This is a genomic window from Flavobacterium sp. CYK-55 (genome assembly GCF_018413465.1).
Classification (GTDB): domain Bacteria; phylum Bacteroidota; class Bacteroidia; order Flavobacteriales; family Flavobacteriaceae; genus Flavobacterium.
In genome coordinates, this window is sequence record NZ_JAHCDK010000001.1 from 1 (window position 1) to 115,343 (window position 115,343).

The 115,343-nt window shown below is 41.2% G+C and carries 95 protein-coding genes, 5 tRNA genes and 1 pseudogene; 17 read left to right on the forward strand and 84 right to left on the reverse strand.

Annotated elements, in window-relative coordinates; genetic code table 11:
- The 31 genes and pseudogenes from KIH23_RS00005 to KIH23_RS00150 form a co-directional block, all read right to left on the reverse strand.
- Positions 1 to 5,971: pseudogene (locus tag KIH23_RS00005) on the reverse strand (hypothetical protein); the annotation flags it as partial.
- A 231-nt stretch (positions 5,972 to 6,202) separates the two neighbouring features.
- A complete protein-coding gene (locus KIH23_RS00010; RefSeq protein WP_213210599.1) occupies positions 6,203 to 11,293 on the reverse strand; it encodes a S8 family serine peptidase in 5,091 nt (1,696 codons plus the stop codon).
- 169 nt (positions 11,294 to 11,462) lie between these two features.
- Positions 11,463 to 11,777, reverse strand: coding sequence for a DUF3467 domain-containing protein (locus KIH23_RS00015; protein WP_213210600.1), 315 nt, complete (start codon positions 11,775 to 11,777; stop codon positions 11,463 to 11,465).
- Position 11,778: 1 nt separating this feature from the next.
- Positions 11,779 to 16,086: a DNA-directed RNA polymerase subunit beta' gene (gene rpoC, locus KIH23_RS00020; RefSeq protein ID WP_213210601.1), complete on the reverse strand. Its 4,308-nt coding sequence runs from the start codon at positions 16,084 to 16,086 to the stop codon at positions 11,779 to 11,781.
- A gap of 94 nt (positions 16,087 to 16,180) precedes the next feature.
- Positions 16,181 to 19,993 (reverse strand): DNA-directed RNA polymerase subunit beta, encoded by a 3,813-nt coding sequence (gene rpoB, locus KIH23_RS00025; RefSeq protein WP_213210602.1) that lies wholly within the window; start codon positions 19,991 to 19,993, stop codon positions 16,181 to 16,183.
- A gap of 270 nt (positions 19,994 to 20,263) precedes the next feature.
- On the reverse strand, positions 20,264 to 20,644 hold the full coding sequence (rplL, locus tag KIH23_RS00030) for a 50S ribosomal protein L7/L12 (protein ID WP_213210603.1): 381 nt from the start codon (positions 20,642 to 20,644) through the stop codon (positions 20,264 to 20,266).
- A gap of 99 nt (positions 20,645 to 20,743) precedes the next feature.
- Positions 20,744 to 21,259, reverse strand: a complete 516-nt coding sequence (gene rplJ, locus KIH23_RS00035; RefSeq protein WP_213210604.1) for a 50S ribosomal protein L10 — start codon at positions 21,257 to 21,259, stop codon at positions 20,744 to 20,746.
- 22 nt (positions 21,260 to 21,281) lie between these two features.
- Positions 21,282 to 21,971: a 50S ribosomal protein L1 gene (gene rplA, locus KIH23_RS00040; protein ID WP_213210605.1), complete on the reverse strand. Its 690-nt coding sequence runs from the start codon at positions 21,969 to 21,971 to the stop codon at positions 21,282 to 21,284.
- A gap of 9 nt (positions 21,972 to 21,980) precedes the next feature.
- Positions 21,981 to 22,421, reverse strand: coding sequence for a 50S ribosomal protein L11 (gene rplK, locus KIH23_RS00045; RefSeq protein WP_213210606.1), 441 nt, complete (start codon positions 22,419 to 22,421; stop codon positions 21,981 to 21,983).
- 63 nt (positions 22,422 to 22,484) lie between these two features.
- Positions 22,485 to 23,036, reverse strand: a complete 552-nt coding sequence (gene nusG, locus KIH23_RS00050) for a transcription termination/antitermination protein NusG (RefSeq protein ID WP_213210607.1) — start codon at positions 23,034 to 23,036, stop codon at positions 22,485 to 22,487.
- 10 nt (positions 23,037 to 23,046) lie between these two features.
- Positions 23,047 to 23,244 carry a preprotein translocase subunit SecE gene (secE, locus tag KIH23_RS00055; protein ID WP_213211088.1) on the reverse strand — a complete coding sequence of 66 codons (198 nt, stop codon included), beginning with the start codon at positions 23,242 to 23,244 and terminating at the stop codon, positions 23,047 to 23,049.
- 13 nt (positions 23,245 to 23,257) lie between these two features.
- A tRNA-Trp gene (locus KIH23_RS00060) sits at positions 23,258 to 23,328 on the reverse strand.
- A gap of 61 nt (positions 23,329 to 23,389) precedes the next feature.
- Positions 23,390 to 24,577: an elongation factor Tu gene (gene tuf, locus KIH23_RS00065; protein ID WP_213210608.1), complete on the reverse strand. Its 1,188-nt coding sequence runs from the start codon at positions 24,575 to 24,577 to the stop codon at positions 23,390 to 23,392.
- Positions 24,578 to 24,636: 59 nt separating this feature from the next.
- Positions 24,637 to 24,708: transfer RNA gene (locus KIH23_RS00070), tRNA-Thr, on the reverse strand.
- A gap of 229 nt (positions 24,709 to 24,937) precedes the next feature.
- Positions 24,938 to 25,018, reverse strand: a tRNA-Tyr gene (locus KIH23_RS00075).
- A gap of 23 nt (positions 25,019 to 25,041) precedes the next feature.
- Positions 25,042 to 25,115, reverse strand: a tRNA-Thr gene (locus KIH23_RS00080).
- Between the two features lie 92 nt (positions 25,116 to 25,207).
- Positions 25,208 to 25,510, reverse strand: coding sequence for a ribosome hibernation-promoting factor, HPF/YfiA family (hpf, locus tag KIH23_RS00085; RefSeq protein ID WP_213210609.1), 303 nt, complete (start codon positions 25,508 to 25,510; stop codon positions 25,208 to 25,210).
- Positions 25,511 to 25,543: 33 nt separating this feature from the next.
- Positions 25,544 to 26,440 (reverse strand): tyrosine-type recombinase/integrase, encoded by an 897-nt coding sequence (locus KIH23_RS00090; RefSeq protein WP_213210610.1) that lies wholly within the window; start codon positions 26,438 to 26,440, stop codon positions 25,544 to 25,546.
- Positions 26,441 to 26,509: 69 nt separating this feature from the next.
- Positions 26,510 to 26,704 (reverse strand): 30S ribosomal protein S21, encoded by a 195-nt coding sequence (gene rpsU / locus KIH23_RS00095; RefSeq protein ID WP_213210611.1) that lies wholly within the window; start codon positions 26,702 to 26,704, stop codon positions 26,510 to 26,512.
- A 248-nt stretch (positions 26,705 to 26,952) separates the two neighbouring features.
- Positions 26,953 to 28,122 (reverse strand): acyl-CoA dehydrogenase family protein, encoded by a 1,170-nt coding sequence (locus KIH23_RS00100; protein WP_213210612.1) that lies wholly within the window; start codon positions 28,120 to 28,122, stop codon positions 26,953 to 26,955.
- Between the two features lie 15 nt (positions 28,123 to 28,137).
- The gene (locus KIH23_RS00105) at positions 28,138 to 28,866 is read right to left on the reverse strand and encodes a ComEA family DNA-binding protein (RefSeq protein ID WP_249684737.1); all 729 of its coding nucleotides are present in this window, start codon (positions 28,864 to 28,866) and stop codon (positions 28,138 to 28,140) included.
- Positions 28,826 to 29,020 carry a hypothetical protein gene (locus KIH23_RS13705; RefSeq protein ID WP_249684738.1) on the reverse strand — a complete coding sequence of 65 codons (195 nt, stop codon included), beginning with the start codon at positions 29,018 to 29,020 and terminating at the stop codon, positions 28,826 to 28,828. Before KIH23_RS13705 ends, KIH23_RS00105 begins: the two co-directional genes overlap by 41 nt.
- Before the next feature lie 12 nt (positions 29,021 to 29,032).
- A complete protein-coding gene (locus tag KIH23_RS00110) occupies positions 29,033 to 29,260 on the reverse strand; it encodes a PspC domain-containing protein (RefSeq protein ID WP_213210614.1) in 228 nt (75 codons plus the stop codon).
- A 49-nt stretch (positions 29,261 to 29,309) separates the two neighbouring features.
- Positions 29,310 to 29,798 (reverse strand): 3'-5' exonuclease, encoded by a 489-nt coding sequence (locus KIH23_RS00115; RefSeq protein ID WP_213210615.1) that lies wholly within the window; start codon positions 29,796 to 29,798, stop codon positions 29,310 to 29,312.
- 40 nt (positions 29,799 to 29,838) lie between these two features.
- A complete protein-coding gene (locus tag KIH23_RS00120) occupies positions 29,839 to 31,200 on the reverse strand; it encodes a pyridoxal-phosphate dependent enzyme (RefSeq protein ID WP_213210616.1) in 1,362 nt (453 codons plus the stop codon).
- A gap of 221 nt (positions 31,201 to 31,421) precedes the next feature.
- Positions 31,422 to 33,365: a putative porin gene (locus KIH23_RS00125; RefSeq protein WP_213210617.1), complete on the reverse strand. Its 1,944-nt coding sequence runs from the start codon at positions 33,363 to 33,365 to the stop codon at positions 31,422 to 31,424.
- Positions 33,366 to 33,489: 124 nt separating this feature from the next.
- Positions 33,490 to 34,857 carry a T9SS type A sorting domain-containing protein gene (locus tag KIH23_RS00130; protein ID WP_213210618.1) on the reverse strand — a complete coding sequence of 456 codons (1,368 nt, stop codon included), beginning with the start codon at positions 34,855 to 34,857 and terminating at the stop codon, positions 33,490 to 33,492.
- A gap of 102 nt (positions 34,858 to 34,959) precedes the next feature.
- Positions 34,960 to 36,642, reverse strand: coding sequence for a hypothetical protein (locus KIH23_RS00135; RefSeq protein WP_213210619.1), 1,683 nt, complete (start codon positions 36,640 to 36,642; stop codon positions 34,960 to 34,962).
- 13 nt (positions 36,643 to 36,655) lie between these two features.
- A complete protein-coding gene (locus tag KIH23_RS00140) occupies positions 36,656 to 37,234 on the reverse strand; it encodes a hypothetical protein (protein ID WP_213210620.1) in 579 nt (192 codons plus the stop codon).
- A gap of 15 nt (positions 37,235 to 37,249) precedes the next feature.
- The gene (locus KIH23_RS00145) at positions 37,250 to 38,983 is read right to left on the reverse strand and encodes a SusD/RagB family nutrient-binding outer membrane lipoprotein (RefSeq protein ID WP_213210621.1); all 1,734 of its coding nucleotides are present in this window, start codon (positions 38,981 to 38,983) and stop codon (positions 37,250 to 37,252) included.
- Between the two features lie 5 nt (positions 38,984 to 38,988).
- On the reverse strand, positions 38,989 to 42,198 hold the full coding sequence (locus KIH23_RS00150) for a SusC/RagA family TonB-linked outer membrane protein (protein WP_213210622.1): 3,210 nt from the start codon (positions 42,196 to 42,198) through the stop codon (positions 38,989 to 38,991).
- Positions 42,199 to 42,389: 191 nt separating this feature from the next.
- Between KIH23_RS00150 and KIH23_RS00155 the strand changes: the two genes are divergently transcribed.
- The gene (locus KIH23_RS00155; RefSeq protein WP_213210623.1) at positions 42,390 to 42,998 is read left to right on the forward strand and encodes a ribonuclease HII; all 609 of its coding nucleotides are present in this window, start codon (positions 42,390 to 42,392) and stop codon (positions 42,996 to 42,998) included.
- Here KIH23_RS00155 and lipB read toward each other — a convergent pair.
- Positions 42,973 to 43,722 carry a lipoyl(octanoyl) transferase LipB gene (gene lipB / locus KIH23_RS00160; RefSeq protein WP_213211089.1) on the reverse strand — a complete coding sequence of 250 codons (750 nt, stop codon included), beginning with the start codon at positions 43,720 to 43,722 and terminating at the stop codon, positions 42,973 to 42,975. The two genes, KIH23_RS00155 and lipB, sit on opposite strands and share 26 nt — an antisense overlap.
- Positions 43,723 to 43,969: 247 nt before the next feature.
- On the opposite strand from lipB, the gene lysS reads away from it, so the two are divergent.
- Positions 43,970 to 45,676: a lysine--tRNA ligase gene (gene lysS, locus KIH23_RS00165; protein ID WP_213210624.1), complete on the forward strand. Its 1,707-nt coding sequence runs from the start codon at positions 43,970 to 43,972 to the stop codon at positions 45,674 to 45,676.
- 58 nt (positions 45,677 to 45,734) lie between these two features.
- Here lysS and KIH23_RS00170 read toward each other — a convergent pair whose 3' ends face one another.
- The 5 genes from KIH23_RS00170 to KIH23_RS00190 form a co-directional block, all read right to left on the reverse strand.
- Positions 45,735 to 45,989, reverse strand: a complete 255-nt coding sequence (locus tag KIH23_RS00170) for a hypothetical protein (RefSeq protein WP_213210625.1) — start codon at positions 45,987 to 45,989, stop codon at positions 45,735 to 45,737.
- 40 nt (positions 45,990 to 46,029) lie between these two features.
- Positions 46,030 to 46,977 (reverse strand): transporter, encoded by a 948-nt coding sequence (locus tag KIH23_RS00175; protein ID WP_213210626.1) that lies wholly within the window; start codon positions 46,975 to 46,977, stop codon positions 46,030 to 46,032.
- Between the two features lies 1 nt (position 46,978).
- Positions 46,979 to 48,022: a cytochrome-c peroxidase gene (locus tag KIH23_RS00180; protein WP_213210627.1), complete on the reverse strand. Its 1,044-nt coding sequence runs from the start codon at positions 48,020 to 48,022 to the stop codon at positions 46,979 to 46,981.
- A gap of 157 nt (positions 48,023 to 48,179) precedes the next feature.
- Complete coding sequence (locus KIH23_RS00185; protein WP_213210628.1) at positions 48,180 to 48,986, reverse strand: MbnP family protein; 807 nt, start codon at positions 48,984 to 48,986, stop codon at positions 48,180 to 48,182.
- Between the two features lie 110 nt (positions 48,987 to 49,096).
- Positions 49,097 to 49,468, reverse strand: a complete 372-nt coding sequence (locus tag KIH23_RS00190; protein WP_249684739.1) for a hypothetical protein — start codon at positions 49,466 to 49,468, stop codon at positions 49,097 to 49,099.
- 260 nt (positions 49,469 to 49,728) lie between these two features.
- Between KIH23_RS00190 and KIH23_RS00195 the strand changes: the two genes are divergently transcribed.
- Together KIH23_RS00195 and KIH23_RS00200 are read left to right on the forward strand one after the other, a co-directional pair.
- Positions 49,729 to 50,130 (forward strand): hypothetical protein, encoded by a 402-nt coding sequence (locus KIH23_RS00195; protein ID WP_213210629.1) that lies wholly within the window; start codon positions 49,729 to 49,731, stop codon positions 50,128 to 50,130.
- A gap of 74 nt (positions 50,131 to 50,204) precedes the next feature.
- Positions 50,205 to 50,531, forward strand: a complete 327-nt coding sequence (locus KIH23_RS00200; RefSeq protein ID WP_213210630.1) for a hypothetical protein — start codon at positions 50,205 to 50,207, stop codon at positions 50,529 to 50,531.
- A 53-nt stretch (positions 50,532 to 50,584) separates the two neighbouring features.
- Here the strand turns inward: KIH23_RS00200 and hemL are convergent, their stop codons facing one another.
- The 5 genes from hemL to KIH23_RS00225 all read right to left on the reverse strand — a co-directional run bounded on the left by hemL (position 50,585) and on the right by KIH23_RS00225 (position 56,202).
- Complete coding sequence (hemL, locus tag KIH23_RS00205) at positions 50,585 to 51,871, reverse strand: glutamate-1-semialdehyde 2,1-aminomutase (protein ID WP_213210631.1); 1,287 nt, start codon at positions 51,869 to 51,871, stop codon at positions 50,585 to 50,587.
- A 1-nt stretch (position 51,872) separates the two neighbouring features.
- Positions 51,873 to 52,955: a glucosaminidase domain-containing protein gene (locus KIH23_RS00210; protein ID WP_249684740.1), complete on the reverse strand. Its 1,083-nt coding sequence runs from the start codon at positions 52,953 to 52,955 to the stop codon at positions 51,873 to 51,875.
- Positions 52,948 to 53,871 carry a 1-aminocyclopropane-1-carboxylate deaminase/D-cysteine desulfhydrase gene (locus tag KIH23_RS00215; RefSeq protein WP_317197011.1) on the reverse strand — a complete coding sequence of 308 codons (924 nt, stop codon included), beginning with the start codon at positions 53,869 to 53,871 and terminating at the stop codon, positions 52,948 to 52,950. The genes KIH23_RS00210 and KIH23_RS00215 overlap by 8 nt, the downstream gene beginning before the upstream one ends.
- Positions 53,861 to 55,729 carry a T9SS type A sorting domain-containing protein gene (locus KIH23_RS00220; protein ID WP_213210632.1) on the reverse strand — a complete coding sequence of 623 codons (1,869 nt, stop codon included), beginning with the start codon at positions 55,727 to 55,729 and terminating at the stop codon, positions 53,861 to 53,863. Before KIH23_RS00220 ends, KIH23_RS00215 begins: the two co-directional genes overlap by 11 nt.
- 155 nt (positions 55,730 to 55,884) lie before the next feature.
- A complete protein-coding gene (locus KIH23_RS00225) occupies positions 55,885 to 56,202 on the reverse strand; it encodes a hypothetical protein (RefSeq protein ID WP_213211093.1) in 318 nt (105 codons plus the stop codon).
- Positions 56,203 to 56,222: 20 nt separating this feature from the next.
- Here KIH23_RS00225 and KIH23_RS00230 point away from each other — a divergent pair, with 20 nt between their 5' ends.
- The 3 genes from KIH23_RS00230 (at position 56,223) to KIH23_RS00240 (ending at position 59,430) form a co-directional block, all read left to right on the forward strand.
- Complete coding sequence (locus KIH23_RS00230) at positions 56,223 to 56,390, forward strand: DUF5522 domain-containing protein (RefSeq protein ID WP_213210633.1); 168 nt, start codon at positions 56,223 to 56,225, stop codon at positions 56,388 to 56,390.
- Between the two features lie 368 nt (positions 56,391 to 56,758).
- Positions 56,759 to 58,750 (forward strand): urocanate hydratase, encoded by a 1,992-nt coding sequence (locus KIH23_RS00235; RefSeq protein ID WP_213210634.1) that lies wholly within the window; start codon positions 56,759 to 56,761, stop codon positions 58,748 to 58,750.
- 146 nt (positions 58,751 to 58,896) lie between these two features.
- Complete coding sequence (locus tag KIH23_RS00240) at positions 58,897 to 59,430, forward strand: DUF4136 domain-containing protein (protein WP_213210635.1); 534 nt, start codon at positions 58,897 to 58,899, stop codon at positions 59,428 to 59,430.
- A gap of 56 nt (positions 59,431 to 59,486) precedes the next feature.
- Here the strand turns inward: KIH23_RS00240 and KIH23_RS00245 are convergent, their stop codons facing one another.
- The 19 genes from KIH23_RS00245 to KIH23_RS00335 all read right to left on the reverse strand — a co-directional run bounded on the left by KIH23_RS00245 (position 59,487) and on the right by KIH23_RS00335 (position 81,874).
- On the reverse strand, positions 59,487 to 60,407 hold the full coding sequence (locus KIH23_RS00245) for a class I SAM-dependent methyltransferase (RefSeq protein ID WP_213210636.1): 921 nt from the start codon (positions 60,405 to 60,407) through the stop codon (positions 59,487 to 59,489).
- Between the two features lie 13 nt (positions 60,408 to 60,420).
- Positions 60,421 to 62,472 (reverse strand): thiamine pyrophosphate-dependent enzyme, encoded by a 2,052-nt coding sequence (locus KIH23_RS00250; RefSeq protein WP_213210637.1) that lies wholly within the window; start codon positions 62,470 to 62,472, stop codon positions 60,421 to 60,423.
- Between the two features lie 2 nt (positions 62,473 to 62,474).
- Positions 62,475 to 63,545 (reverse strand): branched-chain amino acid aminotransferase, encoded by a 1,071-nt coding sequence (locus tag KIH23_RS00255; protein WP_249684742.1) that lies wholly within the window; start codon positions 63,543 to 63,545, stop codon positions 62,475 to 62,477.
- Positions 63,546 to 63,549: 4 nt separating this feature from the next.
- Positions 63,550 to 64,827 carry a dihydrolipoamide acetyltransferase family protein gene (locus tag KIH23_RS00260; protein WP_249684743.1) on the reverse strand — a complete coding sequence of 426 codons (1,278 nt, stop codon included), beginning with the start codon at positions 64,825 to 64,827 and terminating at the stop codon, positions 63,550 to 63,552.
- Positions 64,828 to 64,876: 49 nt separating this feature from the next.
- Positions 64,877 to 65,473: a transferase hexapeptide repeat family protein gene (locus KIH23_RS00265; RefSeq protein WP_213210638.1), complete on the reverse strand. Its 597-nt coding sequence runs from the start codon at positions 65,471 to 65,473 to the stop codon at positions 64,877 to 64,879.
- A 119-nt stretch (positions 65,474 to 65,592) separates the two neighbouring features.
- Entirely contained in the window at positions 65,593 to 66,342 is a 750-nt protein-coding gene (locus KIH23_RS00270) for an enoyl-CoA hydratase/isomerase family protein (protein ID WP_213210639.1), read from the reverse strand.
- Between the two features lie 86 nt (positions 66,343 to 66,428).
- Positions 66,429 to 68,927, reverse strand: coding sequence for a phenylacetic acid degradation bifunctional protein PaaZ (gene paaZ, locus KIH23_RS00275; protein ID WP_213210640.1), 2,499 nt, complete (start codon positions 68,925 to 68,927; stop codon positions 66,429 to 66,431).
- 153 nt (positions 68,928 to 69,080) lie between these two features.
- On the reverse strand, positions 69,081 to 70,283 hold the full coding sequence (gene pcaF / locus KIH23_RS00280; protein ID WP_213210641.1) for a 3-oxoadipyl-CoA thiolase: 1,203 nt from the start codon (positions 70,281 to 70,283) through the stop codon (positions 69,081 to 69,083).
- 162 nt (positions 70,284 to 70,445) lie between these two features.
- Positions 70,446 to 70,856: a PaaI family thioesterase gene (locus KIH23_RS00285; RefSeq protein ID WP_213210642.1), complete on the reverse strand. Its 411-nt coding sequence runs from the start codon at positions 70,854 to 70,856 to the stop codon at positions 70,446 to 70,448.
- Positions 70,857 to 70,895: 39 nt separating this feature from the next.
- Positions 70,896 to 72,050 (reverse strand): 3-hydroxyacyl-CoA dehydrogenase NAD-binding domain-containing protein, encoded by a 1,155-nt coding sequence (locus tag KIH23_RS00290; RefSeq protein ID WP_213210643.1) that lies wholly within the window; start codon positions 72,048 to 72,050, stop codon positions 70,896 to 70,898.
- 80 nt (positions 72,051 to 72,130) lie between these two features.
- Positions 72,131 to 72,913 carry an enoyl-CoA hydratase-related protein gene (locus KIH23_RS00295; RefSeq protein ID WP_213210644.1) on the reverse strand — a complete coding sequence of 261 codons (783 nt, stop codon included), beginning with the start codon at positions 72,911 to 72,913 and terminating at the stop codon, positions 72,131 to 72,133.
- Positions 72,914 to 72,964: 51 nt separating this feature from the next.
- Entirely contained in the window at positions 72,965 to 73,465 is a 501-nt protein-coding gene (gene paaD, locus KIH23_RS00300; RefSeq protein ID WP_213210645.1) for a 1,2-phenylacetyl-CoA epoxidase subunit PaaD, read from the reverse strand.
- Position 73,466: 1 nt separating this feature from the next.
- Positions 73,467 to 74,219, reverse strand: coding sequence for a 1,2-phenylacetyl-CoA epoxidase subunit PaaC (gene paaC, locus KIH23_RS00305; RefSeq protein ID WP_213210646.1), 753 nt, complete (start codon positions 74,217 to 74,219; stop codon positions 73,467 to 73,469).
- A gap of 1 nt (position 74,220) precedes the next feature.
- Positions 74,221 to 74,505: a 1,2-phenylacetyl-CoA epoxidase subunit PaaB gene (gene paaB, locus KIH23_RS00310; protein WP_317197017.1), complete on the reverse strand. Its 285-nt coding sequence runs from the start codon at positions 74,503 to 74,505 to the stop codon at positions 74,221 to 74,223.
- 14 nt (positions 74,506 to 74,519) lie between these two features.
- Positions 74,520 to 75,473, reverse strand: a complete 954-nt coding sequence (gene paaA / locus KIH23_RS00315) for a 1,2-phenylacetyl-CoA epoxidase subunit PaaA (protein WP_213210648.1) — start codon at positions 75,471 to 75,473, stop codon at positions 74,520 to 74,522.
- A 30-nt stretch (positions 75,474 to 75,503) separates the two neighbouring features.
- Complete coding sequence (gene paaE / locus KIH23_RS00320; RefSeq protein WP_213210649.1) at positions 75,504 to 76,577, reverse strand: 1,2-phenylacetyl-CoA epoxidase subunit PaaE; 1,074 nt, start codon at positions 76,575 to 76,577, stop codon at positions 75,504 to 75,506.
- A gap of 237 nt (positions 76,578 to 76,814) precedes the next feature.
- Positions 76,815 to 77,387, reverse strand: a complete 573-nt coding sequence (locus KIH23_RS00325) for a TetR/AcrR family transcriptional regulator (protein ID WP_213210650.1) — start codon at positions 77,385 to 77,387, stop codon at positions 76,815 to 76,817.
- A gap of 92 nt (positions 77,388 to 77,479) precedes the next feature.
- The gene (locus KIH23_RS00330) at positions 77,480 to 80,341 is read right to left on the reverse strand and encodes a T9SS type A sorting domain-containing protein (protein ID WP_213210651.1); all 2,862 of its coding nucleotides are present in this window, start codon (positions 80,339 to 80,341) and stop codon (positions 77,480 to 77,482) included.
- Between the two features lie 75 nt (positions 80,342 to 80,416).
- The gene (locus tag KIH23_RS00335) at positions 80,417 to 81,874 is read right to left on the reverse strand and encodes a formylglycine-generating enzyme family protein (RefSeq protein ID WP_213210652.1); all 1,458 of its coding nucleotides are present in this window, start codon (positions 81,872 to 81,874) and stop codon (positions 80,417 to 80,419) included.
- Between the two features lie 167 nt (positions 81,875 to 82,041).
- Between KIH23_RS00335 and KIH23_RS00340 the strand changes: the two genes are divergently transcribed.
- Positions 82,042 to 82,350, forward strand: a complete 309-nt coding sequence (locus KIH23_RS00340; RefSeq protein ID WP_213210653.1) for a rhodanese-like domain-containing protein — start codon at positions 82,042 to 82,044, stop codon at positions 82,348 to 82,350.
- On the opposite strand, the gene KIH23_RS00345 is transcribed toward KIH23_RS00340, so the two are convergent.
- The 11 genes from KIH23_RS00345 to alaS form a co-directional block, all read right to left on the reverse strand.
- The gene (locus KIH23_RS00345) at positions 82,351 to 83,001 is read right to left on the reverse strand and encodes a response regulator (protein WP_213211096.1); all 651 of its coding nucleotides are present in this window, start codon (positions 82,999 to 83,001) and stop codon (positions 82,351 to 82,353) included.
- 7 nt (positions 83,002 to 83,008) lie between these two features.
- The gene (locus KIH23_RS00350; RefSeq protein WP_213210654.1) at positions 83,009 to 84,778 is read right to left on the reverse strand and encodes a tetratricopeptide repeat protein; all 1,770 of its coding nucleotides are present in this window, start codon (positions 84,776 to 84,778) and stop codon (positions 83,009 to 83,011) included.
- A 2-nt stretch (positions 84,779 to 84,780) separates the two neighbouring features.
- Positions 84,781 to 86,718, reverse strand: coding sequence for a tetratricopeptide repeat protein (locus tag KIH23_RS00355; RefSeq protein WP_213210655.1), 1,938 nt, complete (start codon positions 86,716 to 86,718; stop codon positions 84,781 to 84,783).
- Positions 86,719 to 86,773: 55 nt separating this feature from the next.
- Positions 86,774 to 87,055 (reverse strand): hypothetical protein, encoded by a 282-nt coding sequence (locus KIH23_RS00360; protein WP_213210656.1) that lies wholly within the window; start codon positions 87,053 to 87,055, stop codon positions 86,774 to 86,776.
- Positions 87,056 to 87,072: 17 nt separating this feature from the next.
- The gene (locus tag KIH23_RS00365; RefSeq protein ID WP_213210657.1) at positions 87,073 to 88,485 is read right to left on the reverse strand and encodes a PD40 domain-containing protein; all 1,413 of its coding nucleotides are present in this window, start codon (positions 88,483 to 88,485) and stop codon (positions 87,073 to 87,075) included.
- Positions 88,486 to 88,556: 71 nt separating this feature from the next.
- Positions 88,557 to 90,389, reverse strand: coding sequence for a PQQ-binding-like beta-propeller repeat protein (locus tag KIH23_RS00370; RefSeq protein WP_213210658.1), 1,833 nt, complete (start codon positions 90,387 to 90,389; stop codon positions 88,557 to 88,559).
- A gap of 23 nt (positions 90,390 to 90,412) precedes the next feature.
- Positions 90,413 to 90,784 (reverse strand): hypothetical protein, encoded by a 372-nt coding sequence (locus KIH23_RS00375; protein WP_213210659.1) that lies wholly within the window; start codon positions 90,782 to 90,784, stop codon positions 90,413 to 90,415.
- 21 nt (positions 90,785 to 90,805) lie between these two features.
- A complete protein-coding gene (locus KIH23_RS00380; RefSeq protein ID WP_213210660.1) occupies positions 90,806 to 91,306 on the reverse strand; it encodes a hypothetical protein in 501 nt (166 codons plus the stop codon).
- A gap of 109 nt (positions 91,307 to 91,415) precedes the next feature.
- On the reverse strand, positions 91,416 to 92,363 hold the full coding sequence (locus KIH23_RS00385; protein ID WP_213210661.1) for a GSCFA domain-containing protein: 948 nt from the start codon (positions 92,361 to 92,363) through the stop codon (positions 91,416 to 91,418).
- Positions 92,364 to 92,439: 76 nt separating this feature from the next.
- Positions 92,440 to 93,216 (reverse strand): hypothetical protein, encoded by a 777-nt coding sequence (locus tag KIH23_RS00390; RefSeq protein ID WP_213210662.1) that lies wholly within the window; start codon positions 93,214 to 93,216, stop codon positions 92,440 to 92,442.
- A gap of 91 nt (positions 93,217 to 93,307) precedes the next feature.
- Entirely contained in the window at positions 93,308 to 95,944 is a 2,637-nt protein-coding gene (alaS, locus tag KIH23_RS00395; protein WP_213210663.1) for an alanine--tRNA ligase, read from the reverse strand.
- A 262-nt stretch (positions 95,945 to 96,206) separates the two neighbouring features.
- On the opposite strand from alaS, the gene KIH23_RS00400 reads away from it, so the two are divergent.
- Genes KIH23_RS00400 through KIH23_RS00420 form a run of 5 tightly spaced genes read left to right on the forward strand, consistent with a single transcriptional unit; the run spans position 96,207 to position 99,398 of the window.
- Positions 96,207 to 97,184, forward strand: coding sequence for a M23 family metallopeptidase (locus tag KIH23_RS00400; protein ID WP_213210664.1), 978 nt, complete (start codon positions 96,207 to 96,209; stop codon positions 97,182 to 97,184).
- Entirely contained in the window at positions 97,184 to 97,516 is a 333-nt protein-coding gene (locus KIH23_RS00405; RefSeq protein WP_213210665.1) for a MerR family transcriptional regulator, read from the forward strand. Before KIH23_RS00400 ends, KIH23_RS00405 begins: the two co-directional genes overlap by 1 nt.
- Positions 97,517 to 97,565: 49 nt before the next feature.
- Positions 97,566 to 98,147, forward strand: a complete 582-nt coding sequence (locus KIH23_RS00410) for a LemA family protein (protein WP_213210666.1) — start codon at positions 97,566 to 97,568, stop codon at positions 98,145 to 98,147.
- Positions 98,148 to 98,157: 10 nt separating this feature from the next.
- Complete coding sequence (locus tag KIH23_RS00415; protein ID WP_213210667.1) at positions 98,158 to 98,595, forward strand: TPM domain-containing protein; 438 nt, start codon at positions 98,158 to 98,160, stop codon at positions 98,593 to 98,595.
- Entirely contained in the window at positions 98,595 to 99,398 is an 804-nt protein-coding gene (locus KIH23_RS00420) for a TPM domain-containing protein (protein WP_213210668.1), read from the forward strand. Before KIH23_RS00415 ends, KIH23_RS00420 begins: the two co-directional genes overlap by 1 nt.
- Before the next feature lie 49 nt (positions 99,399 to 99,447).
- Here the strand turns inward: KIH23_RS00420 and der are convergent, their stop codons facing one another.
- Positions 99,448 to 100,758 (reverse strand): ribosome biogenesis GTPase Der, encoded by a 1,311-nt coding sequence (der, locus tag KIH23_RS00425; RefSeq protein ID WP_213210669.1) that lies wholly within the window; start codon positions 100,756 to 100,758, stop codon positions 99,448 to 99,450.
- A 123-nt stretch (positions 100,759 to 100,881) separates the two neighbouring features.
- Between der and KIH23_RS00430 the strand changes: the two genes are divergently transcribed.
- Positions 100,882 to 101,376, forward strand: coding sequence for a hypothetical protein (locus KIH23_RS00430; protein ID WP_213210670.1), 495 nt, complete (start codon positions 100,882 to 100,884; stop codon positions 101,374 to 101,376).
- A 198-nt stretch (positions 101,377 to 101,574) separates the two neighbouring features.
- Here KIH23_RS00430 and KIH23_RS00435 read toward each other — a convergent pair whose 3' ends face one another.
- The 5 genes from KIH23_RS00435 to KIH23_RS00455 all read right to left on the reverse strand — a co-directional run bounded on the left by KIH23_RS00435 (position 101,575) and on the right by KIH23_RS00455 (position 104,985).
- Positions 101,575 to 102,006 (reverse strand): cupin domain-containing protein, encoded by a 432-nt coding sequence (locus tag KIH23_RS00435; protein WP_213210671.1) that lies wholly within the window; start codon positions 102,004 to 102,006, stop codon positions 101,575 to 101,577.
- Positions 102,007 to 102,010: 4 nt separating this feature from the next.
- Positions 102,011 to 102,895 carry a GTPase Era gene (gene era / locus KIH23_RS00440; RefSeq protein ID WP_213210672.1) on the reverse strand — a complete coding sequence of 295 codons (885 nt, stop codon included), beginning with the start codon at positions 102,893 to 102,895 and terminating at the stop codon, positions 102,011 to 102,013.
- A gap of 51 nt (positions 102,896 to 102,946) precedes the next feature.
- Positions 102,947 to 103,019, reverse strand: a tRNA-Met gene (locus KIH23_RS00445).
- Positions 103,020 to 103,211: 192 nt separating this feature from the next.
- Positions 103,212 to 104,063 (reverse strand): Two component regulator three Y domain protein, encoded by an 852-nt coding sequence (locus tag KIH23_RS00450; protein ID WP_213210673.1) that lies wholly within the window; start codon positions 104,061 to 104,063, stop codon positions 103,212 to 103,214.
- A gap of 70 nt (positions 104,064 to 104,133) precedes the next feature.
- Complete coding sequence (locus KIH23_RS00455; RefSeq protein WP_213210674.1) at positions 104,134 to 104,985, reverse strand: Two component regulator three Y domain protein; 852 nt, start codon at positions 104,983 to 104,985, stop codon at positions 104,134 to 104,136.
- Between the two features lie 246 nt (positions 104,986 to 105,231).
- Here KIH23_RS00455 and KIH23_RS00460 point away from each other — a divergent pair, with 246 nt between their 5' ends.
- Positions 105,232 to 105,714 (forward strand): DUF1761 domain-containing protein, encoded by a 483-nt coding sequence (locus KIH23_RS00460; protein ID WP_213210675.1) that lies wholly within the window; start codon positions 105,232 to 105,234, stop codon positions 105,712 to 105,714.
- A gap of 89 nt (positions 105,715 to 105,803) precedes the next feature.
- Entirely contained in the window at positions 105,804 to 106,952 is a 1,149-nt protein-coding gene (locus KIH23_RS00465) for a GNAT family N-acetyltransferase (protein ID WP_213210676.1), read from the forward strand.
- Positions 106,953 to 106,954: 2 nt separating this feature from the next.
- Here the strand turns inward: KIH23_RS00465 and KIH23_RS00470 are convergent, their stop codons facing one another.
- Positions 106,955 to 108,868, reverse strand: a complete 1,914-nt coding sequence (locus tag KIH23_RS00470; RefSeq protein ID WP_213210677.1) for an ABC-F family ATP-binding cassette domain-containing protein — start codon at positions 108,866 to 108,868, stop codon at positions 106,955 to 106,957.
- Positions 108,869 to 108,933: 65 nt separating this feature from the next.
- Here KIH23_RS00470 and KIH23_RS00475 point away from each other — a divergent pair, with 65 nt between their 5' ends.
- On the forward strand, positions 108,934 to 109,314 hold the full coding sequence (locus KIH23_RS00475; RefSeq protein WP_213210678.1) for a DUF983 domain-containing protein: 381 nt from the start codon (positions 108,934 to 108,936) through the stop codon (positions 109,312 to 109,314).
- Here the strand turns inward: KIH23_RS00475 and KIH23_RS00480 are convergent.
- The 5 genes from KIH23_RS00480 to gldK all read right to left on the reverse strand — a co-directional run bounded on the left by KIH23_RS00480 (position 109,304) and on the right by gldK (position 115,095).
- Complete coding sequence (locus KIH23_RS00480; protein ID WP_213210679.1) at positions 109,304 to 110,362, reverse strand: NAD(P)/FAD-dependent oxidoreductase; 1,059 nt, start codon at positions 110,360 to 110,362, stop codon at positions 109,304 to 109,306. The two genes, KIH23_RS00475 and KIH23_RS00480, sit on opposite strands and share 11 nt — an antisense overlap.
- Before the next feature lie 64 nt (positions 110,363 to 110,426).
- Entirely contained in the window at positions 110,427 to 111,338 is a 912-nt protein-coding gene (gene gldN, locus KIH23_RS00485) for a gliding motility protein GldN (RefSeq protein ID WP_213210680.1), read from the reverse strand.
- A 51-nt stretch (positions 111,339 to 111,389) separates the two neighbouring features.
- Positions 111,390 to 112,931: a gliding motility protein GldM gene (gene gldM / locus KIH23_RS00490; protein ID WP_213210681.1), complete on the reverse strand. Its 1,542-nt coding sequence runs from the start codon at positions 112,929 to 112,931 to the stop codon at positions 111,390 to 111,392.
- A gap of 50 nt (positions 112,932 to 112,981) precedes the next feature.
- Positions 112,982 to 113,614, reverse strand: a complete 633-nt coding sequence (gene gldL, locus KIH23_RS00495) for a gliding motility protein GldL (RefSeq protein WP_213210682.1) — start codon at positions 113,612 to 113,614, stop codon at positions 112,982 to 112,984.
- A 53-nt stretch (positions 113,615 to 113,667) separates the two neighbouring features.
- Complete coding sequence (gldK, locus tag KIH23_RS00500; protein WP_213210683.1) at positions 113,668 to 115,095, reverse strand: gliding motility lipoprotein GldK; 1,428 nt, start codon at positions 115,093 to 115,095, stop codon at positions 113,668 to 113,670.
- Positions 115,096 to 115,343: the final 248 nt, after the last annotated feature.

Sequence of the window (115,343 nt, forward strand, 5' to 3'; positions counted from 1 at the left end):
ACAATGGGTTGGTGTCGTCGCAATCTGTTCCGCTTGTAGTAGCTGAGTATCCAGCTGGAGCTGAAGTTCCTGAACAAACTGAAGCCGTTCCGTTGTCCCATCCGTCACCATCAGCATCTACATAATAGGTAGCCAATTGATAGATTGACATATTGGTATCGTCACAATCAGTGTTGTTTGAAACATATCCTGAAGGAGCAGTACATGCAGTTGTTGAAACCGCTGCATTACCAAATCCGTCACCGTCAGCATCAGCATAGAATGTTGATCCTACAGTAACTTCTGCGTTGTTATCATCACAATCTTCACCAGCTGAAGTAGCTGAATATCCTGTTGGGATAGTAGCTCCGTAGCAAACTGAAGTTGCAGCACCAACTGTGTAACCATCACCATCAGCATCTACATAAAGCATTGCTGTTTGGTATTTGGTGGCATCGGCATCATCGCAATCTTCTCCATTTGAAATAAAAGAAAATCCACTTGGGATACTTATTCCATAACAAACTGACATAGTAGCTCCAACGGTAAAAGCATCTCCGTCAGCATCAACATAAAGCATAGCTGTTTGGTATTTGGTGGCATCGGCATCGTCGCAATCTTCTCCGTTGGTAAAGGCATTGTAGCCTAATGGAGCAGCTGCACCATAACAAACCTCAACTAAAGAACCAACTGTGTAGCCGTCGTTATCGGCATCAACATAGAAAAACCCGGATTGGAATACGGTTGCATTGTTGTCATTGCAATCTTCACCCAACGAAGTAGCTGAATAACCTGCCGGAACTGAAGTTCCATAACACATGGTCATTGCTGCCCCAACGGTATATCCGTCGCCATCGGCATCAAGATATAAATCACCTGTTCTGTATACAAGAATATTGTTGTCATCACAATCAGTAGCATTCACCGAATATCCAAGTGGTGGTGAAACGGCATTGAGGGCACAAACCACAACCGGGCTTCCGGTACCGTAATTATCGTGATCGGCATCAGTATAGAATTCATACGAAGCGTGTACAGATGCATTGCTATCGTTGCAATCAGTGTTATCACAAAGATAATTTACCGAACTGGTCGGGCATTGATCGTATGCTGTTTCAATCAAAGCATATTGACTCGGTAAAACAAGGCTGCGGTTGAAGTTTCCGCCGCCGTCGTTGGTTCCGCAAGTGCTGCTGATGTTTTGCTCACTGTATTGTGTTGCCCCGGAATTCCAAGTATTGTTGCGCAAGAATTTGTACTGAAGTTGTTGCCCTACCGCTGAAGCTGGGAACAAAACCGTTAATTCATAGATGTTGTTTCCGACTGATTTAAATTGGCTTCCGGCTGCGCTTGGCGACCAATCGGTTGGCAGTGAAGTTGAGCCACGTGTGGCAAAATTACCCGCTACATGCACACCGCCTGACTCAACGGTTTCGGCTGACATATTAACTCTGAAAGTCACCGCTATCGTACTTGAACTAGCACAATTTACCGGCGCACAAACCAAAGTAGCGGTGGATGTTCCGAAGCCATCGGCATCAGCATCAGCGTATAAAGTTGTTGCCTGATAGAGTAAACTGTTGGCATCGTCACAATCTGAGCCCAAAGTGCTCAAAGAAGTTCCGATTGGCAAAATCGAGCCATAGCAAATCGTCGCTGAACCGGCATCGTATCCGTCAGCATCAGCATCGGTATATAAAAGATTACTTTGGTAGACAGCAGCATTGTTATCGTTACAATCTTCTGCGCCAGAAGCATTATAGGCATAACCACTCGGCAAAGTAGCTCCGTAACATAGATTCAATATGCTTCCAACGGTATAACCATCGCCATCAACATCCACATAAACACTAGCGGTTTGATATACGGCTATGTTGTTGTCGTCGCAATCTTCGCCCAAAGAAGTCAATGAAGTTCCGGCAGGCTGAGTTGCGCCATAGCAAACCACGCTTCCAGCGCCTACAGTATAAAGATCTCCGTCAAGGTCGGTATACAACAAAGCGCTTCTGTAAATTGTAGAATCTGTATCATCACAATCTGAGTTATCGTTTGAATAACCAGCCGGTGGTGTTTGCTGATCAACAGCACATACAAATGAAACAATGCCTGTTCCTATTCCATCACCATCTAAATCATTGTGAAAATAAAAACTGGCGTGTTTGGTTGGGTCTTGATCGTCGCAATCGGTTGGATTATTGATGTAAGTAGTTCCTGCCGGCTGAACAGCTCCGATACAAGAAATACTTGAATTCCCGGCTGTAAAAGTATCGCCGTCTTCATCTACATACAAGCTCACCGCTTGATAAACAGCTGAATTGTTATCGTCACAATCTATACCCAAGCTGGTCAAGGAAGTTCCGGTTGGCAAAGTGGCTCCGTAACAAGTCGGAACAGCTCCTACTAAAGTGTAACCATCGCCATCAACATCGGTATACAAAGGTGCCGATTGGAATTTTGAGTTGTCGCTATCGTCACAATCACTGCCCAAAGTAGTTAATGAAGTATTCGGCGGTAAAGCACCATAACAAACAACTCCTGAAACCGCACCTGCGTCATAGCCATCGCCATCGGTATCGTAATAATAAGGATCGTTTCTGTAGATGGCCGAATCAGTATCATCACAATCACCGCCCACTAATGAATATCCTTCAGGAGCTGTGGTTCCGTTTTCGCCACAGGCTTGCCCCGGAGTTCCGGTTCCATAACCATCGGCATCGGCATCAACGTAAAATAAAAATGTGGTGTGTTTTAAGTTATCTGCATCGTCGCAATCAGTATTATCAGCTGAATATCCGACAGGTGCAGCACTAGCATTAGCCGCACAAAGCATTTCGGCTGTACCGCTGCCATATCCGTCGCCGTCGCCATCGACATAAAAAGCAAATGTGGTGTATTTGGTTGCATCGGCATCATCACAATCTTGGTCATTAGTTGAATAACCACTAGGTGCTGTATTGGCATCAACCGCACAAGCCAAATCAGTGGTTGTAGAACCATAACCATCGCCATCAGCATCAACATAAAACGCAAAAGTGGTATACTTGAGCGCGTTGGTATCGTCGCAATCTGTATTGTTTAATGAGTAATTATTTGGCGGTAAGAAATCAAACATCGCGCATACCGAAACCAAACTTCCAGCTCCATAACCATCACCATCGGCATCGGCATAAAACGGATAAGTTTGATAGTAATTGACGTCTGAATCATTACAATCAGTATTGTTGGTTGCGTAGTTAGCCGGAGGCGTGAACTCATCCTGAGCGCATACTTCCGTTAAAACACCCGTTCCGAACCCATCACCATCCTGATCGATATAAAATGAAAACAAACCGTGTTTGAGCGCGTCATTGTCGTTGCAATCTGTGGTGTCTGTTACGGCAGGATATCCTGCATACATCGGAGGCAGTCCGTCGCAACTTTGCAATGGATGATTGATATCTCCGTAGGTATCTCCGTCGGCATCAGCATAAAAAGTAGTTGGATTGCTCACTGTTACAGTTACTGAACCCGTTTGTGCATTAGAACACGAAGGCGTCGCGGCATCTTGTACACTAACCAATTCATAGGTAAAACTTCCTAAAGTTGAAGTCGGAACCGATACGCTAACGCTGTTGCCTGACGTTGTTGTTATGGTCTGGTTGCTGCCGGAATTTATTTTGTAGGTAAAAGTGTAAGGCGCTGTTCCGTCTGCTCCGTTGAAAATAATTTGGGCTGAAGCTCCGTTCAAACAAGCTGAAGTTGACGAAGCAGATATACTCGCAGTTGGCAAAGCTTTTACAGTTATGGTTCCGGAGTCAGCCGAGGTCAAACTCGAGGCACTTCCGCAGCTTCCGGTATAGCTCACTACGCAATAATAACTGTTGACTCCTACCACATTTGTAGGTGGCGAGTAGCTAGAAGCATTAGCACCACTAATCATCACCGCACCCGGATTGCTGTACCATTGATAACCTAAGTTATTTCCGTAGGCGGCAACCGACAAAGCTGTTGACGAACCGTTCAAACAAATACTCTGTGCACTTGTTGCCGGTTGTGTAAATATTTTTGGATAGCCAACGGTTAGATTATTAAAGAAGAAATCATTGGTAGATCCGTTACCGGCATTGCTGTTGAAGAATTCAATTGAAGCCGGAATTTGGCTTCCAGCTGTAGTGGCAAACGAACGCCCGTTGAGAACCGTTGTAACGCCTAAACGCGTAATGGAAATCGCATACGTATTGGCCGCTGTATAAGCCAGTGTAATATTGCTCAAACCGGCTGTGGTAAAATTAACGCCCGTGTCATTTACAGTACTGCCCACGCCATCATACAAAGAATATTGAGTTGCTCCGCCGATGAATCTAAATTCCATCAAAACATTATTGTTGGCATTGCGCAGTCTGAAGCCGACTTTGTTTCCGGTATCAACCGATCCATTGTCAAAGCCCATACTGACGGTTTGCCCAATGGATAGCTCAGCAGCAAAAGGTCTGTTGGCTGTAGTAACTCCGCCGGAATTGGCATACAAACCCCAAGCAGTTCCGATGTCAGAACCTCCGGTAAAAGTACCGCCGCTACCCGTAACTGAATAAGCCCAAGCGCCAAAGCCTTGTCCTCCGTTACCCCCGTTTGAAATGGTATAAGTAGCCGTATCATTCGGAAATCCGCCAATGGTAATTGGCCCAGAAACATCACTGGTTACAATCGTTGGCGCGCAAGCTCCGCCCACAACACAATAATAATAAACCGTTGAGCCGGTGTAAGTTGGTGTATAACTGTTGGAAGTAGCTCCGCTGATGAGGGTTCCGCCGGTATTTGAAGCACTCGTGTTGCGGTACCATTGATAGGTTAAACTGCTACCGTTGGCCGTGATAGATAACGCAGTAGCTGAAGTTCCTAAACATATATTTTGAGCCGAAGTTGACGGCTGTGCACTAATAGAAGTTGCAGCGGCTATACTTACCGACAAGGAGCGCGATGGGCTATCACCTTGTGCATTTTGAGCCACTACCGAAATGGTTCCTCCGGTGGATGAAGCCGTTACGGTGATGCTGTTGGTTGAGCTTGAACCTATCCATCCTGAAGGCAAAGTCCAAACATAACTCGTGGCATTGGTATCATTGGTAACGCTGTAGGTTTGAGATGATCCGTTACAAACCACTGCATTTCCTGAAATAACACTAGGTTGTGCCGGAGCCACAGGAGCCGAAACTACGGTGTATGTATAATTTGCCCCTGAATTGTTGTTTAAATTGATGGTCATCAAATCGGCATCAGCACCGGTAATTGAAGCTGGTGTTCCCGATGTGAATAAATAATATGAAACATTGGCTCCCACGGCTTGTGCGGGAATATTAGCCGTGTACACAGTTCCGGAACCCGTCATCTGAACCACTGTTGAACTAGCATAAGAATCAGTAGTATATCTGAGCCAAACTCCTTGTCCGGTTGACAATGAACCATCCAGGTTTGCAGTAACTGTAACTGCTTGGCTTTGGTTGGGTGTTGTGATATTTCTGCTAGCTGAGCTAATGCTTCGCAGTGGGCCTTGAATTTCAAATGCCGCGACTCTGGCTGATGTTCCTGAACCTACCGTTTTAAAAACTACTCGAGTTGCTGAAAACGGATTGGCTAAATTCATATAATAAGCTTTACCTCCGCCACCGGTATTGGTTTGCAAAGTACTGATGCTGTTGGCAGCCAAGAGAATATCAGTAGTAGTGCTGTTGGGTGAGAAATTGGTTCCACCCGACAAGGCGCTGTAAAACCTAAAATACTGATTTCCTGAACCATTGGGCGATACAATCGCAATGTTGGTTCCGGCCACAGTTGACATCAAACTGGCTGCATTTTGATTCCAGTTGTTGGGCGGATTGTAATTGCCGCTCGAGAAATAAACCGGTGATTGCGCCCTGAGCCCAAATGTGCTGAGCACCAAAAAGAGAATAAAGAAAAAAGGGTTGATGAAATAATGGGGCAAAGCAGTAAAATCGCGGTGGAGTTTTCTTTTCATAAATGAATGAGTTTGATTAAAAACAACTCGCTTTTTGAATAGCTATCATTCTAAAAGACAAGTTATTTGCTTTGTTTTAACTCATAAACTTAAATATTTTTTAACTGCCTTTTAACATCCTATTTTTTAATTAGAAAACTATAACGTTTTCGTGTTGATAAATTCTGATTTTTTGGAATTATTTTTCTGATTGTTTCATTTATCGGCTCATCAGAACTGCTTTGGAAAAATTTAAAACGGATATACCGCAAACACAAAGTTGTTATAGCTGCCTTCCCAAATTACGTAATCTGTTCCGTCTACTACTCCGTCTCCGTTTAAGTCTGAAGCAAATATACCAAAAGCAAAGTTGTTATAATCACCTTCCCAGAGCACGTAATCGGTTCCGTCAACAACATCATCCGATGAAATATCTCCTGTATAAAAAGCAAAAACACCGACCTCAACTTCTTTCATATTACCCGCATACGCTTTTGATGCTGAAGTTGTAAAGTCATAATTTACGGATGATGAACTTCCGATTGTTACTGGTGCTGCTGACCATGTTTGAACTGTGTTTGCCCCTTTTACAGCAATGTAATAATCTCCGGCTGGGGCAGTTGTAAAGGTAGCAGTCAAAGTTCCGTTGGTGTGTAATGTGGCTAAAGCAGTCTCAACTAATGCATAAGTAGTAGCATGGTGCAATTCTATGGTTATATCTTCAACTTCTGTGATGGGTGAGACAAAATCTTGGTTGAATTTAACGGAGTTCATTAATCCGCTGCTCATGTAGTAACCTTCAATAAACAACTTCATATGAACAACCCCTCCTGTACAACTGAGGGTTAGATTGGCATTGTTGTCATTGCAATCTTGTTGATTGCTCACATAACCTAAAGGCGCTTCACAAGCCAAGGTATTCACCGCCGGATTCCCATATCCATCTGCATCTGCATCTGCATAAAAATTTATCGGACTGTTGATGGTAAGGTTTAAAGTAGTTGTGTGTGTACAACCGCTTTCTGTGGGCGTTATGTGCTGGTAACTTCCACCAACCGAATAAACATTTGCGTTCAATGGCCAAGTATAGGTTCCGCAACTTGTGACTGTTTGTGTCGAAAAGGTATTTTGACATGTTTCAGCCAACTGAATTGTTCCCAGAGCGGTTAGTAAAGTTAACTGGGTTGAATTAGAGGTACGTGTACCGATTGTTGGATAACTCCAGGTTGATCCATTGTATAACCCACCGCTCATTTGAGCTGTATCGGCACCCGAATCTAAATCGTTGTTCAAATAATTCATCACCGCATTGTAAGTACTGAAAGTCAGTCCATTGTTGGTGAGTGTCCAATGGCGGTTAACCGATTTATTGACCAGTAAAGTTGATGAACTTATTGAAGAAGCATCGCCAGTAGTTGTCTTTGCGGTTATAGTTCCTGTAGATGTAACTGAAGCAAAGCCAATACTCAAAGGCGTGTAAGCACTTTCTAAAGCATCACCAATCTCAAAAGTATCAGACAATTTTGTGGCGCTAAAAGTTTTTCTAAACAACCCGTAAACATGGCCTGATGATCGAGAAACCGAACCATTAGCCGTAAGCACCAAAGTATTTGAACCCGTATTGATTACACCGCTGGTCAGAGTTAAGACTCCATCAACTTGTGTATTGACCGAATTGGCTAACAACAAACCACTCTGATTATTGATTTGGAGTCCTTTGAATGTAGTTGAAGCCGAACCCAATATGGACTGTTCAAAAATTCCATTGAAGATGACTTTAGCAGTTCCGGGGGTAAAGGTTCCGTTATTGGTCAAATTCCCTTTTAAGTTGATATCGAGGTTATTGGCCTCAAGAGTTCCGCCTAGAATTTTCAAATCATTTTGAATCACAATAGCATTATTCACCAATTGCATCTTTGGGTTGTTGTTGTTAAATACAGTCAAATTGTAAAAAGGTACTGTGGTAGAAACTCTGATGGTTTGGTTGATGGGCGTTGATGAATTCCCTATTTGAATTGTTCCGCCAAGCACGGTATTTATATTTGCGACATTGCTGTAATCCGTTGAATTCGAACATGCGCGAACCAAAGCCAATGTACCTCCTGTCAAAGTAAAAGTAACATTGGCAGTCATTTCAAAAAGTGCTCTTGTTGTACTTGTAGAACCCAAAATCCCCACATTGACTGTTCCGCCAGATTGCTGATAAGTTCCAGATGAAGTTGCGCTGTTGGGCGAAATACGTCCGGTGATGTTAAAAGTTCCGCCTTCAATGATGAACTTTCCGTTGTTGAGATAAGTAATATTGTTGCCTTGTGCTGTGCCAAAATTGAGCGTTCCGGCACTTAATCGGATCAAACCTGCATTATTAAAAATCGAATAATTCCCAAAATTGACCGTCCCTGCGTTGACCCACAAACCTTGTCCGGAATTGATGGAAGTAGAGACAATAAAAGGGGTCAAAGTAGAATTACTCGAAAGTTTGAATGTTCCAGATGTTATATTTAGAGGAACACTCGGCGAACTCAGCGCAATCACAGAATTCACTTCAAGTATGTTATCTACAACGCCTTTGGTGACTTTTAACGTGTAAAAAGTAGTCGATGACGCACCGTATATTTCTTGATAGCTATTGGTTGCGTTAAAGTCAACCACTCCGATTCCCGGATTGAAGGTTCCGTTGTTTTGCCAATCTCCTGAAACCGAAAGTGTGTATGAAGTTGCATTATTCATGGTCAAACTCGCTCCTGAATGAATGGTCAAAGAACCACAAAGCGCTCCCGCTGCATTAATTTGCGGCTGAAAAGGTGCCGAAGAATTAATCACCACATTATCATTGACCGTTGGTACTGAACCTGCTGCCCAATTAGACGCATTGAACCAATCTGAAGAAACTGTTCCTGTCCAGCTAAAACCTACGCAATTTATATCTCCCGGCGTTTTGGTTAGGGCAATGGTTCTTTGCCCCTCAGAAGCATTGGTCAGAGCACTTACTGCATAGTATTCATTAACGGTAGTACTTTGTCCTGTGAGCTCAGCACTAGCTCCAGAAAAGGTAATATTGGCCGTTACTTCTTGCATGTATTGTGCGCCTAAACGATAAATTTTATAGGCAGTTGCTCCGTTAACGGGAGACCATTTAAGCGTGACAACATCTGCACAAGCTTTGATAATTCTGAAATTTTCAGGGGTGTTCCCTATATAATTCACATCACTATAGGCAGTGATTCCGTTGCGCTGAATGCGAAATTTAATCGTATTAACTCCTGTAACTTGCGGAGCTATCCATCGATAGACCCTTTTGGCAGCATCAAAATTAGCAACAATTTGATTCCAAACGCCTGAACCGTTTAGTTCATAAGCCAAGTTAAAAACATTGCTTTCACCATAACTATCCCAGCGCAAAAAGTAAACTTCTCCGGGAATGAATTTTTCATTGACCAACGGATACGCCATGCTGAGTTCATTCATCAATATTTCATAAACCACAAAATATCGCTGCGGTCCCATGGGTACAGATGCACCGCTGATTTGTACCGTCCATAATCCTGATTGAGGATTATCAACGGTAACTTGCTCAATGGTATTGATATTATCTGTTCCTCTGCTAGCCGGATTGCTCAAATTAATTGCATTAGGCGTTGTGTCAAGTACCCATGGTAAATAAGTTGTATTGGCCGGATCCTTTACGCTCAGATTCAAATTATTAACAATCGCAGGGTTTGCATTAACCGCAGCAGCAGCATCTGGCCAGACTATCATAACGCGAATTTGTTTCGCATTGGCCGGCACTGTAATCGTTTGTGCTTGATTTTGGCCATTTGAGATGGTTGTCGTCCAATATTTGTTCTGAGCTATGGTTTGGTATGCCCTGCGCAAATTGGGACGCCCATATCCATGAATATGATCCGGACCCGAGTTACCCAAATCATCAGCCGTGTTCATCATAACGGCTCTAAGTAAAGAAGAGGCAGGTTCAACACCGGCATTTAAAGCTTTATAGGCTTGAGTAAGTTGAGCTATTTCGCCAACAAATTTGGGTGATGCATATGAGGTTCCTTCCATTCCCTCTACCACCATTTGTGGAATAATCCGTCCGTCGTACATGGGGCCGCGACTGCTGAATCCGGTAATGACATCTTCAGAGTTCAATGCCCCAATAGAAACTTGATTTTTATTTTGTTTCACTTGACCGGTAATGTTGCCCCAACCCGCAAAAGCATACGGAGCATATCCGATCTCTGTTCCTGAATTGCCCGAAGAATATGAAACCAAATGATTGGGCAATGCGGCAATGCGCAAATCATGATCTCTAGCTGAACTGTCATATCCGCCAGAAATAGAATATCCGTAAGAATGGTTGGTAAAACGTAAATTGTGCGAACTGTACAAACTACTGTAATTGGGCCCTCCATCAGCGCTAAGCACAGTGGCGCCCCATGCGTTGTTTCGGTTTTTAGGATCTTGATTTCCGGCACTAGCTGCATTTTGAGCAGTTCCCAACTTGTGATCTGAAACCGTGGTTGATGTGCCTACTTCTTGAGTTCTGCCTTTGATGTCGATTAAATTGTTCAGCAAACCATCTTCGCCAATGGCTATAACCACACCTGCACCGTTGTAATTTAGTCCATTGTAACCCGTATTCAAATAATTCGATCGCGCTGTGGTGTTGCGGTAACTGTAATTATCTTCAGCTTTGGCCGGTTCAAGCATAGCACCAATAAATTGCACATAGGGCAAATCTGTAATTTGATTTAATTTTGAAACAGGAAAAACTACATCAAGTTGTCCGGCATAATCACGCTGAGCAATTACTTTGATACCTTGTGCTTGCAAATCGCTCACAACTTGGGTCTTATCAAGCATTCGATAATAACTCAAAATAAACTGTGCTGATGTTCCTGTGATGCTATAGGAAGGAACTCCTTTGCTTTGCAATACAGATTCTAATTTAAACACCCGTTCAACCTCAAAAACAGCTCTTGCATCTCGGCGCAAACTGGCAAGATTAAAATTCATTGAAATAGCCACAAAATAGGTATTGGCCGAGAGATAATCGGTTAACAACAAACCTTGTTGCTCCCATTGTTTTTTTTGTTCATCTGATGGAAGTTCATAAAATTGTATCAACCGAAAATAATATCCCGCAAACGAACTGCCTTTGAGCTGGTTGAACTGATCAGATGGGGTTGCTTGAACTTCAAAACTACCCAATGAATTTTGAATGGTATAACGATTATTTTGTTGTGCTGTGGCACCTTCAAAAACAAACAAAAGACTAAAGATGAAAAAGTAAACAACATATTTTTTCAAAAGAGCATTCAAAAGCCGAAACGAGTTCTTCATATAAGCAATTTGTATTTATACAAAAACCAATCTGATCAAGATTGTGATAGGGTAAATCTAAACAATTTTTAACATGAATTGAAACTACAAAAAAATCTAACCAAATGATTTTCAATTAAGCATAAAAAAAAAGAACCTTCTTTTTAGGGAAGGCTCTTTGGATAATTATTTATGCTTGACCTGTAGGTCCAAAGTTCAAAGGAATCGGCGGGTGCTCGGAGTCTTTGATTTCTCCGTGGGCCATTTCAAAGCGGTGTACATTTTCGGCCAAAGCTTTCACCAATCGCTTGGCGTGCTGCGGCGTCAAAACCACTCTTGATTTTACCTTTGCCTTCGGTGTTCCGGGCATGATACAAACAAAATCTACAACAAATTCTGAAGGAGAATGATTGATAATAGCAAGATTAGAATAAATTCCTTCTGCCATAGCCTCATCAATCTCAATGTTGATTTGTCCTTGCTGTGGTTGATTAGAATCGCTCATACTAGTAAATGTATTCTTCTTTGTTAGCCATCATTTCGTTGTAATCGTCTTTTGATCCTACAATGGTATGATCATAATCACGCATACCGGTTCCGGCAGGGATTCTGTGTCCGACAATAACGTTTTCTTTCAAGCCTTCTAGTTTATCAACTTTACCAGCAACAGCAGCTTCGTTCAATACTTTGGTTGTTTCTTGGAACGATGCAGCCGAGATAAAGGACTTAGTTTGTAACGATGCTCTGGTAATTCCTTGCAAAATTGGTGTTCCGGTAGCCGTAATAACATCACGGGTAGTCACCAAGTTTTTATCGGCGCGTTTGAGCAATGAGTTTTCATCGCGCAATTCACGTGGCGTTACAATTTGTCCCGGTTTCAAGTTGTCAGAATCTCCGGCATCAACCACCACTTTCATTCCGTAGAGTTTATCGTTTTCGTCGATAAAGTCTTTGGTGTGGATGAGTTGCTCTTCAAGGAATAAAGTATCTCCCGGATCTTCTACGCGTACTTTACGCATCATCTGACGGATGACTACCTCAAAGTGTTTATCGTTGATTTTTACCCCTTGCAAACGATATACTTCTTGAATTTCGTTGACCAAGTATTGTTGCACCGCTGACGGACCTTGAATTCTGAGGATATCTTCTGGCGTAATGGCACCGTCTGAAAGCGGAGCACCGGCTCTTACGAAGTCATTCTCTTGCACCAAGATTTGGCTAGATAATTTCACCAAGTATTTCTTGATTTCACCAAATTTAGATTCGATGACAATCTCGCGGTTACCACGTTTGATTTTACCGAACGTAACAACTCCGTCAATCTCAGAAACTACCGCTGGATTCGATGGATTACGAGCTTCAAGCAACTCGGTAATTCTCGGAAGACCTCCGGTAATATCACCTGCTTTAGATGAACGACGCGGAATTTTAACGAGTACTTTACCGGCTTTAATTTTCTCGCCGTTTTCAACCATCAAGTGGGCCCCTACCGGTAAGTTGTATGAACGGATGAGTTCATCATCTTTGCCATACACCAAAAGGGTTGGGATGAGTTTTTTATTTCTTGATTCAGAGATTACTTTTTCTTGGAATCCGGTTTGCTCATCGATTTCAACTTGGAACGATTGCCCTTGTTCTAAATCTTCATAAGCAATTTTTCCGGTAAACTCAGAAACGATTACCCCGTTATATGGATCCCATTTACAAATGGTATCACCTTTAGCAATAGCATCACCGTCTTTTACGAAAATGCTAGAACCGTATGGAATATTGTGTGTATTGAGTACGATGCCTGTTTTCAAATCAACGAGTTTGAGCTCAGTTGAACGTGAAATAACAATATCCACAGTATTACCTTCAGTGTCTTCACCTTTAACCGTTTTGAGGTCTTCGATTTCAATACGACCGTCAAAACGAGCTACTAAACTTGACTCTTCAGAAATGTTACCCGCAGTACCACCCACGTGGAAGGTACGAAGGGTCAACTGTGTACCCGGCTCACCAATGGATTGAGCTGCAATAACTCCGACAGCTTCACCAATTTGGGTCATTCTACCGGTAGCCAAGTTACGCCCGTAACATTTAGCACAAATACCTTTATGCGCTTCACAAGTCAAGGCTGAACGAACTTCAACTGCTTCAAGCGGAGAAGCTTCAATTTCGCGAACAATATGCTCCGTGATTTGTTGTCCGGCATAAGCCATAACTTCGGAAGTCAATGGGTTTACCACATCGTTCAAAGCAACACGTCCTAAAATACGCTCGCCTAAACTTTCAACGATTTCTTCGTTTTTCTTCAAGGCTGTTACTTCAATTCCGCGTAAAGTTCCGCAATCGTCTTGGTTGACAATTACATCTTGAGAAACGTCATGCAAACGACGCGTCAAGTAACCCGCATCAGCCGTTTTAAGCGCCGTATCGGCCAAACCTTTACGAGCACCGTGCGTAGAGATGAAGTATTCTAAGATCGAAAGTCCTTCTTTAAAGTTAGAAAGAATCGGGTTCTCAATAATTTCACCACCACCGGCAGTTGATTTTTTAGGTTTTGCCATCAATCCACGCATACCGGTGAGCTGACGAATTTGCTCTTTCGAACCACGCGCTCCAGAATCCAACATCATGTATACCGAGTTAAAACCTTGTTGGTCTTCACGGATGTTTTTCATGGCTAATTCTGTAAGCAATGCGTTGGTTGATGTCCATACGTCAATGACTTGGTTATAACGCTCGTTGTTGGTAATAAGTCCCATGTTGTAGTTCATGGTAATTCCTTCCACTTGCTCACGAGCATCAGCGATCAATTCATCTTTTCTTTGAGGAATGATGATATCACCCAATGAGAATGACAATCCACCGCGGAAGGCGAATTTGTATCCCATATCTTTCATGTTATCCAAGAAAGCAGCTGTAGTTGGAACATCAGTTACCGCAAGGATTCTTCCGATGATATCACGCAAAGATTTTTTAGTCAATACTTCGTTGATATATCCGGCAGCCTCAGGCACTACTTCATTAAAGAGTACACGACCTGCAGTAGTTTGAATGATTTTCCAAACGAGTTGTCCTTCTTCATTGAAATCTTTCGCTCTGATTTTTACACGAGCGTTGAGTTCTAATTTTCCTTCGTTTAAGGCGATGTTTACTTCTTCAGCAGAATAAAACGTCAAACCTTCACCTAAAATTTTGTGCTCAGGAGTTGACAATCTTTCTTTGGTCATATAGTACAGACCCAAAACCATGTCTTGTGAAGGTACCGTGATCGGCGCTCCGTTGGCAGGGTTCAAAATATTGTGCGATGCCAACATCAACAATTGAGCTTCTAAAATAGCCTCAGGCCCAAGTGGCAAGTGTACCGCCATTTGGTCACCGTCAAAATCCGCGTTGAACGCCGTACAAGTAAGCGGGTGCAACTGGATTGCTTTTCCTTCAATCAATTTAGGTTGGAAAGCCTGAATACCCAAACGGTGCAAGGTTGGAGCACGGTTGAGCAATACCGGGTGTCCTTTGATTACGTTTTCAAGGATATCCCAAACTACCGGCTCTTTTTTATCAATGATTTTTTTAGCAGATTTGACTGTTTTTACAATTCCGCGCTCAATGAGTTTGCGAATTACAAACGGTTTAAACAATTCAGCCGCCATATCTTTTGGCAAACCACACTCGTACATTTTGAGTTCAGGTCCAACGACAATCACCGAACGCGCAGAATAATCCACACGTTTACCCAAAAGGTTTTGACGGAAACGACCTTGCTTACCTTTTAATGAATCAGAAAGTGATTTAAGCGGACGGTTGGATTCGGTTTTAACCGCTGATGCTTTACGTGTGTTGTCAAATAAGGAATCAACTGATTCTTGCAACATACGTTTTTCATTGCGCAAGATTACTTCAGGCGCTTTGATTTCCATCAATCTTTTCAAACGGTTGTTACGGATGATTACACGACGGTATAAATCGTTCAAATCTGAAGTGGCAAAACGACCTCCATCAAGCGGCACAAGTGGACGCAATTCTGGCGGAATTACCGGAATGACTTTCATGATCATCCACTCAGGACGATTCTCGCGGTCAAGATTAGACTCACGGAATGACTCCACAACTTGCAAACGCTTGAGCGCTTCTGTTTTACGTTGTTTAGACGTTTCGTTGTTGGCAGAGTGACGCAATTCATAAGATAAGGCATCTAAATCAGTTCTGGCCAACAAATCCATGATACACTCAGCACCCATTTTGGCGATGAATTTGTTTGGATCCGTATCGTCTAAATATTGGTTTTCTTGCGGAAGGGTATCTAAAATATTTAAATACTCTTCTTCAGTTAAAAAGTCTAATTTTTCAATCGGTTCCCCGTCAGGATGCTTGGCGATACCGGCTTGAATCACCACATAACGCTCATAGTAAATAATCATGTCGAGTTTCTTAGACGGCAAGCCCAAGATATACCCAATTTTATTAGGCAATGATCTGAAGTACCAAATGTGTGCAATCGGCACTACCAAATTGATGTGTCCCACACGGTCGCGACGTACTTTTTTCTCAGTAACTTCAACACCGCATCGGTCACAAATGATTCCTTTGTAACGGATTCTTTTATATTTACCACAAGCACATTCAAAGTCTTTTACAGGACCAAAAATACGCTCACAGAAAAGACCGTCGCGCTCTGGCTTGTGTGTTCTATAGTTAATGGTTTCCGGTTTAAGCACCTCGCCTCTTGATTCAGCCAGGATTGATTCCGGAGAAGCCAATCCAATCGAGATTTTGTCGAATCTTTTGATCAGATTTTTTTCTTTGTTATTTCTATTATTCATCATAGTCGTTACTATTGATTATTTTGAAATTATTTTAGTTGTCGGCTCCAGGTTGTCAGCTAAATAATAAGCGGACAACCCGGAACTGATAACAGTCTTATTCTTCTAAACGGATGTCTAATCCTAGACCTTTGAGTTCGTGCATCAATACGTTGAATGATTCAGGAAGTCCTGGTTCTGGCATCGTCTCACCTTTAACAATGGCCTCATACGTTTTGGCTCTACCAATTACGTCGTCAGACTTCACTGTTAAGATTTCACGTAGGGTACTTGAAGCACCGTAGGCCTCGAGTGCCCAAACCTCCATCTCTCCGAAACGCTGACCTCCGAATTGAGCTTTACCACCCAATGGTTGTTGCGTAATGAGTGAGTATGGACCAATAGAACGCGCGTGCATTTTGTCATCAACCATGTGACCCAACTTAAGCATGTAAATCACACCTACTGTAGCCGCTTGGTGGAAACGCTCTCCGGTTCCGCCATCATAAAGATGCGTGTGTCCGAATCTTGGTACACCAGCTTGGTCGGTAAGCGCATTGATTTCATCAAGTGTAGCTCCGTCAAAGATTGGCGTTGCGAATTTTTTACCGAGTTTTTGTCCGGCCCAACCGAGTACGGTTTCATAGATCTGACCAATGTTCATACGCGATGGCACCCCTAGTGGATTGAGTACGATATCAACCGGTGTTCCGTCTTCTAAGAAAGGCATATCTTCTTGACGAACAATACGCGCCACAATACCTTTGTTACCGTGACGACCCGCCATCTTATCACCCACTTTGAGCTTACGTTTTTTAGCGATGTACACTTTGGCCAATTTCAAGATTCCTGCTGGTAATTCATCACCCACAGTAATCGTGAATTTCTCTCTTCTGAGTGCACCTTGAAGATCGTTCAACTTAATTTTGTAGTTGTGGATCAAATCGTTTACCAATTTGTTGGTTACGTCATCAGCCACCCACTGACCTTTGCTTAAGTGAGCAAAATCTTCAACGGCGTGTAACATTTTGAGTGTGTATTTTTTACCTTTTGGCAAAACTTCTTCACCCAAATCGTTCATGACTCCTTGAGAGGTTTTTCCGTTGACGATTAAGAATAATTTCTCAACCAATTTATCTTTAAGTTCAACGAACTTAGTTTCAAATTCCATTTCTAAAGCCGTGAGCGCATCTTTATCTTGTGTGCGTTTGCGTTTGTCTTTTACGGCTCTAGCAAATAATTTTTTGTCTAATACAACTCCGCTGAGTGATGGTGAAGCTTTAAGCGAAGCATCTTTTACATCACCGGCTTTGTCACCGAAAATCGCTCTAAGGAGTTTTTCTTCAGGTGTTGGATCAGATTCTCCTTTTGGCGTGATTTTACCGATGAGGATATCCCCAGGTTTTACTTCAGCACCAATTCGGATCATACCGTTTTCATCCAAATCTTTAGTAGCTTCTTCAGAAACGTTCGGGATGTCATTGGTCAATTCTTCGTTACCCAATTTGGTATCGCGTACCTCGAGTGAATAATCATCCACGTGAATAGACGTAAATATATCGTCGCGTACTACTTTTTCAGAGATTACAATCGCATCCTCGAAGTTGTATCCTTTCCATGGCATAAAGGCCACTTTCAAGTTACGACCCAAAGCAAGCTCTCCGTTTTGCGTAGCGTATCCTTCGCAAAGTACTTGTCCTAATTTAACGCGATCGCCTTTTCGAACAATCGGCTTCAAGTTAATAGAAGTACTCTGATTGGTTTTTCTGAATTTAATGAGTTGATAGGTTTTCTCATCCGCTTCAAAACTCACCATACGCTCTTCTTCGGTACGGTCATATTTGATGGTGATGATGTTGGCATCAACGTATTCAACAACTCCGTTTCCTTCGGCATTAATCAATACACGAGAATCTGAAGCTACTTGACGCTCTAAACCGGTTCCTACAATCGGAGCTTCAGGACGCAACAATGGTACGGCCTGACGCATCATGTTGGATCCCATGAGCGCACGGTTCGCATCATCATGCTCCAAGAACGGAATAAGCGATGCAGAAATCGATGCAATCTGGTTAGGCGCTACGTCGGTATAGTGAACCACTGACGGCTCTACAACCGGGAAGTCACCTTCTTCACGGGCAATAACTTTATCAGCCGTGATTTTTCCGTTGTCATCCATGGCGATGTTGGCCTGAGCGATCATCTTGCCTTCTTCTTCTTCAGCACTTAAGTATATAGGAGCTGCATTCAAATCAACTTTACCGTTTTTCACTTCGCGGTAAGGCGTTTCAATAAAGCCCATATTGTTTACTTTGGCGTATACACCCAAAGATGAAATCAAACCGATGTTTGGACCTTCAGGAGTTTCAATCGGACACAAACGACCGTAGTGCGTATAGTGAACGTCACGAACCTCAAACCCTGCGCGCTCTCTTGAAAGACCGCCTGGCCCTAAAGCTGAAAGACGACGTTTGTGCGTGATCTCGGCCAATGGATTGGTTTGATCCATAAACTGAGATAACTGGTTGGTTCCGAAGAATGAGTTAATTACAGACGAAAGTGTTTTGGCATTGATCAAATCAATCGGCGTAAACACCTCGTTGTCGCGCACATTCATACGCTCACGGATGGTTCTGGCCATACGAGCCAAACCAATGCCGAATTGTTGTGACAACTGCTCCCCTACGGTTCTTACACGACGGTTGGACAAGTGGTCAATATCATCAATCTCAGCTTTTGAATTAATGAGCTCAATCAAGTATTTTACGATGGTGATGATGTCTTCTTTAGTCAACACCTGTTTGTCCATCGGAATGTCCAAGTTGAGTTTTTTGTTCATTCTGTAACGACCTACTTCACCTAAGTTGTAACGTTGGTCAGAGAAGAACAATTTATCGATAATGCCACGAGCGGTTTCTTCATCAGGTGGTTCTGCATTACGCAACTGACGGTAAATGTGCTCTACGGCTTCTTTTTCAGAGTTGGTTGGGTCTTTTTGTAGCGTATTGTGGATGATTGAATAATCAGCCGTATTGGTATTTTCTTTGTGCAACAAAATAGACTTCACATTGGCATCAATGATCTCTTCAACATTGTCTTTGTCAATGATGGTGTCACGATCTAAGATGATTTCGTTACGCTCAATAGATACTACTTCTCCAGTATCTTCGTCAACGAAATCTTCGTGCCATGTGTTCAATACACGCGCAGCCAATTTACGGCCGATGTATTTTTTAAGTCCTGTTTTAGATACTTTGATTTCTTCTGCCAAGTCAAAGATCTCGAGAATGTCTTTATCACGCTCAAAACCGATGGCACGGAACAAAGTAGTTACAGGTAATTTTTTCTTACGATCGATGTACGCATACATAACGCTGTTGATATCGGTCGCGAATTCAATCCATGATCCTTTGAATGGGATAACACGGGCAGAATAAAGTTTGGTTCCATTGGCGTGGAAAGATTGTCCGAAGAATACGCCCGGAGAACGGTGTAATTGCGAAACAACTACGCGCTCAGCCCCGTTAATAACAAACGTACCGCTGGGTGTCATGTAAGGAATGGTTCCTAAATACACATCTTGCACGATAGTTTCAAAGTCTTCATGCTCTGGATCGGTACAGTACAATTTAAGTCTCGCTTTGAGCGGAACGCTGTAGGTCAATCCTCTTTCAATACACTCTTGAATGCTGTAACGTGGTGGGTCAACAAAATAATCTAGGAACTCCAACACAAAGTTGTTACGGGTATCTGTGATAGGGAAGTTCTCCATGAAGGTGTTGTACAACCCTTCATTGCCTCGCTCGTCTGATTTGGTTTCCAGTTGGAAGAAATCTTTGAACGACTTAACCTGAACATCTAAGAAATCCGGATAATCGGGGATGTTTTTGGTCGAGGCAAAATTCAATCTTTCAGTCTGATTTGTGATCATCAATGGACAAAATTTTGATTAAAAAAAAGTAATTTTTTGTGTTTAAAAACACGTTTTAACTTATACTTTCCTTTTTTAAAACAATCAAAACATCTTGTAAAACCAACCAGGAAATTAGTTCGTTCTCTTTCTTCGTAATGATTGTAAACTTTGAGTATTTTCAATCTGCTTTAAACTCAATACAGATATAATTTTATTATACGAAAAATGGTTTAGGCCGTGGACGCATTTGTCCATGGCCTAAACCTAGTTTTCAAAACTGAGTTATGCTTATTTAAGCTCTACTACAGCTCCAGCCTCTTCTAAAGCTTTCTTAAGACCTTCAGCCTCATCTTTAGAAACTCCTTCTTTTACATTTGTAGGAGCAGCATCAACTAAATCTTTTGCTTCTTTAAGTCCTAAACCAGTCAATTCTTTAACCGCTTTAACAACTCCTAATTTAGAAGCACCAGCATCTTTCAATACTACAGTGAATTCAGTTTGCTCTTCAGCAGCACCAGCATCACCACCACCAGCAGGACCAGCAGCAACAGCTACTGCTGCAGCAGCAGGCTCAATACCGTACTCTTCTTTAAGGATTGTAGCAAGTTCATTAACTTCTTTTACAGTTAAGTTAACTAATTGTTCTGCGAATTGTTTCAAATCTGCCATTTTTTCTATCGTTTTTAATAGTTTGTAAAATATAATTTATTTAAGTGCGCGCGTGGGCTCATGTTGTCTGTGACGTTTAAAGTTTGAAGTATCAAACTCTTATCGTTCAGACAACGTTTTAACAATTCCAGCGATTTTTCCACCACCTGATTTAAGGGCAGAAACAACATTTTTAGCTGGAGATTGTAAGATTCCGATGATTTCACCGATAACTTCTTCTTTAGATTTAAGTGCAACGAGTGCATCTAATTGGTTGTCACCGATAAAAACCGCTTGGTGAATGTAAGCTCCTTTAAGGATAGGCTTATCAGACTTTTTACGGAATTCTTTGATGATTTTTGCAGGAGCATTACCATTTTCTGCAATCAGAATAGAAGTGTTTCCTTTAAGCACTGATGACAAATCGCCATAGTCATTATCAGAAGCCTCCATGGCTTTCTCAAGCAAAGTGTTTTTAACTACTGCCAATTCGATTCCCGCTTTGAAACAAGCTCTTCTAAGATTAGAAGTAGTCTCTGCGTTCAAACCAGAAATATCTGCAATGTACATTACATTAGTTTCGGCTAATTGTGCAGTTAAATCTTCAATAACTCTTGATTTTTCTTCTCTAGTCATAATACAAATGTTTAACTACCAATTATACTGCTTTCGGATCTAAGGCAATCGCAGGGCTCATAGTGCTTGACAAGTGAATAGACTTGATGTAAGTACCTTTTGCAGCAGTTGGCTTTAGTTTGATTAATGTTTGAATAATTTCATGAGCATTGTCAGCGATTTTATCAGCTTCGAAAGAAACTCTTCCGATACCCGCGTGAACAATACCTGTTTTGTCAACTTTGAAGTCAATTTTACCTGACTTAACTTCTTGAACAGCTTTACCTACTTCCATGGTAACAGTACCTGTTTTAGGGTTTGGCATAAGTCCACGTGGACCTAAAACACGACCCAAAGGACCTAATTTACCCATAACAGCCGGCATCGTGATGATTACATCAATATCAGTCCAACCGTCTTTAATTTTTTGGAGGTAGTCATCTAAACCTACGTGGTCAGCACCAGCAGCTTTAGCTTCAGCTTCTTTATCTGGAGTAACAAGAGCCAAAACTCTTACGTCTTTACCTGTACCGTGTGGCAAGGTAACCACTCCTCTAACCATTTGATTCGCTTTTCTTGGATCAACACCCAATTTAACCGCGATATCTACAGACTCGTCAAATTTTGCAGAAGCAACAACTTTCAATAAAGATGAAGCATCTTTTAATGAATACAATTTGTTTTTCTCAATCTTTGCTGCAGCCTCTTTTTGTTTTTTAGTCAATTTTGCCATGTCTATCCCTTATTTTAGAGGAGAATCTCCAGTTACAGTTATACCCATTGATCTAGCTGTACCAGCAATCATGCTCATAGCAGATTCAATAGTGAACGCATTCAAATCAACCATTTTATCATCTGCAATGGTTCTGATTTGATCCCAAGTAACGCTAGCTACTTTTTTACGATTTGGTTCTCCGGATCCTGACTTTAACTTGGCAGCATCTAACAGCTGAACAGCTGCAGGTGGTGTTTTAACGACAAAATCAAATGATTTGTCTTTGTAAACTGTAATTTGCACAGGGCAAACTTTGCCGGCTTTATCTTGGGTTCTCGCATTAAATTGCTTACAGAACTCCATGATATTAACCCCAGCAGCTCCCAAAGCAGGTCCAACCGGTGGCGATGGATTCGCAGCACCTCCCTTAACTTGTAGTTTAACTACTTTACTAATTTCTTTAGCCATTTCTAAAAAATTTTACATCGATCAATTGGAAGCGATTGATGTGAGTTATATGTAACAAAAAAATTATACTTTTTCAACTTGCATAAAACTGAGTTCAAGCGGAGTTTTTCTACCGAAAATTTTCACCATAACTTCAAGTTTACGCTTTTCTTCATTAATTTTTTCAACAGTTCCATTAAACCCGTTGAAAGGACCGTCAATTACTTTAACGGTTTCGCCTACAGTAAATGGAATAGCTTGATTGTCTGTTTTCACAGCCAATTCATCTACTTTTCCAAGCATGCGGTTTACTTCGGACATTCTGAGTGGCACCGGATCACCTCCTTTGGTTTCACCCAAAAATCCAATCACTCCTGTAATAGATTTAATAATGTGTGGAATCTCACCAGCAAGGTTTGCTTCAATCATTACATAACCCGGAAAGTACACTCTGTCTTTAGTGATTTTCTTTCCGTCGCGTACTTGTACTACTTTTTCAGTAGGCACCAATACTTGCGATATGTAATCAGCCATACCCAAACGGTTGATTTCGGTTTCAATGTAAGCTTTTACCTTGTTTTCTTGGCCACTTACAGCTCTAACCACATACCATTTTTTCACATTAGTATCTGTCATCACAAAAGAATTAAGCTTTTATCCAATTAAAAATTGCGGCAATAAACTTAGCGCAAACTTCATCAACACCCCAAGTAGCCAAAGCAAACAAAACAGAAAATACAGCAACCACAATGGTCAAACGCTGCACCTCTTCCCAAGCTGGCCAAGTGGTGTTTGATTTTAATTCTTCAAACGCTTCTGATATATAATTAACGATTTTCATTATATCATGTTTTTTGCACGGGCGGGAGGATTCGAACCACCATCAACGGTTTTGGAGACCGCTATTCTACCCTTGAACTACGCCCGTAGTAAAAGCCAGCAAGCAACCTAAACGGAAACCTGCTGGCTCTATATTTGGTTAATTATTCTTAGTCAAGAATTTCAGTTACCTGACCAGCTCCTACTGTTCTACCACCTTCACGGATAGCGAAACGCAAACCAACGTTAAGAGCGATTGGGCTCAACAACTCAACAGTGATAGTCAAGTTATCTCCTGGCATAACCATCTCTACACCTGCAGGCAATGAAATGATACCAGTTACGTCAGTTGTACGAACGTAGAATTGTGGACGGTAATTATTGTGGAATGGAGTGTGACGTCCACCTTCTTCTTTTTTCAAGATATAAACCTCAGCTTTGAATTTAGCGTGTGGTTTAACTGAACCTGGTTTACAGATAACCATACCACGACGGATATCAGCTTTGTCAATACCTCTCAACAACAAACCAACGTTGTCACCAGCTTCACCACGGTCAAGGATTTTACGGAACATCTCAACTCCAGTAATAGTAGAAGTCAATTTGTCAGCACCCATACCAATGATTTCAACAGGATCACCTGTGTTAGCAACACCAGTTTCGATACGACCCGTAGCTACAGTACCACGACCAGTAATGGTAAATACGTCTTCAACAGGCATCAAGAATGGCTTAGCGTTGTCACGAACTGGTTCTTCAATCCAAGCATCGACAGCTTCCATCAATTCGATGATTTTAGGAACCCAGTTTGGATCGTTGTTCAATCCACCCAAAGCAGAACCTTGAACAACAGGACCATTGTCACCATCATACTCATAGAATGACAACAAATCACGGATTTCCATTTCAACAAGTTCTAACAACTCAGCATCGTCAACCATATCCACTTTGTTCATGAATACAACGATTCTAGGAATACCTACCTGACGACCCAAAAGGATGTGCTCGCGAGTTTGCGGCATTGGACCATCTGTAGCAGCAACTACCAAGATAGCACCGTCCATTTGAGCAGCACCAGTAACCATGTTTTTTACGTAATCCGCGTGACCTGGACAGTCAACGTGCGCGTAGTGACGGTTAGCAGTTTCATATTCAACGTGTGAAGTATTAATAGTAATACCTCTTTCTTTTTCTTCTGGAGCATTATCTATCTGATCGAAAGATTTAGCTTGACAATAACCGGCATCAGACAATACTTTAGTGATTGCAGCAGTTAATGTAGTTTTACCGTGGTCAACGTGACCAATCGTACCAATGTTAAGGTGTGGCTTGGTACGACTAAAATTTTCTTTTGCCATTTTAATTAATTTTTAATCTTAGTTTATATATAGTGTTCAAAATTCACAAAACGAATTCGAGCCAATGACGGGATTTGAACCCGTGACCTCTTCCTTACCAAGGAAGCACTCTACCCCTGAGCTACACCGGCTTGTGTTTTAAATCCTGACATTCAAGATTTACTTTTTAACTTTTAAAACTTCGCTTGCGCTTAGTTTTTGAAGTTAATCTTTGACGATTCGAATATGTTTCTATTCAAATCATCCACAGGATTACCTCGCTATCGCTCGGTGATCCGTAAGGGTGAACCCTTACTATTTTTTTACTTTTCAAACCTTTACAAAAGTGAACTTTTGATAAGTTTTCGAGCAAAAAAATTGTGGGAAGAGCAGGATTCGAACCTGCGAAGGTTTCCCAACGGATTTACAGTCCGTCCTCGTTGGCCGCTTGAGTATCTTCCCTAACCTTTTCTATTTAAAAGCCGAGCCGATGGAGGGACTCGAACCCACGACCTGCTGATTACAAATCAGCTGCTCTAGCCAGCTGAGCTACACCGGCATTTAGAATAAAAAAAGTCCGCTATTTCTAACGGACTGCAAATGTATAGGATTTTGTTTTTTAAACAAAACATTTTCTATAAAAATTTTTCACTAAATATTGGCTCTGATTTTTTCTTTTCTTTTAACCAATAAACGCTCTAAAGATTCGGCTGATAACTCGACTGCTTCTTCAAAAGTCTTGCACTGTTTTTTAACAATTAAATCATCTCCAGGAACATGAACTTTAATTTCAACAATTTTATTTTCCTTATCGCTTGTATTCTCAACCTTTAAAAAAGCATCCGCTGCCACCACTCGGTCATAATATTTTTCGAGTTTATCTAAACGCTCTTGAATGAAATGAGTGAGTTTTTTGTCAATCGTAAAGTTAACAGCATGAACATTTACCTTCATAATAAAAAATTTTAGGGTTAAACTTGCAAAGAACTACTCCCGATTGCGCGGATGAGCATTTCCGTAAACTTTTTTAAGCTCAGCCAAACTACTGTGTGTATATACTTGAGTTGAAGCCAAACTCGAATGCCCGAGTAATTCTTTTACCGAATTAATATCCGCCCCGTGATTGAGCATATGAGTCGCAAAGGTATGCCTTAGAATATGCGGACTCTTTTTTGCTTTCTCCGAGACATTACTAAAGTAGTGATTTATTAGTCTGTACACAAACGAATCATTCAATTTAACGCCTTTTTTTGACAAGAAAAAAAAGCCAGAATCTTTAACAACTTCTATATTAGAACGTTCCGATAAATACTTTTTTAGCTCAACAATAATCACCGGCAAAATCGGAATAATGCGCTCTTTGTTGCGTTTGCCCAATACCTTAATAGTACTTCCCACAACATCAACACCCGACATCTGCAAATTGATGAGTTCACTGCGCCTAATTCCGGTGGTGTAAAACAAATCAATAATGAGTTTATCGCGAACACCATCAAAACCTTCCGGATATTGAATATTATTGAGTACCAAATCAACTTCTTTTTCTGAAAACGGAATCTGCAATTTCTTCGGAGATTTAAGCGCCTGATGTTTTAAAAGCGGACTGGCCTGAATCTGCCCAATCTTGAGCAAGAACTTATAATAACTTTTGAGCGATGCCACGCGACGATTTACCGAAACGTTTGACATACCCGATTCAACCATCTGAACAATCCAACTTCTTATTTGCGGATAATGCACATCCACCAAAGTGTTTTGATCAAATTCCTGCTTCAAAAAAGCTTCAAAAACAGCTATATCAACACAATATCCGTTGACCGTATGCACCGAATATTTTTTTTCGAGCAACAAATAATCTTGAAAAGCTTGTTTGAAATTGTCCATAAAAAAAACCGTTAGCCCAAAGGTATTAAACTTTGTAAACTAACGGTTCTATGACTTAAAAAGTTACTATTAACTTTCGATACTGTCTTTCAATTTTTGAATGTAAGCCGCTTTTTGAATTTTCATTCTGTGCGTTACTGAAGGTTTAATGAAAGCCTGACGCGCACGCAACTGACGAACAGTTCCGGTTTTATCAAATTTTCTTTTGTAGCGCTTTAAAGCTCTATCAATGTTTTCTCCGTCTTTAATGGGTATAATTAACATAATGCAGACACCTCCTCTCGTTAAGGCCGCAAATGTACAATTAATTTTAAATTATGATTATAAATTTTAAATTATTTTTTTGGGGCGCGCCGGCGATTCAAAATTCATCACAAAAAAACAGCCGTTTCGCCGTCAGGCTGTACGCGGTGCGCGGCACCTAGCTTCCATCCCTCGCGCAAAAACTTGCTCAAAAAAAAGAGCCAACAAACTAAAATCTGTTGGCTCTGAATATTTTTTTCTACAAATCTCTACTTCACCGCAGGCTTATAACTCTGCTGATCAATAATAATCTTAGACAAAATCTCGCGCAAAATTTCTGAAGTTCCGCCTCCGATTGGCCCCAAACGGCTATCTCTTAACAAACGCGCCAATGGATATTCTTCCATATAACCGTATCCGCCGAGCATTTGCAAACAAGCATAAATGGCTTCATCGGCCACTTTGGTTGATTTGAGTTTGGCCATCGTAGCTTCTTTTACAACATATTCACCTTGGTTGAGTCGAGCCGTGGCTGCATAATTAAATATTTTGCAATGCTCTATTTCAGTGGCATGGTCAACCATGGTGTGGCGCAAAGCCTGAAACTTATTAATTGTGGTACCAAAAGCTTGTCGTTGTGCCATATATTCAATGGTATATTCAAGCGCATATTCAGCGCGGGCATGTGCATTGATCGCCATGATCAAACGCTCTAAAGCAAAATGCTGCATGATATACGGAAAACCTTTTCCTTCTTCGCCCATCAAATTTTCTGCAGGAATTTGCACATTGTCAAAAGCAATCTCAGCCGTATCTGAGGCGCGCCAACCTAATTTATCCAACTTGGTGGCCGAAATTCCGGGTGTACTGGTATCAACCAAAAAAATACTGATGCCTTTATTGCCCAACTCAGGTTGTGTCTTAGCCGCTACCACATAGTAATCAGCATATACACCGTTGGTAATAAATGTTTTTGATCCGTTGAGGATATATTGATTGCCTTGCTTTACAGCATTAGTACGCATTCCGGCTACATCGCTTCCCCCAAAAGGTTCAGAAATACACAAAGCGCCAATTTTTTCGCCGGCGATACTCGCAGCCAAATATTCTTGCTTGATGCGCTCATCGCCTTCAGCATTGAGATGGGTCATCGCTAAATAAGCATGCGCCCACATGGCCGCAGCAAAACCGGATGATTTAATTTTTTGAAGTTCTTCTAAAAAAACAACGGTATAAAACAAATCTAAATTCATTCCGCCGTAAGCCTCCGGGTAATTGATTCCGAAAAAGCCCATTTCACCAAATTTCTTCCAGATAAACCGTTCAATAGTTCCGGTTTTTTCCCATTTTTCAATATGAGGAACAACCTCTGAATGCAAAAAATCGCGAAAACTTTTTCTGAATAATTCGTGCTCTTCTGTGAAGTAAGATGAATTCATAAATGTCTATTTTTTTTAGAAATCCAAATATAAGGCAATAATTTCTATTTTATCAACCGGAAAATCTGAAATCTTTGTCAAATCTTCAATGTTTTTGTAGCTTCCGTTCATACTGCGCTGCACGACAATAGCTTTGGCCAACGGATATCTAAAATAAGGTAATTGCATCAGTTCTTTTATGCCGGCTTTGTTGATGTTGATTTTACGAATTATCGGCTGATTGACAACTACAAACCGCTGCTTGAGTGCAGCAATTACATCAGGCGACAAACCCCAGACGTCTTCAATTTGATTGATGTGTACAAAACCTCCGAGTTTTTGGCGTAAAGTTAAAATGCGCTGTGCATAACCATCGCCTATTCCGTAAATTTTCTTTAGATCATCAGCTGTAGCGGTGTTGATGTCTATCAAAGATTCTTTTTTCAAAACCTTTTTTTCAGTAAAAATATTTGATGGCTTGTTGTGAACCCAATCCGGAAACTTAAAATAAGGCTCTAACTTCTGAAGTTGTTCGTCAGAAACCTGAGTCACTTGCTGAAACTCAAGCGCTGAATTGACATATTTACCTGTTTTTCTATAAGCCAAAAGCCGATCAATCTGCGCTACTGACATGCCCAACATATAGCCTTTGTAATCAGAAATAAAATTGGGATTAAATGGTTTGGGGCGATACTCCGAAAATGAAGATTGAGCTGAATCAATTTTAGGCGGTAAGTTTGTCCAAACTTGATTTTCTTGTGGCATTTCGGTTGTACGAAACCCGAACCAAATGACTAATTGCATCAGCAAAATCAGCGAGAATAAAATCAATAAACCGAGGCGTTGTGACTTTGAGAATTTCAAAATCACAGAGATAAAATCTGTTTTCATGTTGTATGGCATTGAAGTGAATAATCATGGCGTGTAAATTTTATAAATCAAAAACAGAGCTTCGTTTGGCGCGTATGAGATCTTTGAGGCGAATCCAAAAGGCTAAGGTTAAATAAACCCCAAACCAAAGACCGGCGGTTACAAACGAAATATAAATAAAGAACAATCGGACGCTGTTGGCACGCATGCCCAACTTGTCAGCCAAGCGCGACGATACGTGAAAACCGTATTTTTCAAAGAAATATTTTAAACGGATAACAACCGACATATTATTTAAAAACGAAATCTAAATTAGAAAAAACTTCGCTTTGAACAAATCATTTGAGCAGATATAATTTTGCACAAGCGCGCGCATCTGACAAAGCCTCGTGGTGATTCAGTTCTATTTGGTTCTGCTCGCAACAATATTTTAAATTCGCCGGCTTGTAACCTTTGGCTCGGTATATTTTGCAAGTGCATTCCCAACGATCTGAAATTTCAAGTTCATCGTAATACAAACCGTAATGCTTCATGGTACGCATAAGCACATTCCGATCAAAAGATTCATTGTGCGCCACGATGGTTCTTCCGAAAAGTCTTTTTTGAATTTGAGGAAAATGGCCGTCAAAAGTTTTTTCATTTTCGGTATCTATCGGACGAATTCCGTGCACTTTGATGTTGTGGTATGCATAGTGATTATAAGGCGGCTGAATGAGTGTATAAAACTCATCGACAATGATGCCATCGTTCACAGTCACTATACCCACCGCGCACGCACTTTCCGGATGCATGGTGGCGGTTTCAAAATCAATAGCTGTAAAATTCATAATCAAAAAAAACGGCAACTTGTTACGGTTGCCGGTATATTTATTTAATGGTTCCGATGATATCGTATTTGGTAATGATGTGGTGTTTGCCTTTACCTAAATCAATCAGTACCGCTTGGTTTTCTTTGCTGATGAGTTTTGAAACTTCTTCAATAGAGGTTCCTGCAGCTACCACCGGATATGGTTTACCCATGATTTCACGAATCGGACGCTCGGCGGCGTTTTTATCATTCACATACAAATCAAACAAAGCTGATTCATCGAGTGAACCTACAAAACCACTGATGTCAATAACCGGAATTTGTGAGATTTTGTATTTTCTCATGCGTTCAATAGCATGCGAAACGAGTTCTTCTGTACGCGCAATAATGAGTGGCTTATCGATGTGGTCTTTGATGACATCTTCGGCTTTGTTGATTTCTTCATCTAAGAAACCGCGCTCACGCATCCAATCGTCATTGAACATTTTACCTACATAACGGCTGCCTGAATCGTGAAACAAAACCACAACTACATCCTCAGGTTTGAAATGATCTTTGAGTTGCAACAATCCTTTGACGGCTGAACCGGCTGAGTTGCCCACAAAGATGCCTTCTTCAAGCGCTAATCTGCGTTGATAAACCGCAGCGTCTTTATCGGTTACTTTGGTGAATCCGTCAATGAGTGAAAAATCAACGTTTTTGGGCAAAATGTCTTCGCCGATGCCTTCGGTGATGTATGAGTATACTTCGTTCTCGTCAAAAATACCGGTTTCGTGGTATTTTTTAAATACCGAGCCATAAGTATCAATACCCCAACATTTGATGTTCGGGTTTTTCTCTTTAAGGTATTTGGCCACACCTGAGATGGTTCCGCCGGTACCAACGCCCACCACAAAATGAGTAATTTTACCTTCGGTTTGTTCCCAGATTTCAGGACCGGTTTGTTCATAATGCGCAATCGCGTTGGATGGATTGTCATATTGGTTGACATACCAAGCGTTAGGCGTTTCTTCGGCGAGGCGTTTGGAAACAGAATAGTATGAACGCGGATCGGTCGGTTCAACATCAGTCGGACAAACGACTACTTTGGCACCCACAGCACGCAAGATGTCCATTTTTTCTTTGGATTGTTTGTCGGTAATCACGCAAATGAGTTTGTAACCTTTGACAATAGCAGCCAAGGCCAAGCCCATTCCTGTGTTGCCTGAAGTTCCTTCGATGATGGTTCCGCCGGGTTTGAGACGCCCATCGGCTTCAGCATCTTCGACCATTTTAACGGCCATACGATCTTTGACTGAATTGCCCGGATTGAAGGTTTCAACTTTGGCAAGCACCAAAGCATTGACCTCAGAAGTGATTTTATTGAGTCGAACCAACGGCGTGTTGCCAATGGTTCCGAGGATGTTTTCTGCGTATTTCATTTTGTTGCATCTGAACGGCTGCGCAGTTGAGTTGCCAAGCCTATTTTAGAGTGCAAATATATCGATAAAATGATGGTCTGCAAGTTTGACTGATGTTAATCTCGGAGACTTGCGTGAGGGATAAAAGCGGTTATCCTTTTGCGAGCAAGCGAGCAAAAGATAAAAGCGGATAGCCCGACCCTTGTGGTCACGCCCAAACAATAATAAATAGTGAGCAGAGATTACTGAAAGAAATTCCAAACCAAGCCAAAGCGGATGATGAAATCGCGGTACGGATAACCCGGCGCCGAGTAAAATCTGTTTTGTGAAGCCATAGACGAATTGAAGTGTTCGGCTTTGAGAAAAATGCGGGTTTGGCGCACGCGGGCGTTGATGAAGAAATCAACGAGTGGAAAATCACCGATTTTGGTTTGATTCTGGACGTAAAAATCGGTTAGGATGGGATTATATCCGTTGGCGTAATATTTTGTAAAATAATTGAAGATAAAGCCGGTTTGCAGATACAACGCGCGTGAGAAATAGTAATCGGAATAATAGAGTGTGTTGCGCGTAACAAATTTAGGCACATTGAGCACTGGGTCGTCTTGCCTGGTTTGCTGATAGAGCAAGGTGTTATCAAGCGCGAATCGCCAAACGCGGAATTCTTTGCTGACTTTGACCGATAGGTATTGAATAGATTTTTCGTATTGTTTAGGCGAAATGAATTGTTGCAAAGCGTTGGTGCTGTCATCGCTGAAATACAAAAAGTTGTCGTAGTTGCTGATTTGCAATTCGGCCTGACCAAATTGAGTTTGCGCTTTGGCGGTAAGGGTATTGCTTTTTTGGTTTTTGAAATTGTTAAACCAGTTGTAGGCAACATAGCTGCTTTGGTGCAAATTGTAGACAGCATCGGGCAATTTACTCGCGCTTTGATATGAGAAGGTAAATTGGTTTTTATCATTGAGCTTATAGGCAGCTTGAAGTTCTATATCAGTAAGCGATTGATTGGTCAGAGCGTTATGATAACGCGCAAAGCCGCTCCAGTGGTTTTTTTGGTAATCATAGCGTGCACCCATGCTGTTGATTTTATCCTTGAGTAAACTCGGGATGTTTTGACCATTAAGCACAACGGCTGTATTGTAAAAATAGTTGTATCTGAAATCGTCGGTATAAAAGTGCAGACGCCCTAACTTTTTACTTTCATAACTTACACCGATTTGATTGTATAATCGATTGTAATGAACTTGGTCATTGATATAACTGCCTACGTAAGAATCGCCAAAATGATTAATGGTTTGGGTTCCGACTTCAGATGCAACAGTGGGTTGATAATACTCAAAAAACTTGGTTTCGTAATTGATTTGATGAGTAAGAAACAAGTTGTGGTTGGCCTCGGAAGAATTGATTCTGAATCGATGATCAACAAAAAAACGTTTGCCTTTCATGAATGAAGTGGCATCGGTTAGAAAAACCTCGAGTCTTTGACGTTGTTTAAAATTGGCATCTTTGCTTTCAAAATCAGAAGGTGTCGTGATTCCGCCATTCTCTCCATTGAGCAAATCTTGACCGGTATAATGTGCGTTGAAAACATATTGCCCTTTTGCTGTTTTGTAACTGGCCGTACATCTGAAATTACCATTGCTTGATAGTTGATTGAGGTATTTTCCAAGTGAGCGCAAACCTTTGTAAGCAACTGAAAAGTTGAACTGCTCTGAAGTATTAACGGTAAGAAAAGCATCAAGTGATTGCCCTTGTTCCATGACGGTTTTGAAATACAAATCAGATAAAGGTGTGGCTACAAAGTAGTATTTGATGTCATTTGCTTCAATATAATTTAAATGCTTAGCTCGGTAGCCAAATTCAGGAAACGCATTGACTTTGTTTAAACCAAAATCAAGTGTGTTGTAGGTTTGTCCTTCATTAAGAAAGGCGATTCGCCCGAATAAATCTTTGCGCAAATAATTGTATTGATACTCTTTTTGAATCGTTAAAGATGTATCAACAAAGGTTGTGTCCCGTTGAAGCGTATATGTTTTGTAAGAAGTGATCGGGGCTTTTCGGGCTAACTCTTTCTCTTTTTGCTCTTTGGTTTTGAGCAAGCTTTTTCTAGGTTTCTCATTAGCGGTTTCTTGGGCAATGCCAACTGCCGAAATAACAAAAAACAAAAGCGTGAAGAGAATTCTCATATTCAATTATATATGTGGGCAAAAATAAATATTTGTTTGTTATCGCTGACTTTGAAAACTGAAAATAAATCTATAAAAAAAGCCACTCAAATGAGTGGCTTTCTTTTCTATAAGAACAAACAAATTATTGTTTGATAACTTTGATAGTTGAAGTGTTTCCTTCAGCGTTAGCAACTTTCACCATGTAAACACCACTGTTGAATGAATCAACATTGATAGAAACTGCATCTACTGAAGTGTAAGAACCGTTGAAAACTTGTTTTCCAAGCACATCATAAACGGCAACATTTGAAATGTTTTTACCGTTTACTTGAAGTGTTCTTGTAGCGTTGTTGATGTAGGCTGTAAACAATTTGTCAGCAGAGAAAGATGTGTTAGCCAAGCTTACACCGTTCCATTTCCAGATACCGCCAACAGCAGCAGATGTACTGAAACCACTACAAAAACCAACTTGGCTATTTCTGAAAGCAACTACACCTCCGTCTACTTCGTCAGTATCAGCGATGTGCGTCCAAGTGTTACCACCATCCGTTGAGAATGCTGACCCACGTGCAGGCGAGTTCAACAAATCTTCACCTACAGAAATGTAAGTGTTTGCTTGTCCTGGAATCTCAGAAATACCAAAGTTTTTCAAAGCTGTATCAGGAGCTACTGTCAAAGCTGTCCAGTTAGCACCTCCGTCAGCGGTTGAGAACAACTCATACGCATCTGTTTGCAACAAACCGTTGTTGGCATCAGAGAAAGCCATATCACCTGAACCTGAACCATTGATACCTCCACCAAAATCAGGAATTGGAGATTGTGATACAGTCCAAGTCAAACCATGATCTGTTGATTTAAGAATACGACCAAAAGTGGTTCCAATCCAGATAACATCACCAGTAACCGTAAATTGATTAGTTAAACCATACTCAGCAGCATCAATTGGTGCAGGAATACTTCCACTTGGCACACGAGTCCATACAGAACCCCCATTGGTCGTTGTATAAATTTCGAAATAACCTCCAGCAGGGTCACCCATAGTTACACCATTGTTTTCATCCCAAAAATGAACTAAATTACAGAAAGAAGCTCCATCGGCTGAATTAAAAGAAGCTGTTGCTTGTCTGGCCCATGAGAGGCCAGCATCAGTCGTTTTCCAAATACCACCTAATGCCCCAGAGGCTTTAGGAAAAACTGAAGCAAATGCTGTAGTTGCAGAAACACCACAGATGTTGGCAATTTCTAAGTTCGCTGCTGAAGCTCCTAAATCAATTGCATTAGTTGTCCAACTAACACCACTATCAGTAGAGAGTGAATAACGTCTAATGGTTGTACATCCTGTTGTTCCACAAGAATTGCTAAGCCATACTGTGTTATCATCAACAATCGAAATACTTCTCATACCAGTACTTGCAGCTGGCTGTGAAGTGGCATACTCAGTCCAGTATATGTTTTGAGCCTGAGCACCAAAACCTAATACCAAAGAAGCAAATAGTAAAAGTTTTTTCATAATAATTATGGTTTTATAAATTGAAAGACAAATATAAAAAAAAAGTTAGACCAAAATTACAAAACTTTGGCCTAACAATATTTTTAACTCAAATATTTGAAATTAATTATGAGTTATTGCAAAACTAGAGACACCTTGTACTGTAGTTCTCATGATTGTCATTTTTTGAATGGAATTCGTTGTTGAGCCAATAGTCATTCCCGAAAAAACACCCCCAAAGACCTTTACTTTTTCATCAGGATAACGAACAGTAAATTTGTAAGGAATATCGGTAGCAGGTGCATTTGAAGTCAAGCCACCTAATCTTTGAGCATAGACTTCAATCGTGAATGTATCAGTGCTTGTATAATTTTGAAAATCCATGTTATACGAATTAATAACAACAGACCATTCTGAATTAGTAGCTGCAGGGTTAGGATTAGCAGTCTCTTGCGGAGTACGTGAAGGCGAATAGCCATTGTTTACAAATAAAACACCATTGTAGGTGACCACATCACCGAAAAAGTATTCAGCTCTTGAATCCCAAGTAGGATGAGGAGCAGAAAGTTCATTCTCCCAGTTTATTTTGGGCTGACCAGCAACCCAATGATCAGTATCAAAACTTGGGAAAGCATTACCAACGATTGAGGAAGCAATATCTTTTCTACAATAATAATAAACACCATTATATTTAATTACATTACCTCCCACATAGGCAAAAAATGGGCTCCATGTTAATTCTACATCAGTAGGCGAAAGCCCCGCGGCAACAGATTTTGGTTGAGAAAATGCTAGTTTAGATCCAAAAGTTGTGTTAGAAGCTTGAAATTTAAAAGTATATGCATCTTGCACAGCCAACACCTGAACAACCGTAGGAGCTGATCCAGAGCCATTAAAGTTTTTGAACGATACTTCATCACCTACTTTGAAACCATGTGGCCTGTCAGCTGCTGCTTGTGCTGACGAAACAGCTTTTACAGTAAAAATACCAGCAAGGCTATCGGCATATGTAGCATTGTAAACTTTAATTGTTTGTGTTGCATCAAGAAAGTTGAGAGATTCATATCTATTAGCATTGTTTGTAGTTCCAAAGTACGGTCTCGTTGAATTGGAAGATGGAGAAATACCTTGAGAAGGAGATTGAGAGGGCATTACCGCACCATTTCTTTTGACAACAATATTAAGATTATTAATTGGGGCTGAACTTGGTGCAGCTCCGGAATGAGGACCAATAAAATCAAATCTTATCCCCAATCTTTTAGAGTTGACACCAGCAAAAGGAGTATCACCATAATCCACATTGATTGTATCCGAAGTCATCAAATACTGTTTCCCTGGGAAACCTTTGGGCGTTACTTCTGGAGCTGTCGTAATTGCTGACATAAATAATCTCAAATCCATATTAAATGGTAAATCAGTTGTACCATCAGCCCCGGGGGCAATCATATCGGCAACAATAGAGTTTTCTCCGGCTGGAACAATGAATGTTCTTCTAGATCTCTTACTAGATCTGACATCAACGTTTTCATTATAGACATAAGCAATCACTTCTACACTAACATCCATTGGAAAAGTCAACAAATCAGCTTCAGGTGTTTCTGGATTGTCACCTAAAGAAACTGTAATAGGAAAAGATTGTGAGGAAACAACATTAGTTTCAGTTGTCGTAACCGAACCTTTGAGCGTAGTAAAAGGGCCTTGAGGTTGACCCGAGAAAACGTCGTCTTCTTGACAAGCTATAAAAATACCAAAACAGGAAAGAGTCAAGAAAACTTTAGAAATCTTATTATTAATATATTTTTTCATAAAGATTTTCGTATTAAGGGTTAACATAATTGTCATATGAAACATAATTCTCAGCAACATCAAAGAAACTCTTAGTGACAGATGTTGTTCTAAATCTGAAAGCTTGTTTCATTCCAGGTGCTGTTTGAACTGTGGTTGAGAGGCTATAATAATCTGAACGCTTACCAACACTATCAAAAGCTTCAGCGTAAAAATAATACTCATCCCCAAATACTAAATCTGAAACACTCAATCCCAAAGCATCGGCAATCTCTTGTTGTGTAACTTTAAGTTCTGTAGGGAATGATGTGATTTCTTTTACAAACTTAAATTCACCACCAACGCCATAACTATCACGTCGTTTTACATACAATTTATACTGAACAACTTTACCAGAAGGATCTGTGAGTAATCCCCCAAAATATGAGTCTTGCACTTCCTGATCAGTAAAATTATTAGTTCCTGGGCCTTTCGTTTTCAATACTTTACTAGTAATATCTAATCGCATATAGGGGCCTCCAACTTGAACCGGTCTAGGATCTAGGCTTTGATCTTTCTCACAAGAAAGCAATCCAAGAGAAAGAATTGAAAATATAACTATAAATCTTTTCATGATAATTATTTAAAATTAATACAGCTCTTTATTATTTGGCACTGCCCAAAACACTTTACGTGTTCGAACATTCGAAGGAGCATTAGGGTTGTTATTTACGCAATTACCCGAATAGTACGCACAATTATAGAAAGCACCCGGAAGTGGCTCAAGAGTTGGTTGGAAGTTGCTAGGATATCCTGTTCTTCTGTAATTGTTATATGGCTCAATACCATTACCCCAAGCAGCTATGTAAAATTCTTTAATAACCATTTCCAATTTACCATCAGTAGTTTGATTATCGAAAAAACCAGAAACATAATTAATGTATTTAGTCTTTTTAGCCAACAAATCATCTTGGTCATTTTGGTCAAGAACTGGGTAGTCAGCAAACAAACCTGTAGTTTTATCAATAGAATGAGTTATCGCAGTTTCAAATTCAGTTTTTGCTGAACCAGAAATAATATTTTTCAGTATCAATTCAGCTTTCATAAAATGAACAAAAGAAGACAACATAATGGGCATGATACCAGCACCTAATTTGCCTTTGTTACCATCTGTTTGAACAGAATTTGCGGACTCTCCTCCATACATCCCCCCAATTGGGTATGTACCAGCGACAGTTCTCTTATCTGAATCCGGCGGCAAACCTGCATTGTTACCGTGATCTCTACCCAAATAACCAAATTGTGGCATAGCACCAGCTACCCAGTTTGAAACAGTATAACATGTTCTGATAGTATTATCATAGAAAGAGTTGTACGAAATATTGTTGTAATTCTCAGGCCTCGATCTTCCTGGAATAGTAAAGGTATCTTCGTTTTGAGGGTCAGCATCTTGTCTATAAAAGTAGAAATTAACACGAGGATCACCAGGATTTTGAATAGAATTAGTAAAGTCAGAAGTTGCTCCCTTTTCAGTTGTCATTGCCCACATAAAATAGTTCCCTATGTATGAACCTCCCCCTCTTTCATATTGGTCGTTATAAAGAGGATGTCTTGAATTTGGATTAAACCTTGAGTTGCCATACTTAAAAACAAAATCATCTGATGCATCATTGATAATGTTGTTAGAGTTGATAATTTGATTAATCTCATTAGCAACGTTTTTAGTCCCTAAAGTAGATAACAAATTACAATTGTTATACATTTTCAATTTCAAAGTATTAGCTAATTTAATCCACTTTGCAGAAAGTCCGCCGTAATATAAATCTTGAATTTTTATTTTAGGATTATCCGGCAAATCAAACTTAGCAATAGCATCATCCAACTCAGTAATAATCGAAGCATAAACTTCAGAATCTTTATCAAATGCAGGAGTTATATTAGCATTTCCTTGAAGAGCTTGAGAATATGGAATGTCCCCATACATATCAACAAAAGTCATTAAGACATAGCATCTGATAATTTTAGAAGCCCCCATTACAAAATTTAAGTTTTGCTGGTTAGCCTTCGGCTCCATCAATTTAATAGCATTCAAAATATTATAACCTGTACTCCACTGTTGATTAAAATTAACAGGTGCAAAAGCGTTATCGTAAGTATTACCTCCAGTCATAGCCATTTGACGAGTAATTCTTTGCGTAAAAGAATTGGTCTGATCAACAAAATCAGGAAGCTGTAATTGAATGTAGTTAAAAGTATACTTAGGTTCAAGTAAATTAGCATTAATTGTACTTGGGTTTTCAGTTTGATCCAAATCAACTGTCTCACAACCCCAAATGGAAACTGTGAAAGCAACTAATAATAATTTGATATATTTCTTATTCATGACTTTTAGAAAGTTAAATTAAAGTTGAATCCATATCTTTTAGCCGTAGGACCGGTCAAATAGTCAAACCCTTGTCCGTTACCCACACCTAAACTCATCACTTCTGGATCGAAGTTTAAGTGTTTAGGGAAATTAAATGCTTTGAACCATAAGTTCTGACCAACAAAAGAGATAGACATTTTTCCAAATGGCGTTTTTTCTAACCATTTTTTTGGTAGACTATAGGACAAAGAAACTTCTCTCAAGCGAAGATTCGTAGCATCATATATAGCCTGCTCATTAACAAAGAAACCTGAATTATTAAAACCATATTGTGTAAGACCAATTTGGGTTGTATTAACATTACCATTGACATTCACACCAGGCAAAACAAATGTTCCAGAGCGGTCAAAGTTGGTGTCTTCTGTCAAACCACGTGACAACAAGGCCGCAGCGGTTGTTGAATAAATATCACCCCCTCTTTGGTATTCAAACTGGAATCCAAACGTAATGTTTTTGTACGAAAACTCATTAATCACAGTCGATTTCCAATCCGGATTCGGGTCGCCAATAATTGACAATTCATTATTTACTAAATAGTTCCCATCAGCACCAACTACATAGTTACCATTTACATCACGTGTAATAGAACTACCCATAATCACTCCATAAGGTTGACCACTAATAGCAAAGTTTCCTAAGTTGGTAAAACCTGCAATTGCGAGAGATGAAACTGACCCTAATCCGAGCTCATCCACATAGTTTCTGTTTCTGGTAAAGTTAATAGTAGCATCCCATGTAAATCCATCATCTTTTTTAGGTCGGAAAATGGCTAAATTCAACCCTAACTCAATTCCTTTGTTACTGACTTGTGCAACATTATCAGTTGTATAATCATACCCCGTTGAAGGATCTAAATCTCGTTCAACAATCAAATTAGTTGATACTTTATTGTACAATGATAAATCAATTCCAAGTCTATTATCGAACAACTTAGATTCAAAACCAAACTCAAGTTCTTTGACTAACTCTGGTTTAAGTTTAAGATTACCAAGTTCATTGCTTGGTGATAATGTATTCACAACTGTTCCATCTTGTTGCAAGAAAGCTTTGGCTCGTGTATTTAATCCAATCATAGTTTTATACGGGTCAGGAAAACCAGCCGAAGAACCATAACCTACGCGTAATTTAGCATAGTTGATATATTTATTTCCTTTTAATGCCGCAATTGCTTCTGTAGGGATAAATGATACTGATGCCGAAGGATAAAATAAAGAACGATAAGATGGCTGTAATGAAGAATACCAATCGTTACGCCCTTGAAGGTTCAAATAAATATATTTTTTGTAACCCAATGTTGTACTGGCATACAAACCAACAATGTTGAAGCTTTGCTTCTCAGAGTATCCATCGTGATTTTCAAAATTTTGATGCTCTATCAACCCGTACAAAAACTGTGATGTACTTGCTAAGTAATCTAGTTTTTTAGACTCAAATCTTGGGTTAAAACCAAGCGTCCCATCTAAATTCCAGTTTTCGTTTTTGTCAATTTTTCTATCAAAATTATAACTAACCGTGTGGTCGTATATTGTATTCTCTCTCACCGTAGTTCTCAAAAAACCTTCATTATCAAAAGGCTGCCCATTACCTCTATTGATGTAATATTTTTTATTTTGGGTATAATTATCAACAGCAAAACGATAAGATACGTTAGACCACGAATTGATTTCATACATAGCTGTCATGTTACCAAAAAAACGACGAACACTTTCGTTGTCACTAGAATTTTTGAGCGTCCATCGCGGATTAGGTATATCTGGCCTGTAATTCACAGAAGAATGGTCTATAGGATTTTCATAAGGCATCCCAAACAAATCCAAGTTTCTCGGTGTATACAAAATATTAGCAAAGACCGAAGGAGCTGCCGCATTTGAACCGAATCCAGCAGCTGTAGGAGGAGCAGTTTTATCTGTTCGAACATAATTAATAGTAGAACTCAAAGTAAAGCCATTTGTCAATTTGGTTCTGCCTCCACCTGTTAAATTAAGACGTTGATAAGTATTATTCTCAATAAAGCCTTCGTCTCTAGTATGTCCAACACCTACATTGTAGGAAGTGTTTTCTGAACGACCACCAATATTCAATGAGGTAGTTGTCACAACTCCAGTTCTAAAGAAAGGTTTTACGTTATTTTGAGGAGCATAAGGAACTGTTTTAGGGGTAGTTGCTTGATTTTGTTGATCAAAATTCCAGAACTGAGGAAAGGTGTCAGGACCATAATATGCAAGAGGATGAGACACCGTACCATCAGCACCAATACCTTGGGTTCCTACGGTTCCAAAAGCCGGACCCCAGTTAGAGAATGCTCCAGTGTATAAATTATCAAAACCATTACCATATCTATTTTGGTAATCAGGCAACGCTGATATTTCTGTCATGTATAAAGACTGCGTAAAAGCAACATCCATCTTTTTGTTGATTTCTTTGGTATTACCAGATTTGGTCGTTACCAAAACAACCCCGTTTCTACCTGACGAACCATACAAAGTGGTTGCGCTCAAACCTTTCAAGATACTTATGCTTTCAATACTGTTCGGATCCAAATCCAAGAAACGGCTTGAAGCATTGGTTGCCCCTTCCAAGAAGTTACCATCACTGTTGGTTTCAGCATTAAAAGGAATACCATCTACCACAAACAAAGGCTGATTACTACCGGTAATAGAAGAATATCCACGGATGATGATATTCGTTCCAGAACCAGACAAACCACTAGTTTGCTGAATATTCACACCAGGTGCTTTTCCGGTAAGTGCACGTGCCACATCGGTTGATGGTTTTGAAGCAAAGTCTTCGGCTTTAATGGTTGTTACTGCATAACCCAAGGCTTTTTTCTCTTTCTTAATACCTTGACTGGTAACAACTACCTCGTTTAACTTTTCTCCCTCACCGGTTTTCATTTTTATGTTAACTACGTTTGATGCACCTACAGTAACAGGTTTATCGTCGTAACCGATGAATGAAACAATCAAAACATCACCTGTTTTGGCTTTGATGGCAAATTTACCATCAACATCTGTTTGCACACCGTTTTTAGTGCCTTTAACCATTACGTTGGCACCAGGAAGAGGCCCCTGATCATCAGAAACAACCCCCGATACAGTTTTCTCCTGTGCCAGAGCCAACTGCATTGTAAACACCATGACTAGTGTAAAAATCCATTTGAACTTCGATCTCATATAAAATTTCGTTTGAGTTAGATATCCCGCAAACTTCTTAATTAATTCTTAAATAAACAAATATATATTCTTAATATCTTTTTTGTCGACATGTTAAAAAATCTTCAGAAATGTTTATATATTTCGATTCAAGACCATTAATCTTACAACAAACATCGTTCAACTGACATGAATTTTAAACTTTAGCAAAAATGCTCCTTACCCGTTTTTCAACTTTTGCAAACGAAGCCGGAACCGATGAAGCCGGACGCGGTTGCCTGGCCGGACCGGTCACTGCGGCGGCCGTAATTCTTCCGCCTGATTTCAAACATCCGTTGCTCAACGACTCCAAACAACTCACCGAAAAACAGCGTTACCAACTACGTCCCATCATAGAAGCTGAAGCCATAGCATTTGCCTACACCCATTTGCATCGCGATGTCATTGATGAGATCAACATTCTCAACGCATCCATCCAAGCCATGCAAGAATCGCTGCGCAAACTCCATCCTTCACCTTTATATATTATAGTAGACGGCAACCGATTCAAACCGCTCGACAACATTCCACACAGTTGTATTGTCAAAGGCGATTCAAAATATCTGAGTATTGCTGCCGCATCGGTATTGGCCAAAACCTACCGCGATGATTTCATGGACGAAATCCACCTAAAACATCCCGAATACAACTGGAAAAAAAACAAAGGATACCCAACAGTAGAACACCGCGTGGCAATTAAAAAATACGGAAGCACGCCGTATCACCGCCTATCGTTCAAATTATTACCCGATCAACTCAGTCTTGATTTTGACGCTCAATAGAAGCCGCATAACGCAATGGTTCTGACATTTCAACCCAACGCGCTTCAAAAAGTGCTGAGAAATGCTGCAAAATTCTGGCTTTCACTTCACGTTCATTCACCTGCGAAACACCAAGTTCAATATTCAGTGAAGTCACCGCTTTACCGCGAATTCCACACGGAATAATGTTGTCAAAATAACCCAAATCAGCATTCACATTCAAGGCAAAACCGTGCATCGTTACCCAGCGCGACGCCCGAACGCCCATAGCGCAAATCTTGCGTGCAAACGGAGTTCCTACACCCAGCCAAACCCCGGTTTCACCTTCACTCCTGCCCGACGCGATTCCGTAATCGGCCAAGGTCAAAATGATGGATTCCTCCAACAAACGCAAATATTTGTGAATGTCCGTAAAAAAATTCTCCAAATCCAGAATCGGATAACCCACAATTTGGCCCGGCCCATGGTACGTAATATCGCCACCGCGGTTTATTTTATAAAACTTGGTGCCTTTCTCTTGGAGCTGCTTTTCACTCAAAAGCATATTCGCCACATCGCCGCTTTTGCCCAAAGTATACACATGCGGATGCTCTACCCACAAAAAATAATTCGGCGTCACCAAAGTTGGTTCTTGTCGCTTTTGCAACTTAATATCCACAATTTGCTGGAACAATTGCTCTTGATAATCCCAAACCGCCTGATAATCCTGACGTCCTAAATCTTGTAGTTGAACCGTTTTATTCATGCCGCAAAAATACAACATAATTGCCTTGCGATGTTTGTTTTTTCAACCAGAAGCGAAACCTAAATTTTCCAAAACCATCCTACCACCCGCTTTTCGGCTTTATCTCCCGCTGCCGCGTGAGGATATCGCCTGCAATCGGGGCTAACGAGCAACATTCAATTTCCAAAACCGGCCTTTGAATAATTCTGCGCGCGCATTGCAACTCTAAAACTTATCCAATATCTTTGCGCACTTAAAAACCATCATTATGGCATTATCAGAACAAGAAATACTCCGCCGCGAGGCGCTGGTTGAATTGCGCCAATTAGGAATCGAGCCCTACCCGGCTGCCGAGTACACCACGACTGCTTATTCAAACGACATTCTAGAGAACTTCTCTAAATACGAAGGTCAAGAAGTAGTTTTAGCCGGCAGACTTATGGGTAAACGCATCATGGGCAAGGCCTCTTTTGCCGAACTCAAAGATTCTGAAGGTCGTATTCAAGTGTATATTGCCCGTGATGAAGTTTCGCATGACGAAGAAAAAACCATGTACAATGTAGTCTTCAAAAAACTACTTGACATTGGCGATTTTATTGGCGTCCGCGGAAAAGTGTTTAAAACCCAAGTGGGTGAAGTATCCGTTCACGTGAGTGAGCTAACCTTTTTATCTAAAGCTTTGCGTCCGCTTCCGGTAGTTAAAACCGATGCCGACGGAAAAATATACGATGCCTTTGCCGACCCTGAGCAACGTTATCGCCGCCGTTATGTTGATTTGACTGTGAATGATCACGTCAAAGAAACCTTTATCAAACGCACCAAATTGTTCAATGCCATGCGCAGCTTTTTCAATGAGCGCGGGTATTTAGAAGTGGAAACTCCGGTATTGCAACCTATTCCGGGCGGAGCTGCGGCGCGTCCGTTTATTACGCACCACAACTCGTTGGATATTCCTTTGTATATGCGTATTGCCAATGAGTTGTATTTAAAAAGACTCATCGTGGGCGGATTCGAAGGTGTGTATGAATTCTCAAAAAACTTCCGCAACGAAGGCATGGACAGAACGCACAATCCTGAGTTTACGGCCATGGAAATCTACGTATCCTACAAAGATTACCACTGGATGATGAAATTCACCGAACAATTGCTCGAGCATTGCGCCTTGGCGGTCAACGGAACCACCCAAGTTACTTTTGGCGAGCACACTGTTGACTTCAAAGCGCCGTATGCCCGCGTCACCATGACCGATGCCATCAAGCAATTTACCGGTTTTGATATTTCAGGTAAATCTGAAGCCGAGCTTTTTGCTGCCGCACAATCTATGGGTATTGAAGTTGATGCCACGATGGGCAAAGGCAAACTGATTGATGAAATTTTCGGTGCTAAATGCGAAGGCCACTTTATTCAGCCTACATTTATCACTGACTATCCTAAAGAAATGTCACCGTTGTGTAAATCGCACCGCGACAATCCGGAACTCACCGAGCGTTTTGAACTCATGGTTTGCGGTAAAGAAATTGCCAATGCTTATTCTGAGCTCAACGACCCAATTGATCAACGCGAACGTTTTGAAGATCAAATTCGCTTAGCCGAAAAAGGCGATGACGAAGCCAACGGACTCATTGATGAAGATTTCCTCAGAGCGCTTGAATACGGTATGCCGCCCACTTCTGGTTTGGGTATTGGTATGGACCGATTGATGATGTTCTTAACCAACAACAGCTCGATTCAAGAAGTGTTGTTCTTTCCGCAGATGCGCCCCGAGAAAAAAGCCAACGTTATTGAACTCAACGACGACGAAAAACGCATTGTTGATTTGCTCAAAACCCATAACAACGCGCTTGATTTGGGCGTGCTCAAAGTTCAATCAGAACTCAGCGGCAAAAAATGGGATGCCGCCATGAAAAATCTAGCCAAACACGGCATGACGCATGTAAGTGTTGACGGCGATATCAAAACGGTTCATCTCAAATAAATAACTTCATAAAAAAAGGAACTCAATTGAGTTCCTTTTTTTACATAGTATAATTGAGTTAACCTCTGGCGGCCATCATGGCGGCAAAAATAGACCCAAACAAAATCAATGCAAAAATGACCAATCCTATTATAATTGCCATCATGATGAGTTGCGCTTTGGCCCAATTTTGCCTGTTGGGGTTTTCGTTGCTGCCAAAAGCGTAAATAAACAACATAATAATACCTACTAGCGGAATGGCCATAAGCAATAAAGTAATCAGCCATTCTTTTACCGATAACGGTTTTGGATTTGAATTTTCTACGGTTTCCATATGTTTTGGTTTTGGTTATTGAGCTAATGTAAAGAAATTTTTACAATCCGTAGTTTAAATTAATGCTCCAACGCCCTATGGCTTTTAAGTTTCCGCCAGCCAAGTCTTGCTGCAAAGGCCACATAAAATTAAACCCAAAAGAGAGCTTATCTCTACCGGCTTCAAATCCGGTTTTACCAAATAAAATTTGACCGGCCGTATTGTTAAGTTTTTGCCCACGTTGAAAATTGGACTGATAATACTCAGCAGCAACCCCAAATTGGGGCGCTAAAGAATATTTATTTTTCTCATATAAATAAAAAAACGTTGCGGCATAATTGATTTGATTTCCAAATTGATATTCTCTTTTGTTGGCCGATTTAAAAATATATTGCGCCATGGTGTTGAGCCCGATTTTTTTGTGTCGAATGGTGTACTCGGCAGCTAACGAATAATCCCAACTGCCGGTTCCGGCCTGAAAACTCGGATTTAAGCTGCCTGAATTGGCCTCATTAAATTTTCCTGTGGGCATTTTGATTCCTGCACCCACTTGCAGCGTATGCGCAAAATACGTGCTGTCGGTATGCGTTTGATAGAGTTGATACATCGCCATCAAAGTAATATCGCCCAGACCGGATAAATTTTGATTGCCTTTTTGGGTTTCGCGCTCATGAAAATGATACGGCGCCAAAACCGACAACTGCACTTTTTTTATAACCGGAATTCGCGCCCAAAGTTGAACCGTATTGAATTGCTCGTCATACCAAGGCGAATTGCTGTATAATCCATCGTTGCTTTGATAGTGTTGGTAGAAATATCTCAGCCCCACAAAATGCGCATTGAGCATTGAGGCAAAACCCATGCTTCCGCCACTGGCCGAACATCCGCAGGCATCGCAATCATCATCCTCTAAAAGAAGATATTGCTTAAAATGATATGGCGCAATGGTGTCTTTTACCGCAGCATTCGCGGTAGAGATTGCCAACAAAAGAAAGATTATTTTTTTCATGTTATTGTTCTGCAAATTTTGGATTGGTGAGATACGTGTGGTCAGTAAGTGTTTTTAAGAAGGCTATGATATCCGCTTTTTCTTGGCTTGTCAGCGGAATCCCTAAAATTGTTTCGTTTATAAGCTGATAATCAAGTGTTCCCGTATTGACAACACCTGAACTGTAATGATTCAAAACCGCCTCTAAGGTTAAAAAGCGGCCGTCGTGCATATACGGACCGGATTTTTCAACGTTGCGCAAACTCGGCACTTTGAATTTGTATTTGTCAGCTTCGTTTTGGGTTAAGCGATAATAACCCACATCATTTACCGCCGGATTAATAGTCAAACCATTGTTTCTAAAAGAATCATCGGTAAACAAATCAGTAGCGTGACAAGTAGCGCATTTGGCTTGAAAAAGTGCGTAACCGCTGAGTTCTTGAGCTGTCATATCGCCGCCAACTTCATGCCTGCGGTAATGGTCAAATTTTGAATTAGACGAGGTGACCATAACCATAAACTGCGCAAGCGCTTTGAGCATGTGCTCGGCATCAATGGGTTTTCCGGGAAAAGCTTGACCAAACAATTTGACGTAAGCGGGATCTGATTTGAGCATTTGCATAATGTTGGGCAAATAACCGTTCATCTCGACCTCACTGAGTAATGGAATAACGGGTTGTGTATCGAGTAAATCACTCGCTCCGTCCCACATAAAACGACTTTGATACGCCAAGTTTTGAATGGGCGGCGCGTTGCGTTTTCCGGCGGCATTATTCACCCCGTGACTAATCGTGTGCCCGTGGTGCGTAAAGGCAAATGACTGAACGTGACAAAAGCCGCAAGAAACAACGCCATCTGAGGCCAAACGCCCTTCGTAAAAGAGTTTTCGCCCGAGTTCAAAACCTTTTTGTGTGGGCGGATTCGCACTTAGGTTATATACCATCGGCGGAAAATTCTCGGGCACTTGAACCTCAAGTGGAATGTCTTGATACGCATCGGAATCATTCGAACAACCCAATGTAAAAGCAAGCAAAAGAACGCTTCCGAGTAGAGATAATTTTCTCATGTGACTGATTTTTAGCCCTGATGGCCATGAAAAGCCCGGAGTTTCAAAAGCGATATCGGTAAGCGGCGGTAACGGCGACCAGCGGAAGCCGAAAAGCGCCCTGAGCCGACCGCTTTTGAAACGAGGACTTGCAATGAACAGCAGGAATGAGCTGCTATTAATCGTTGTGCACGTGATCTACGCGAAACATTTCAGAAACATTGTGCATGATATCAGTCAAAATATCTCCGCCCATAATCATGGCGCCCATACCCATGCCGTTGTGGTCTTCAAGCTTGATTGTATGGTGACCATCGATGATTTTGGCAACATTGGCGTAAATATGCACATCTGGCGTAACATCAGTTCTGACCTGCGCAGCATTTGGAAAATCTAAAGTAACTTCTTCATAGTTATATGCGGTATCAGAAGTTTTTCCGGTGTGCACCATAAATGAAGTATCTGAAGTTACGGTTGCTGATGTAAAAGTTCCTTCAAAAGCTACAAATTTGTAACCTGCTGCCCAAGACCAAACCATATCGGCCGCATCGGCATTGGTATATAAATCACCTTGTCCTGACAAACCAAGATCCCATTGGGCTTTATCAACCCCGATTCCGAAGTGAATTTTGGTGTAATCGCCCGCCGGAATATTGCTGAGTGATAAAACGTGTGAAGCTTCATTAGCTTCGTCTACAATAAAATAACTGTCGGCTTTTGGGTAGGTATAAGTAGAACCATCGGCTTTTTCGAGCACAATGTTGCTGACAATATATTTTACGGTTGAGATTTTTAAATCTTCGCTTTGTGAAGTAGCGTTGGTTTGGGTATTAAGAATAAGGTCGGCATCTCCGAATACTTGGTCGAATTCAATATCAATATTACCTTTTCCGGCTGGTGTTGAGCTTTTGCTATCACTTGAACATGATGAAACAGTATACAATAAACCTAAGGTGGCCACAAGTGCCATAAATAATTTTTTCATTTGATTTTAAAATTTTATGCGTGAATAGTCATCCTACACACCGGGTGCGGATGGAGATTTTGGATAGAATTATCCGGTTGAGCCAAATGATCGGTCAACATCAAAAAGATTTACGCAGAAAATGTGGGCGGATGAAAAATGCCCTGAACACTCAAATGAGCGTATAAATTGTTGTATTGAAAGTAGGAAGTACCTTGATTTTGGTTAAAATTCAAAAATGAATACTCTAAAGGCCGGTCAAAAAACCAATCAAAGGATTCAATGTTGGTGTGCTTTTTATCAGGTGTGGTTGGTTTTTCTGACTCAGCAGCTTTGGCCAGTTCTTTCATCAAATGACATTTCCCGTTACAATGCATTTTTGGCTTTTCTTTGTTGACGCAAAGCACATTAGCAATGTAATCGTAATTCACCACATACTCAATAACCGGAAAAACAGGTCTGAGTAATACCGATAAAGCGATGATGAATACTAAATTTTTCACGCTGCAAAGGTATTAAATAAGGTTTGTTTTAATTTTGTTAAAAACAGTTTATTTTTTTGATGAATTAAACTATCTTCGGTGTGCTTTGTCCAAAAGCCCAAACTTTAAAATTCAATATCATGAAAAAATTAGCATTAGTTGTTTTGTTGTCAGTAGGTGTTACTACTTGGGCGCAAGACACAAAAAAAGACAAAAAAGAAGCTCCAAAAACGCAATCTGAAACTAAAACCGAAACCAGCAAACCTGACGGCCCAAAACCTATGATGAAACGCGAACCAATAGCCCCTGAACAGAGAGCTGAAATGCGTTTAAAAAGACTTTCAAACCAATTGAATTTAACAGATGCGCAAAAAAAAGATATTCAACCGATTTTACTTGAGCAAGAAAAATCGAGAGATAATATGATAAGCGAGCGAAAAGCCACAAAAGAAGCCGGCAAACAAATGACCATGGAAGAAAAATTGGCTAAGAAAGATGAGTTTATGAAAAGCCAAGAAGCTTACAAAGCCAAATTTGAAAAAATTCTTGATGCCAATCAGTTAAAAAAATGGGAAGAAATTGAGGCTAACCGAAAAGAAAGAGCCCAAGAAATGATGCAGAAAAGAATAGAGAAAAGAGAGGCAAAAAAAGAAGGTAAAGCTCAAGATGTAAAGCAAGAATAGTATTTGTTGATATTAATTTTTGAGATAATTTAAAAAAAGCCTAGATTTGGTTTTTAATTAATCAACTACTCATTATGAAAAAAATCATTGCTATAATTGCTATTATGTTGGCTTTCACCGTTTCGGCACAAGCCCAGGCTAAAAAAATGTCAAGTACAGAAGCTGCTCAAAAAGACATTGCTTTATTGGCCACTAAAATTAAAATGAATGAAACTTTAAAAGCCGATTTAACCACATTAATGGTTACTAAACACAATACTATGGCTGATGCAAAACTTTCAGAAATGGATAAAGAAAGTGCCTCAAAACAATATTTACGCAAACTAATGTCTGCCCTTAATGATGAGCAGAAAAAAGTTTTAAACAACGACCCTGAACTACTTAAAAAATTAGTTCACTAATTAAAAAATAGATTAAAAAAGCCCGCTATTGAAGCGGGCTTTTTATTTTGCATCTATAGTGTTTCAGACACTTTTTGAATTGCATTCAAGGTAAAGTCTAAATCGTCGTAAGTTAACGCATCTGTAATGAACCAAGTTTCATAAGCGGAAGGTGCAATATAAACTCCTCCTTGCAACAATCCGTGGAAGAACTTTTTGAATCGCGGATTATCACCTCGAGCAGCCGTTTGAAAATCAACCACCGGTGCAGCATCAAAATGCACTGAAATCATTGAGCCCACTCTATTGATGGTATAATCAATTTGACGCGCTTGCATGATTTTATGAATTCCGGCTTCTAAATAAGCGGTTTTCTGATCTAATCTTTTGAAAATATCAACATCTTCATTCAATGATTGCAGCATGGCCAATCCGGCAGCCATAGCCAGCGGATTTCCCGAAAGTGTTCCGGCTTGATACACAGGCCCAATCGGCGCTAAATGATTCATGATTTCAGCTCTGGCCGCAAAAGCACCCACCGGCAAACCTCCGCCAATTACTTTTCCGAACGCTACAATATCCGCTTTGATGTTGTAAAGCTCTTGCGCACCGCCTTTGGCTAATCTGAAACCGGTCATCACTTCATCAAAAATGAGCAGAATTCCATGTTGGTCGCACAAACTTCTTAAACCTTCTAAAAAACCTTCTGCCGGCGGTACACAACCCATGTTTCCGGCTACAGGTTCAATAATGATGGCTGCTATTTGCTCTGGATTGGCTTGGATTAACTCGGTTACATGGTTCAAATCATTGTAACGAGCCAGTAAAGTATCTTTGGCTGTTCCGGCGGTTACTCCGGGGCTATTCGGTGTTCCGAATGTGCTGGCGCCACTCCCGGCTTGAATTAAAAACGAATCTGAATGTCCGTGATAGCATCCTGAAAATTTGATGATTTTATCTCTGTTGGTAAATCCGCGCGCCAATCGAACGGCACTCATACAAGCTTCAGTTCCTGAGTTGACAAAGCGAATTTTATCAATATTAGGCACCATAGAAACCGCCAATTGAGCAATCTGCGTTTCAAGCGCAGTAGGCGTCCCGAATGAGGTTCCGAGTTGGGTACGCTTGACTACAGCATCAACAACTGCCGGATGCGCATGCCCTAAAATCATCGGCCCCCACGAATTGATGTAATCTATGTAGCGATTGTCGTCTTCATCAAACAAATAAGCCCCTTGGGCGCGTTTCATAAAAATAGGCGTTCCACCCACGGCTTTAAAGGCGCGTACCGGAGAGTTCACTCCGCCGGGAATCACTTGTTCGGCTTCAACAAAAAGTTGACTGCTTCTTTGATATAACATATTATTTTATAATTATGCTCTGTCCGATAGAAAGCGCATTGTCTTGTAAATTGTTTTTGCGCTTGAGGTCATCGACAGAAATATTGAATTTTTTGGAAATAGAATACAATGTATCGCCTTGACTCACTTGATATGAATCTGATTTAGGCGAAATTTGTGTACTGGTATTGATGGGCGTAAATTCTTTGCCTAAAACTTCTGCATCGTATTGATTGAGTTCATAGCGTTCAATGATGGCGATGAGTTTTTCAGGATATTTCGGGTCTGTGGCATAACCCGCTCGTTTAAGCCCGCGCGCCCATTCTTTGTAATCGTCTTTTTCAAGCTCAAATAAAGGCGCATACCAACGGCGATTAATCAAAAACAAGGCGTGATCACGGTAAGAATCCATCGATTGATCATATTTTCTGAAGCATTCTTGCTCTTCATCATCATCGTAGCGAATACTCGGCCCATTCCAATCTTTGTGGCATTTAATCCCGAAATGATTGTTGGCCAACAAACACAAAGGACCGGTTCCTGAACCCGACTCTAAAATTCCTTGACCCAAAATAATACTCGCCGGAATACCATAATCGCGCATATTGCTTTGTGCGATGCCTTTGTATTGATTGATGTAATCTAAAATCATGGCGGTGGTCACTTTGACGCGCGTGGTGGCTTCTAGAATTTCGGTTTTAGAGTAAACCGTTTCGTTGCTGTTTGATTTGTTTTCTTCTTTGGCCGATTCGTATTTCTGTTCGATTTGTTTGATTTCGACAGAGGTAGTGGTATCTTCTTTAGGTTTGTTTGCATCGGCTGAAACAACAACCGGTTTTTGCACCACAGTTGATGACGAAGATTTCACCGGCGTTTTTGAATTGTTTGACGCGGTTGGTTTGGGTGTTGATTTAGAAGGTGTTTTGGCCGTTGATTTTTGAGTAACTTTTTTGTCTGAACCTGAAGTCGGCTTCTTTTTGGCAGTATGAGTGGTTGATGTGGTTGGCTTTTTATAAGCGGGTTTTGTTGTGCGAACCACGGTTTGTTGCGTATGACAAGCTGCCAAAAGCAAAACCATAAAAACCAACATCAATTTCTTAATCATTTGTAACTATTAAAGGTAACTTTTTTTGTTTCAAAACTTGATTCATACCTTGTATTCCTTGCAATCCGCCGGTGTGAATCATCAGAATTTTGGCATCATTCTCAAAATATCCTTTAGAGATTAAATCTGTAACGCCAAAAACCATCTTTGCTGTATAAATCGGATCGAGCTGAACTTGCGTTTTCTGATAAAAATCGTTCATGAATTTAATTAATTCTGCCGTTACTTTGGCATAGCCTCCAAATTCATATCCGCTGATCAATTCCCAGTTTCCAGTCGGGGCAAATTTACAAATTTCAGCGGTTAAAAAATCGCCTTTGAGCGCCGGAAATCCTAAAATTTTCTGATGTGAAAAAGCCGAGTGAATCAAACCTGAAATGGTTCCACCAGTTCCCACTGCACAGCAAATATAATCATATGATGCATCTTGATTTATAAGTATTTCTTGCGCGCCTTGAACCGCCAAAGTATTTGTTCCTCCTTCAGGAATCAAGTAAAATGCACCCCATTTTTGCTGAAGATATGATACAAAAGCTGAAGATTCTTTGTGTTTGTAATCATCTCGTGAGACAAAGTCAAATTGCATTCCGCATGATTGCGCAAAAGCCAGCGTTGGATTTTGGTCGATGCTTGAAGCCAATTCATCTCCACGGATAACACCGATGGTTTTAAAACCGTATTCTTTTCCGGCAGCAGCTACCGCAGCAATATGATTTGAATAAGCACCGCCAAAAGTCAGTAAGGCATGATGTTCTAAAAATTTGGCCTGTTCAAGATTATACTTCAGTTTTCTGAATTTATTCCCTGAAATATGCTTATGTAATAAATCCTCACGCTTGATAGCCAAAGTTATATTGGGGGAGGCATCAAGCGTAAGGATTTGATTGTATGAAACTGATATCTGATTATCTGACACCGTTGTAAACCGGTATTTTCTTTCCGAAATCTTGATGTGAATTGGTAGTTATTTTAACAACATAAATTGCATCGCTCAACATTGAAGTTGGAAATTTATAACTCGTTTGGTTACCTAAATCTTTTGCTGTAAAGATCTGTTTTCCGGTTAAATCAAACAAACCTACCGAGCGAATCTCAGCTCTTGAAGGATTTGTAATTGTAAAGTTTTGTGCCACATTATTTTGAACCACATCAAAATCTTGAGCGCTCCATTGGGCATTGTCCAGCGCTTGATTGACAAACGTAACTTCATAACGATCGTTGTTGGTTCCTGCCGGCAAAGTAAATTCGTATTCTCCGTTGAGAATATCGTAGTAAACATCCGTCACTTTATCATGCAAATACACGTTTGAGGCCTCAGCAAAGTTAATCATCTCGGCCACTTTTACTCTAAAACTAGCTTGAGCGGGATTTTTAAAACCCATCGGTATGCGTTTCTGTATATTAAAATCAATGGCGTCAATCGTGTAAGGTTGATTGTCAACCAAGAAAAAAGCATCCATATCGGCAGTATCTGGCGAATGCGCATCCATAGCAAAATCAGCTCCGTCGGTTGCCGCCGGATGAAAAGCCAAAACATTCTGACGTATTGCTTGATTATTCAACAAAACATTCAAACGAATTTGTGGAATCGGTGCTGTACTTACAGTTGTGTAATCAAAGCCTGAAACCGATGGAATTTCTGGTAAAGTTGTTGAATTAGTCAAAGTACTTCTTTGTTGATTATGAGCTGAATCTGCCGACCTTTCAAACTGAGAATAATTGGCAACACCTTCTTTTTGATAAACTCGATATTGGTTTTCCATCCAAACACTTCCGGTTGAAGCACCTTCTAACATAAAACCTTGTCCTATCGGGCAAAAACGTCTTTCATAATTACTTCCAACTCCAACAGCACCCAAAGTTGTCCCAGAACCATCATAGGCATAAAAAATAGCTGGTGTATAAACGCCCATAGTTCCGTAACCCGCAACCGTAGCACCACCCATCGGAGAATAAACTCCGTAACCACCTTTATAGGCAGCTAATAAATGTGAGTTGACTGTTTTGTCTTGTTCCCAAAAATAAGCTACTCCTGTAGATGCAGTTGCGCCCAATAAAAAAGCTTTCAAATCAATAGCCGACGGATATGGATTTCCGGTTAAAGTTCTTTTGCCCGCAGCCAATTGTATTTCAATATCACCATCATTCGGACGTCCTCTGAAGTCATAGCGTTGTGCGCTTCCCGGGTTATTATCAATGCTTAAATCAGAAAACGTATTATCGGTTCCTGAAGTTCCTTTCATCGTAAAACCCTCACCTGCCTGAATACTGCTGGCAGAACCCACGGCTATCCATTGAGAATATTGTGAAGATGACAAAAATTTATATATCCAAGCAGATGAAATACTCAACGGATTCGCCAAACCGTTATATTGTGATGAACTCAAAATAACTGCCGGTGTACTGGCCGTAACTGTCGTTGGTTGATTCAACATCGCAATTCCGAAAGCCTCATTCCCAGAAACTCCTGCTGAGCCTCCAACGGGTGAACACCAATAATTATAGGCAAAATTATTCGTGGTTCCTTCTTGAAAAACCGAGAGTTTACCCAAACCTCTGTTATTTGATGTAGAAGTAGTTCCTTGCAAGAGTTGACCTTGGTTGCGCAAATAAAAATTACTTGAAGCTGCATTGAGCTCAAGGTTGCCTTTTACAAACAATAAACTGCCTTTATTGAAAACATAACTATTAGAGCCAACATACAGCTGAGCAGAGCCAGTTTGAACAAAAAACAAAACAAAAAAGGGCAAAAATAACCACACAAAGTTTCTCATTTTCATAAATTTAAGTGAGTAAAAATAAAAAAGTAATTTTTAAAAAAACACATTCATTTCTAGAAAATTACATCTTTGATACGCTCGTCGAGTTAAACGGTTGTTCATCGAGTAATCAGAAAAAATGAGTAGTTCTTTAAGGCCTGAATTCACACTTATTTTAAGAAAAACCAAAATTTCCTTGATTTCAAATAGTCAAAATTTTTTTCCTCGGCGTAAGCTTCTCGCTCAAAAACAATGTTCTTATATGCCTTTTTATGGTTTTTATATCGAAGCAAGTTCAACAAGTAATCCAAACTATACCAAATCAAAAAACCAACAAGCAGCAATTCTTTTTGTTGTGCCAAGTGAATCTGTTCATGATTGAGCAAAACCGCATCATCTTTGGCGCCATTTTCACGCAGAAAAACAAACGGAAACACCGTCAAGGCTCGATAACCTTTCGGAACCAAAAATTTTGAAACAATCAGAATCATATCCTTAAATTTGCTGCATGCAAGCACAAAATAACGAAAATAAACCCATCGAGGGCGAAGATTTCTACTACACGCCCGAAGGCTACAAATGCTTCACCGAAAAATACCACCTCAAACGTGGTTATTGCTGCAAAAGCGGCTGCCGTCATTGCCCGTATGGCTTTGATAAAAACAAAGGATATTAACAAGGGCGTTGCCTGAAGGCCGGGCTTTTCGCACTCGCTTTTTTGGTTGCCAAACACCGTAAAAAAGGAGCGCTTATCGCAACAAAAAAAAGCTCAAACAATTGCTGCAATCCCTAACGCAACTTTTCTAAATTTCAACATTATCTTTTCCTCGAACCCTTATTATACCTGAAGCCCACTGGACTTCCTCCTCTTAATCTCGCCCGAGGCGCAGCCGAACTGAGCGAAGCTAAATCTAACGCAAATCGTCTTCAACCCAAAAAAATCCCTTAAATTAGCCACACCAAAAAATATTTGCGTTGTCTGATTATGATTTCGAAAACGCTGTTCATCATTCAACATTTAACATGCAACATTCAACATAAAAAATGACCTTTCAAGACCAAATCCAACAAGGAATCCCGGCTGTATTGCCCGCGCCAAAACCGTTTGACCCCAGCATCAACCATGCGCCTAAACGCAAAGAAATCCTGACCGCCGAAGAAAAAAAGCTTGCCTTGCGCAACGCCTTAAGATATTTTGAGCCGCAGCATCACGCTACGCTCATACCGGAATTCAAACAAGAACTCGAAACCTACGGACGCATTTACATGTACCGTTTGCGCCCTGATTATCGCATGTATGCACGACCGATATCAGAATATCCGGGCAAATCCAATCAAGCCAAAGCCATCATGCTCATGATTCAGAATAATTTGGATTATGCCGTAGCCCAGCATCCGCACGAACTCATCACGTATGGCGGAAACGGAGCCGTTTTTCAAAACTGGGCGCAATATCTGCTCACCATGAAATATCTATCTGAAATGACCGATGAGCAAACTTTGGTGATGTATTCTGGCCATCCCATGGGTTTGTTCCCGTCACATACTGAAGCGCCGCGTGTAGTAGTAACCAACGGAATGATGATTCCGAACTACTCAAAACCCGATGATTGGGAAAAATTCAATGCACTCGGAGTTTCACAATACGGACAAATGACTGCCGGAAGCTATATGTACATTGGCCCGCAAGGCATTGTACACGGCACCACGATTACGGTTTTGAATGGTTTTAGAAAAATTAAAAAAAATCCATCAGGCAGTCTGTTTGTCACTTCAGGTTTAGGCGGAATGAGCGGCGCACAACCCAAAGCCGGAACCATTGCCGGTTGCGTAACGGTTTGTGCCGAAGTCAATCCGAAAATTACCCGCATTCGTCACGAGCAAGGCTGGATTCATGAAGTTATTGAAAACATAGATGATTTAGTGAGTCGTGTTCGTAAAGCACAAACTGCTCAAGAAGTAGTATCCATTGCTTATTTAGGCAACATTGTGGATGTTTGGGAACGTTTTGATCAAGAAAATTTACATATTGATTTAGGTTCAGATCAAACCTCGCTGCACAATCCGTGGGCGGGTGGTTATTACCCAATGGGCTACAGTTTTGAAGAATCCAATAACTTGATGGCCACCGAGCCCGAAAAATTCCGCGAAGAAGTACAAAAAACGTTGCGCCGTCATGCCGCTGCTATTAATAAACACACTGCCAAAGGCACGTATTTCTTTGACTACGGAAACGCCTTTTTGCTCGAAGCATCTCGTGCCGGTGCTGATGTGATGAACGATCATCCAACTTTGGGTCGTGAGTTTAAATTTCCGAGTTATGTGCAAGACATTATGGGCCCGATGTGTTTTGATTACGGATTTGGTCCGTTTCGCTGGGTGTGCGCTTCTGGCGACCCTGAAGATTTAAAGAAAACCGATGCCATTGCCTGTGCCGTTTTAGAAGAAATGATGAAAACTGCGCCTGAAGAAATTCGCCAGCAAATGGCCGATAATATTCAATGGATTAAAGGCGCACAAGAAAATAAATTAGTTGTAGGTTCACAAGCCAGAATTCTCTATGCTGATGCCGAGGGCCGTATTAAAATTGCCCAAGCCTTTAACCAAGCTATTGCAAAAGGCGAAATTGGCCTGGTTGTTTTAGGGCGAGATCACCACGATGTTTCCGGGACCGATTCTCCGTACCGAGAAACCTCAAATATATATGATGGCTCGCGTTTTACGGCCGATATGGCGATACATAACGTGATTGGCGACAGCTTTAGAGGTGCTACTTGGGTGAGTATTCACAACGGTGGTGGTGTAGGTTGGGGCGAAGTCATCAACGGAGGGTTTGGCATGTTGCTCGACGGCTCTGCAGCTTCTGCCAGAAAACTAGAATCGATGTTGTTTTGGGATGTCAACAACGGTATTTCACGTCGCAGTTGGGCGCGCAATGAAGGCGCTGTGTTTGCTATTAAACGGGCCATGCAAAGCCAGCCGTTGCTCAAGGTAACTTTACCCAACGAAGTAGCCAATCATTTACTTGAAGACTAAACAGCATTTTATAAATTGAGCATTCACCCCTTTTTGATGCTATCGTATTGTTAAATTCATCGTTAGCAAAACTAAAAATCACGAATTTTACGTTGCTTTTTTGCATCATGAATCCATTAAAAAAGGTTGTATAAATATTCAATTTTATGAAAACGTTCAGAATATTGCCGTTGCTTTTGCTCTTAATCACCGTTTCTTGCGCTTCGGTTCAAGTGAATACTGATTATGACAAAAGCGTAGATTTTTCAAAATATAAAACCTTTGCGTATTACAAAACCGGCATTGATAAAGTAGAGATTTCTGACTTAGACAAAAAGCGCATTTTGCGTTCTATTGATGCCGCTCTGTTGGCCAAAGGCTTTACCAAAAGTGACCATCCTGACTTGCTTGTAAACATCAACGCCAAAGCTGAGAAAAATGTAAATGTCAACCAATTTTACAGCGGTTGGGGTTATGGCTGGGGTCCGGGTTGGAGTCCTTATTGGGGCGGATATTATTCAGTGAACAATTCAACCGATGGCATCTTGACCATTGATTTGATTGATGCCGAAAAAAAAGAGCTCATTTGGCAAGGAACCGGCGTTGGTTATCTAACCAAAAACATAGACAAGAAAGATGAAGTCATCAATAATTTTGTAACGCAGATTCTGCTACAATATCCACCTTCAGTCAAGAAATAGATGCTGAAAAAAAATTAAATAATTTGAAATAGCGCTGATGAAATTTTCGTTGGCACTTATTTTTTTTGAAATAAAACCTTAATGGTATCGCAAAGCAATTCGTCAAGATTAGTTGTCTTACTTTTCATGACATCAGCAAATTTCTGCACCAACTCTAAATGATCAAAACTTTGAAACTCGCTGTAAATAATTTTATCTAATCTGCCTGCATAAGCTTCAAAAAGTGATCTAAATTGTTGTAAAGACCAACCATTACAATGCTTTAAATCAATGGGTTCGAGCTTTTTATGAGCTAAAAAAGCATTTAAAGTTTCGTATGAAAATAAATGCTGACAATACGGAACCGTAATTTCACGATATGCATGAAGCCCCATTGGAGCATTAAACAACGGACCAAATTCGAGATAAATATAACCTCCGGGCTTAGTGACTCTGTATATCTCAGTCAAAACAGCAACTGGATCTTGAAAGTGTTCAAAAGCATCGTATGAAAAAACAAAATCAAACGATTCATCTAAAAAAAATAATTGGGCTGCATCCATTTTTCGAAGATCAACACCATTTTCAAGGGCTCTTGTATCAAAACCATTATCACGGGCATCAATTCCGATGGCCTTTTTACCTTTCTTTTGCAAATGATAAGTTACCATACCATCCCAACATCCAAGCTCCAAAAAAGCATGACAAGATTTGCTTTCAACCATAGCTAAGAGCTGTTTAGAACGCTCTTGACCTCTCTTGTCAAGTATATCGATAGAATAACCATACTCTGGCGGAAACGAATATTGACCTTGAAGTTGCTTGAGTTGATCTAATGGCAACTGCGTAAAATTCGGCTCAGCGCTATCAAAAAGTATTTTGGTTGCATCATACCGCTTTTTAGCCTTCAAAAAACGAATCTTACTCACCCAAAAAAGCAAAAAATGAACCATGCGATTGGGTAAAAAAGCGATTATTTTTTGCTTCAAGCCATCCATATAAACATCCGTATTAGTATTGTAACAACTCCTCAATTTTTATACGAACCTTGTCTGCATTCGGAATCATAGTTTGCTCGAGTGTGCTGTTGAGCGGAATCGCCGGTAAATTCTCAGAACCAATGACCATCACCGGAGCGTCTAAATCGCGAAAACAAGCTTCTTGAATGATTCCGGCCAAACTGCGCGCAAACGAGTTGTTCACGGGCTCCTCGGTCACCACCAAACATTTCTTGGCTTTGCGGACCGATTTAAAAATAGTTGCTTCATCCAGCGGATACAAAGTGCGCAAATCAACAATCTCAACTTGTTCTTTCATTGAAACAGAAGCATTCAACGCCCAATGCACGCCCATGCCGTAGGTAATTACGGTCACGGTTTCTTGGGTTTCTTGCGGCCAAATTTCTTGTACGATGTTGGCTTTGCCAAACGGTAAAATATAATCTTCAGACGGCTCATTGACACGCGCCATATCGGTGCCTTTGACTTTGCTCCAATACAAACCTTTGTGTTCTAAAATCACCACCGGATTTGGGTCATAATAAGCGGCTTTCATCAAGCCTTTGAGATCAGCTCCGTTGCTCGGGTAGGCAATTTTGATTCCGCGAATATTGGTCAGAACGCTCTCAACCGAAGACGAATGGTACGGTCCACCGCTGCCATAAGCGCCAATCGGCACACGAAGAATCATACTTACAGGCCATTTTCCGTTGGTTAAATAAGACGAACGACTCACCTCGGTAAACAACTGGTTCAAGCCCGGCCAAATATAATCGGCAAACTGTACCTCAACAATCGGTTTTAAGCCCACGGCCGACATTCCAACGGTTGAACCCACAATAAAAGCTTCTTGAATCGGCGTATTAAAAACGCGGTTATCGCCAAATTTTTGGGCTAAAGTAGCGGCTTCGCGAAACACACCGCCCAAGCGTCCGCCTACGTCTTGTCCGTAAAGCAAACATTCAGGATGCAGTTTCATCAGTTCTTCAACGGCAAACAAAGCACAATCAACCATGACTACTTTATCTTCCCGCTCGGGACTGCGCTCTCCTACTTCATCAATTACCGGAGTGGGCGCAAAATCATGCGTAAATAAATCTTCCGGTCGCGGATCTTCGGCGGCTAAAGCCTTTTCATAATCGGCTTTTACTTTATCCAGAACTGAAGTTTCAATCGCTTTCAATTCAGTTTCAGAAAACCCTGCCTCTAGCATTTGCTTCAAAAGTACAGGATACGGATCTCGTGAACGTGCTTCGTCCAAGTCGTCGCGGTACCATTCCATACGCACCCCAGAGGTGTGGTGATTGAGCAAAGGAACTTTGGCATGTACCAAAAAAGGACGACGCTCTGTACGAATGATATGAATGACTCTTTCAAGTGCTGTATAACTTTCTGTAAAATTAGCGCCATCAATGCTGATGGCCTCTAAACCATGGAAGCCTTGCGCATACTCAAACGCGTTTTGGGCACGGGTTTCTTTGGCATTCGCCGAAATATCCCAGCCGTTGTCTTGTACTAAATATAAAATAGGCAACTGCTTCAAGGCTGCCATTTGAAAGGCTTCGGCAATTTCACCTTCGGTTACTGAGGCATCGCCGAGCGAACAAACTACCAGTGGCATTTCAGTAGTTTCGTAGGGAATTCCGACGCTTTCTTTATACCAAAATCCCATCGCTGCACCGGTAGCTGGTATTGCTTGCATGCCCGTTGCTGATGATTGATGCGGAATTTTGGGTTTGTCTGCATCGCGCAAACTCGGATGACAGTAATACGTGCGCCCTCCTGAAAACGGATCATCGCGCTTGGCCATGAGTTGCAACATCAAATCATATGGCTGCATCCCAATACCCAGCAACATCGCATCATCACGATAATACGGAAAGGCATAATCCTGAGGCCCGAGTTGCATGGCCAAGGCAATCTGAATCGCTTCGTGCCCGCGTGAAGTAGCGTGTACGTATTTGGAAACGGTTTTGAAATTTTCTTCATACCACTCAGCCATCGTTTTGGCTGTGGCCATGGTGGTAAAAGCTTTTTGGAGTAATTCTTTGTTTAATGTACTCATATTTATTTTGCCGGAATCATCCAGCCAAATTGATCTTCTATGGTTTGTTTTTTAATTCCTTCAAGCGTATCGGCTACCATATCTGAAACCGGATTCTCTGATGGGAATTTGATCGTCATATCATTGTTGCCGATTTCTTCAATATGCGCAATTCCTACCGCTGTTCCGGCTCCAAAAGCTTCTTCAAGTGTTCCGTTTTGAGAAGCTGCAACAATTTCATCAAGCGTAATCGGGCGTTCGGTAACTTCATATCCGCGTGAACGCAAAACATCAATGACACTCATGCGCGTAATGCCGGCCAAGATAGAACCGCTCAAATCAGGTGTGATGAATTTGCCGTCGATTTTAAAGAAGATGTTCATCGTTCCCACTTCTTGAATGTAGTTGAAATCATGCGCATCGAGCCACAAAACTTGGTCGTAACCTTTGGCTTTGGCATATTCCGTCGGACGAATAGCGGCAGCATAATTTCCGGCGGCTTTGGCCTCACCGGTTCCACCATTCACGGCGCGAACATATTTTTTCTCGGCGTATAATTTAATCTTACGACTAAAAAACGGTCCGGCCGGCGATCCGATGATTACAAACTTATAAGTGGTGGCTGCACGCATCCCGATAAAAGGCTCGTCAGCATACATAAATGGTCGCAAATACAAAGCACTGCCTTCTTGGGTGGGAATCCATTGTTTTTCAAGCGCAACAAATTGTTTGAGCGCCTCAACAAATAAATCTTCCGGTAAATGAGGCATGCCCATGCGGTCGGCACTAAAATTCATTCGTTTGGCGTTTTGATCCGGTCGAAACAACAGCGGCGTTCCGTCTTGGCCTAAAGTGGCTTTCATGCCTTCAAAAATAGCCTGGCCATAGTGTAAAGCCATTGCTGCCGGATGCGTTGGAATGAGGTTCAAAGGCTCAATTCGAGGGTTACTCCAAGCGCCGTTTACATAATCGCACACAAACATATGATCGGTAAACTGGGTTCCCATCACAATGCTGTTATTGAGTTCTACCTGATCTACTCTTGATTGCGCTACCGGAGTTATTTTGATGGATGGTGTCATGAGTTCTTGCATGATTTTATAGAGTTGTGTTGGTATTAAATTGTTCTAAATAATCGCCTACTTTTCGCAGGAATGATCCGCCCAAATAACCATCGACTACGCGATGATCAAAGGACAACGATAGGAACATCATACTGCGGATGGCTATTTCATCGCCTTTTTCAGTCGTAATTACTTCCGGGCGTTTTTTGATGATGCCAAAGGCTAAAATGGCTACTTCGGGTTGGTTAATGATCGGCGTTCCCATCAAACTGCCAAAAGTACCCACATTCGAAATTGTAAACGTGCTGCCTTGAATTTCTTCGGGTTTGAGTTTATTGTTGCGCGCGCTTTCGGCCAAATGATTGACGTCTTTGGCCAGAGCAGCCAAATCTTTCTCACCGGCATTTTTAACCACTGGAACGATTAAATTTCCGCTGGGTAGCGCTGTCGCCATCCCGATGTTGATGTCTTTGCGGACATAGATTTTGTTGTCTTCTACCGCCACATTAATCAAAGGAAAATCTTGAATTGCTTTGGCTACTGCATCGACAAATATCGGTGTAAAGGTAAGCTTCTCGCCTGTTTTGGTTTGGAAGGCATCTTTGTGGGCATTGCGCCAAGCCACCAATTCAGTCACATCCACTTCAAGATAAGAGGTTACGTGCGGCGAGGTTTGCTTCGAATACACCATATGATCGGCAATCATCTTGCGCATACGATCCATTTCAATGATGTAATCTTTGCCTTCGGTATAATTAATTTTGGGTTTCGGATAACTCGATTGCGGTCGACTATCTGCCACCGGTTTACTCTGAATTGGATATTTTCGGTTTTTAAGGTAGTTGAACACATCGCTTTTTTGCAAACGGCCCTCCGTGCCCGAACCCGGAATGAGTTGTAATTCTTCAATCGATAAGTTTTCTTTCTGAGCTATGCTAATAATCAGCGGCGAAAGAAAAGTATCTGAATTGACTTTTGATAAAGTTTGGCCGGCGGTTGATTGTTTCGTTGCACGCTGTTCGATGGCAACTGGTTTTTCAACTTCTGTAGATTGATTTGCGGTTTGAACAGCTTCTTCTGAAGCCTCAATCAAAGCCATCACGGTGCCCACAGCCACGACATCATTTTTTTGAAAACGAATTTCTTTGATGATGCCCGAAACCGGCGAAGGCACTTCACTATCTACTTTGTCAGTAGCTACTTCGAGCAAAGTTTCCTCGGCCGAGATAAAATCCCCGACATTTTTGAGCCAACTAATCACCGTGGCTTCAGAAATACTTTCACCCAACTTGGGCATTTTAAATTCGAACATTATATTTTGTTTTAAACCTACAAGGTTTGAAAAACCTTGCAGGTTAAGATTATTTCTTTTTAAATTCTTCTAAGGTTTTATAAAACGCTTCTTGCGTAGGTCGGTCTTTGGGGATTTCCCGCAAAGGTTCCACCACTTGTAGCGTTTCATAACATTCTTGGGGCAGCTGTTGGTACAACTGGGTTCCTTTGGTTTTCCAAGCAATCATTTCATCCGAAACATCTTTAATGATTTCAGCCGGATTCCCAACCACCATCTTCCGATTCGGAATCTGCATGCCCGCTTTGACAAACGCCAATGCCCCGATGATACATTCATCGCCCACATTTACATCATCCATCAACACGGCATTCATCCCAATCAAGCAATTTGCTCCAATGTTGGCGCCATGAATAATGGCTCCGTGACCAATATGCGCACCCGCTTTCAAGACCATCGTCTTTCCGGGAAACATGTGTAGCGTACAATTCTCTTGCACATTACACCCGTCTTCAATGATGATTTCGCCCCAATCCCCACGGATCGCAGCCCCGGGTCCAACATATACGTTTTTCCCAATAATCACATTCCCCGTCACCGAAGCCTGCGGGTGAATAAAACTACTCTCGTGAATAACGGGGATGAACCCTTTGAATGCGTATATCATTTTTTATTAGATTAAAGAAGAAAGACCATTACATTACAAGAAAAAAGAACAGTTAGTGTCGCTACCACTTCGTCTTTCAGCGAAGCGGTCTTTGCTCTTGCAGCGAAGCGGTCTTGCTTCTACTTAAACTTCTCCAATTTTTGCTTCGTAAACTCACTCAACACCAAACGGCCGCTGATGGCTGCGCGTTCGGCGAGTAAGGTATCCCAATCGTCAGTGCCGCGCCAGAAGACTTTCTTCATCTCGAGCATAGCTTCGGGATTGTAGGTACAAAGGTGTTGTGCAAATGCCCAAACGGCGGCATCCAATTCTTCTAACGATGGGAAAACTTGCGCAAACAAACCTTTCTCACGCGCCCACGAGGCTTCATAAAAGGTATTGGCATCAATCGCAATTTGCGACGTTGCCGAAACACCCATTTTGCGTTCAATGGCGGGTGACACCACAAAGGGTCCGATCCCCACGTTGAGTTCGCTCAACTTAATCGCGGCAAACTGGGTGGCCATACAATAGTCGGTTGCCGCAGCAATTCCAACGCCACCACCTACCGTTTTCCCTTGAATACGTCCGATGATAAACTTCGGACATTTGCGCATCGCATTGATGACATTCGCAAAACCCGAGAAAAATACTTTCCCCGTAGCCGCATCATTGATCGCGATGAGTTCCTTGAAACTCGCCCCCGCACAAAACGTACGGTCGCCACCACTTTGTAAAATAATGACTTTCACATCGTCGCGGTTGCCCACTTCGGTAATCGTTTGCGCCAATTCAGCTAATACCGCTCCGGGCAACGAATTCTGCTCCGGATGAAAAAACTCAATCGTAGCTATGTTTTCTTGTATGTTATGTTTTACGTAAGGTTCCATAAAATTGTTGATTGTTGATTGTTGATTGTTGATTGTTGATTTCAAAAAACTTCTAAAATCAAAAATCGTTAATCTTCAATCGTTAATTATAAAAGTCCAAACTGCTCAAAATGATGATTCAAATGTTTGCGCTCGAGTAAATAACTTTCGTAACGATTCAAATGACCGAAGACCATATTCTTCATCACGGCTTCGGGGTTTTGCTTGAAGAACGTTACATACGCCTCGCGCGCTTCCCAGAATTTGGTTTTGGCAGTTGCTAAATCGGGATGGATTAAGTCTTCCAACTCCCCTTTTTTCATGGTTGGGAAGGCGGTTCCTTTCGGGAACGGCTCGTAATTGTATAACGAGTGGTGCACTTTATCCAAAATCTTCTCGGGCGTCGCAATCTCGAAATCTTGCTTTTCGCCGGACATGATGCGGTAGCCTTCTTCCAAATGTTCAATCAAATGTTGCGGCGTCAAAATGCCCCATTTCGGTTGCGAAGCTTCGGTCAATCGATCCAAACATTCTTGGATTTTGGCGGTAGTCATTTCGGTAAACACGGTTTGTTTTTTCTGTACCATGGTCAGAATCGTTGCCACCGCTACCAATTCGTCTTCACTATCAAAGACTTCAACAAACCATTTCACAATCCCACTCGGATGTTCGGCCGAAGCCACATCACGCTCGATTTTCTGTTTGCACGTGAGTCGCACATACACCGTATCATTATGGTACAACGGACGTAAGAAACGGCATTCTTCCAAACCGTAATTGGCCGCCACCGGCCCTTTGTTGGGATACACGAACAAACCCGCTGCCGCCGACAATATAAAATAGCCGTGGGCGGTGCGCTTTTCGAAAATACTTCCGTCCAACGACGTGATATCGGTGTGCGCGTAGAAATGATCCCACGTTAAATTCGCAAAGTTGATGATGTCGGTGTCGGTAATCGTACGCTTGTGCGTTTTCAATGACATTCCTGGTTGGATATCCTCCCAATGGTATTGGAACGGATGTTGGTCGGCTTCTTTGTACTTGGCATTGGCTTGATAGATTCCGGTGATTTCGGTTAATGTGGTGGGCGAACCTTGAATCGCACAGCGTTGCATATAATGCTTGATACCGCGCACGCCACCCATTTCTTCGCCGCCACCGGCACGCCCAGGGCCACCATGAACCAACAGCGGAAGTGGCGAACCGTGACCCGTGCTTTGTTTGGCGTTTTCACGGTTAAGCACTAAAATACGTCCGTGGTGTGACGCTGCATTGACCACATAGTCTTTCGCAATTTCATCGGAATTGGTTACAATAGAAGACACTAACGAACCTTTCCCCATTTGGGCCAACTCGATGGCTTCATCCAAATTTTTATACGGCATAAGCGTCGACACCGGACCGAAGGCCTCGATTTCGTGCACTGCAGTATGTTCAAAAGGTCGGTCTTGACGCAACAAAACGGGCGCCACGAAAGCACCTTGTAAATCGGCACCTTGAAGGGCAATGTTATCCCAATCGCCACCATAAACCAACTGACTGTGCTCAGCCAGTTCGTTCACACGACTTTTGAGTACTTCAACTTGGTGTTTGCTTACTAAAGCCCCCATGCGCACTTCTTTGAGGCGTGGGTCACCAATCGTTACTTTATCTAAGGATTTGGCCAAGGCATTTTGTACCTCATCCATCAAGTTTTCAGGAACAATCATACGGCGAATGGCGGTACATTTCTGTCCGGCCTTCACCGTTATTTCGCTACGCGATTGGTTGATGAATAAATCAAATTCGGGTGTTCCCGGCACGGCATCTGCCCCTAAGATAGAAGCATTCAACGAATCCGCTTCCATCGTAAACGGAACGGCTTCTTCGATGATGCGTGGATGGGCTTTCAACTTACGTCCGGTAGCTGCCGAACCCGTGAAGGTAATCACGTCCTGACTTTCAACCGTATCAAAGATGTTCGTAGCGGTACCACAAATGAGTTGCAACGCGCCTTCCGGAAGGATGTTCGACGCAATGATTTCACGCACCACCGCTTCTGTCAAATACGACGTGGAAGGTGCGGGTAAAACCACGGCAGGCATCCCCGCCATCCAGTTGACCGCGCATTTTTCCAACATTCCCCAAATCGGGAAGTTGAACGCATTGATGTGAATCGCTACCCCTTTTTTGGGCACCATAATGTGATGCGCCATAAAACGACCACCACGCGATAAGTCGATGGGATCGCCCTCCACGTGGTAGGGTTGATTCGGAAATAATTTACGGAGTGAGGCATTGGCAAACAGGTTTCCAAAACCACCTTCAATATCAATCCAGCTATCGACGCGGGTTGCCCCGGTGCGGTAACTGAGGTCATAAAATTGTTCTTTGCGTTTGTTCAAGTAGAGCGCCAAACTTTTGAGCATATTCCCGCGCTCTTGAAACGTCATTTTACGCAATTGCTCGCCGCCTTTGGTACGACCATAGTGCAAAATAGCCGGAATATCCAAGCCTTCTACAGAGGTTTCTGCGATAAACTCGCCCGTCACCGCATCATAGGTAGGCAACCCCGAACCGGTGGCGCTGGTCCACTGACCTAAAACGTAATGTTGAATTTTATTCATATCGTTTTTGTTTGACGCTGAGCGTCTTTATATATTTTTTTGAAGCACAAACTCCGGTGCTTTTGGGTATGCTTGGTCCCGCTGTTCGCTGTATCCCTTCACTGCGTTACGGGGATGCCGCTGCCATCGGGGCTAGTTTGAAAACACCTCTTTTTAAGCGCGTTCAATAATCACTGCATAGCCTTGTCCTACGCCTATACACATGGTAATCAAGGCATATTGTTTTCCGGTTTGCTGCAATTCTAATGCGGCAGAATAGGCAATTCGCGCACCCGTTACCCCTAGTGGGTGACCGATTGCAATAGCCCCTCCATTGGGGTTGATGCGTGGATCGTTATCGGCTAATCCCAAAGCACGGATGCACGCAATACTTTGTGCGGCAAAGGCTTCGTTCAACTCAATCACATCCATTTGTTCTAATGTTAAACCCGCTTTCGCTAAGGCTTGCTTACTTGCTTCTACGGGTCCGATACCCATAATACGGGGCTCGACTCCCACTACAGCCGAACTCACAATCCGAGCTAAGGGTTTTAATCCGTATTCCGCAACGGCTTCGCTCGAAGCGACAATCAAGGCTGCCGCACCATCATTCAATCCCGAAGCATTTCCGGCGGTTACGCTACCGTCTTTGCGAAAGGCAGGACGGAGTTTGGCCAATCCTTCCAGAGACGAACTGGGTTTGATGAACTCATCCTTAGCAAACACGATGGGATCGCCCTTGCGTTGGGGAATCGTTACAGGAGCAATTTCTTGCGCCAAGCGACCGCTTTGTTGGGCTGCGGTGGCTTTCTGCTGACTATGTAAGGCGAAGGCATCTTGGTCTTCGCGCGAAATTTGATACAAATCCACTAAGTTCTCAGCGGTTTCTCCCATGGCATCAGTGCCGTACATTTCGTGCATTTTGGGATTGACAAATCGCCATCCGAAGCTGGAATCATACATTTTGCTGTCGGTGCCATAGGCCGCTGAAGGCTTGGACACGACTAAGGGTCCGCGAGTCATGTTTTCGACACCACCGGCAATAAACACTTTTCCGTCTCCGGCTTGGATGGCACGATGCGCGTGAATGACTGCTGAGAGTCCGGAGCTACACAAACGGTTGACGGTTTCTCCCGGAACGGTATACGGCAAGCCCGCCAACAATAACGCCATACGCGCTACGTTGCGGTTGTCTTCACCGGCTTGGTTGGCACAGCCTAAAATCACATCGGCATAAGCGTCTGTGGGGATTTGTGCATTGCGCTGCACCAGGGCTTTAATCACGTGTGCCGCCAGATCGTCGGGGCGCACTGCTGCGAGTGTTCCTTGGTAATTTCCGATGGGCGTTCGAAGGCCGTCGATGATGTAGGATTCCATATACATTTATTTGATTTCAGATTGTAGATTTCAGATGGATGATTTGAATGCTACAAACTTATTTTTAAACTTTATTTTCTTTAACACTAAAGCCCTAGCCCTGATTAAGCCGATATCCTCGTAGCAAAGCGGAGAGATAAAGGCGAAAGCAGGAAATAGCTTCTAATCATGCGTCCATTCGCGGTCACTGCGAAACACAGTTCCTTTGAACAGCGCAACGGTTTGATCGGCTTTTTTGATGTGCACCGAATAAAACCCGAATTTGTTTTTGAGTGCTTCTTCACGCGCTACCGCGGTTATAATATCGCCGGCTTGAAGCGTCTCAATGTGGTTGATGGACGTATCAACACTGACCGATTGACGTCCGTGGGAATTAGCGGCAAAGGCCAGCGCACTATCGGCCAAAGCATAGGTAATTCCGCCATGAGCAATGTTGAATCCGTTGAGCATTTCGGCGCGTACGGTCATCGAAAGTGTACAGGTTCCATGATCTATGTGCACGAGTTCAATGCCGAGCCATTGGCTGAAAGCATCGTTGCTGAGCATTTTATGTACAATTTCGTTTGGGCTCATGTTTTAAAATGTGAAAACCTAACCGGAAAAATTTCGCGATTAGGTGTGATAAAATTTTTGTTTGTTTTGGTTCATTCTGCGCAAAATCGGGCTGCACCTGTAGCGGTCTTCATGGTATTCATCATACAAGGCATCGAGCTTTTGCACGCACCAATCAATACCCAATTCATCGGCCCACGCCAGTATGCCTTTCGGGTAATTGACGCCTTTGGTCATGGCGTTATCAATATCTTGGGCCGAGGCAATGTTAAGGAATAAAGCATCGGCCGCCTCGTTGATGAGCATGACTAAAACGCGCTCGAATATATTTTTGGCCAGCGCTTGATCTGTCTTGGACTGGGGCATTTCTTGGCTGTAATCGTAAAATCCGCGGCCTGATTTTCTGCCTAGGAATCCGGCTTCGAGCAATCGTTTTTGGCTGAACGAAGGTTTGTATCTGGGATCAAAATAAAAAGCGGAAAAAACGGTTTCGGTAACAATGTAATTCACGTCGTGCCCGATAAAATCCATGAGCTCAAAGGGGCCCATGCGGAAATTCCCTTGCGCTTTCATCGCGGCATCAATCGTGGCAAAATCGGCTACGCCTTCTTCATACAAACGAATGGCTTCGCTGTAAAAAGGTCGCGCCACGCGGTTGACAATAAAGCCCGGTGTGTCTTTGGCTACGGCTACGGTTTTCTTCCAACTTGAAATGATTTCAACCGCTTTCTGTAAAGTAGCTTCGCTGGTTTGCACCGCGGGAACAACTTCCACAAGTTGCATGAGCGGCGCTGGATTGAAAAAGTGAATTCCGATGACGCGCTCAGATTTTTGGCAGGAAGCCGCAATCGAAGCAATTGATAAAGACGAAGTGTTGGAAGCCAATATAGTTTGCGCTGAAACGATGCTTTCGAGTTCTGAAAACAGCTTTCGTTTGACTTCTAGATTTTCAACGATGGCTTCGATGACCAAATCGGCATCAAACAATTCCTCAAGCGCGCTCACATAGGCAATCGAACCTGAAATCCGGCTTTTCTCGCCCACGTCGATTTTTCCTTTTTCAACCAATGTCGTTAAGGTTTTTTCTAGTGCCGATTGGCTTCGGGACAACGCCTCCTGATTGGTGTCATATATCTTAACTGAACAACCGGCTGTGGCCGCAACTTGCGCTATTCCGCTTCCCATGGTGCCTGAACCTATGACTGCTACTTTCATTTTGTAATTTTAGGATTTTAGGACAATCGGATTCTGAAACTTAACTTTTAAATCCTACAGTCTTATAGTCTTACAATCAATTAATTCCCCTTAAATTCTGGGGTTCTTTTCTCCATAAACGCATTTACGCCTTCTTGATAATCATGAGATGAGCTCGCGTCGATTTGCAAATCAGATTCCATAGCCAGCTGTTCTTGCAAGTTGTGAATCATGGATTTATTTAACAATTTTTTGGTCAAGGCTAAGGCATGCGTAGGCATTTGCGACAAGGTTGCAGCCAATTTCTGAACTTCTTCTTCAAAGAAAGCCACCGGATAAAATTTGTATATCATCCCAATTTCAAAGGCTTCTTGAGCACCAACTTTATCGCCGAGCATCATCAGTGCTGAGGCTTTTTGAAAACCAATCAAACGCGGCAAAAAGAAAGTTCCGGCACTGTCAGGCACCAAACCAATTTTACTAAAAGCTTGAATAAATGAGGCCGACTCAGCAGCCACCACAATATCACAAGCCAAAGCGATGTTGGCTCCGGCTCCGGCTGCTACACCATTCACGGCAGCAACAATCGGTTTGTCAATACTGCGAATGCGTTCAATGATTGGGTTGTAATGTTCTTCGAGAATTTTTCTGAAACCCGGCATGAGTTCAGGCGTGGTGACTTCTTTGAGATCTTGACCTGCGCAGAAAGCTTTTCCGGCTCCGGTAATGATAATCACGCGCACCGAAGCATCGGCGGCGCATTGATCTAATTTATTTTGCATTGAAAGCGCCATTTCGCGGTTGAAGCTATTGAAGACTTCAGGGCGATTGAGGGTTAACCATGCAATGCTGTTCTCGATTTTAAGTTCGATAGAGTTGCTCATACCTATTTTATTTAAAAACCTACAAGGTTTCAAAAACCTCGCAGGTTGATTTTATTTTAAACATTTAAAATAATCAAAAGGCTCCAGACATTCTTGGCATTGAAATAAGGCCTTACAAGCCGTTGAACCAAACTGACTCACCAACTGCGTGTTTTGTGAACCGCACTGAGGGCATTCGACTATTTTTTTATTTCCGAGCAAAGCTTCTTTGTCTGCTTCGGGTTGTAAAGGCGCTGCGATGCCGTATTTCTCGAGCGCTTCTCTTCCGCGGCTGGTGATCCAATCTGTGGTCCAAGCCGGTGAAAGCACCAGTTGAACACGCGCTTCGATTCCTTGGTCGCGAAAGGCTTTTTTGATGTCATCGCCCATTACATCCATGGCCGGACAGCCGCTGTAGGTGGGCGTTATTTTTATTTCGGCTACATTTCCGTTGCGCAAGGCTGATCGAACTACGCCCATATCCATGAGTGATAAAACCGGAATTTCCGGATCAGAGACACTTTGAAGTATCTCGATAAATTCAGGCTCTATTTGGATATCGGTTGTAGTCATCTTACCAAGTCATGTTCGGAAAAGTGCGCTGCATATATTGCAAATCAGTGAGAATATAACCCATGTGCTCGCTGTGACGACCCATTTTTCCGCCTTTTTGGAAAAATTCCAATACAGGTGTTTTTAGCGTTGCTTCAGAAAGTACTTGGCTGACATTTTTGTGATAGGCCGATTTAAAAGCTGAAACATCCACGCCGATTCCTTGTGAAACCATCGCTGCATCCGCCTCAGTCATTTGAAAAAGCTCATCGGTAAATTGCCAAAGATAATCCATGGCTTCTTGGATGCGCTGGTGGCTTTCGTCGGTTCCATCGCCTAAACGTTTGATCCAATCAGATGAAAAACGAACGTGATAGCTGACTTCTTTGATGCTCTTTTGGGCAATGGCTGCTAGATTTTCGTCTTTGCTGAATTGCAATTGCTCGAGCAACAACAAATGAAAATGATCAAACAAAAACTGACGTGCCATGACATAAGCAAAATCAATATTGGGCTGCTCGACGAGTAAAACGTTTTTGTATTCGCGTTCTAAACGCAAAAAAGCAACCGTATCCTCAGTCGCTTCTCCGCCTTGTAATTTCGCTACATACTGATAATAACTGCGGGTTTGCCCGAGTAAATCAAGCGCGATGTTGGTTCCGGCAATGTCGGTTTCAAGCGTTGGGCCATGACCGCACAATTCGCCCAAACGCTGACCTAAAATAAGCGCGTTATCGGCAATTCCGAATATATATTGAATGAGTGATTCGTTCATTTTACATGTGTTTTAGTTCTTCGGGCAATTCGTAAAACGTTGGGTGACGGTAGGCTTTATCCTTGGCCGGCTCAAACATTTCACCATTGTGCTCCGGATTCGAAGCGGTAATATATTTAGATTCAACCACCCAAATGCTCACGCCTTCCATGCGACGCGTATACACATCGCGGGCATTCTCAAGCGCCATAGTAGCGTCTGATGCGTGCAGCGAGCCGCAATGACGGTGCTCTAATCCGTTTTTACTTCTGATAAATACTTCCCAAAGTGGCCAATTTTTCATAATCGTTATGTTGTCCGTTATACTGCTTTTTCTAATTTTAATTCTTGCTTTTCGGCATAAGCCATCGCGGCATCTCGCACCCAAGTGCCTTTTTCCCAAGCGGTGCGACGAGCATCTAAACGTTGCTTGTTACAAGGTCCGTGGCCTTTGACTACTTGCCAGAATTCATTCCAGTCGAGCTCACCAAAATCATAGTGTTTGCGCGCTTCGTTCCATTTTAAATTCGGATCAGGAATGGTCAATCCCAAAATATTGGCTTGCGGAACGGTTTGATCCACAAACTGCTGACGGAGTTCGTCATTGGTTTTTCGTTTGAGCTTCCATTTGACTGATTGTTCGGTGTTGGGCGAATCGGCATCTTTCGGGCCGAACATCATCAGCGATGGCCACCACCAACGATTCATAGCATCTTGCGCCATGGCTTTTTGCTCTGGAGTACCGTTGCAAAGTGTGAGCAAGATTTCATAACCTTGACGCTGATGAAAACTCTCTTCTTTGCAGATGCGAATCATCGCGCGTGAATAAGGCCCATAGGATGTGCCCATTAAAGCCACTTGATTGATGATCGCCGCACCGTCAACGAGCCAACCCACCGCGCCCATATCGGCCCAAGTAATGGCTGGATAGTTAAAAATGCTCGAATATTTGGCGGCTCCGCTGTGGAGTTGCTCATACATTTCTTCACGCGAAATACCCAAGGTTTCGGCGGCACTGTACAAATACAAACCGTGTCCGCCTTCGTCTTGAATTTTGGCCAACAAGGCTACTTTGCGACGTAAAGATGGCGCGCGGGTAATCCAGTTGGCTTCGGGCAACATCCCGACAATTTCAGAATGGGCGTGTTGCGAAATTTGGCGAATATGCGTTTGGCGATACTTCTCGGGCATCCAATCTTTGGGCTCGATTTTCTGGTCATTGGCAATGCGCTGTTCAAATATTTCTTCTAAACTTTTGATTTCTTTCTCAGACATAATCTTCAGTTTTTAGGGTTGGATGTTGGATTAAATACCAAAGTCGACGACTACTTTTTTAGAAGTCGGTACGGCTTGGCAACTTAGGATATAATTTTTGGCAATTTCGTCTTCTTCGAGTGAATAGTTGAGTTTCATCTCTACGCTACCGTCAACCACTTTGCAACGGCAAGTACTGCAAACACCGCCTTTACAAGCAAAAGGCAAATCAGCTCCGGCGGCCAGAGCACCATCGAGAATGTTGTCAAAATCTTCGCCCATAACAAAGTGGAATTCTTTGCCGCCGTCAATAATCGTGACTTCAGTACCGTCGACTTTTTTATCGACAATTTTGCTGATGCGCTGCTTGTCTTCTTCTGACAAACCGGTATTGAACAATTCGTAATGGATTTTTTCTTTGGGCAAACCGGCTTTGGTGAGCTCGTCGCGCAATAAGTGAATCATTTCTTCAGGCCCGCAGATAAAACAATCATCAGTATTAGGAACGTCAATGATTTTATCGGTGAGCACTTGAATTTTTTCAGCGGTAAAACGACCGTTGTAGAGCTCGATGCTACGGTGTTCTTGCGTGAGGAAATAGAAAATCTCAAATCGACCGAAGTAGCGGTTTTTGAGTTGTTCGATTTCTTCTTTGAAGATGATGGATTTTACCGTTCTGTTGAGATAAAACAACTTAAAAGTGCTGTTCGGCTCGGCGGCCAAATGCGCTTTGATGATGGATAAAACAGGGGTGATTCCGCTACCGGCAGCAAAAGCAATATAGTTCTTGACCGAAGCCGGATTGAGTTCTGTATGAAAGGTTCCGTGTGGTGGCATCACCTCAAGCATATCGCCTTTTTTGAGCGCATCGTTGACAAAACTTGAAAAAACGCCCTCGGTGATTTTCTTGACCGCCACTTGCCATTTGTTTTCAGCCGGACTGGTACACAGCGAATACGAACGGCGCACATCTTGGCCGTTGATCATAGAACGCAGCGTTAAATGCTGTCCTTGCTTGAACTGAAATTCATTGTGAAGTTCTGCCGGAACCTCAAAAGTAACCACCGAACAATCTTTGGTGGTTTTGTATATATCGGCAATTTTAAGACTGTGAAATTTGGCCATGCATGAATTATTTACAAGACTAACAACTGTTAGTTTACTATGCAAATTTAAACATTATTTCTGAAATGTTACGATAACGTTTGAAAATTTGTAACTGACTGTTAATTAACCACTTTTGCCCTAGCCCTGATTGCAGCGGCTATCCTTTTTGCTTGATGGAATTTGATGGATTGACTTTGGTTGGCAAGCAAAAAGATAATAGCGAAAAGCAGGTTCCCGGCTTCAAAAAAAACAAAACTAGCTAACGATTCCTTGCAAAAGCACTTCGGTCATGGCGGTTTTAAGCACCGATTCGTTGGGACTTTTCTTTTTTCCGTACCACAAATAGAGCGTTCTGAGCGTGGATAGTGTGGAGAAAATCACGACCTCAACATTGAGGTTTTTAAGCTCGCCTTGCGCCATGCCTTGCTTGATGATGGTTCTGAAATGTTCTTCGTATTCTTCGCGCATCGTGACAAAATAAGCCAGTTTTTCTGCTTCAAGATGCATCCAATCGTTGTTGAGACAAGCCAGCGCATCGGGGTTTCGGACGGTAATATCGATGTGGAGTTGAATGACTTTTTTGAGTTTTTCAATGGTGGATTCATCTGAAGAAACTATCTGCAAAATGGTGCTCGTGAACTCTTCGGCAATTTCAATGATGATCAAAACCAGAATTTCTTGTTTGGATTTGATGTGGTTGTATAAACTCGCCGCTTTGATGTTCATGGCCTGAGCGATATCGCGCATGGTCACGGCGCTGTAGCCTTTTTCTTTGAAGAGTTGGGCGGCTACGGTAATGATTTCGGTTTTGCGGTCAAGAGGTTTCATCGGTTTCAAATATAGAATTATTTACCGTTGCATTAAATAAAAAACCACGCCTTTGCAGACGTGGTTCAAAACAAAATTAGGAAACTAAAAAATTATTGCTTCACAATTTTGTAGGTTTTGATTTGGTTTTGGATGTGTATACGCACCAAATAAGTTCCGGTGGCATACGAACTGAAATCTAAACTATGTTCACGGGCTTGTACAAATTCATTCAAAATGACTTGACCGAGCATATTGTGCACTTCGATTTTATCGATGTTCTGAGTGTATGAAACTTGAAGTTTCTCAACAACCGGATTCGGCCATAGTTGCAATGCTTCGGCGTCAAAGGTTTCATTGCCCAAACAATTGCCCAACACTACGCTTACCGGTAGCCTACTTGGGCTTTCACACGATGTAACCGTTTGCGAAGCGTAATAGGTATTTCCGGATACTAGCGGTGTACTGTTGTTGATGAGATTCCCGCCTGAGGCTGCATCATACCATTGAATGTTTGATCCTGTAACAACAAGCATCCCAACCGTTTCACCGGCACAGAAACTCTGCGATGAACTTCCGAGTGGAGCAGCGGTCGGCAAAATAGAAGCTGTGACCGGAGTTCGAGCAGATACGCAATTTCCGTTATCAGTTTGAACATAATAAATAGTTGTAGTCGAGAGTATTGGGGTTGTAAAACTAGCGCCTGTTCCGAGTAAAGTTCCTCCGGCAGGCACGTCAAACCATTGAATAACGCCCGAATCAGTCGTTGCGCCTAAAGTGAGCGAACCTTCGTTGCAACGACTGGCCGGAACAACCGAAGTAATGGTCGGAACCGGATTGTTCATATACACTACCGCAACTCTTGGCGAAATACAGCCATTGCTGACAGCTTCAACATAAAACGTTTGTGAAGCCCCGCTAACCGGAATGCTGTTTCCGGAAGCAAAAGCAGTTCCGCCACTGGCAACGCTATACCAATAAATGGTTCCTGCGCTGGCGTTGGCTGATAGGGTTCCGCCTTGATTTCCGCAAGTAACAGCACCGGTGGTTGAAGTAATGGTCGGAATGGCATTGACCGTAGCCAAAACCGGAACTCTTACCGATGTACATCCGGCATTGACGGCCTCAACATAAAAAGTAGTATTGGTTGAAATAGACGGCGTGCTAAAACTGTTGCCGGTTCCTAAAACACTTCCGCCGCTGGCTGAATTATACCAATTCAAATTGCCCACATTGGCTGTGGCCGATAGGATAACTGTTCCGGATCCGCAAACGCTGGATGGCGTGGTTGAAGTGATACTTGGCGTAGCATTGACCGTTGCCAAAACCGCTACTCTAGGCGAAGTACAAGTTCCGTCGGTACTTTCAACATAATAACTCGTTGAATTGCTGATGGATGGCGTAATGAAACTGTTGCCGCTGCCGAGTAAAGTTCCGCCGGTAGCCGTGCTGTACCAGTTTAAAGTTCCGTTGGAGGCTGATGCTTGAAGCGTCACGCTACCTGCATCGCATCGGCCGGCCGGCGTGGTTGATGTGATACTCGGCACTGAATTGACCGTAACGGTTACCGCAGTTCTGGCAGAGGTACATCCGTTGTTAGAAGCCTCAACATAATAAGTGGTTGTGCCTGTTACACTCGGACTGAAACTCGCTCCGGTAAACAAGACCGTTCCACCTGTGACGGCTGCATACCAATTCAGCGTTCCAGCGCTGGCGACAGCTTGAATCGTTGCTGAACCCGCTCCGCAACGCGTGGCCGGTGTGGTTGAAGTGATACTCGGAACGGTATTGATGGTTGCTACCACCGGAATTCTCGTTGAAGTACAGCTTTCGGCCGAGGTTGTTTCAGCATAATAAGTTGTAGTGCTGCTGATGCTGGGCGTGGTGAATGTGCTTCCGGTGCTGAGCAAGTTTCCGCCCGAGGCAGCATCATACCAACGCACGGTTCCTGTGCTTGGATTGGCGCTCAAAGTCAAAGTTCCTGCTCCGCATCGACTGGCCGGTGTTCCGGTAAGCGTTGGAATCGTGTTAATCGTGGCCAAAACAGCCGTTCTAGACGAAGCAATACAACCGTTAAACGCTTCTGCATAATAAGTGGTGTTGACACTGATGCTTGGCGTGGTAAAAGTGGCTCCGGTTCCGAGCAGTGTTCCTCCGCTGGCTTGATTGTACCAACGCACAATTCCGCCACTGGTCGCTCCAATAGTTACTGAGCCGGAACCACATCGGGAGCCCGGTGTTGTGGCCGTAATGGTTGCTGCCGCACCTACTGTGATGTAAGCCGTTTTGGTTTCGGTATCGCTACCATCAAAATTGAGGGCTTTGAGTGTTACGGCATAAGTTCCGGCTGTGGCATAACGCACGATCGGATTTTGGCTGTTGATTGTTGAAGGTGCTACTACCGTTCCGCCGGTAAAGGTCCATTCCCAAGCAACGGCTGCTGTTGACAAATCAGAGAACTGAACATCGGTGTTCACACAAACCGTGGTAGGTGTCGCCGTAAAATCTGCTACTGGCAAAACAATCGCACAATTTCGGTTTTGATCCATCGCGGATCCGTTGCCTTCGCCTCCAAAATATGCGTAAAATTGGGGTGGAATCGGGCAGGTTTGGTTCATGAGTGTATGAACACTTTGACCGTCGCCGCTTCCGCCGGTATAGGCAAATGCGCCCGGCGGCAATCCGCAGGATGTATTGCTGATGGTGTGTACTGAAGCTCCGTCGCCCAAGCCGCCCAAGTAAGCAAAGCCTCCGGGTGGTGTGCTACATGTAGCGTTGACTTTGGTATGCACACTGCTGCCGTCACCACTTCCGCCAAAATAGGCATAAAAATGGGCCGGATTTGCACAGACAGAACTCGTGAGTTCATTGAGCGAAGTTCCGTTGGCTGATCCGCCGGTATATTGGGCGTAAATCGGAAAATGAGCCAGCAGGAATACCATCAACACTTGATAAAAGTATTTGGTTGATCTCATCTGATTAGATTTTAATGAATAATTTTTTGAAAGGCAATTGCACCCTTGAGTACAATTAAAAAATCTAATTAGATGTTATCGCACACCTCTACCTCCAAGACCGTACGAACGATTGACACTTGAGTTGATAATGCTATATCTGTCTGAAGTACAGATGTATGGAGCAACGTTATAATAAGAGCCACCTCTATAACCTACACCACTTGATGACGAATTAGCTGTTGGCCATGTGGCTTGATTAGCAAAACCTGTTGCGTCTAATGTTCCATCTCCTAAAGTTCCTGTAAAAGTTGTACCCGATAAATAATAGGTACCAATAACTGTTTCCCAAACATTTCCAGACATATCCATAACCCCATAATAACCGGCTCCTGATGACAGTCTGCCCGAAGTTCCTGTGGCCATGGCCCCCACTCTAATAGGTCCGTAAGCTGAACTTGCACTATTTAAACCATAAGCACACATACCATTATTAACAGCAATACTTGGCACTTCATTAGATTGAAAAGCATTGTTCAAAGCATTGCTGTACACGGCGGTTACTTGTGTACTCCCCCATGCATATTCTCCGGACACCCTCGGCTGTGGACCACGGCATACTTTTTCAAATTCAAGTTCTGTCATCGGACGAAGTGCCGCCCAATCTAAATATGCGGCCAAGTCAAACCAACCTATCGTATTCATGGCAACATCTTGCCCGTCATTAGGACTGTTTGGAGTTCCCGGAGTAGCATCTGAACCAAAAACAGCCGGAATAGCGCCATTGCTTCCCGGTGTAACAATAGATAATCCGCAGCGATATTGCAACGAAGCTCCACTATACATAGCATAACTTCCTGCAGGACTAATCGGATCAGTCACTACTCTGTTTTTTTGTTGATCAAAAGTCAATGAGTTTAAAAAGTCAGCATATTGTTCTACCGAAACTTCATATTTCATGCAATAAAATGAATTGTAACCCATCGGGAAAGTAGCCGGAACAGGATTGGTATATGAAGCGCTTAGTGTTGCTGCGGTTAATCCGGTAGTCTGCGCAGAACTATTGATGGTGACGTTGTTGTAGGTGTATGAACCCGCACCGTCACCTACCTGAAAATCACCTTGCGGAATATTGACCATCTCAATACCATAAACTTTAAAGTTGTAAGTTCCGGCCGGTAAATTCATGCTCAAAGTAACTGCTGTTGCTGCAATATTTCCTCCACCAACTGCACTGCGACGAATAAAAACACCTTTGCTATCAGTAACTGTTTCTATTTGCAACGGAGATCCAGCAGTGTGCCCTGAAGCATTTAAGTTGACATGATTCCACAGTTTGGTGTTGCAATCTTGATATTTGACAAATACCCAAACTGCATCCCAATTGGCAGGAGCCGCACTGGCATACCAACTGTTTTCCCAGCTGATGTTAAAGGTAATGTTTGAACCCGAAACCGAAGTGCCGGCAATCTGAACATTGTTGGCCTTTGCAGCGGTTCCGATTAAAACGGTCAAGCCCAAAATCCATTGAAAGAATAATTTTTTAGTTTTCATACGTTTTGTTTTTTAATGTTATCAAACAAAAGTAGAAGGGCTATTTTTCGTAGAAAATACGTTAATCTTCGTATTTTGAGTTGAAAGGTAGAACTATTTTACGAGCGTAACTTTTGTTACAAAGAATTTGAATACTCACTAGTATTTTTGGCAAAAAATTAATCATTATGGGCTTATTAAACCTGCTCGGATTTGGAGCTAAATCAGACAATTTAAAAGATTTTATGGCACGTGGAGCCGTAATTATAGATGTAAGAACGCATGAGGAATTCGCATCTGGACACATCAAAGGCGCTAAAAATATTCCGCTACAAGTGATTTCAGGAAAAGTAAACGAAATCATCAAACTCAACAAACCGGTGGTGGTTTGCTGCAGAAGTGGCATGCGCAGCGGCCAAGCAGAATCAATTTTGAGAGCGCAAGGCGTTGAAGTAATTAATGGTGGCGGTTGGGAAAGTTTGAATCAAAAATTGTAGCTAAATTAGTTTATTGTTGCGGGCTTTTTGAATTGCTTCGAGTTTGTTGTGCACCTGTAATTTGGCATAAATATTCTCAACATGCTTGCGGATGGTTCCTGCAGACAAAAACAAATTCTCGGCAATGGCATTGTACTTTAGTCCTTTGCTGAGTTGTTCGAGCACTTCAATTTCGCGGGTAGTCAGGGTAACTTCCTCTGTGGCTTGCACATCGTCAAACGAAACCGGTTCACGCAAAAGCTTGAGTGTTTTTAAAGCGATTGATGGCGTCATGGCTGCGCCTCCGTTGAGCGTTTCATGTATGCCGTTAAAGAGCTCATGCGGATTGACTTCTTTGAGAAAATATCCATCGGCGCCGGCTTTGATGGATTTAAAAATATTTTCATCGTTGTCAAAAACTGTGAGCATGATGATTTTGATTTGCGGATATTTTTGCTTGATCTGATAGGTAGCGTCAATGCCATTCATCTGCGGCATTTCAATATCCATCAGAATCAAATCAACGGCGTGGCTTTTGTCTAATTTATCAAGTAGTTCTTGCCCATTGACCGCTGTAAATTTGATGGTGAAATCGTCAAAAAAAGATAGTTTTTCTTGAATGGTTTTGATTAAAAATGAGTTGTCGTCAACAATGGCGATTCTGATCATAATAAATAAATTAGCATTGAACTATAAACGAAATTTCGGTTCCGCTGCCGGGTTTTGAAGTTAAATTAAATATTCCGCCTATACGCTCAATGCGTTTTTGCATATTGTGCAGCCCATTGCCTTTGAGCACAGTTTGAAGGTCAAAACCTTGGCCATTATCTTGAATATTCATCTCAAATCCAGATGTCGTTTTTTTGATTTCAATTCGAATCAGATTTGCTTGGGCGTATTTGAGTGCATTGTTGACCGCTTCTTGCATGGTTCTGTATACATTCATTCCAAGTACAGAACTCAAAACCATTGCTTCGAGTTGCGGATCAATTTCAAAAATAATTTGGGTTTGCTCTTGAGCAGATTGTGCTTTTTCAATGAAGTTCATCATCCGCGATCGCAAATCTTCAAAAGACAAATCGTTGGCATTCATTGCCCAAATGGTATCACGTAATTCTACAATAGTTGATTTTGTAAACGCGCTGATGTTGTCAAGCTTAACATTGAGTTTTGGGTTTTGAATATCAAAAGCATATTTGAGATTATCAACCGATGAAATAATAAAAGTGAGTTGCGCGCCGATATTATCATGCAAATCACGCGATATATCTAATCGTTGTTCTTGCAATTGGTTTTGGGTTTCAATACGGGCAATGGCTGTTTTAAGTTCAAATTCTTGATGTTGCTGACTTATTTTGAGCTTTTGCTGACGATATAACAAATAACCCAACAACGAAACAAACAAAGCCACCAATCCTATTCCGCCCATTTGGTAGCGCGCATTTTTGACTTCGATGTTTTTTTCGAGTAGCTCATTTTTGTTTTGGGCGATTTCTTTTTCTTTCTCGTTGGTCTGGAACCGAATTTCTAATTCAGCTATTTTGTTGTTGGTTTGGGTATTGATCAAACTGTCTTTAAATTGACTGTAAGCCTTGAAATGCCGGAGTGCTTGCTTGTTATCACCAAGCATTTCATAACTCTCTGAAAGTGCTCTGTGGCTTTTTTGTACAAAATCAACATAACCTTGCTGTTTGGCTTGTGCCAGTGCCTTTTCAAACCAAAGAATTGCGCTTTTTGGATGGTTTTGCATCAAATAAAAATCGCCAAAACACGAATAACTTTCCATGATTCCGGCTCGGTCACCTCGGCGCATTCTGATATCAAGTGCGCGCTCAAATAATGGTTTGGCTTGTAAAAACTCAGCCCGAAGCAAATGAACACCCGCTATGTTGTTTAAACTATAAGGCAACCCAACACTATCATTAATAGATTCTTTGAGCAGCAATCCTTTTTGGTAAAAATACAATGCCGAATCAAGCGATTGTTGCATTTCTTTGAGTACGCCATAATTGTTGTAAATACTCAACAGTGGTTGGGTGAATTTTCCTTGCTCGGCAATGCGCTTGGCTTTTTGCATATAATAAAGTGCAGCTTTTAAATCACGCCTTTTCATTCGATAACCAAGTTCGCCATAAGCCAAAGCGAGTTTTTCTTTTTTATTCAGTCTCTCAAACAAGGCGATGGCTTTGAGTGAATATTGCAATTCTGCAGCATATTTGCCTTGGGTGTAATAAATCAGACTCAAATGGCTGTAACTCTCTGCCTCACCCAGCACATAGCCCAATTGACGAGCAGCATGAGCGTTTTCAATAAATTCTTGGTCTAGTAATGCCGCTTTTGCCACTATTTGCTCATAAGGCATATGATTGAGTGCATCAATAGCTTTTTGGCTCGGCAATTTGGGTTGAACCGAAAACAATAATAAAATAAAAAGCCAAGATATATTCATCTTTAAACCAACTGATTTTTGTTGAGTAATATTTTGATTCGAGTGCCTTGATTTGGTTGTGATTCTATTGAGAAAACTCCGTTTATGTTCTCAATTCGCTTTTGCATATTTAAAAGACCGTTGCCTTTTTCGATGGTTTTTGGGTCAAAACCGATTCCGTTGTCAGCAATCACAATTTGAATTTCATCTTGGCTCAAAGAAGTAATTTGTATGTTTACTTGCGATGCTCGCGCATACTTTATGGCATTGTGAATAGCTTCCTGAATTGTTCGATAACAATTTACGCCTACCAATGAACTCAGTTTTAATTGTTTGATGGTTGGTTCTACCTCAAACAAAAAATCAATATAATCGTGGGTGTTTTTGCCTTTTTCGATAAAATTCAATGCACGCGATTCAAGCTCTTCAATAGAAATTTCATGGTAATTCATCGCCCAAATAGTATCGCGCAATTCGCTAATGGTTTCACGTGTGAAATTACCAATCGATGTGAGCTTTTCGTCGAGTTTCGGATTTTGAATATCAAAAGCATATCTGAGATTTTCAACCGATGAAATGATAAAGGTCAACTGCGAACCAATGTTGTCATGCAAATCGCGCGATATGGCCAGACGTTGTTCGTGCAATTGGTTTTGCGCTTCAATCTGTGCAATAGCCGATTTGAGTTTAAACTCTTGTTCTTGTTGTCGGTTCTTGATTTTTTCTTGACGATAAATCAATCCGCCAATAAGCGCTATAAAGAAAGCCAAACCTACCGAGGCTGCTATCCAATAGTTTTTTTGACGAGCTTCATCTTCTTTTTGTAATAGCTTTAATCTATTTTGAGCTAGTGCTTTTTCTTTTTTCTCGGTTTCATAAGCCACTTTAAATTCGGCTAAAGCAGCTTCTTTCTTCTCAGAAATCATTTGTTCAACCACCGCTTCTTTTTTGTCTTTGAGCTCTAGCGCTTTGACATAGTTTCCTTTGGCTTTATATATATCTGCCATTACATCATAAGCGCGAATCATGTTGGGTAAGTTGTGAATTTCTTCAAGCAAAGCAAAACTCTTGTTCATGTAATCAAGCGCTTTGGAATAGTCTTTTGAATAAAAAAACAAAGCGCCAAGATTGCTATAGGTGTCTGCAATTTGCTTTTTTTCGCCTACCTCAGTGTCAATTTTCAAGCATTGATTAAAGTAATAAGCAGCACTATCCAACTGATTTGAATACATATAACAATTGGCTTTGTTATCATAAAAAGTTGAAGTGTTTCGTGGCATTTTGAGTTTTTTTGAAATCCGAATGCCTTCTTGATCAAGCGTCAAAGCTGCCTGATAATTACCTTGCATACCATAAACATTGGCCAGCGTATGAATAAAAATCAGATAAAAGTGATTGTCTTTATCAGTGCCCATAATACTGATGGCTTTTTTGAGATTTTCTTCGGCAGATGAGATGTCATTCTTCTGCAAATAAATCTGCGCCATACAACCATAAGCACTTGAAGTTCCGTATTTGTTGTGGTGTTTTTCGTAGGTTTTGAGTGTTTTATACAAGTAATTCATAGCTTTTGGATAATCGCCTGTATTCTTGTAATTGTTTCCTAACGCTAAATAGGCTCGCCCGCAAATTGTGTCGTATTTTGTATCGTGAACTGTTTGAATAATATACTCAAACTCTTTTTTAGACAACTCGTAATTTGATTTGCTCTGATGATAAATTCCCTTTGCAAAATGAGCCATGGCTTTATACAATACAGATTCGTTGCGTGTTTTTCGCTCGAGCCAATCGGCATAGTAAGCCATCGAATCTGGATAGGTATTAACGATATAACTGATTTTTTTATATCGTTTAATAATTTCTGTTTGGTTGGGTGTGAGTTCATGATTTTTAACTATAGGCTTCTTCTGGCAAGATGCCAAAGCCAAAATCATCCACAATAATAGCAAACGCAATTTCATACTACTGATTTACTCACTAAAATAGTAAAATCAAGTCAAAGAAAATGACCCAATTTTAATCGTTTTTGTTTTGACTGATGAGTTCAAGCATTTGATAGTTGAGTGTATATATGGATTGCTCCAATTCGGTTCGCCGGTGAGCATATTGCTTATGAAAATCGGTCATCAACTCAATTTTGTTTTGATACAATTGATTTTGTTGATTTCCCTTGGCCATATTTTGCTGCAAAATTTTCATCCGAAGCTCAAATCGCTCATGTTCTTGCTTTCGGTGGCGTTCAAAATGCCATCCTGTATACAAAAAAATCATTGCGATAATTCCGAATAAAACCAACATATCTTTGCCGTTTGAAGTTATTTTTTCATCAGTTCAGTTGCAGTCAAATCAACCCAGTAAAGTTCAAGTGTTCCGTTGACTGATTTTATAAAATACAATTTTTGGTAGACAGCGTCATAAAACGGCGAACTTTCAAAAGAATCGCTGTTGATTATCGGACCCAAATTAACCGGTTCAGACCAATTTTTCCATGTATCGTCCAATCGATAACTCACATATAAATCATAATTTCCGTAACTGCTAAAACCCGAAGAACTAAACAACAATGTGCGGTTATCGGGCAACAGCTGCGGTGTGATTTCTTCGTCAGCTGAATTAATCGTCTTGCCCATACTTTGAAGCATTCCGTAACTGCCGTCGGCTTTGCGCTGAGCAAAATACAAATCGCTTCCGCCTTGTGTAAAATCAGATTCAACTGCCATAATCAGCGTTTGCAAATCAGAGGTAGCTGTTGCATCGGCGGTATCACCGTAATTGTTATAAGCTGTTACTTTAATAGGCTCACCAGCTGAATAGTCTGAAGATTTATAGAACTGAAAACCCGTTTCGCCAATCGTTTTATTGTATTGATTTCCGCCTTTAATCATCCATTGTGTTCCAACCGATTCGATAAAATTGAACCGATCATTGTTGCTCAACGCGGGTTCTAAAACCGCAGCGCCCCAATTTTGTCCGGTTTTGGTGGCCGAGTAAACATGATCTTTGTCTGATTCATAAGAAGAAAAATATATTTTGTTTCCGTCTTGTGATAACGCAACAGCACTTACCTCATGTGTGTTAAAAGGCAACTGTGTTGGCAAGGCTAATTGCGAAAAATATGGATTTGTATTTACTTCAGCTTTGAGCAGAACCTCACTATCCGAAATACCGATGGCGTCTATTTGCTTTTGTCCGGGCAAGAGCGAAAAATCAAATTCAACTTTGACCGAAGTGATGTTTGAATATACTTGATCTAAAATAGCATTTTCAATACCGGGATTCAAAAGTTCGGGCGCATCTTGAATTTTACGACGCTTTTTGCGAAAATAATAATTCCGATCAGCGGGAATGGTGGCTTTATAAGTAGGTGTTTTCCAATCCTTTTTGCGACTCCAAACCGTTTGATAACTGCCCGAAGCATCAGCCAAAGCAATACGCACTACACAACCCGCGTTGACATTTTCAAAAACGGCCACCTGCTTTACGTTTTGTGGCTTTTCAAAACTAACCTCAACAATTTCACGTCCGTCTAAAGCATTTTTGGGTGTCCAAGCATTCGGGGAGAGACCACCTTGCGGAAAGGCATCGGGTTTGCCCAAAATTCTTTTGATGCCAAATTGTTTTCCGCCTAAATCAGATGAGTATTTAATGAGTTTATTGGCCCATTGAACTTGCTGCGCACTAGCTGAAAAAGCCAAAATTAGTATTAGGTATGATATTTTTGTTTTCATGGTTAAATGAGTAAAAAAAGGCTGCCAAAATTTCTTCCAGCAGCCCGAAACAATCATAGCGTTCAACCTATCTAATTGTTTACTTTAATTTTTTCAACTTTGCGCCCTTTAAAGGCAAAAATGTATTCACCGTCTGCTGAAATATCAATGCCGTCTCCGTATTTTGGGCTTCCGCCTTTTCCTTTAGACTGTACTGAGCCTTTGGTTTCGCCATTGGTCATGTCAATTCCGTAAATAATATTTTTGCTGTTGCGTTGATCTCTAAGAAAGTAATTATCACCGATATGATAGAAAAAGTCAACACCTTTGATTTTTTCAGTTGCATAAGCACGTGAACCGTCTTTTTTGAAATAAGCTGCTAATCCCTTCTCTGAGAGAACAACTACTTTGTCATCAAAGTCAATTACATCTGCTGCACGACCTACTCTTGCATCATTGTGTTTTACATCAAAGAGTTGCTTGCCTGATGCAATGTCATATCCGTAAAACTCATCGCCATCGCCTACAAATACAGTTTTGTTGTTGTCTAAGATAAAATCAGTGATACGTTTGTCAAAGCGCTCAGAACGCCAAGCGGTTTGCCCGGTTTTATCATCGATACACAAAACTGAGTTTTTTTGGTTTTTGTAATCCCAATAAATGTATGGAACCCATCTTTTTGTAGAACCTCCGCCAAAACCTGCTGCGCCAAATCCGCCGTAACCACCACTTTCTTCAAGTCGCCATTCTTGAACCTGAACTTTACCGCCCACTTGAACAAGTATCTTATCGTTGGCTTTATAGATATTAGGCATGCAGAAGGCACCGGTAATTTTCTCAGAAGCCCACAAAAGCTTACCTGAATTTAAATCGTGTTTTTCAACGTATTTGGTTCGGTCACGGGTTCCTAAAATCACCAAATAAACGGCATCCTCAGTAAACAACGGATCAGCTAAAGTTCGATAGATTTTTGATCTTTTACCTCCGCTAAACAAACCTCCGTTGGCACCTTGCATATCGGTTTCATAGTTGACTGCCCATAATTTTTGCCCGGTATTGTAGTCGTAAACGTTCATCCCGTCAAGGTACATGAAGATTTTATCGCCTTTGATCCACAAATCAATAATCGCTCTGCGGGTAACCAATTCTTTTTCGATGGTTCCTAAAAAAGTGGCATCCCAAAGCACATCTCCGTTGGCTGCATTAATGCGTACCAATTGGTTTTTAAAGCCTGAAAACAAAGCGCCCAAAGCCGTTGGTTTGTAGTTGACCATGATAATTTCATTGCGTTTAGCATCGTAGACATATTTACCCACACCACCTTTGAAACGATTGGTTTCCCATACTTTTTCACCTGTTGCCGCTTTAACTAAAATAATCGAGTTGCGCTGTGAGATCAAAAATGAATCGAGTTCGTAAATATATTTTACGGTATCTAGTTCTCCGTCATCGGTTCCTTCAAGACCTTTATTGTCTTTTGGAATTAGATCTTGATACAACTCTGAGTTCCACAATTCTTTACCAGTAGCAATATCTATAACCGCCACGCGATCAGTACCAAGTTTGCGCGCATCAAATAAAAATAAATAGCCGCCTTTTTTACCTTCTTTCCAGATGGTGTATTGATACTCGGAATTGTTGGTTTTGTTGGTTGTGAGTTTTTTGTAATCACCGCTCCAAATCATTTTTCCTTCAGAGTCCAGAACTGTCGCTGAGTTATCGTCGGTGCCAATTATATAATTTCCATCGCCATCACTAATAGCCAAACGGGTAGCTTTATTGTCAAATTCTGCTTCCCAAACGGTAGCAAAACTTCCTGATTTTTTACCGGCAGATTTTTTACCTAAAAGGCCTCCTAATTGAGCCTGAGCTGAATATGTGCCCATCATCCCGAAGGCCAACAAGGCAAGAGTTACTTTTTTCATGTTACATAATATTTAGGTTGAACTTAAAAGGTTATACTGTAGCGAACCTTATAGCGCTGTTGTTTTTGAAGTTTGAATTTGAATTTGTGTGAGAGAATGTAATCAGACATAAAATTGATAAAGTCAATGTTTTTGATTTCGCTATCGACTTTGAAGAAAGACGATACTTTTCCGTTTTGCACCACGCCTATATCAACGACCATGGTGCCTTTGACCTCGGCAAATTTTTTGTTTTTCTTTTTGAGAAACTCTTCTGAATGATACATCTCATCCACTTCTTTGGTGACCATTTCTGCTACTTGTTCCTCATCGGTTAAAACCGGTCGCTGAGCAAACGAATGCTGGCTCAAGAAGAAAAACAAAAAGATCAATAAATAAACAGGTTGAACTTTCATGTTTAAAGAAAATTAAGTGATTTAAAAGGCTGTTAGATTCAAATGCCCTTCGGTGATGTTGTGTGTTGCCGATGCTGAGTTGCCACCAACAAAAGAAAACGTAGCTACAAGTTTCTGATCGGCTTCGTTAAAAGTCGCCACGTTCATAGTTCCTGAATTTGAATGAAAATCAGCCAATTCAAAATTAGATTCGGTTGGGTTTTGATACGTCAACCAAGAACTCGTCATACTAAAACTAGTATGTTGTGCCGGATAATTTCCAACGGCTGCCGGCATGTGTAATTCAAGCACTTGTTCGCCACCTTTTAAACCATACACATCTATGTATCTTCCGCCGGCAATGGCATTGTCATAAACGGTTACATTAACCTCATCAAGGGTAACTAGTGTTCCGTCAAGTTTAAAATAATTTGAGCCCGAAGGTGTTGGGTTGCTGCTCGAGCTTGAATCTTTGCTACACGAAGCCAAAAACAATGTGGCTATTAAAAGTGTAGATTGAGCAATACGGATTAGGGTTTTCATTTTGTTATCGTTTTAAAGTTGTTTATGATACAAAACTGGAACAAACCCAAGTGCTAATCAATACGAAGAAATACGTATTTAATTTCGTACGAAATTTTATGAATAATGATTAAAAAGAAATAAAGTCGAACTGACTTTGCAAATTCTGAATTCTGATTTGCAGTTGGCTTAAAAACCTTTGATGACCTTCAGAATTAGGATGAAACGGCTTGTGCGCTATAGCTTTTCGAATGCTATCAACTTCATTCATTGTTGCATAACAATCTGAATTGATATGACTCACCGTCCATTTTTGCCATATATATTCTATGGCCAAAGCATTCGGATGCAATAAATCATCGGCATAAAAACGATAATCGCGCAGCTCATCCATCATGATTTCGTAAGCTGGGAAGTAGCTTGAATTGGCATCGGTTGCCAAAAATTCATGAAGCGCAGAGATTAAATGTGCTTTGCTTTGTTGATTCTGAACAAAGCCATCTTTTAAATGCCTGACAGGCGATATGGTAAAAACAAAACGAACCTTAGGATTCAGGTTGCGAACCAACTCTGTAATTTCGGAAAGTGATTGCTTAATTTGCTCGACAGAAAGCAATTCTTTATGAAAAGCAGTTTGCGGAACCTTATGACAATTAGCCACGATTTGTTGTGAAGTCAAATGTCTATAGACCCAAGCCGTGCCCAGCGTAATAACAATGTGTGAGGCGTTTTGCAAATCAGTTTTGAATTGCTTGAGGATAAGATTAAGTTCGTTGAGCAATTCTTCGGCTTGATGATGGCACAGTTCAGAATGCAGCTCAAAACACTGCCACCGCTCGTTGTGAAAGAAAAAATCAGCGGGTGTAAACATTTGATTATTTACGGCTCGCTCGATAATTTTTTTTAGTGAAATAGGATTGAAGATAATCCCAAATGGATTAATAGAGGCTTTGAATTGAAAATAAGAAAACTTCTCGCCCATATTTTGCGCAAAACATGAACCCAACAAAACCAAATTTGATTGGTAATTAATTGGATGAGCATCAGCTTTTACTGAAAAAATAGTATGAAGTTGCATGTTTTTAATAACTAAAGCAAAGAAAACAAAAAACCCGACGCTTTACAGGTCGGGTTTAAATAAAATAAAATAGATTTTAATAAAAGTAATTCGTCGTAGCAGTAATTACATTGTTTTGTGATGTATTACTTTTGTATGGAAAATTATTATTGGTATACTCATAATCGTTGGTAAAGCGCAAAACCGGCTCTTCATCATTTAATTGATCTGACTCTGTAAGCACATTGTTCAAGTTGTTTAAAGCCCAATCAGAATCAGCAAAATAGATTTTGTCAAATCCGGTGATATTTATCCAAGGATGATTTCTGTTATCATAGGTATACAAAATCGTATTGGTGGTAACTTCGGTTGTTACCGGATCAGTAATGGTTTCAACTAATTTAGTTGACGAAATAAGACCCGTTGCTACTAAATTTGTTTGCGATACATCATCACCGGTAAACTTTTGGTATGAAATAGTACCATCGGCATTGTGCACATAAACCCACTTAGTACCTTGCATTGAAGGCATCTGAATAGAAGTCATGTTGATTAAATTATCACTGATATCGTATACATAAGTTTTTACTTCTTGTAGTTCAGTTCCTTGAAAATCTTCTAATTTAGTAATCAAATCCTGATCATTGTAGGTAAAAATTGTTTTTGAACCATCTGAACTCTCCTCTTTAACAATCTTTGAACCGGCATAAGTAAATTCGGTTTCTAAAGTTGCACCAGTCACAAAAGTAGTAATGGTTTTTTTCAAAAACATACTGCTCACGGGCGGAATCGGATCTGGGTTTTCTTCAGGGTAAGGCACACATGAGGCAAAAATGCCCAAAGCCATAATGAATAATAAGGTTATTTTTTTCATAGAGTTAAGAAATGGTTTAGCACGCACAAATAAACTAAAAAGCTTTAAATAAAAAAATAAAAACTTGTTATCGAATGCGTTAAAACTGATTTTATTGAATAAAGTGAATAGCGTTTTTTAATGCTTCGGCAATTCCGTCAACGTTTTTACCGCCGGCCATAGCAAAAAACGGTTGTCCGCCGCCGCCGCCTTGAATATATTTTCCGAGTTCGCGCACTACAGCTCCGGCGTTTAAACCTTTGCCATCTACAAGCTCTTTTGAGATATAACAAGTCAACATCGGTTTTCCCTCGTCGGCAGTAGCCAAAAGCAAGAACATATTTTGTGCGTTTTGGGCGAGTTCATAGGCCAAATCTTTAGCGCCCGGAGCGTCTAAATCAACTTGCTTGGCCAAAAACGAAACACCGTTGATGTCTTGTATTTCTGAGGCCATTTGCGTCTTCATCGCTTTGACTTTGTCTTTCATCAAAGCCTCGATTTGTTTGGCGAGTTTGGCGTTTTCTTCCTGTAATGAAACCACTGCTTTGAGCGTGTCTTGCGGATTTTTGAGCGTTTCTTTAATCGCAGCCAAAGCACTTTCTTGTTGATTGAAAAAGTCTTTCACCGCATCGCCGGTAATCGCCTCAATACGACGAATTCCAGCTGCCACCGCACCTTCTGAAACAATTTTAAAATGCCAGATATCAGCGGTATTTTTTACGTGAATGCCTCCGCACAATTCTTTGCTTTGCCCAAATTCAATCATCCGAACGCTATCTCCGTATTTTTCGCCAAAAAGAGCCATCGCGCCTTGTGCTAAAGCTTGCTCAATCGGAATATTTCTGTGTTCAACCAAGGCTAATTGTTCGGCAATGCGCGCATTGACAAAAGTTTCTACTTGTTGCAGTTCACCATCGGTTACTTTGCTAAAATGCGAAAAGTCAAAACGCAGATAATTAGGTGATACCAGTGAACCTTTTTGCTCTACATGCGTTCCTAAAATGCTTCGCAAAGCCAAATGCATCAAGTGTGTAGCCGAGTGATTTTTTGAAGTTGACGTGCGTAAATCGGTATTGACTTGGGCCACAAAACCGGCTGAAACATGCTCAGGAAGCTTTTTGGCAAAATGCAAAATCAGGTTGTTTTCTTTTTTGGTATCGATGATTTCAATGCTCTCGTTGGCAGAAACGAGTGTGCCTTTATCGCCTACTTGTCCGCCGCCTTCCGGATAAAACGGAGTAGCATCTAAAACAATTTGATATAAAACGCCATCTTTTTTTGAATCGACTTTGCGGTAACGCGTGATTTTGACTTGATTTTCGGTTTGATCATAGCCCACAAATTGCTCGATGTTTCCGTCCATCAAAATGGTCCAATCATCGGTGGCCACTTCAGAAGCTGCTCGGGAACGCGCTTTTTGTTTTTCGAGTTCTGAATCAAATTCGGTTTCGTTGTAGGTGTATCCTTTTTCTTTGAGAATCAAAGCGGTCAAATCTTTCGGAAAACCAAAGGTGTCGTAGAGTTCAAAAACTTTTTCGCCTTTGACTTCTTTTCCGGAAGTTTCGGCCACAACCTTATCGAGCAATTGTAAACCTTGTTCAAGTGTTCTGAGGAACGATGCTTCTTCTTCTCGAATTACATTGGTGACCAAGTTTTGTTGGGTTTTGATTTCCGGAAAGAAAGCACCCATTTGCTCGGCTAAAACGGCTACCAACTGGTTGATAAACGGCTCTTTGGTATTCAAAAACGTAAATCCGTAGCGGATAGCGCGACGCAAAATTCTGCGAATTACATAACCGGCTCCGGTGTTAGACGGTAGTTGTCCGTCGGCAATAGCAAATGCCACCGCACGTACGTGATCTACCACCACACGCATCGCGATATTGGTTTTGTTTTGTTCTTCTGAAATATTTTTGATTTCGTTAGAAGTATATTTTAAGCCCGTGATTTGCTCAACTTTGGCAATCAGCGGGGTAAAAACATCGGTGTCATAATTAGAAGTAACACCTTGCATAGCCATGCACAAACGCTCGAAGCCCATTCCGGTATCCACGTGTTGCGCCGGAAGTTTCTCAAGCGAGCCATCGGCTTTGCGGTTGAATTCCATAAACACGTTGTTCCAAATTTCAACTACTTGCGGATGATCGGCGTTGACCAAACTGCGCCCTGAAACGGCAGCGCGATCGGCATCAGAACGCAAATCAATATGAATTTCTGAACACGGACCACACGGACCTTGGTCGCCCATTTCCCAGAAATTGTCTTTTTTGTTGCCCAGAATAATGCGGTCTTCGGACACATATTGTTTCCAGATGTCAAAAGCTTCTTGATCAAAAGGCACATTCTCAGACGGATTACCTTCAAAAACCGAAACATACAATCGGTCTTTATCGAGCTTTAAAACCTCGGTCAGAAATTCCCAAGCCCAAGCCAATGCTTCTTTTTTGAAGTAATCGCCAAACGACCAATTGCCCAACATTTCAAACATGGTGTGGTGGTAGGTGTCAAAACCTACGTCTTCAAGATCGTTGTGTTTACCTGAAACGCGCAAACATTTTTGGGTATCGGCTATACGCGGGCTTTTGGGCGTAGCATTGCCCAAAAAATATTCTTTGAACTGAGCCATGCCCGAGTTGTTGAACATCAGGGTTGGATCGTCTTTGAGCACGATGGGCGCCGATGGAACGATTAAGTGATTTTTGCTTTGAAAAAAGTCAAGATACTTCTTGCGGATTTCTTGTGATGTCATCGAAATTTGAAAATTTGGAAATTTGGAAATTTGAAAATGTGTCGAAAAACAATTGAAGTTGAACTTTCTTCATATTTTCAAATCTTCGCCCCGGATGGAAGCGGCATCCTTTTGGGCCGAGCAACGGCTCAAAAGATACAGCGGACAGCCGGAAATGGCGCCAAAAAATGATTATTGCAGAAAAAGCCGTCGCGCATTAGAAACATTTCTTAAATTTGTTCGACCAACGTTTTCTGAGCGCAAAAATAGGATTTTTTAAAACATGGCGAAGGTAAAATATTATTACGATTCCGAAAATCTGGCCTATCGGAAAATCAAGACCAAGAAGCGAACAAAATTCGGATATGCCGCCTTGTTTTTATTGGCTTCGGCGCTGTTTGGTTTTTTGAGTTTTGTGGTGCTTTTGAATACGCCTTTTTTTGAAACGCCCAAAGACCGTTTGCTCACGCGCGAGATTGACAATTTTAAACTGCAATACGCCATTTTGAACAAAAAAATGGATCAGGTTGAAGAGGTTTTGGCCAATGTTGAAGACCGAGACAACCATATTTACCGCACTTATTTTAATACCGCACCCATCTCTGAAGAACAGCGAAAAGCCGGTTTTGGTGGTGTGAATCGTTATCAAGAGTTGGAAGGTTATGACAATTCTGAGCTTGTGGTGAGCACCTCAAAACGCATGGATGTGATTGCCAAAGAGCTCGTGATTCAATCCAAATCATTGGACGAGGTTTTAAAATTGGCCAAAGAAAAAAACAAATTGCTCGCGGCAATTCCGGCGATTCAACCCGTTAAAAATGAGCAAATGCGCCAGATGGCTTCGGGCTTTGGATACAGAACCGACCCGTTTACCAAAGTGCGCAAGTTTCATGAAGGCATGGATTTTTCGGCCAAAACCGGAACTCCGATTTATGCCACCGGCGATGGCGTGGTAGCACGGGCCGACAATACGGCTTCGGGTTACGGCAACCATATTGTTATTCGCCATGGTTATGGATATGAAACACTTTATGGGCATTTGAGTCGTTATAACTGTCGCGCCGGACAAAGTGTGAAACGCGGCGATGTTATTGGATATGTGGGCAGCACCGGACGCTCTGAGGCTCCGCACCTGCATTACGAAGTGCATAAAGGCGGCGAAGTGGTGAATCCACTGAATTATTATTACGGAAATATTTCGGCTGCTGAATATGTAGCCATTTCAAAATTAGCTAACCAAGAAAACCAATCATTAGACTGATGCAAGTAGAATTATCACCCGACAAAAGATATTTTAGTATCGGCGAACTCGCCAAAGCCTTTGATGTCAACGCTTCGTTGATTCGATTTTGGGATAAAGAATTTGACATTCTCAAACCCAAGAAAAACGCCAAAGGAAACCGAATGTTTACCCAAGAAGACGTCAAAAATCTGCAACTGATTTATCATTTGGTCAAAGAGCGCGGATTTACCTTAGAAGGCGCCAAAACGCATTTGAAAGAAGGTCAGAAAAAGTCGCTGGACAAATATGAAATCATCAACAAACTCGAAGGAATCAAAGAGCAATTGCTCAAAATCAAAGACGAGTTATAACCTTGAATTTTAAATTAAAACTAGATATTAAACATTAAATCGAACAAACATGAGAAAATTTTTGCCTTGGATAGTTATTGGAGGAGTCGTTGTGCTCTTATTATTTTACTATATGAACGTAAAAAACTCGGCCTTGCGCTACAACCAAGCCGTGGGTAAAGAATGGGGTAACGTAGAAACCGCTTACCAAAGACGAAATGACCTAATCGGAAATTTAGTCAACACCGTAAAAGGTGCTGCAGATTTTGAAAAAAGCACTTTGACTGCCGTGATTGAAGCGCGCGCCAAAGCCACTTCGGTAACCATTGATCCGAGCAACATTACACCGGAGCAAATGAGCCAGTTTCAACAAGCGCAAACCGGAGTTACCTCGTCATTATCAAGATTATTGGTTTCGGTAGAACAATATCCGCAGCTTAAAGCCAACGAAAATTTCTTGAAATTACAAGATGAATTGGCCAGCACAGAAAATCAAATCTTAACAGCCAGAACGCGTTTCAACGAATCAGTTCAAGCCTACAACGGCTATGTATTGGCCATGCCGCAAAGTATGTTCTTGGGCAGTTATCCTGAGAAGCCTTACTTCAAATCAGCTGAAGGCGCTGACAAACCGGTAGAGGTTAAATTCTAATATAAAATCAATGTCAAAAGTTGAAGATTTCTTGACCAAGTCTGAAGAAGCTGCGGTGATTGAAGCCATTCGCTTGGCTGAGACAGCAACTTCGGGCGAGATTAGAATACACATTGAAAAAACAACTTCCAAGGCGGCCTATGAGCGCGCTTTGGAAGTTTTTCACATGCTTGAGATGCATCAGACCCAGCTTAAAAACGGCGTGCTGATTTATGTAGCTGTAGAGGATCGCGCGTTTGCTATTTGCGGCGATCAAGGCATTCACGAGATTGTTGGTGACGATTTCTGGGATAAAACCAAAGAAGTTATGGCCCATCATTTTAAAGCCGGACGTTTTATGCAAGGTTTGGTGGATGGAATTACAATGGCCGGCGAGCAACTCAAAACGCATTTTCCGTGTGCCGAAGATGACACCAATGAATTATCCAACGAAATTTCTGTAGGCTGATGAAAACAAAATTCTTATTCAAAAGCTTACTTGTTTTTGGCTTGCTATTGACCACGCATCTTTGGGCACAATTTGATATTCCTAAAAAACCCGATCTGCAAACCAGCGTGTATGATTATGCGCAGATTTTGAGCCCGGAAAACAAATCGGCCTTAGAGCAAAAACTCATACGTTATGCCGATTCAACTTCTACCCAAATTGTGGTGATTACCATTGAAAGCCTCAAAGGTGAAGACATCGGAATTCTGACTCCGAAATGGGGCCACGCATGGGGCATTGGTGGAACCCAGCAGAACGACAACGGCGTGATTATTTTGCTAGCCAAAGCAGAAAAGAAAATTTGGATTTCGGCCGGATACGGACTCGAAGACCGACTCACTGCGGGTATTGGCGGCGAGATTACGCGTAACGTGATTGTTCCCGAATTTAAAAAAGGTGATTTTTATGCTGGATTGAACAAAGGAACCGATGCCATTATTGATGTTTTTAAAGGCAAATACAAAGCCGACCCAAAACACAAAAAGCACAAGAAATCATTTCCGGTTTTGCCGATTATTATTTTTGTCATCATCTTGTTGGTGATTATTTCTAAAAGTAAAAAAGGCGGTGGCGGAAATTCCGGAGGCATCGGCGGCGGAACCAGCTTGATGGACGCCATCATTCTGAGCAGTCTGGGCCGAGGCGGTTTTGGCGGAGGAAGCTTTGGAGGTGGAAGTTCCGGTGGTGGATTTGGCGGAGGTGGCTTTGGAGGCGGTTTCGGTGGCGGCGGTTTTAGCGGCGGCGGAAGCGGCGGAAGTTGGTAAACGCAAAATAACAAATAAAAAAGCCTCTGTAAATTAGAGGCTTTTTTTATTATTTCTCACGAATATAGATATCAATCGGAACGCCTGAGAAATCCCATTGCTCACGGATTTTATTTTCTAAAAAGCGCTTGTACGGTTCTTTTACGTATTGCGGCAGATTAGCAAAAAACACAAACTGAGGCGTTGCGGTGGGCAACTGCATACAGTATTTGATTTTAACGTATTTTCCTTTGAGCGCGGGCGGCGGATAGTTTTCAATAATCTTGAGCATATGCTCATTGAACTTTGACGTCGAAATTCTGTTCTTGCGGCTTTCATATACCTGAACCGTAGTTTCTAAAGCTTTGAGCAAACGCTGTTTGGTGAGTGCCGATACAAACAAAATAGGCACATCGGTAAAAGGCATGAGTTCTTGACGGATTTTCTCAGTATAATCGCGAGTGGATAAAGTATCTTTTTCAACCAAATCCCATTTGTTGACCAAAATCACAACGCCTTTGCGGTTTTTTTGTGCCAGCCAAAAAATGTTTTGATCTTGGCTTTCAAATCCGCGGGTAGCGTCAATCATCAAAATACACACATCGGCATTTTCGATGGCGCGCACCGAACGCATCACCGAATAAAATTCTAAATCTTCTTTGACTTTGGCCTTACGGCGAATACCGGCTGTATCAACCAGATTGAACTCAAATCCAAAACGGTTGTAACGCATATCGATGGCATCGCGTGTGGTTCCGGCAATATCAGTTACCATAAAACGATCTTCGCCAATAAGCGCATTGATAAAACTTGATTTTCCGGCATTCGGACGACCAACCACCGCAAATCGCGGAAGTTCTGTTTCTTCTTGCGTAGGCTCGGGTTGTTCCGGGAACGCAGCAATAAGCGCATCGAGCAAATCTCCAGTTCCGCTGCCCGACATTCCGGCAATGGTAAAATATTCGCCGAGACCGAGGTTGTAGAATTCTACCGCATCTTTCTCGCGCATGGCGTTATCAACTTTATTGACCACAAGTAAAACCGGCTTGGTGACTTTGCGCAACAATTTGGCAACAGTTTCATCCATAGGCGTGATGCCTTCTTCAACATCCACCAAAAACAAAATCACATCAGATTCATCAATGGCCAACTCAACTTGTTTGCGGATTTCACCTTCAAAAACATCGTCTGAACCGTGGATATAACCGCCGGTATCAATCACTGAAAAGGCTTTTCCGTTCCACTCGCTTTTGCCGTAGTTTCGGTCACGCGTAACGCCAGATACCGAATCGACAATGGCTTCACGGCGCTGGATAAGTCTGTTAAACAACGTTGATTTTCCGACGTTGGGTCTTCCGACGATGGCTACTATATTGCTCATATTCTTGTAAAATTGGCCGCAAAGGTAAACTTTAATCAGGTAAATCACTAGTAATTTGCTACATTAGCTATGAGCAAACTAATTTACAACGGCCCAAACATTAACCTTTAATTCATTACACGTATGATGGATACCGCTCAAACCATGCGTTTACGGCTTCGGTTTTATAAAGATGTTACGGCCAGCACCGAAGAATTGCGCCAAAAATTTGAAACTTTTACCGCGCAAAAATCAGAAAATTTTAAAGTTAAGATTTGTGACAACCACATTTGGATGTTTGTCTCAGGCAACAAAAAACAATATTGGTCGCCGCATTTGCATCTGGAACTTGAACCCAAAGAAAACCATACGCACATTCGCGGTTTGTTTGGCCCAGACCAGACACTTTGGACTTTGTTTATGTTTTTGCACTTTATCGTGGCCGGGATTTTTACTGTTTTTGGCGCAATGTTATACTCAAATCTGAGGTTGAAACAACCTTATAATTTGGATTTGCTCGTGATGTTTTTGATGGTGGTGGTTTGGTTTCTGTTGTATTTTATTGCGCGACAGATTCGATTTAACGGCACCGGACAAATGGATGAACTCGAAGCCTTATTCTTGAAGATTATTGAGTGATTTGAAAGGCAGATGATTCATGGAACACCAGCGCGTGAAGGCGCGTGAAGGATTGAAGCGAAAAGCCCGCAGAGGGCCGAGCGTTAATAAACAATCCGGTGGATTGTTTTAGTGAGGAGCCAGGAGAAGCGCTGGCCGATGTGCGAGGACTTGCAGCGGAAAGCCTGACCCGCAGGGGCACGCCCCAAAAAATCTGAATTATTTAAAGATGACGGTCCAAGGGCCTTGCGCATTGATTTGCAAAGTAGCGCCTTGCGGGCCGACTTGCACGGCGTGTTCTGTATGGGCTGCGTTGACGTAAAAACTGCCTGCGCCAAAGGTTTGCGCCGGTTGACCAGGAAATGAAACCGATACCGAGCCTTCAAGTACAGTGACTACTTCATCCTGCTCATGGTAATGGTTTTTGAGCGCGATGTTGGGCTGTAATTGCAAGCGCACGGCAAACGAACCTTGTTTTTTGACATCGCCATAGAGCGCGCAAAATTGGGTTCCGGGTGGTAAATTAGGGACATTGCCTACCCAGGGCATTTGTTCGGGCGTATATTGAACACAGCCTTCGGGCAAGGTTTTGCTTTGCGAGAAAATGCTTTGGCTGAGCATGAACAACAAAACGAGCGTTCCTTTTTTCATGACCTTATTGTGGATTATAACCAAATCGTTTGAGTTGGTTGGCATTGGATCGCCAATCTTTGTTGACTTTGACGTATAGTTCTATGTGAATTTGTTTGCCAAAGAATTTTTCAAGATCGGCGCGCGCTTGCATTCCGACGCGTTTGAGCGCCTCACCTTTGTGTCCGATAATAATGCCTTTTTGGGTGTCGCGCTCAACCATAATCACCGAGCGAATGCGGATGATGCGTTCGTCTTCAATAAATTCTTCGGTCATGACCTCGACGGCATAAGGAATTTCTTTGTTGTAGTTGAGCAGGATTTTCTCGCGGATGTTTTCGTTGACAAAGAATCGCTCGGGTTTATCGGTAAGTGTGTCTTTTGGATAATACGGCGGTGACTCGGGCAAAAGCGCTAAGATGCGATTGAAGACTTCGGTGACGTTGAAGTTTTGCAAAGCTGAAATGGGATAAATCTCGGCATTGGGCACTTGGGCCGCCCAAAGCGCAACTTGTTCTTCCAACTTTTCTTGGTTGGACGTGTCGATTTTGTTGATGAGCAACAATACCGGCACTTTGGAATGAACAATTTTATTAAAAAACGCTTCGTCTTTGAGTTGTTGTTCGCCAATTTCAACCATATAGATGAGTACATCGGCATCTTCAAAAGCACTTTTGACAAACTGCATCATTGAGGCTTGCATTTCATAGGCCGGTTTGATGATGCCCGGCGTATCTGATAAAACCATCTGAAAATCATCGCCATTGACAATGCCTAAAATGCGGTGTCGAGTGGTTTGCGCTTTGGAAGTAATAATCGAAAGTCGCTCGCCCACAAAAGCATTCATGAGGGTTGATTTGCCGACGTTGGGGTTACCGATAATATTGACGAAGCCTGCTTTGTGTGTCATATTGAGAAATAAAAAAAGGCTCCCTTTTGAGGAGCCTTTCGGGTTGCTTAGTAGCGGGAACAGGACTCGAACCTGTGACCTTCGGGTTATGAGCCCGACGAGCTGCCTACTGCTCTATCCCGCGCTGTTTCGAGGGCAAATATACGACGAATATTGATAAACACAAGGTTTTTTAAAAAAATAATCAAATCAATTTTGTTTTGATGTATATAAAAACGAAAAGCCGCCTAACCCAGGCGGCATTTCAACCCATTCAATTTAATTTAAAACAATGATTAACTATTAATTATGAAAAAAACTATTTATTCTGTAAAAATTATTCTTCGTTGGTCAGTGCCGAATTTTTATCGGTCACCGGTAAATTCATAGCCAGACCTTCTTGATTGATCATCGTCATATTGAGCGCATCCAAGTCAGAAAGGTTTTTTGAAACCGGACCCGAGAAGGCGTTATAAGAAATATTCATCTCTTTTAAATGATTTAACTTTTCAAGTGAAAATGGAATTTGGCCTTGTAAATTATTGTCAAACAAACTAAACACTTCAAGGTTGGTTAGGTTAGCTACTTTTTTGTCAAGTTTGCCTGAAAATTTGTTACTGTTGAGTAAAAGCACTTTCAAAGAAGTCATCTCAAACAAAGCAACCGGTAATTCACCTTCAAATTCGTTGTTGTAAAGTGACAGTTTTTTAAGTTGTTTTAAGTTGCCCAACTGATTCGGAAGTGCTCCTGAGAATTGATTCATAAACAACTCTATTGATTGAAGCTTCGTCATATCGCCTAAAGCCACCGGCAATGAGCCAGACATCAAGTTGAATGAAAGATTCAATATCTTTAGTTCTTTGAGATTTCCGATGCTTGCTGGAATAGCGCCCCAGATGCGATTTCTGGTGAGCTTAAGCTTCTGAAGATTAACCAAATTCCCAATTTCTGCAGGAAGTTGTCCGGTAAGGTTGTTGTTGGATAAATCAAGTGCAATCACTTTATCACCATTCATTTTAACACCAAACCATTTATTGACCGGAGCATTGAGATCCCATTTGTTTTTCCATTGGGTGCCATTGGTTGAAATGTAGAGCTTTACCAAGGCATCTTTTTCGGCCATCGAAATTCCTGCGAGCATTGGTAAGGTAACCATCAGCATCAGCAGCGCTGTAGTAATTCTTTTCATCTTAGGGAGATTTTGTTTGTTTTAAGTTGGTAGTAGTAGTATTTTTTTTGGGAAAAAAGGGTGTCTATTTTTAATCTTCGTTGGCTAAAGCTGAAGATTTATCGGCAACTTCTAAGTTCACCGCCAAACCTTTATCATTAATCATGGTCATGTTGAGGGTATCAAGTTGCGCCAAGTTTTTTGAGACCAATCCACTGAACATATTGTATGAAATGTTCATCTCTTTGAGGTTGCTCAATTTTTCTAAATCAAATGGAACTTGTCCTTGCATGTTGTTTTCAAAAAGGCTCAAACTTTCTAATGAAGATAGATTGGCAACTTCACGATCTAGCTTTCCGGTCAATTTATTACTGCTGAGCAATAATGATTTGAGTGATTTAATGTTGTATAATGAAGTTGGAATATTTCCGGTAAGCTCATTATTATACATTGAAAAAGTTCTTAGATGTTGCAGATTTCCGATGTTGGCCGGAATTTCACCTGATATTCTATTCATGTGCAACTCAACAACAACTAATCCGGTAGCTTCACATAACGATTCGGGCAATTTACCAGAAAGTTTGTTGAATGCAAGGTTAAGGCTTCTGAGTTGTTTTAGATTTCCGATTGAATTTGGAATAACGCCTGAAATGTCATTCTTGAACAAATTCAAACTTTGCAGATTGATTAAATTACCCATTTCTGTCGGTAATTCACCCGACAAATGATTGTTTTGCAAGTTGATTGCAACTACTTTATCGTTGACAATCTTAACGCCAAACCAAGATTCAACAGGAGATTTCAAATCCCATTTATTGGTCCATTGAGTTCCATTAGTGGCTTTGTGCAATTTCATCAAAGCTTCTTTCTCTGCATCTGAGATGTTTGCCATCATTGAAGCACTAGCAACAAGTGACAAGATTAAAGTAGATAATTTTTTCATGACAGATTTGGTTTATGTTTTTTTGACGAGGTAAAACTACACACAACATCGACAAGTTGCAAAAAAAATCGACAAAATGCATGTTTTTAAATTTTTATGATGGTTTTTTCTTACAAATATTGATTCAAAAATAAAATTATCAGCATTTGATTAGAAGCTTGAGAAAGAGTTCAAAACATCCAAAACGATGATTTTGTGTCATAAAATAGCCTACATTTGATACACTAACCAATTAAAAACTATATTATGGAATTTAACTTCTTAGCACTTTTAGCAGCTGCCGCCTCATCAATGATGATAGGCTTTGTTTGGTATAATCCAAAAGTTTTTGGCAACATATGGATGCGTGAATCAGGAACTACCGAAGAAAAAATGAAAGGCGCCAATATGGCTATGATTTTTGGTCTTTCGTTTTTTTATGCTTTTTTAATCAGCTTTATCATTCAGATGCTAACCGTACATCAATTTGGTGCTATGGGTATGGTAGGTGGGCATCCGGAAACGGCCAAAGCATCATACACCGAATTCATGGCTGATTATGGCTCTGCATACAGAACATTCAAACACGGAGCCTTACATGGTTTTATGACCGGATTGTTCTTAGCTTTACCAATGGTAGCAACCAATGCGCTATACGAGCGTAGAACTTATAAGTATTCACTCATTGTTGGCGGATACTGGACCGTTACGTTTATGGTTATGGGCGGCATCATTTGCGCTTGGCAATAAACCCAAAAATGACAATATAATGTTAAATCTCGCCGGTGCTTTTCTGGCGAGATTTTTTTATTCTTTACTTTTAACCACATTTTTTACCCTTGATAACTGCATACAAATTCAAGATATTTTCTTCAGCTGATGAGCTGCCAGCCACTTGGAACGAAGTAGCTGACGGAAATGTTTTCCTCAGTCAAAAGTATTTACAAGTACTCTCGCTTTCTTGCCCAAAAAACATGGTTTGTCGTTTTATTGGTTTATACCAAAATGAGGAACTCATCGGTGTTGCCATTGCCGAATTCTTGGATTTGAATTTATTAGAATCATTTGGTGAACGCGATCAGTGTTTTAAAACCAGTGTCCGAAATTTTGTTTTCAGAAATTTTGCTTCGCATGTTTTGTTTTTGGGTAATAATATGTTAACCGGTCAACACGCTTTTCGATTATTGCGAGAAGCCGATCCTAAAAAAGCAACGCAAACGCTCTACTGGGCAGCCGAAGCCTTAAAAATAGAATTTGCTCAATTAGGGAAAAAAGTACACATCGTTACTTATAAAGATTTTGACGCTGAACAGATTAAAAGTTTTGAGCACCACAGGTTTTCATCATTTTATAAGTTCAGCACTCAACCCAATATGCTTTTTCACGTTCAAGAGAATTGGAAAACCGAAGAGGATTACGTGAATGCCTTAAACAAAAAATATCGAGATCAATACAAACGCGTACGTAAAAAAGAGCTTGGTATTGAAAAACATCGAATGACTTTAGAGGAGGTCAAAGCCAATGAATCACAAATTTATGAGCTGTATTTTCATGTGGCTAAGAATGCTCCGTTCAACACTTTTTTCTTGGCGCAAAATCACTTTAGTGTTTTTAAGGAAATATTTGGCGATGCCTTTTTGTTCTATGGCTATTATCTGAATGAAAAACTCGTTGGTTTTAACACAATGATTGTTAATGGAGATTCGCTCGACACTTATTTTTTAGGTTATGATGATATGGTTCAACGTGAGAAAATGCTCTATTTAAATATGTTGTATGATATGATTGCTTGTGCGATTCATAAAAACTACCGCGAATTGGTGTTTTCGAGAACTGCTTTAGAAATCAAAAGTTCGGTTGGCGCTGTTCCGGTTGACACTTATGGCTATATCGAACATAAAAACGCGCTCATTAACCGATGTATGTCAACCTTGTTTGGATACTTAGAACCCGAAGTTCAATGGAATCCGAGAAATCCTTTTAAGTAAACTCAAAAATTGTCTAGCTCAAGTTGTACTTGTTCCCAATCTTCGAGTAATTGGTCTAAATCTTTTTTCTTTTTTTCGTAGGCGGCAAAAAAATGAGCATCTTCAATATGTTTGTTGTAATTTGAGGTCAAAGCCAAATCATCTTGTTGAATTTGCTTTTCTAATTGCTGAATTTGCCCTTCAATTTTTGAAAGTCTATTCTGCAACGACTTCTGAGCCTTTTGTGCTTCAAACGATAGATTTTTCTTTTCAGCTTTTGGAGCCTCTTTAGCTACCACCAAATCTTTCTTTTCAAACTCACGCATGTTATCAGCGTTTCGTTGCTCTAAAAAGAAGTTGATATCACCCAAATACTCTTTGATTTTTTGATCTTTAAATTCGTAAACAATATTTGACATTCCTTGCAAGAAATCACGGTCGTGCGAAACAATCAGCAAAGTTCCTTCATATTTTTGAAGTGCGGCCTTGAGTACATTTTTGGATTTGATATCAAGATGGTTGGTGGGCTCATCCATAATCAGAACGTTGATGGGCTGAAGCAAAAGTTTGCACAAAGCCAATCGGTTGCGCTCACCTCCTGAGAGTACTTTGACTTTTTTCTCGACATCATCACCGCGAAACAAAAAAGCGCCCAACATATCGCGCACTTTAGAACGATTCGTGTCATTGGCGGCGTTCTCCATGGTTTCTAAGAGTGTGATTTCGCCATCGAGATATTCAGCTTGATTTTGAGCAAAATAACCCAGCTCAACATTGTGCCCGAGTTTGATGCTGCCCTGATAGTCGAATTCGTTGACCATGGCTTTGATAAAGGTTGATTTACCTTGACCATTTTGCCCAACAAAAGCAATCTTGCTTCCGCGTTCAACCAAAAGATTGATGTCTTTTAAAACGGTTTTATCTCCGAATTTTTTAGTCACTGATTCGGCTTCAACAACTACTTTACCGGGTGTTTTTGATACCGGAAATGAAATACTCATCACCGAATTATCATCTTCATCTACCTCAATACGCTCAACTTTGTCAAGTTTTTTAATCAGTGATTGTGCCATCGAGGCTTTACTGGCTTTGGCACGGAACTTTTCGATGAGCTTCTCGGTTTCTTCGATTTTCTTTTGTTGATTCTTTTGCGTAGCCAACTGCTTTTCGCGGATTTCCTGACGAAGTGTCAAGTATTGCGTGTAGGGTTTATTAAAATCATAAGCTTTACCCAAAGATATTTCGATGGTTCGATTGGTAACATTATCCAAAAACATTTTATCGTGTGATACAATGACCACAACTCCGGAATAATTCTTCAAGAAATTTTCAAGCCAGATGATACTTTCAATATCCAAGTGGTTCGTTGGCTCATCGAGTAACAAGACATCGTTGTTTTGCAAAAGTAACTTAGCCAATTCAATGCGCATGCGCCAACCGCCTGAGAAGGTTTCAGTAAGATTATTAAAATCTTCTCGCTTAAAACCCAATCCAAGCAAAATTTTCTCGGTATTGCCTACATAGTTATATCCGTCAAGCAATTCAAAACGATGTGTGTAATCAGATAAGTCTTCAATGAGTTGTGCGTATGATTCGCTTTCGTAATCTGTACGCGTCGCGAGTTGGTGGTTAATTTGATCAAGCTTTTTCTCGACGGTTTTGATTTCAGTAAAAGCTTGATATGCTTCTTCAAGAACGGTTCGCCCATGTTCAAAATCAATATCCTGGCGCAAAAACCCAATACAAATTTCTTTTTCAGTAGCAATACTTCCGGTATCTGGCGCAATATCACGAGCCAAAATTTTGAGCAAAGTTGATTTTCCAGCGCCATTTTTACCGACCAAACCTACTCTATCTCCGGCACCTAAACGAAAAGTAATTTCTTCAAACAAAAACGTTCCGCCAAAGGAAACCGATAAATTGTGTATGTTGAGCATAATTGTGACTATTGTTACTGTGGTAAAAACTTAGATTCAGGTATCTTTGTCAAAATTTTTTGCAAATGTTAAAAAAAGGAACCAAACTAAACAGCATTTTAACAGGAACTTGCCCTCGATGCCAAAATGAAAGCATGTATGTTAAGAAAAACCCCTATCAACTTAATCAGATGCTAACCATGCATGAAGAATGCAGTCATTGCAAATTGGTTTATCAAATTGAGCCATCATTCTTTTATGGTGCTATGTATGTAAGTTACGCCGTAAATGTGGCAGTAGGTGTTGCGGCTTTTATCATATCGCATGTTTTTATCGGACTTGAACTTATTCCTTCATTTATAGCAATTGTGACTACTCTATTGGTATTATACCCTCCAATTCTGAGAGTATCTCGCAACATGTACATCAACATGTTTGTATCATACGATCCGGAAGTTAAATCTTAACGCCGCGTTTGCGATAGATGCGATTGATGTTGGCCTCTGCCTGAACTGGTTCATTATTTACAATTTGTTGGAATAATTCATTTGCCATAGATGGGCCAACTAAAACACCGCGTGTTCCCAAACCATTGAGCAAGTGAATATTTTTGTATAGATGATGTGTTCCAACCAAAGGTCTTCGGTCATTAACCGTAGGGCGTATTCCGGCATAATGATCAACAACTTCATAACAGCAATTGATTATCTCGTCAAGTTGAGACAATAACTCTTCGCGCCCGGATTTTGTTGGTAACGAGGTTTGATCTTCCCAATTGTAAGTTGCACCAATCTTGAATAAGCCATCGCCAAGCGGTAAAATAAAAATTCCTGCATTGACAATTTGATCGAGTTCGAGTTCAGGTGCCTTTATCAATAACAGTTCACCTTTACTGCTAACCAAAGGTAAATCTGAAAAAAAAGGATTTTGCAACATACCAAAACCTTCAGCAAAAATGATATGTTTCGCTTTTAAGTTTTTATAGATTAAAAAATCCTTTTCAATTTGAAGTTCAGTATGAACAAAAACTTCGTGACTAAAAACCTTTTGTTCCTTTAAGTAAGCGCGAAAAGAATCCATCAGAGAAGCAACTTCAAGAAAACCGGTACAGTTTACTTTACCAAAGTCAAAAGGAGCAGAAAGTCCGTTAAAATTATCCGAAATCAAATTGACAGAAAGATAATCAGACAGTTCTGATTTATCAGCAGCCACAAACCAGTTGTTCTGCTCTTCAACTGAAAAAAAGCGTCTCAAAATAGGCAAATCATGAAAAAAAGACCTATTTAGTTTTTGCTCTAAACTGCGATAGAATTGCAATGCAAATGGAAGTTGCTTTTCAGCTTGCCAAGCCTTAGAAAATCTTTTTAAAATGATTGGATTGTATAATCCACCAGCAACATATGACGCATTTTGTTGGCAATCATCAATGACATAAATACTGCAGTTGTTTTGCAATGCAATTTCGGCAAATGATAAACCTGCTAATCCAGAACCAATAATGAGAAAATCATACATAATGCAAAAATAAAAACTCCCGCTCAAAGAACGGGAGTTATACTTTATAATATTGTGCAACTGATTAGTAGTTCCACATATCTTGTTCAAAATTACGAATCTTTTCTTTGATACGTTCTGACTCAAGAAGCTGCATTTGTGCATTGTCTCTTTCGTAATCTGCAATGTTACGGTCACCATACACATTCTCTTCTTTATAAATCACGCCATTAAATCTGCGAGAGTTCAAAAGATGATCAAAAGTGATTGGCTGCGCAGAATTTTTGTCATTAAAAGCTTTCGCTTCGTGCAAAACATCTCTGATGGCAGGAAAATACACCCAGAAAAGTTCTATAACATCTGGATTTTCAGCTCCGATATCACGAGCCTCTGGAGAAACAGGACAAATACCCAACAACCTGTATTTTAACTCACTTTGACGTTTGTCAAAATACCAATAACCTTTGATTTTGTATCCCGTAATGTCTTGGGCTGTCAAATCTTTAGTATTGATGTATTGAGGATCAAGAACTTTTCTTCCGGCTTTGTAATCGTCATAAAAGTTGTTGATCTCATCAAGACCAGTTTGGGTGGTATCAACGTATTTAAAAGATGATTGCATATCTTTTAATGTCTTCTTGGTATTGAAGTAATCATCAGCATATACCTCAGTAATTTTGCCACTTTTGATACCGTTAAGTAAAACTGTAAACAATGATCTACGGTCTTTACCTATGTTGGCAGTATCAATTGGATAGTATAGCGGAAAATTAATTCTTTCATCAAGATCAATGAGTTCCCAAATACTCTTACCCATCAATACATCTCTGTCATGAACATAACCATAGGGTAACGGTTTGTCATTATCAGAAATCAATTGTGCAGGCGTTTTCTTGCCGATGTCACTTGGGGTTTTTGCATTCAGCAAATTTGATTGTGCTGAAAGCTTACCAGCTGTGATGGCCAAAAGTACCAATAAACAATTTCTTAGCTTCATCTTTATTATTGTTAGGGTTATCTGAGGCTTTTAAAAGATTTCCTCAGATGATTATTGTATTTCGTAAATAACCGGCGAACACTTAGGCGGGATAATATTTGAAGCTACACCTACAATCTTAGTTTTAATATCATAGATTGTAATTTGATCACCTCTACCAGCTCTGGCAAGTGCGGCTTTACATTGACCATTAACGCGGTCACCATTTACAATTATAGCAGCCTGACCAGGTACTTTGAACGTAAATTGAGTAACTTGGAAATTCAAATCATATAAGAAGTCAGGTAGTTTAGCCGTAATCTGTGAAACCTCTAAACGTGACTTAGCGCCTTTTGTATTGCCCATTTCACCGCCTATAGCACCTTGCGGACCAGGGATATTTTTGATACGGAATACCTTTTTATCTGAAACAGTTTTCCCATCTGACATTTTACCAGACACAGACACGGTAACTTCAGTTCCGGTACCAGGGTTTAAATTGTACTTACCATTTTGACCAGCTTTTGCTAAACCTGGAGCTGATGCAGTAACATTATTGTCAGAAATCCCGGCAAAAGATATAGTCATTGGGTTAGGCAATCCACGATAAACAACGTTCATTTTATCTGCGGAAATATTAGCAGAATTTGGGCGAGGAACAACCACATATTTACCTTCGAAAGGCAAATTAACTGGTTTACCATCTTCCATAAAAGTAAAACTACCTTTAAGGTTTTGCTCACCAATACTTCCAGCAGTAGAGTTAATCACGGCTTGACCGTTAACAATTTTACCAGGTCCATTAAAACCGGCTACTTTAACATTTTCGTCATACTTACCAATAACAACTTTACCGGTTACCTGTTCTCCTTGGAAATAAACATTTTTGTCAAGAGCGACAATAGCTTGAAAGTTTTTAAGTGACATTGTTTCGATAGCAGCTTTACCTAACAATACACTATATACATCAGCCTCTGCTTTCTTAATATCATTTTGTGCCAAAGCTATTTTAGCAAGTGTAGCAATTGCAGGGAAGCCTTTGAAATGATAGTCAAGATATTTTTTCTTAACACCTTCACCGTCTTTGATGTCTGCTGTATTAAACTTAGCATCAATCTCGCGAACAATTGGAGTCAACTTAACATTACGCCCCAAAATTGATTTCATGTCTTTCAAATATTGGTCATAGTGAGAAATAATCTCTTTCCCTTTTGCTGAATACCCATCACCTTTGAACCACTTTTCATCAATATTTGATTTGTCCATTGCTTCATAAGGCAACTTACCGGTTTTTTCTTCAACCGGAAAATCTTTAGAAATTTCAGACTTTACAGTTTCAAGGTAATCATAAAACTTTTTAGAAGCATCCTTAACCTGATTTGCATCTTCTAAGGCCACTTTGAAAGTTGCATTTTCAGCAGCTTTAGAGGCTAATACTGACAGCATCTCTTCATTCGCTTTCTTTGCTCCTTTATTTACATCTTCAAATTTTTCGTTCATCAATCCAAACGCCGATAATACTTCTTTTGACATGTTTAATGCCAACATCGCGATGAAAACCAAATACATTAGGTTAATCATCTTCTGTCTAGGGGTTAATTTTCCTCCTGCCATTTTTTCTTAATTAATTTTCTTGATTATTACTAGTAAAAATGTGAGAAAAATTATCCTCTGTTACTCATTGCAGAAAGCATTCCTCCGTAAACATTGTTCAATGAAGACAAGTTAGAAGTCAATGACTGCATTTGATCTTTCAATTTAAGGTTGTTTTCGGCTACTTCGTTATTGATTTGTGCGTTTCTAGAAGCACTTTCTAATTGAATTTTGTACAGGCTATTCAAAGATTCCATTTGAGCAGCAGCTGTATTCATTTCTTCACTGTATTTTTTAGTAGAAGCAATAGCGTCAACTGTTGGAGAAATGCCTTTGGCAGCACCTTCAAAGTTACGAATGCTATTCCCTAAGCTAGCCATAAGATCCGCATCAATCTTAGCTTCTTTCAACATATTGTCAAGTTTTTGTGAAAGCAACCCTTGAGCTTCTTTTGGATCTTCTTTTTTATCTTTTTTTCTAGCTTCACCACCGGCTAATTCTGGGTAAACTAACGACCAGTCAAGTTCTTCATCTGGTGTTTCAAACGCTGAAAGACCAAAGATAAAAGCTTCAGTACCAAGACCTATAATAAGCATCATACTCGCTCCCGGCCAGTGCATCAGTTTAAAAAGAGCTCCAACGATTACTACTGCCGCTCCCATACCGTAAGTGAAATTCATTACTTTTTTGCTTAAAATTGCCATAATTAAAATTGTTAGTTAGTTAAGTTAATTAATATAAAAATTGGTTAATAGTCTTATTTTTTCGGCGCTTTGCCATTGCCTGTAGTTACAGTTCCCATATAATCTTGTACAGTTCTAAAGCCTATGTAGCTTCTGGCAGTATCAGCATATTCAAAATCGCGAGTGCTAACTTGAATAAAATATGCAACATCTTTCCATGATCCACCACGAACTACTTTACGCATATTCTTGTTGTCAGGAACATTTGGATTCATTGAAGAAACATATTCATATGCACCAGCATCGTATGATGAGTCAGTCCACTCAGCTACATTCCCAGCCATGTTATAAAGATTATAACCATTCGGCTCAAAAGATCTTGCTTCAACAGTATATAAAGACTGATCTGCCGCATAATCACCTCTGTTAGGCTTAAAGTTAGCTAAAAAACAACCTCTATCGTTCTTGGTGTAAGGGCCACCCCATGGATATGAACCTGATTGAAGACCTCCGCGCGCCGAATATTCCCATTCTGCTTCAGTTGGCAATCTAAATGAGTTTGTCAAATCTCTCCCTTTCTTCTTAGACTTAATCCAAGTATTTTTCTTTAAAGTCCTCCAAGCACAAAAAGCCTTTGCTTGTTTCCAATTAACACCAACAACAGGATACTCAGAATAAGCCTGGTGCCACAAATAGTCATTGTGCATTGGTTCATTGTATGAATACGCAAAGTCTTTAATCCAAACAGTTGTATCTGGATAAACTTTGGTCTGCTCAGTCTTAATAAAATCCTTCCTTCTTCCGGTTTTAGCCTTAGCAGCAGCTTGAATATCCATCCAAGAATAACGGAATTTTAATTTATTGACATCAATAGTTCTTAACCCATTATATGATTCCGCAACAGGCAGGTACATTGTATCCATTACTTCAGTATAATACTCATCAGGGTATTTTGAAGTATCTTTAATGAGCTTAACTTTTCTGTTAAGCTTTCTACCAGCATACGGATCATCATCTGTACCAACGCTGTAATAGTTCTCATACATGTATTTGTCGTATGGAGTCATCTTGGCTGGATCTGCATCATTAAAAGCAAAGTCCCCGATACTACCTGATGACTTACCGCCTCCTTTTCCGCCCTTAGCACCACCTCCAGCAGCACCTCCTCCTCCAACTTCATCAGCTAGAATTGCAAGACGAACACGAATAATCGAATCTTTAACCCATTCAACAAACTCTCGATACTCACTATTGGTGATTTCAGTCTCATCCATGTAAAAAGAACGAACTGTTACAGTTTTAGTTGGAGCATCCTGAACATTGGCCAAATCATCATCTGATTTCCCCATGATGAAAGAACCACCAGGAACCAATGTCATTCCATATGGTTTTTCCGGATGCCACTTCCTTCCTTTGACTCCTACCAATTCACCTTTGTCACTCGAGCCTCCACAGCCGATTAACGTAGCTAAAATTACCGAAAATGAAATGAATTTCTTCATATAATTGGGGTTATGAAATGTGTTTATAATTTGAGGCCGTAAACCTATTTATTATTTTTTAAAAAAGCAATTAAATGTTATTAAATTTTATTAAGGCTACTACCAATGCTTCATTACACTTTCCAAAAGTAGAATTAATATTAGAATTAAAAAAACTTTTTATCGACAAAATACATAAATCATCGATAAAATGCGTCTTTATAGATGTTTTTGTAATCTATATATTACAATTAATACTTATTGAACAT

Excerpts from the sequence above, each read along its gene's own strand:
- KIH23_RS00430 (WP_213210670.1), top strand. The coding sequence starts at position 100,882 with ATGATGGATACCGCTCAAACCATGCGTTTACGGCTTCGGTTTTATAAA.
- KIH23_RS00370 (WP_213210658.1), bottom strand. The coding sequence starts at position 90,389 with ATGAAAAAAGTAACTCTTGCCTTGTTGGCCTTCGGGATGATGGGCACA.
- KIH23_RS00250 (WP_213210637.1), bottom strand. The coding sequence starts at position 62,472 with ATGAGTACATTAAACAAAGAATTACTCCAAAAAGCTTTTACCACCATG.
- KIH23_RS00360 (WP_213210656.1), bottom strand. The coding sequence starts at position 87,055 with ATGTTGGTTTTATTCGGAATTATCGCAATGATTTTTTTGTATACAGGA.
- KIH23_RS00135 (WP_213210619.1), bottom strand. The coding sequence starts at position 36,642 with ATGAAAAAATATATTAATAATAAGATTTCTAAAGTTTTCTTGACTCTT.
- alaS (WP_213210663.1), bottom strand. The coding sequence starts at position 95,944 with ATGACATCACAAGAAATCCGCAAGAAGTATCTTGACTTTTTTCAAAGC.
- KIH23_RS00150 (WP_213210622.1), bottom strand. The coding sequence starts at position 42,198 with ATGAGATCGAAGTTCAAATGGATTTTTACACTAGTCATGGTGTTTACA.
- KIH23_RS00010 (WP_213210599.1), bottom strand. The coding sequence starts at position 11,293 with ATGAAGAACTCGTTTCGGCTTTTGAATGCTCTTTTGAAAAAATATGTT.
- KIH23_RS00475 (WP_213210678.1), top strand. The coding sequence starts at position 108,934 with ATGTTAAAAAAAGGAACCAAACTAAACAGCATTTTAACAGGAACTTGC.
- KIH23_RS00195 (WP_213210629.1), top strand. The coding sequence starts at position 49,729 with ATGATGAAACGCGAACCAATAGCCCCTGAACAGAGAGCTGAAATGCGT.
- KIH23_RS00455 (WP_213210674.1), bottom strand. The coding sequence starts at position 104,985 with ATGAAAAAATTATCTACTTTAATCTTGTCACTTGTTGCTAGTGCTTCA.
- KIH23_RS00405 (WP_213210665.1), top strand. The coding sequence starts at position 97,184 with ATGCAAGTAGAATTATCACCCGACAAAAGATATTTTAGTATCGGCGAA.
- hpf (WP_213210609.1), bottom strand. The coding sequence starts at position 25,510 with ATGAAGGTAAATGTTCATGCTGTTAACTTTACGATTGACAAAAAACTC.
- KIH23_RS00380 (WP_213210660.1), bottom strand. The coding sequence starts at position 91,306 with ATGAAAACCCTAATCCGTATTGCTCAATCTACACTTTTAATAGCCACA.
- KIH23_RS00175 (WP_213210626.1), bottom strand. The coding sequence starts at position 46,977 with ATGAAAAAAATAATCTTTCTTTTGTTGGCAATCTCTACCGCGAATGCT.
- KIH23_RS00330 (WP_213210651.1), bottom strand. The coding sequence starts at position 80,341 with ATGAGATCAACCAAATACTTTTATCAAGTGTTGATGGTATTCCTGCTG.
- KIH23_RS00325 (WP_213210650.1), bottom strand. The coding sequence starts at position 77,387 with ATGAAACCTCTTGACCGCAAAACCGAAATCATTACCGTAGCCGCCCAA.
- tuf (WP_213210608.1), bottom strand. The coding sequence starts at position 24,577 with ATGGCAAAAGAAAATTTTAGTCGTACCAAGCCACACCTTAACATTGGT.
- KIH23_RS00210 (WP_249684740.1), bottom strand. The coding sequence starts at position 52,955 with ATGATTAAGAAATTGATGTTGGTTTTTATGGTTTTGCTTTTGGCAGCT.
- KIH23_RS00470 (WP_213210677.1), bottom strand. The coding sequence starts at position 108,868 with ATGCTCAACATACACAATTTATCGGTTTCCTTTGGCGGAACGTTTTTG.
- KIH23_RS00285 (WP_213210642.1), bottom strand. The coding sequence starts at position 70,856 with ATGAGCCCAAACGAAATTGTACATAAAATGCTCAGCAACGATGCTTTC.
- KIH23_RS00105 (WP_249684737.1), bottom strand. The coding sequence starts at position 28,866 with ATGCCACAAGAAAATCAAGTTTGGACAAACTTACCGCCTAAAATTGAT.
- KIH23_RS00185 (WP_213210628.1), bottom strand. The coding sequence starts at position 48,986 with ATGAAAAAATTATTTATGGCACTTGTGGCCACCTTAGGTTTATTGTAT.
- rplL (WP_213210603.1), bottom strand. The coding sequence starts at position 20,644 with ATGGCAGATTTGAAACAATTCGCAGAACAATTAGTTAACTTAACTGTA.
- KIH23_RS00170 (WP_213210625.1), bottom strand. The coding sequence starts at position 45,989 with ATGGAAACCGTAGAAAATTCAAATCCAAAACCGTTATCGGTAAAAGAA.
- KIH23_RS00260 (WP_249684743.1), bottom strand. The coding sequence starts at position 64,827 with ATGTTCGAATTTAAAATGCCCAAGTTGGGTGAAAGTATTTCTGAAGCC.
- KIH23_RS00110 (WP_213210614.1), bottom strand. The coding sequence starts at position 29,260 with ATGTCGGTTGTTATCCGTTTAAAATATTTCTTTGAAAAATACGGTTTT.
- rpsU (WP_213210611.1), bottom strand. The coding sequence starts at position 26,704 with ATGTTAATTATACCCATTAAAGACGGAGAAAACATTGATAGAGCTTTA.
- KIH23_RS00480 (WP_213210679.1), bottom strand. The coding sequence starts at position 110,362 with ATGTATGATTTTCTCATTATTGGTTCTGGATTAGCAGGTTTATCATTT.
- KIH23_RS00100 (WP_213210612.1), bottom strand. The coding sequence starts at position 28,122 with ATGAATTCATCTTACTTCACAGAAGAGCACGAATTATTCAGAAAAAGT.
- KIH23_RS00450 (WP_213210673.1), bottom strand. The coding sequence starts at position 104,063 with ATGAAAAGAATTACTACAGCGCTGCTGATGCTGATGGTTACCTTACCA.
- KIH23_RS00340 (WP_213210653.1), top strand. The coding sequence starts at position 82,042 with ATGGGCTTATTAAACCTGCTCGGATTTGGAGCTAAATCAGACAATTTA.
- nusG (WP_213210607.1), bottom strand. The coding sequence starts at position 23,036 with ATGACAGATACTAATGTGAAAAAATGGTATGTGGTTAGAGCTGTAAGT.
- KIH23_RS00385 (WP_213210661.1), bottom strand. The coding sequence starts at position 92,363 with ATGCAACTTCATACTATTTTTTCAGTAAAAGCTGATGCTCATCCAATT.
- KIH23_RS00265 (WP_213210638.1), bottom strand. The coding sequence starts at position 65,473 with ATGATATACGCATTCAAAGGGTTCATCCCCGTTATTCACGAGAGTAGT.
- gldL (WP_213210682.1), bottom strand. The coding sequence starts at position 113,614 with ATGGCAATTTTAAGCAAAAAAGTAATGAATTTCACTTACGGTATGGGA.
- KIH23_RS00240 (WP_213210635.1), top strand. The coding sequence starts at position 58,897 with ATGAAAACGTTCAGAATATTGCCGTTGCTTTTGCTCTTAATCACCGTT.
- KIH23_RS00365 (WP_213210657.1), bottom strand. The coding sequence starts at position 88,485 with ATGAAAACAAAAATATCATACCTAATACTAATTTTGGCTTTTTCAGCT.
- KIH23_RS00420 (WP_213210668.1), top strand. The coding sequence starts at position 98,595 with ATGAAAACAAAATTCTTATTCAAAAGCTTACTTGTTTTTGGCTTGCTA.
- KIH23_RS00400 (WP_213210664.1), top strand. The coding sequence starts at position 96,207 with ATGGCGAAGGTAAAATATTATTACGATTCCGAAAATCTGGCCTATCGG.
- KIH23_RS00335 (WP_213210652.1), bottom strand. The coding sequence starts at position 81,874 with ATGAAAACTAAAAAATTATTCTTTCAATGGATTTTGGGCTTGACCGTT.
- KIH23_RS00230 (WP_213210633.1), top strand. The coding sequence starts at position 56,223 with ATGCAAGCACAAAATAACGAAAATAAACCCATCGAGGGCGAAGATTTC.
- rplA (WP_213210605.1), bottom strand. The coding sequence starts at position 21,971 with ATGGCAAAATTGACTAAAAAACAAAAAGAGGCTGCAGCAAAGATTGAG.
- lipB (WP_213211089.1), bottom strand. The coding sequence starts at position 43,722 with ATGAATAAAACGGTTCAACTACAAGATTTAGGACGTCAGGATTATCAG.
- paaA (WP_213210648.1), bottom strand. The coding sequence starts at position 75,473 with ATGTCTGAGAAAGAAATCAAAAGTTTAGAAGAAATATTTGAACAGCGC.
- der (WP_213210669.1), bottom strand. The coding sequence starts at position 100,758 with ATGAGCAATATAGTAGCCATCGTCGGAAGACCCAACGTCGGAAAATCA.
- era (WP_213210672.1), bottom strand. The coding sequence starts at position 102,895 with ATGACACACAAAGCAGGCTTCGTCAATATTATCGGTAACCCCAACGTC.
- KIH23_RS00180 (WP_213210627.1), bottom strand. The coding sequence starts at position 48,022 with ATGAGAAAATTATCTCTACTCGGAAGCGTTCTTTTGCTTGCTTTTACA.
- gldN (WP_213210680.1), bottom strand. The coding sequence starts at position 111,338 with ATGAAGCTAAGAAATTGTTTATTGGTACTTTTGGCCATCACAGCTGGT.
- paaD (WP_213210645.1), bottom strand. The coding sequence starts at position 73,465 with ATGACTACAACCGATATCCAAATAGAGCCTGAATTTATCGAGATACTT.
- KIH23_RS00390 (WP_213210662.1), bottom strand. The coding sequence starts at position 93,216 with ATGAAAAAAATAACCTTATTATTCATTATGGCTTTGGGCATTTTTGCC.
- KIH23_RS00245 (WP_213210636.1), bottom strand. The coding sequence starts at position 60,407 with ATGGATGGCTTGAAGCAAAAAATAATCGCTTTTTTACCCAATCGCATG.
- rplK (WP_213210606.1), bottom strand. The coding sequence starts at position 22,421 with ATGGCTAAAGAAATTAGTAAAGTAGTTAAACTACAAGTTAAGGGAGGT.
- KIH23_RS00120 (WP_213210616.1), bottom strand. The coding sequence starts at position 31,200 with ATGAAATACGCAGAAAACATCCTCGGAACCATTGGCAACACGCCGTTG.
- KIH23_RS00255 (WP_249684742.1), bottom strand. The coding sequence starts at position 63,545 with ATGCAAGAACTCATGACACCATCCATCAAAATAACTCCGGTAGCGCAA.
- KIH23_RS00130 (WP_213210618.1), bottom strand. The coding sequence starts at position 34,857 with ATGAAAAAACTTTTACTATTTGCTTCTTTGGTATTAGGTTTTGGTGCT.
- KIH23_RS00115 (WP_213210615.1), bottom strand. The coding sequence starts at position 29,798 with ATGAATTTTACAGCTATTGATTTTGAAACCGCCACCATGCATCCGGAA.
- paaC (WP_213210646.1), bottom strand. The coding sequence starts at position 74,219 with ATGAACGAATCACTCATTCAATATATATTCGGAATTGCCGATAACGCG.
- KIH23_RS00435 (WP_213210671.1), bottom strand. The coding sequence starts at position 102,006 with ATGAAAAAAGGAACGCTCGTTTTGTTGTTCATGCTCAGCCAAAGCATT.
- KIH23_RS00460 (WP_213210675.1), top strand. The coding sequence starts at position 105,232 with ATGGAATTTAACTTCTTAGCACTTTTAGCAGCTGCCGCCTCATCAATG.
- KIH23_RS00355 (WP_213210655.1), bottom strand. The coding sequence starts at position 86,718 with ATGAAATTGCGTTTGCTATTATTGTGGATGATTTTGGCTTTGGCATCT.
- gldM (WP_213210681.1), bottom strand. The coding sequence starts at position 112,931 with ATGGCAGGAGGAAAATTAACCCCTAGACAGAAGATGATTAACCTAATG.
- hemL (WP_213210631.1), bottom strand. The coding sequence starts at position 51,871 with ATGTTATATCAAAGAAGCAGTCAACTTTTTGTTGAAGCCGAACAAGTG.
- KIH23_RS00125 (WP_213210617.1), bottom strand. The coding sequence starts at position 33,365 with ATGAGAATTCTCTTCACGCTTTTGTTTTTTGTTATTTCGGCAGTTGGC.
- KIH23_RS13705 (WP_249684738.1), bottom strand. The coding sequence starts at position 29,020 with ATGATTATTCACTTCAATGCCATACAACATGAAAACAGATTTTATCTC.
- KIH23_RS00140 (WP_213210620.1), bottom strand. The coding sequence starts at position 37,234 with ATGAAAAGATTTATAGTTATATTTTCAATTCTTTCTCTTGGATTGCTT.
- KIH23_RS00220 (WP_213210632.1), bottom strand. The coding sequence starts at position 55,729 with ATGAGAAACTTTGTGTGGTTATTTTTGCCCTTTTTTGTTTTGTTTTTT.
- pcaF (WP_213210641.1), bottom strand. The coding sequence starts at position 70,283 with ATGGAATCCTACATCATCGACGGCCTTCGAACGCCCATCGGAAATTAC.
- KIH23_RS00155 (WP_213210623.1), top strand. The coding sequence starts at position 42,390 with ATGCTCCTTACCCGTTTTTCAACTTTTGCAAACGAAGCCGGAACCGAT.
- KIH23_RS00350 (WP_213210654.1), bottom strand. The coding sequence starts at position 84,778 with ATGAATATATCTTGGCTTTTTATTTTATTATTGTTTTCGGTTCAACCC.
- lysS (WP_213210624.1), top strand. The coding sequence starts at position 43,970 with ATGGCATTATCAGAACAAGAAATACTCCGCCGCGAGGCGCTGGTTGAA.
- rpoC (WP_213210601.1), bottom strand. The coding sequence starts at position 16,086 with ATGATGAATAATAGAAATAACAAAGAAAAAAATCTGATCAAAAGATTC.
- KIH23_RS00200 (WP_213210630.1), top strand. The coding sequence starts at position 50,205 with ATGAAAAAAATCATTGCTATAATTGCTATTATGTTGGCTTTCACCGTT.
- gldK (WP_213210683.1), bottom strand. The coding sequence starts at position 115,095 with ATGAAGAAATTCATTTCATTTTCGGTAATTTTAGCTACGTTAATCGGC.
- paaE (WP_213210649.1), bottom strand. The coding sequence starts at position 76,577 with ATGGCCAAATTTCACAGTCTTAAAATTGCCGATATATACAAAACCACC.
- KIH23_RS00145 (WP_213210621.1), bottom strand. The coding sequence starts at position 38,983 with ATGAATAAGAAATATATCAAATTATTATTAGTTGCTTTCACAGTTTCC.
- KIH23_RS00295 (WP_213210644.1), bottom strand. The coding sequence starts at position 72,913 with ATGAGCAACTCTATCGAACTTAAAATCGAGAACAGCATTGCATGGTTA.
- KIH23_RS00270 (WP_213210639.1), bottom strand. The coding sequence starts at position 66,342 with ATGGAACCTTACGTAAAACATAACATACAAGAAAACATAGCTACGATT.
- KIH23_RS00290 (WP_213210643.1), bottom strand. The coding sequence starts at position 72,050 with ATGAAAGTAGCAGTCATAGGTTCAGGCACCATGGGAAGCGGAATAGCG.
- rplJ (WP_213210604.1), bottom strand. The coding sequence starts at position 21,259 with ATGACTAGAGAAGAAAAATCAAGAGTTATTGAAGATTTAACTGCACAA.
- KIH23_RS00090 (WP_213210610.1), bottom strand. The coding sequence starts at position 26,440 with ATGGACAATTTCAAACAAGCTTTTCAAGATTATTTGTTGCTCGAAAAA.
- KIH23_RS00410 (WP_213210666.1), top strand. The coding sequence starts at position 97,566 with ATGAGAAAATTTTTGCCTTGGATAGTTATTGGAGGAGTCGTTGTGCTC.
- KIH23_RS00375 (WP_213210659.1), bottom strand. The coding sequence starts at position 90,784 with ATGAAAGTTCAACCTGTTTATTTATTGATCTTTTTGTTTTTCTTCTTG.
- KIH23_RS00415 (WP_213210667.1), top strand. The coding sequence starts at position 98,158 with ATGTCAAAAGTTGAAGATTTCTTGACCAAGTCTGAAGAAGCTGCGGTG.
- paaZ (WP_213210640.1), bottom strand. The coding sequence starts at position 68,927 with ATGAATAAAATTCAACATTACGTTTTAGGTCAGTGGACCAGCGCCACC.
- rpoB (WP_213210602.1), bottom strand. The coding sequence starts at position 19,993 with ATGATCACAAATCAGACTGAAAGATTGAATTTTGCCTCGACCAAAAAC.
- KIH23_RS00015 (WP_213210600.1), bottom strand. The coding sequence starts at position 11,777 with ATGAGCGATTCTAATCAACCACAGCAAGGACAAATCAACATTGAGATT.
- KIH23_RS00235 (WP_213210634.1), top strand. The coding sequence starts at position 56,759 with ATGACCTTTCAAGACCAAATCCAACAAGGAATCCCGGCTGTATTGCCC.